A 96,112-nucleotide genomic window follows, 5' to 3' on the forward strand; every position below is an offset into this window, starting at 1 on the left:
GACTCGACGGCCGTCGTCGCCGCGTTGACGAAGCCCTGCAGCAGCTGCGCCGTGCGCCGCGGGGCGTCGTCGCCCAGCTCGGCCAGCGCGGTGACCAGGGGTTCGAGGATCTCCGCGTGCGCCTGGGCCGCGCCCTCGCGCAGCACCGCCGCGTCCCGGTCCCCGGCCAGCGCCTGGGCGATCCGGTGCTCGCCGTCGCGCACCAGGACCAGCTGCGCCCGCACATAGGCCGCCACCCGGTCCTCGGGCGTGTCCGCCGAGGCCATCTCGGCCCGGATCCGGGCCGTCCAGCGGGGCGTGGCCGCGCGCACCACCTCCGCCAGCAGCTCCCGGCGGTCGGCGAAGTACTTGTAGACGCTGTTGCGCGCCAGCCCCGTGCGCGCGGCCACCGCCGCGAAGGTGACGGCCGAGGCGTCGCCCTCCCGCAGCAGCTCGCCCGCCGCGGCGACCAGTGCCGCGCGCTGCTGGGCCCGGTGGTCGGCGACGGAGGCGGCACGGATCTTGGGCACGCACGCCAGTGTAGGAGCCCGGCCGGCGGCGGGGCACGGCGCACCCCCACTTGGGGACGCGGCGTCGCCATCTTCTATCTTGGCGACGCACTGTCCCCAACATTTCCGGCTGAAAGGCACCCCGTGTACTTGGCCCTGCTCGAACTGAAGGCGGCCCGCGGCCGTTTCCTCCTCATGGGCGGCGTCGTGGTCCTCGTCGCCGCCCTCGTCGGCATCGTCAGCGGTTTCACCACCGGACTCGGCGACGACACGATCTCCGCGCTGCGCCGGCTCCCCGCCACCCACCTCGCCTTCGCCCGCGGCGCCGACTCCGACCAGTTCGCCCGCAGCCTGGTCGACGGCGGCGAACTCGACGGCTGGCGCGCCCGGGAGGGCGTGGAGGCCACCCCCCTGGGCGTCTCCATCGCCCGGGGCACCACCGGCCGCGAGGTGGAGGTGGACTTCGCCGCGTTCGGCATCGAGCCCCGCTCCTTCCTCGACCCCGGCAGCACCTCCGGCCGGTCCCTGTCGGCCGCCGAGCCGAACGGCATCGTCATCTCCCAGCAGCTCGTCAAGGACGGCGTACGGGTGGGGGACACCCTCGCCGTCGACCGCCTGGGCATCACCCTCACGGTCCGGGGCACCACCGGCCGCTCCTCCTACGGCCACGTGGCCGTCGCCTACCTGCCCGTGACGACCTGGCAGCGGATCCGCTTCGCCACGCCCGGGGGCCACGTCACCGCCGGGAAACCGCCCCGGCAGTACAGCGCCGTCGCCCTGAGGGCCGGGGCGGGGGCCGACCTCACCGCCGCCGACCGGGCGCTGGGCACCCGCACCCGCACCGTCGAGGAGGCCTACGCCGCCGCGCCCGGCTACACCGGCGAACGCGTGACCATGACCTCCATCCAGGCGTTCCTGTACGCCATCGCACCCCTCGTCGTCGGCGCGTTCTTCGCGGTGTGGACCGTGCAGCGGCAGCCCGAACTGGCGTTGCTGCGGGCCATGGGCGCCTCCCGGCTCCGCCTGCTGGGCCACACCCTCGCCCAGGCCGCCGTGGTCGTCGCCGGCGGCGCGGCCCTCGGCGCGGCCCTCGCCGCCGGGCTGGGCCTGCTGGTGGGCTCCGAGGTCCCCTTCAGCCTGCCCGGCACCGCGCTCGCCGCCACCATGGCGACCGTCGTGCTCGTGGGACTGGCCGGCACCGCCGTCACCCTCCGCAAAGTGACCACCGTAGACCCGATGACCATGCTGGGAGCCGGCCGATGAGCCTCGAACTGCGCGACGTGACCGTGACCCTGGGCCGCGGCGAGTCCCGTACCACCGCCCTGCGCGGGCTGGACGCCGACTTCGCGCCCCGTGCCCTGACCGCCCTGGTCGGCCCCTCCGGATCCGGCAAGTCCACCCTCCTCGCCGTCGCCGGCGCCCTGCTGCGGCCCGACTCGGGACGGGTGCTGCTCAGCGGCCGCGACATCGCCCGGCTGACCGCCGCGGAGCAGGCACGGCTGCGCCGCGAGCGCGTCGGCTACGTCTTCCAGAGCGGCAACCTGCTCAGCGGACTCACCGCGTGCGAACAGCTCCTCGCCGCCGCGTCCGTCACCGGCCGCTCACCCCGGGCGGTGCGCTCCCGCGCCGAGGAACTGCTGACCGAGGTGGGCCTCGGGCACCGGCTGCGACACCGCGCCGACCAGCTCTCCGGCGGCGAGCGGCAGCGCATCGCCATCGCCCGGGCCCTGCTGCTCGAACCGGAGCTGCTGCTCGTCGACGAACCCACCGCGGCCGTCGACCGGGACCGCGCGGCCGGCATCGTCGACCTGCTCGCCGCGACGACGCGGCGGCACGGCTGCGTCACGGTGGTCGCCACGCACGATCCCGTCGTGGTGGAGGCCGCCGACCACGTCGTCGACATGGCCCGGACACAGCCCGCCGCGCACCCCCGGGACTGATCCGCCGCGCACCCCCGGGACGGAGCCGCCGTCCGCCCCCCGGGACTGAGCGGCCGTACGGCCGCGACCGGACCCCGCCGTCACCCGGCCGGGTCAACCCGACCGATACGAGTGGCGGCCGGGACGGGCCGTCCGCACCTGGGGGCCGGCGGGGACGACCGCCCGATGCGGCCGGACCTCCGGGGAGGCCCGGCGCCCTGGCTCCGCTCCGGGGCGCCCGGGCCCCCGCTGCCCGCGGGCGCCGCCGGCGGCGGGGGCGGCACACGTTCGCGGCGGACCGCGGCGGCCCCCGCGCACCCGCGGCGGCCGCCCCGCCGGACGGATCCGCGGGGCTCGTACGACGCGCGCGGCAAAAGGCACCCTTGCACACTGCAAGGGCGGGTACCCGGGCTGACGGCGGCGGCCGGGCCCGCCCCCTCCGTACGGTCCGCACGATCCGTACGGCCGACGCCCGGAACGGTCCTGGAAGGCGGTCGCCCCTGATGAGTCGCACCCATTCCGTCGACGCCCCCGCGGTGGACGTGACCGCCCTGGAGGCGGAGCTGCGCGAGAGCGTGGACGCCGAGGTCCGCTTCGACGCCGGGAGCAAGGGCGCGTACGTCACGGACGGCTCCAACTACCGGCAGGTGCCTCTCGGCGTGGTCGTCCCGCGCAGCGTGGAGGCGGGCGCGCAGGCGGTCCAGGTGTGCGCCCGGTTCGGTGCGCCGGTCCTCTCCCGGGGCGGCGGCACCAGCCTCGCCGGCCAGTCGACCAACGCCGCCGTGGTGATCGACTGGACCAAGTACTGCGACGCCCTGGTCGCCGTGGACCCCGACGCCCGCACCTGTGTGGTCGAGCCCGGCATCGTCCTGGACCAGCTCAACAAGCGACTGTCGGGCCACCGGCTCCAGTTCGGGCCCAAGCCCTCCACCCACAGCCACTGCGCGCTCGGCGGCATGATCGGCAACAACTCCTGCGGCGCCTCCGCGCAGGCCTACGGCAAGACCGTCGACAACGTACGCCGGCTGGAGATCCTCACCTACGACGGACTGCGCATGTGGGTGGGTCCCGCGTCCGAGGCCGAACGGGCCCGGATCGCCGCCGAGGGCGGCCGCAAGGCCGAGATCTACGCCGGCCTCGACCGCATCGCCACCGAGTACCTCGCCGACATCCGGCGCGGCTACCCCAAGATCCCGCGCCGCGTCTCCGGCTACAACCTCGACTCGCTGCTCCCCGAGAACGGCTTCGACGTCGCCCGCGCCCTGGTCGGCAGCGAAGGCACGCTGGTGACCGTGCTGCGCGCCGAACTGGACCTGGTGCCGGTGCCGGCGTACCAGTCGATCCTGGTGCTCGGCTATCCCGACATCTGCGCCGCCGGCGATGATGTGTCCCGGCTGCTGGAGCACTGCAACCCCAGCCAGCTGGAGGCGCTGGACGGGCGGATGGCGCAGCTGATGCGCGAGGAGGGCGCCTACCTCGACTCGCTCGACGTGCTGCCGGAGGGCGACAGCTGGCTGCTCGTGCAGTACAGCGGCGACAGCCAGGAGGACGTCGACGCGCAGGCGCACGCCCTGCTGCGCGCCATCGGCCGCGGCGAGAAGGACGCGAACGTGGCGTTCTCCGACAACCCCGAGCGCGAGCAGAAGATGCTCAAGGCCCGCGAGGCCGGACTCGGCGTCACCGCGCGCCCGCCGGACGACCGGGAGACCTGGGAGGGCTGGGAGGACTCCGCCGTCCCGCCCGAACACCTCGGCGACTACCTGCGCGACCTGAAGAAGCTCTTCGAGGAGTTCGACTACGACCACCCCTCGCTGTACGGGCACTTCGGGCAGGGTTGTGTCCACACTCGCATCCCGTTCGAGCTGAAGACCGCCGAGGGCGTGGCCCATTTCCGCCGCTTCCTCGAACGCGCCGCCGACCTCGTCGCCTCCTACGGCGGCTCCCTGTCCGGCGAGCACGGCGACGGCCAGTCCCGGGGCGAACTGCTGGTGCGCATGTTCGGGCCGCGGCTGGTGACCGCGTTCGGGGAACTGAAGACGCTGTTCGACCCGGACAACCGGATGAACCCCGGCAAGATCGTCGACCCCAACCCGGTCGACGGACAGCTCCGCCTGGGCGCCGACTGGCGCCCGACGCCGCTGGACACCCGATTCGGGTATCCGGAGGACGGCCATTCCTTCACCCGCGCGGTGATGCGCTGCGTGGGCATCGGCAACTGCCGCAGCCACGAGGGCGGGGTGATGTGCCCCTCCTACCGGGCCACCAAGGAGGAGGAGCACTCCACCCGCGGCCGGGCCCGGCTGCTGTTCGAGATGCTCGACGGGCACGCCGACTCCACCATCACCGACGGCTGGCGCTCCACCGAGGTCAAGGACGCCCTCGACCTCTGCCTGGCCTGCAAGGGCTGCAAGTCCGACTGCCCGGTCAACGTCGACATGGCCACCTACAAGGCGGAGTTCCTCTCCCACCACTACGAGGGACGGCTGCGCCCGGTCGCCCACTACTCGCTGGGCTGGCTGCCCCTGTGGGCCCGGCTGTCCCGCCTCGCCCCCGCGCTGGTCAACACCCTGCTGCGGGCGCCCGTGCTCGGCCGCGCCGGGAAGGTGCTCGCGGGCGTGGCCGGCGAGCGGCAGGCGCCGGTCTTCGCCGAGCAGTCCTTCCTCCAGTGGTGGCGCGCGCGGGACGCCGGGGAGCCGGGGCCGCCCGACCCGGCCGACCCGCGGACCGTGCTGCTGTGGCCCGACACCTTCAGCACCTACTTCCACCCCTCGATCGCCAAGTCCGCCGTACGGGTCCTGGAGGACGCCGGCTTCAGGGTCGCCGTACCCGACGAACCCGTCTGCTGCGGCCTGACCTGGATCTCCACCGGGCAGCTCGACACCGCGAAGAAGGTGCTGGCGCGCACCCTCGGCGTTTTGCGGCCCTACCTGGAGGCGGGCACCCCCGTGATCGGCCTGGAGCCCTCCTGCACCGCCGTGTTCCGGTCCGACGCGACCGAGCTGATGCCCGCCGACCAGGACGTGAAGCGGCTGGCGGGGCAGGTGCGCACCTTCGCCGAACAGCTGGTGCACCACGCGCCCGACGGCTGGCGGCCGCCGAAGGTCACCCGGCAGGCGACCGTGCAGACGCACTGCCACCAGCACGCGATCATGAAGTTCGACGCCGACCGCGAGCTCATGCGCCGCGCGCACCTCGACGCCGAGGTGCTGGACGAGGGCTGCTGCGGCCTGGCCGGCAACTTCGGCTTCGAACGCGGCCACCACGAGGTCTCCATGGCCGTCGGGGAACAGGGCGTCCTGCCCGCCGTCCGCGGGGCGGCACCCGACGCCCTCGTCCTCGCCGACGGCTTCAGCTGCCGCACCCAGATCGAACAGGGCGACACCGGCCGCCGGGCCCTGCACCTGGCCGAGGTGCTTGCTCTCGGCCTCGACGGGAACCTGCCCAGTGAGCAGCCCGAACGCCTGGCCGAGCGGCCCGCCCACCCCTCCCGCGCGGCACGGTGGACGGCCACCGCGACCGCCGCGGCCCTCGCCGCGACGGCCACGACCGCCGCCGGCCGCGCAGCCCTGAGGCGTCTGCGCCGCCCCTGAACGCGCCCGACGAGAAGCAACCTCCCGAAAGGTCGTCGAACATGTCGATGAAGGTCTCCGACCACGTCCTCGAGCGCCTGCGCGACTGGGAGGTGGAGTACGTCTTCGCCTACCCCGGCGACGGCATCAACGGGCTGCTCGCCGCCTGGGGCCGCGCCGACGACAACCCCCGGTTCATCCAGGCCCGGCACGAGGAGATGGCCGCCTTCGAGGCCGTCGGCTACGCCAAGTTCTCCGGCAAGGTCGGCGTGTGCGCCGCCACCTCCGGACCCGGCGCCGTCCACCTCCTCAACGGCCTGTACGACGCCAAGCTCGACCACGTCCCCGTCGTCGCGATCGTCGGACAGACCAACCGCAGCGCCATGGGCGGCTCCTACCAGCAGGAGATCGACCTGCTGAGCCTCTACAAGGACGTCGCCTCCGACTTCTGCGAGATGGTCACCGTCCCCGAGCAGCTGCCCAACGTGCTCGACCGGGCGATGCGCACCGCCATGGCCCGCCGCTCGGTGTGCGCCGTGATCATCCCCGCCGACGTGCAGGAACTGGACTACTCGCCGCCCGAGCACGCCTTCAAGATGGTCCCCTCCAGCCTGGGCATGCCGCACTACGCGCCCGTCCCGAGCGACGACGACCTCGCCCGCGCCGCCGAGGTCCTCAACGCGGGCGAGAAGGTCGCCATCCTCGTCGGGCAGGGCGCGCGCTCGGCCCGCACCGAGGTCATGAGCGTCGCCGACCGGCTCAACGCCGGCGTCGCCAAGGCACTGCTCGGCAAGGACGCCCTCGACGACGACCTGCCCTACGTCACCGGCTCCATCGGCCTGCTCGGCACCCGGCCGTCGTACGAGCTGATGATGGAGTGCGACACCCTGCTGGTCATCGGATCGTCCTTCCCCTACACACAGTTCCTGCCCGAGTTCGGGCAGGCGCGAGCCGTGCAGATCGACATCGATCCGCACATGGTCGGCCTGCGCTACCCCTTCGAGGTGAATCTCGTCGGCGACGCCCGCGAGACCCTGACCCGGCTGCTGCCCCTGCTCAAGGCGCACAAGAACAAGAGCTGGCGCAAGAAGGTGGAGAAGGACGTCTCCCGCTGGTGGGAGGTGATGCAGCGGCGCGCCGCCGTCGACGCCGAACCCATCAACCCCGAGTACGTCGCCCACGCCCTGAACGACCTGCTGCCCGAGAACGTCATCCTCGCCTCCGACTCCGGCTCCGCCGCGAACTGGTACGCCCGCCACCTCAAGCTGCGCGGCGCCATGCGGGGATCGCTCTCCGGCACCCTGGCCACCATGGGACCCGGCGTGCCGTACGTGATCGGCGCCAAGTTCGCGCACGGCGACCGTCCGGCGATCGCGCTGGTCGGCGACGGCGCCATGCAGATGAACGGCATGGCCGAGCTGATCACCATCCACAAGTACTGGCAGGAGTGGCAGGACCCGCGCCTGATCGTGGCCGTCCTCAACAACCAGGACCTCAACCAGGTCACCTGGGAGATGCGCGCCATGTCCGGCGCCCCCCAGTTCCTGCCCTCCCAGTCCATCCCCGACGTCGCCTACGCCGACTTCGCCCGGTCCCTGGGCCTCAACGGCATCCGCGTCGAGAAGCCGGACGAGGTGCAGAGCGCCTGGAAGGCCGCGCTCGACAGCGACCGGCCCTGCGTGCTCGACTTCGTCACCGACCCCGCCGTACCGCCGATCCCGCCGCACGCCACCCTCGACCAGATCGAGGCCGCCGCGACCTCGATCTTCAAGGGCGACAGCGACCGCACCGGCATGGTGCGCCAGGGCTTCAAGGCCAAGGTGCAGGAGTTCCTGCCCGGCGGGCGGCACCGCGAGGACCGGCCGGGCGCGGAGGACGGCAAGTGACCGACGGTCCGGCCGCGGCGGGGGCGGACACCGAGGCGCCCGCCCCCGCCGCCGGCGACCCCGAGAGGAACGGCAGGAACACACCGACATGAGCACCGCGTCCTTCCCGCCGCACGCGCTGCACGACTACGCGCTGCTGGCCGACGGGGAGCGCGGCGCCCTGATCGGGCCGGACGGCACCGTGGCCTGGCTGTGCGCGCCCACCTGGCACGACGACGCCGTCTTCGCCTCCCTCGTCGGCGGCCGGGGCGGCTACGCCGTCACCCCGCGCGGCCGGTACGTCCCCGGCGGCTACTACGAGGAGGGCACCCTGATCTGGCGCAGCCGCTGGATCACCACCGACGGCGTCGTCGAGTGCCGCGAGGCGCTCGCCTTCCCCGGCGAGCCCGGCCGCCTCGTCCTGCTCCGGCAGCTCACCGCCGTCGACGGCACCGCCCACGTGCGGGCCGTGCTCGACCCGTACGCCGACTACGGCCGCACCGCCCCGGCCGCCCCGCACCGCGACGACGACGGCCTGTGGCACATCAACGCCGGCCACCACCGTCTGCGCTGGCAGGGCGCGCCCTCGGCGACCGTGGGCGCGGAGGGCCTGACCGCCGACCTGGTGCTGCGGCCCGGCGAACGCCACGACCTGGTCCTGGAGTGCTCCCAGGCGCCGCTGCCGCACGCCCCGCCCCGCCCCGAACAGGCCTGGGCGGCCACCGAGCGGGCCTGGCGCGAGGGCGTTCCCTCACTGGAGGGGACCGTCGCCCCGGGCGACGCCCGGCGCGCCTACGCCCTGCTGCGCGGCCTGACCACCCACGGCGGCGGCATGGTCGCCGCGGCCACCACCAGCCTGCCCGAACGCGCCGAGGCCGGCCGCAACTACGACTACCGCTATGTGTGGATCCGCGACCAGAGCTACGCGGGACAGGCCGCCGCCGCCGCCGGCGCCCCCGAACTCCTGGACGCGGCCGTCCGGTTCGTCGGTGAACGGCTCCTGTCCGACGGCCCCCGCCTCGCCCCCGCCTACACCGTGCACGGCAGGCCCGTCCCCGAGCAGCGCGAGCTCGGCCTGCCCGGCTATCCCGGCGGCTCCAGCAGGATCGGCAACCACGTGGGCGAGCAGTTCCAACTGGACGCCTTCGGTGAGGCGTTGCTCCTGTTCGCCGCCGCCGAACGCGCCGGCCGGCTCGACGCCGAGAGCTGGAAGGCCGCCGGCCTCGCGGTACGGGCCGTCGCCGAACGGTGGCGTGAACCCGACGCCGGGATCTGGGAGCTGGAACCCAGGCAGTGGACGCACAGCCGGCTCATCTGCGTCGCCGGACTGCGCGCCCTGGCCGAGGCCGCGCCGCGCCACCCGCTCGCCGACACGTGTGAGCGCCTGGCCCACACCCTCTTCGCCGAGGCCTGCGCCACCGGCCTGCACCCCGACGGCCGCTGGCAGCGCGCCACCGACGACCCCGGCGTGGACGCCGCCCTGCTGATGCCGGCCATGCGCGGCGCGCTGCCCGCCCACGACCCGCGCTCCAGGGCCACCCTCGCCGCCTGCCGGGCACAGCTGACCCAGGACCACTTCGTCTACCGCTTCCGCCACGACGATCGGCCCCTCGAGGACGCCGAGGGCGCCTTCCTGCTGTGCGGGTTCGTCATGGCGCTGGCCGAGCACCAGCAGGGCGACCAGGTCGAGGCGTACCGCTGGTTCGAACGCAACCGCGGCGCCTGCGGCGCGTCGGGACTGTACGCGGAGGAGTTCGACATCGCCCAGCGCCAGTTGCGCGGCAACCTGCCCCAGGCGTTCGTCCACGCCCTGCTGCTGGAGAGCGCCGCCCGCCTGGCCCGGCCGTCCGCGCCCACCGCCGAGTAAGGAGCCCACCATGCCCCAGACCGTCGTCATCACCGGCGCCAGCGCCGGCATCGGCCGCGCCACCGCCCGCCTGTACGGCAGGCGCGGCGCCAACGTCGTCCTCGTCGCCCGCGGCCGGACCGGCCTCGACAACGCCGCCAAGGAGGTCGAGTCGCTCGGCGGCCGGCCCCTCGTCCAGGTGGCCGACGTCGCCGACCCGGATCAGGTGGAGGCCGCCGCCGAGGCCGCCGAGCGGGAGTTCGGGCCCGTCGACGTATGGATCAACTGCGCCTTCAGCACGGTCTTCGCGCCGTTCGAGGAGGTGACCCCCGAGGAGTACCGGCGGGCCACCGAGGTGACCTACCTCGGCTTCGTCAACGGCACCCGGGCCGCGCTGAAGCGGATGGTGCCGCGCGACCGCGGCACCGTCGTGCAGGTGGGCTCGGCACTCGGCGAGCGGTCGGTGCCCCTGCAGTCCGTTTACTGCGGCGCCAAGCACGCCATCAACGGCTTCACCTCCTCCCTGCGCACCGAACTGCTCCACCGCGGCAGCAACGTGCACGTCACCGTCGCCCAGATGCCCGCCGTCAACACCCCGCAGTTCTCCTGGGTCACCACCCGGCTGCCGAAACACCCGCAGCCCGTCCCGCCGATCTACCAGCCCGAGGTCGCCGCCCGGGGCGTCGTGCACGCCGCCGACCATCCGCGTCGCAAGCAGTACTACATCGGCGCCACCACCGTGGCGACGATCTGGGCCAACCGGCTCGCCCCGGCCCTGCTCGACCGCTACCTGGCCCGCACCGGCTTCGACTCCCAGCAGACCGACCGGCGGCCCCCGACCGGCGAGAGCAACCTGTTCGAACCCGTGGACGACGGGCCGCAGGGCGGCGACCACGGCGCGCACGGCATCTTCGACGACGCCTCGCACAGCCGCTCCCTCCAGGCGGCACTCGCCCGCCACCCCGCCGCCGTCGCCTCCGCGCTCGCCCTCGGCGGCGTCGCCGCCACCGCCGCGGCGCTCGGCAGGCGCGCCCGCGCGAGCGCCGCCTGACGCCGCCGGCCCGGCGCGGCGGTCGGCGGGCCACGCCGCCCCGACGGCCGCCGGGCCCGTCCGTGCGGCGGCCGTCGGCGACCCGCCGCGACGGTGGCCGGGCCGCCCGGCGGGGTGCGGGGGCGGCAGGCGCCGGACGTGCTTCCGGTTCCGCTCCCGACGCCGCCGTCCTCTGCGATGATTCTGCGCGCATGATCGCCACCGCCCCTCGGCGGAGAGGCGGAAGGGGGTCACCATGGCACAGCACCAGAGCGACCGGGGCGACGACGCCCGCACCGGCGCCCGGTCCCCGCAGCACGCCCTCGACCACGAGGCCGAGGAGCTGAGCATCGCCGTGATGACCGCCTCCCGGCTGTTCGTGGCGATCTCCGCCCGCGCGCTGGCCCGCACCGACGATTCGCTCACCCTGCCCCAACTGCGGGCCCTGGTGGTCCTCAACACCTGCGGACCGGTCAAGCTCGTCGTCCTGGCCGGCACCCTCGGCGTCAACCCGTCCACCGCGCTGCGGATGGTGAGCCGGCTCGAAGCGCTCGACCTGGTCGACCGCAGGACCAACCCCGCCAACCGGCGCGAGGTCGTCCTCAGTCTGACCCCCGCGGGCCACGAACTGGTCGGCCGGGTGCTGACGCACCGCCGCGCCGAGATCCGCACCCTGGTGCAGCGGCTGCCCGCCGAGGAACGCGCGGTGCTCGTCCCCGCCCTGCACGCCCTGACGGCCGCGGCGGGCGAGATGGCGGTGGACGCCCACGACAACGTCCGGGCGGACCGCGGCGTCGTCGACGACCCGCTCGACCCGGCCGCGCCTCCCGAGGCGTAGCGGCGGCCCCGAACGGGCCACCACAACGCGCCGGCCCGGCGGGAGCGCGGTGGAATGGGACCGTGACCGGGCCCCCGGACGACTGCCTCGCACGCAACGAGTGGATCTGCGGCGCGTACCTGAGCACACGCCGCCACATCCTCCTGGACGCGGTGCTCCAGCACCTCAGGCTGACCGGCCTGTCCGTCCTGATCGGCCTCCTGGTCGCCGTCCCGCTCGCCGTGCTCGCCCGCCGGTGGAAGGGGGCCGCCGGGCCCGTCCTCGCCGTCACGACCGTCCTCTACACGATCCCGTCCCTGGCGATGTTCTCCCTGCTCCTGCCCCTGTACGGGCTCTCGGCGACCCTTGTCGTCGCCGGGCTCGTGCTGTACTCGCTGACCCTGCTGGTGCGCAACATCCTCGCCGGGCTGCGCGCCGTCCCCGAGGAGACCCGGCAGGCGGCCCTCGGCATGGGCTACGGCCCCGCCCGGCTGCTCCTCACCGTCGAACTGCCGCTCGCCCTGCCCGCCGCGATGGCCGGGCTGCGCATCGCCACCGTCTCGGCGGTCTCCCTGGTGACGGTCGGCGCGATCGTCGGCTTCGGCGGCCTGGGAAACCTCATCTACTCGGGCATGAACACCTACTTCAAGGCACAGGTGCTCACCGCCTCGGTGCTGTGCGTGGTGATCGCCGTCGCCGCCGACCTCCTCCTGCTGGGCGTACAGCGCCTGCTCACACCCTGGACCCGGGCGGACCGCACATGACCACCCCCACGGACGCCGCAGGCACGGACACCCGCACGGACGTCGCACGCCCGAAGACGCACGGACGCCCCGTCATGACGCCCGCGCGGCCCGGCACGACGACCCGCGCGCACGGCCCGACGTGACGCCCCGCACGGACGGCCGCGCATGACGACCCTCGCCGACGCCTGGACCTGGCTCACCGACCCCGCGCACTGGGCCGGCGACGACGGCATCGCCCACCGGCTGCGCCAGCACCTCGTCCTGACCGTCGTCTGCCTCGCCGTCAGCTGTCTGATCGCCCTGCCGGTCGCCCTCCTGCTCGGCCACCTGGGCAAGGGCGGCGCCCTGGCCGTCAACATCTCCAACATCGGCCGGGCCGTGCCCACCTTCGCCGTCCTCGTCCTGCTGCTCCTCACCCCGGTCGGCCGGTGGGGCGAGGGACCCACGGTCGTGGCCCTGGTGCTGTTCGCCGTGCCGCCACTGCTCACCAACGCCTACGTCGGCATGCGCGAGGTCGACCGGGACGTCGTACGGGCGGCGCGCGGCATGGGCATGACCGGCGGCCAGCTGCTGTTCCGCGTGGAACTGCCCCTCGCCCTGCCGATGGTGCTCACCGGGGTGCGGATCGCCGCCGTCCAGCTGGTCGCCACGGCCACCATCGCCGCGCTGGCCGGCGGGGGAGGCCTCGGCCGGATCATCACGGCGGGGTTCAACCTGGCGAGCACGCCGCAGGTGGTGGCCGGCGCCGTCCTCGTCGCCGCCTTGGCCCTGGCCGTGGAGGCGGTCTTCGAGGCCGTCGAACGGCTGGCCCCGGCCCGGACGAAGGGCGGCGGCCGGCGAGGACCCGGCCGGACGGCACACCGCGGGCGCGGGCGGGACCGGCGAGAGAGCGTCCGGTGAAACCGCCTCGGGGCAGGGCGTGCCCGGCGGGGAGAGGACGGGCGAGGGGGGCCGCACTCCTGCTGCTGCCCCTGCTCGCCGCCTGCGCCAGCGGCCCGTCCCTGGAGCACCGCGACCAGGTCACCGCGCCGCCCGGAGACAGCCGGCACCTGACCGTCGGATCGGCCGGCTTCACCGAGAGCGACCTGCTCGCCCAGATGTACGCCCTCCTGCTGGACCGGGCCGGATACGAGACCGAGCTGATCACCGTCGCCAACCGCGAACTGTACGAACCCGCCCTGGAGTCCGGCCGCATCGACGTCGTCCCGGAGTACGCGGCCACCCTCGCCGACTGGCTGAACGCCAAGGCCCACGGCGCCGACGCACCTCCGGCGGGATCTCCCGACCTCGCCACCACCATGAGCGCCCTGCGCCGCCTCGCCGCGCCCCGCGGCCTCACCGTCCTCGACCCCGGCCGGGCCGTCGACCAGAACGCCTTCGCGGTCAGCGCCGCCTACGCCCGCCGGCACCGTCTGAAGACGCTCAGCGACCTCGGCGCCGCCGGGCTGGAGGTACGGCTCGCCGCCGGGGACGAGTGCGTGCGCCGGCCGTACTGCGAGCCCGGACTGAGGAAGACGTACGGCATCCGCATCACCGGCATCGATCCCAAGGGCGTCGGCACCACCCAGGCGAAACAGGCCGTGCGCGGCGGCCGTGACCAGATGGTGCTGACCACCACCACGGACGCCACCCTCGACGCCTTCGGGCTGGTCGTCCTCGCCGACGACAAGCACCTCCAGAACGCCGATCACGTCGTCCCCGTCGTCAACCGCGCCCGCGCCGGCGGGCCGGGGGTGACCCGCGTCCTCGACCGTCTCAACCAGGTCCTGACGACGGCGGACCTCGCGTCGATGAACCGACAGGTCGACAGCTGGCGGCGCCTTCCCGCCGACGTGGCCCGCGCCTACCTCGAGGACAAGGGCCTGCTGAAGTGACCCCGCCGGCCGCGGCCGCCCCCGCTCACGCGTCGGCCACCGAGTCGAAGCCGACCTCCCCGCGCGGCACCCCGAGCGCGTCCGCGTCCACCGAGCGGCGCAGCGCCTCGTGCAGCTTCGCCGGGGTCAGCACACCGCAGAACCGGGCGCCGTCCAGCACCGCCACCCAGCCCGCGTCGTGCTGGAGCATCACCCCGAACGCCTGCTTGAGCGGCGCCCCCACCGGCACCCAGGCGTTCATCCGGTGGGCCAGGTCACCGACCGCGCCGCCCGCGGCCAGCGCCTCCAGCCCCACCCAGCCGTGCAGATCGCCGGCCGCGTCCAGGACCACCGCCCAGCGGGCCCCCTCGGCGCGCAGCCGCCCGGCGGCCCGCTCGGCCGGCTCGTCCAGGCGGGCGACCGGCGGCTGCTCCAGGTCCCCCTGCTCGATCGCGGTCACCGACAGCCGCTTCAGCCCCCGGTCGGCGCCCACGAAGCCGGCGACATAGGGCGTCGCCGGGGCGCCCAGCACCGCCCCCGGCGTGTCCAGCTGCTCGATCCGCCCCTGCCCGTACACGGCGATCCGGTCACCGAGCCGCACCGCCTCCTCGATGTCGTGCGTGACCAGCAGCACCGTGCTGCGCACCGCGGCGCGCATGCGCAGGAACTCGTCCTGCAACTGCTCTCGCACCACCGGGTCCACCGCCCCGAACGGCTCGTCCATCAGCAGCACCTCCGGATCGGCGGCCAGCGCCCGCGCCACCCCGACCCGCTGCCGCTGCCCGCCCGACAACTGCCGCGGATAGCGCGCCCCGTACGTCCTGGGGTCCAGCCCCACCAGGTCCAGCAGCTCGGCGGCGCGCTCCCGCGCCTTCGCCTTCTTCCAGCCGAGCAGCGCCGGCACGGTCGCCGTGTTGTCGAGGACCGTGCGGTGCGGGAAGAGGCCGACCTGCTGGATGACGTACCCGATGCGGCGGCGCAGCCGTACCGGGTCGAGGGCCGCGACGTCCTCGCCGCCCACCAGGATCCGGCCCGAGGTCGGCTCGACCAGGCGGTTGACCATCATCATCGTGGTCGTCTTGCCGCAGCCGGACGGCCCCACGAGGGTGACGAGTTCGCCCTCGGCGACCTCGAAGCTGAGGCCGTCCACGGCCGTGGTCCCGTCCGGGTACCGCTTGGTGACCTGCTCGAACCGGATCATCCCCTCACGCTAGCGGCGCCGGTCCCACCCCGCTCACCAGCACCGCCTCCAGGGTGCGCGGCCCGTGCACCCCCTCCACCCGGTCCAGTTCGATGTCGCTGGTCGCGGAGGGTCCGGAGATCCAGGTCAGCGGGCGCGCCGGGTCGAGGCGTTCCAGCGCCTCGGGCACGGAGGACACCACCTGTTCCGGTACGCGGACGACGCAGATGTGGTGGTCGGGGATCAGGGTGACGCGCCGGCGGCCCTGGTCGGGGGAGCCGTCGAGGACGATGGTGCCGGTCTCGGCGATCGCGACGGCGCAGCCGGTGACCACGCTGTCGACGCGGTCCAGCTCGTGCGGGGTGCTCGCGGCGTCGTCCCGGACCCGGACGGGACCCGCGGCCGGCATCCACGCGGGCGGCAGCCCCGGCGGCACCAGCACCTGGGCGGAGCCGCGGGCGGCGAGCAGCCGTGCGATCAGGTCCGGCAGGTCCGCCGGGTCCGTCCGGTGCACGACGGCCCGGTAGTCCGCGAGGTTCTCGGCCAGCAGCTCCACCGTCCGTGCCGCGCTCCGCTCACCGTGCCGGCGCAGATAGTCGCGGACGACCGCCCGCTCGTACGGCGCCTCGTCGGCCGGCACGTCGGCCAGCGCGCGCCGCACCCGGCCCAGGATCCGGTCCCTGCTGCTCATGTGCTCTCCTCCTCGCCGCCGCGCGTGCGCTGCCACCAGTCACGGAACGGTTCCGCGGGCACCGCGGGCAGGTCCCGCGTCCCGGTCCACGCCCGGCCCGGTCCGGGCAGGGTGCGCGGGTGGAGCCGGCGGGTGCGCGAGGCCAGGCGCTGGCCGCCGCGCAGCGCCCGCGGGTGGCCGAACGCCCAGCGGGCCGCGCGCATCGCCGCCCGCTCGGCGCCGTGCCCCTTCGCCGGCCGGAGCACCACCTTGTCGCCCCCGCGTGTCGCCTCGCCGCCCTGTACGACGCGTTCGCGCAGGTGCACCAGGACCTCGGGGATGTCGATGGCGACCGGGCACACCTCGTAGCAGGCGCCGCACAGCGAGGACGCGTACGGCAAAGAGGCGTCGATGTCGCTCTGGACGCCGCGGAGCTGGGGGCTGAGGATGGCGCCGATCGGGCCGGGGTAGACGGAGCCGTAGGCGTGTCCGCCGGCCCGCTCGTAGACCGGGCAGACGTTCAGGCAGGCCGAGCAGCGGATGCAGCGCAGCGCCTGGCGGCCGACCTCGTCGGCGAGGGTGTCGGTGCGGCCGTTGTCGAGGAGCACGAGGTGGAACTCCCGGGGCCCGTCGCCGTCCGTGGTGCCGGTCCACATGGACGTGTAGGGGTTCATGCGTTCGGCGGTGGAGGAGCGGGGGAGGGTCTGGAGGAACACCTCCAGGTCCCGCCAGGTGGGCACGATCTTCTCGATGCCGACGACCGAGATCAGCGTCTCGGGCAGCGTCAGGCACATCCGTCCGTTGCCCTCGGACTCCACGACCACCAGGGTGCCGGTCTCGGCCACGAGGAAGTTGGCGCCACTGACGGCGACCTTGGCGCGCAGGAACTTCTCCCGCAGGTGCAGACGGGCCGCCTCGGCGAGGTCGGCGGGGGAGTCGCTCAGCCCGGCGGGGGCGGGGCGGCCCCATGCGCCCATCTCGGAGCGGAAGATGTCGCGGATCTCGCCGCGGTTGCGGTGGATGGCGGGAACCAGGATGTGGGACGGCCGGTCCTTGCCCAACTGAACGATCAGCTCGGCCAGATCGGTCTCGTAGGCGCGGATGCCCTCCGCCTCCAGCGCCTCGTTGAGGCCGATCTCCTGCGTGGCCATCGACTTGACCTTGACGACCTCGCTCTCCCCGGTGGCCTTCACCAGGCCGGCCACGATCCGGTTGGCCTCCTCGGCGTCGGCGGCCCAGTGCACGGTGCCGCCGGCCGCCGTCACCGCCTCCTCCGCCCGCACCAGGTAGTGGTCCAGGTGCCTGAGGGTGTGGTCCTTGATCCGCCGGCCCGCCTCGCGCAGCCGCTGCCAGTCGGCCAGTTCGGAGACCGCCCGGGCGCGCTTGGCGCGGATGGTGTGCGTGGCGTGGCGCAGGTTGCCGCGCAGCCGGGTGTCGCGCACGGCGTCGTGCGCCGCTTCGGGGAAGGCCGGGAACGCCGCACCGCCGGGCGGGGGAAGGCCGGGCATCCCCAGATAGGTCGTGCTCATGCCGCCGGGTCCTCCTCGGTGCTCGCCAGGATCTCCGCGATGTGGACCGGCCGCGTCCGCGTGCGCAGCCGGGTCATGGTGCCGCCGATGTGCATCAGACAGGAGTTGTCGGCCGCGCACAGCACCTCGGCACCGGTCGACTCGGCGGCGCGCACCTTGTCGGCGCCCATCACCGCCGAGACGTCCGGGTTCTTCACCGCGAAGGTGCCGCCGAAGCCGCAGCACTCCTCGGCGCCGGGCAGTTCGACCAGCTCCAGTCCCCGCACCGCCCGCAGCAGCCGCAGGGGCCGGTCCCCGAGACCGAGGACGCGCAGCCCGTGACAGGTCGGGTGGTACGTCACCGTGTGCGGGTAGTACGCCCCCACGTCCGTCACCCCGAGCACGTCGACCAGGAACTCCGTCAGCTCGTACGTCTTCGGGACCACCGGCGCCAGCAGCCGCGCGAGCGTGTCGCCGCGGCCCTCGGCCCGCGCCCGTTCGCCCAGGCGGGGATACAGCTCCCGCACCATCGCCCCGCACGACCCGGACGGCGTCACGATCGCCTCGTACTCCCCGAAGACCTCGCCGAAGCGGCGGGCCAGCGGCTCGGCCTCGTGCCGGTAGCCGGTGTTGTAGTGGGCCTGCCCGCAGCACGTCTGGGCCATCGGGAAGTCCACCTCGACGCCCAGCCGGGTCAGCAGTCGCACCACGGCGCGCCCGGTGTCCGGATAGAGCGTGTCGTTGACGCAGGTCAGGAACAGTGCGACACGCATCGCGGCTCCTCGTCGTCGATCATCGGACGAGTGCAGCGTAATCAGGCCGGACCGGCACCGGCAGACCCCGGGCCACGGCGCGGCGGGCGGACCCCTGACCCGGGCGCGGCGGACCTGGGCGCGGCGGACCCGGGCGAGCGGCGGGGCGCCCGGCCCGCGCCGGACGTGCGACCGCGCCGGACGTGCGACCGCGCCCTTTCCGGCGCCGTCCGCGGGCCGGCGGGAGCGGCGGCGGACCCGGGCTCGGACGGTGCCCGCACATGTGCTGGACTGGGACGCGGCCGTCCACCCTCCGTTCGGGAGATCCGTTGTCCGTCAGCTACCGCCAGCCCGGTGTCGTCCTCACCGACCGCGCCTTCACCGTGCCGCTCGACCACGACGACCCGGCCGGGGAGACGATCGAGCTGTACGCCCGTGAGGTCGTCGCGAGCGACAAGGCGGACCGGGACCTGCCGTGGCTGCTCTACCTCCAGGGCGGCCCCGGCTTCGGGGCCGACCGCTTCGTCGGCAAGCAGGCCTGGCTCGGCCGGGCCCTCGACGGGTACCGGGTGCTCCTCCTCGACCAGCGCGGCACCGGCCGCTCCACGCCCGCCACCCGCCAGACGCTCCCGCTGCGCGGCGGCCCGGCCGAACAGGCCGACTACCTCACCCGCTTCCGCGCGGACTCGATCGTCCGCGACTGCGAGGCGATCCGCCCCCGGGTCACCGGCGGCGCCCCCTGGACCGTCCTCGGGCAGAGCTTCGGCGGGTTCTGCACGGTCGCCTACCTCTCCACCCGTCCCGAAGGCCTGGCCACCGCACTGATCACCGGCGGCCTGCCCGCCCTGGACGCCCACGCCGACGACGTCTACCGGGCCGCCTACCCGCGCATCGAACGCAAGGTCACCGCCCACTACGCCCGCTACCCCGAGGACGTCGAGCGCGCCCGCCGCATCGCCGAGCACCTCCTCGCCCACGAGGTCACCCTGCCGAACGGCTACCGGCTGACCGTGGAGGCCTTCCAGTCCCTCGGGATCATGCTCGGCGCCGGCGACGGCAGCCACCGGCTCCACTACCTCCTGGAGGGAGCCTTCGTCCGCACCCCGGCGGGGCGGGAGCTGTCCGACGCCTTCCAGGAACAGGTCCAGGGCCTGCTGTCGTACGCCGGGCACCCCCTGTACGCCCTGGTCCACGAGGCGATCTACGGCCAGGACCGGCGTCCCACCGCCTGGTCGGCCGAGCGGGTGCGCGCCGGGTTCGAGCGGTTCGACGCGGCCGAGGCCCTCGCGGGCGACGCTCCGCTGCTGTTCACCGGGGAGTCCGTGCACCCCTGGATGTTCGAGTGCGACCCCGCGCTGCGCCCGCTGCGCGAGACCGCGGAGCTCCTCGCCGCCCGCACCGACTGGCGGCCTCTCTACGACCGGGCCCGGCTCGCCGCCAACGACGTCCCGGCCGCCGCGGCCGTGTACCACGACGACATGTACGTCGACACCGCCCACGCCCTCGACACCGCCCGCGCGATCCGCGGTCTGCGCACCTGGGTCACCGACGAGTTCGAGCACGACGGCGTCCGCGCCGGCGGCCCCCGCGTCCTGGACCGCCTCCTCGCCCTCGCCCGCGACGAGGTCTGAGGACCGCGGACCCGGCCCGCGCGGCCCCGATGCCCGCGTCCGCCCGCACGGCCCCGATGCCCGCGCTCGGCTGTCCGTCCGTCCGCCCGCACGGGCGGACGCCGGGGCGGCGCCCCGCTGCCGGCGGCCGGCGCTACGAAGCGTCCCCGACCACGTCACCGTCGGCCGCGCCGTCCTGGACGCGGTGGGAGACGCCGGCAGCCGCTGGATCTCCCCCGAGCTGACCGAGCGGGGCCTCGACCCCCGGGACGGCGTCCGCTGGGTCGCCGTCGCGGGATCCACCGCGCCCACCCACGCGGCGGAGGCGACGCCGGGCCTGGAGCGCGCGGTGCGCTCGCTGCTGGAACACCGCACCTGCATCGAGGCGTTGACCGACCAGGATCCCGAGGACCAAGGGCCGTAATTCCCGGAGGATCAGCGCGCGGCGTCAGATGCGGTGCGTCGCAAGGCGGAGGGTCGTCCTCATACTGGGCGTATTCGGGCGATCCGACAACGCGGCGTGGGGGTGCCCCCTGCTCGAAGAGCTTGGGGGAGTGCCGTAGCTGTCGTCGCGCGCCCGCCGGGGATCACGGGACAGCCCTTATGCACGCGGGTTGCTGACCGCGAGCGCCGAGGCGGCGGGGGAGCGGTTCGGCGGGAGACCGGCGGTGGCGTTCGAATGGTTCGGCCGCTGAGGGAGCCCGCCGCCTAGGATGATCGGCACACGGGGCGGCGGAGCGGGGGAGCGGATGACCGGCACGGACGACCAGGAAGCCCTGGCACGGCGATTCGAGGAGCACCGCGGCCGACTGCGGGCGGTGGCCTACCGCATGCTCGGCTCGCCGGCCGAGGCGGAGGACGCCGTCCAGGAGGCCTGGCTGAGGCTCACGCGCACGGACGCCGGCGCCGTCGAGAACCTGGGCGGCTGGCTGACCACCGTGACGGGCCGGATCTGCCTCGACCTGCTGCGCACCCGGGGCACGCGCGGCGAGCAGCCGATCGACGAGACCTTCGTGCCGGACCCCGTCGTCCGGCCGCTCACCCGCACCGACCCGGAGGAGGAGGTGCTCCGGGCCGACTCGGTGGGCTTCGCCCTGCTGATCGTCCTGGAGACGCTCCAGCCCGACGAGCGGCTGGCGTTCGTACTGCACGACCTGTTCGCCGTGCCGTTCGACGACATCGCGCCCGTCCTGGAGCGCACCGCCGCCGCGACCCGGCAGCTCGCCAGCCGTGCCAGGCGCCGCGTCCAGGGCGCCGCCCCGCCAGCCGAGACCGACCTCGGCCGGCAGCGGCGGGTGCTGGAGGCCTTCCTCGCCGCCTCGCGCGGCGGCGACTTCGAGGCGCTGGTCGCGGTCCTCCACCCGGACGTCGTGCTCCGTGTGGACGCCGGCGTCCTGGCGCGCGGCGCCGCCGCCTCCAAGGTGGTGCACGGCGCGAAGACGGTGGCCGCCCAGGCGCTCACCTTCTCCCGGTTCGCGGCCTCCGCGCGCCTGGCCCTGGTCAACGGCACGGTCGGCCTGGTCAACGCCCCGGAGGGAGGGCCGGCGTCGGTCATGGGCGTCACCGTCGCCGACGGCCGGATCACCCACATGTACATCCTGGCCGACCCGGACCGGCTGGACCGGCTGGGTCCGGCCGCCGGCACGGCGCACTGACCGGGCCGCACGGGCCGGCCGTTCCGGGCCGGCCGTTCGGGAACGGTCCGTGGGCCGGGCCGGAACCGCCGCACGCGGCGCCGGGTGTCCGTCCGGCCGTCCGCGGCCCGCCCGGCCGTCCGGGCGTGCCTCGCAGGTCAGTAAGGTGGACGCCATGTCAGATCAGACGGATGACCGGCTCGACGGGGCCCGGCTGCGCGGCGACTGCGCCGACTGCTTCGGGTTGTGCTGCGTCGCCCTGCCCTTCGCCGCCTCCGCGGACTTCGCCCTCGACAAGCCCGCCGGCAAGCCCTGCCCGAACCTCCGGGACGACCACCGGTGCGGGATCCACACCGGGCTGCGGCAGAAGGGCTTCACCGGCTGCACGGTCTACGACTGCTTCGGCGCCGGGCAGAAGGTCTCGCAGATCACCTTCGGCGGTCAGGACTGGCGTACCGGGCCCGCCGGGCAGGCGCGGCAGATGTTCGAGGTCTTCCCCGTCGTACGGCAGTTGCACGAACTGCTCTGGTATCTGACCGAGGCGCTCGCCCTGCCCGCGGCCCGCCCCCTGACCGCCGGGCTGCGCGAGGCCCTGCGGAAGACCGAACAGCTCACCCTGCTGCCGCCCGACGAGCTCGTCGCGCTCGACGTCGGCGCGCACCGGCGGGACGTCGACGTGCTGCTGCTGCGCACCAGCGAGCTGGCCCGGGCCGGGACGCGCGGGAAGAAGAAGGACCGGCGTGGGGCGGATCTGGTCGGCGCCCGGCTGAAGGGCGCCGACCTGCGCGGGGCCACCCTGCGCGGCGCCTGGCTGATCGCCGCCGACCTCACCGGCGCGGACCTGCGAGGCGCCGATCTCATCGGCGCCGACCTCAGGGACGCGAACCTGACCGACGCCGACCTGACCGGCGCGTTCTTCCTGACCCAGCCGCAGCTCGACGCGGCCCGGGGCAGCGCCGGCACCCGGCTGCCGGCGTCACTCGTCCGCCCCGCGCACTGGACAGCGCGGAGCTGAGCCGCCGCCGTCGTCCGGGACCGGTACGGCGTCCTTCCCGACGGCGGCCGTCCGCCGCTCCAGCCGCAGCCGCAGACCCTCGGGCATGAGGGTCAGCCGCTCGGTGATCCGCAGCCGGTAGCCGGGGTCCGCGTGCAGGTCGTAGCGGCGCAGCAGCAGGCCGAGGACGAGCGTCGCCTCGTGCAGCGCGAACTGGCGGCCGATGCACGCCCGGGCGCCGGTGCCGAACGGCTTGAAGACGTGCGGCGGACGGGCCCGTACCGCCTGCGCGTCGAAGCGGTCCGGGTCGAAGCGCTCCGCGTCCGCGCCCCACACCTCCGGGTCGCGGTGCAGCATCGGGGTGAGCACCAGGGTCCATGCGCCCCGGAGCATCGGGTGCTCGCCGGCCAGCACCGTGTCCTGCCGGGCCTCGCGGGCGAAGGCGGGCGCGGTGGGCCACAGCCGCAGCGACTCGTCCAGCACCCGGCGCACGTAGCGCAGCTTGGCCACCTGCTCGTAGCCCGGCGCGGCCGTGTCGCCCCAGACCCGGTCGACCTCGGAGCGGGCGCGGGCCGCGATCCGCGGGTGCTGGGCGAGGTAGTGCAGCGCGAAGGACAGCGCGCCGGAGGTGGTCTCGTGGCCGGCGACCAGGAAGGTGATGACCTGCCGCCGCACGTTCAGCGGCGACAGCCGCTCGCCGGTCCCGGGGTGGGCGGTCTCCAGCATCCGGTCGAGCAGGTCGCCCCCGCCGCCCCCGTCCGCGGCGCGCCGGGCGCGCACCAGCTCGTCGACCGTGCGGTTGAGGTGGTCGATGTCGGCGGCGTTGCGGCGGCTCGCGGCGCGCAGCAGGTACGGGGCCAGCGGGGCCGGCACGGTGTTCAGCCGCTGGGCGTAGGAGAGCGTGCCGACCATCGCCGTGACGAACGGGTGCGGGCGGGAGCGTTCGAACGAGCCGAAGTCGTGGCCGAATCCGGTCCGCGCGATCGTCTCCAGGGTCAGCTTGGTCATGTCGCCGGGCACGTCCACGGTGCGGCCCGCGGCCAGTTCGCGGTCCCAGTGGGCGGTGAGCCGGTCGGCCACGTCCAGCATCATCACGTGGTAGCCCGCCATCGCCTCGCGGCTGAAGCCGGGGGCCAGGACGTCGTGCGCCAGCTGCCAGTTGGGCTCGTGGTTGTAGGCGGTGAACAGGCCGTCCCCGGCGACCGGACGCAGGTTGGCGACGCCGAGGCCGACGTGCTTGGCGAAGCGCGACTCGTCCGCGAGGTCGGCGGCGTACCGGGCGCCCCAGACGAACACGAACTCCTTGCCGAAGATCCTGCGGCGGAAGACGGGGCCGAGATCGCGGGCGTAGCGCATCGAGTCCTGCAGCGGATTGCGCCGGTCGGCGCCGAGCACGTCGCCGAGGAGGGGGAGCCGGCGCGGCGGGTGCGGAATGCGGTGCAGCTCGGGCCAGCCCTGCTCCGCGCCGCGGAACCCCTTCGGCAGCCCGGTCCCGGCCCCGGTCGTCGTCTGTGCCATGCCGCGATCTCCCCGATCCTCGCTCCGGCGGACGTCCGCGCCCGGCCCGCCCGCCGCAACGTGTTGTACGTGGGTTCAATAGCGCGTTTCAGTCTGGTCCCGTTGTTGAACCGGCGTCAAGTACAGTGCGGACATGGCCGCGAACCAGGGGGAGCAGCGCACGCGCCGTCGGCTCAGCACCGAGGAGCGCAGGGAGCAGCTGCTCTCGGTCGGGGCACGGCTGTTCTCGGAGAGCCCGTACGACGACGTGTGGATCGAGCAGGTCGCCGAGATCGCCGGAGTCTCCCGGGGGCTCCTCTATCACTACTTCCCGACCAAGCGGGACTTCTTCGCCGCCGTCGTCGAACGCGAGAGCGAGCGGATGCTGCGGATGACCGCGGCGGTCCCCGGGGTGCCGGTGCGCGAACAGCTCTCGGCCGGCCTCGACGCGTATCTGGAGCACGTGCGGGCGCACGCGCACGGCTACCGCGCCTTCCATCGCGCCGACGCCGCGGGCGACCAGGCCGTGCGCCGCGTCTACCGGCGGGCGCTGGCGGCGCAGGAGCGGCAGATCCTGGCCGCGCTCGCCGCGGACCCCGAGTTCGGCCCGCTCGCCGCGGGGCGTACCGAGCTGAGGATGGCCGTCCGTGGCTGGCTGGCCTTCACCACCGCCGTCTGCCTGGAGTGGCTGCGCGGGTCGGACCTGGACCGTGAACAGGTCCGTGATCTGTGCGCGCGGGCACTGCTGGGCGTCCTGAACGCCTGAGCGAAGCGCACGGGCCGTCCGCGCCGGAGGCTCCCGAGGCGCTCCGGCGCCCGGTCCGCGCGCGCTCCGGCGTGCTTCCGCGCGCCGCCCTCGCCTGGTTGGCGTGCGTGCCGGACTCCTATAGGTTAGGGAAGGCTTACCTAATGAGGAGGTTCCGGATGGGTGACAGTCACACGTGGACGGCGGAGCCCGGCGCGGCGCAACGGGCCCGGTCGGTGCTCGCCGTCGCCTGGTCCTGCACCGTCAGCGCCGAAGGCCGCCCGGAGGAGTTCACCGGCGCGCACAGCGTGACGGGGGACGGCCGGGTGCTCCTGCGCGCCCCCGAGGACAGCGCCCTGGCCGCGACCGCGCTGCTCGCCCCCCGGGGCGAGATGCCCGCGCTGCTGGAGTTCGCCGACGTCGCGCCCGTCCCCCTGCGCAGCCGGATCCGGGCCCGGCTGCGGCTGGCCGGCCGCTTCACCCGCGCGGGCGACGACCTCCTGTTCCAGCCCCTGCGCGTGGTGCTGCGCCGGCCGCCCGGCGCGGTCGTGGTCGACCCGGCCGACTTCACCGCCGCCGCGCCCGACCCGCTGGCCACGGCCGAGGCCCGGCTGCTCACCCACCTCGCCGACGCCCATCCCGACGCGGTCGAGCGTCTCACCCGCCTGGTCGGGCCCGACAGCCTGCACGGCGCGGTGCGGGTACGGCCGCTCGCCGTGGACCGGCACGGCCTGACCCTGCGCGTCGAACGCGCCCGCACCGACGGCGACGTACGGCTGCCGTTCCACGCGCCCGCCGACGACGTCGCCGAACTGACCGAACGCGTGCACGTGCTGCTCGCGCAGGCGAGCAGGGCCTCCTGCCCGCGCGCCCTACAGCGGCAGCGCACAGACGGCGACGGGTGAGGCGAACGGCTCACCGGCCAGGCGCAGCGTGCCGTCGGCGCCGTCCACGCGGAAGACGGTGACCGTGCCCGACTTCTGGTTCGCCGCGAACAGCAGCGCCCCGTCGGGCGAGAAGGCGATCTGACGCGGGAAGTCACCGGCGACCGGCACCGTGCCGAGGAGCCTGAGCCGGGACCCGCCCGCCTCGACGGCGTAGCGCCCGAGGGTGTTGTGGCCCCGGTTGGCGAGGAAGGCGAACCGGCCGTCGGCCGTGACCAGGATCTGCGCCGGATAGTTCGTGCCCTCCCCGGCGCCCGTGGCCTGCGGCTCGCCGATGGCCAGCCGCCCGGTGGGCGGGTCGTAGGCGCACACCGTGACGGTGTCGTCGACCTCGTTGGCGAGGTAGGCGTACCGGCCGCCGGGATGGAAGGTCAGGTGGCGCGGCCCCGCGCCCGGCCTCGCGTGCGCCTGGGAGACCTCGGTGAGACGGCCCGTGCGGGTGTCCAGGCGGTAGGTGTAGACCGTGTCGGTGCCGAGGTCGACGGCCAGGACATGGCCGCCGTCCGGGCTGGTGACGATCTGGTGGGCGTGCGGGCCCTGCTGCCCCGGCCCGGGCGGCGGGCTGGAGTGCGTCACCAGGTCGGTGCGCTCGCCGAGCGCGCCCGAGCGCCCGATGGGATGCACCGCGACACTGCCGGACTGGTAGTTCGCGCTCAGCAGCCAGCGCCCGCCGGGATGCACGGACAGATGGCACGGCCCCGCCCCGCCGGTGGCGCGGGCGCCCAGCACCGCGCGGTCGGCGAGCCGTACGGCGGTCACCGCGCCGTCCTGGCTCTCGTCGACCGCGTACAGGGTGCGGCCGTCGGGGTGCACGGCGAGATAGGACGGGTCGGCCACACCGGTCAGGGTGCCCCGGCCGGTGACGGCGCCCGAGGCGGGGTCGTACAACGCCAGGCCGATGCCCCGCCCGCCGCCCGCCGCGGAGGTGTAGGTGCCCAGGTACAGGGGGCGTGGGCCGGACGGGCCGCGCGCCGGTCCCCGCTCGCGCGCCGCCGGTTCCGGCGCGGGCGGCGCGTCGGCCGCGGACGGCGGCGCCGCCGGAGCCGGGATCCCCGCCACCGCGGCGACCCCCGTCACCGCGCCGACGAACCGGCGCCTGCTCCAGCCGCGCGACACGCCTGCCCCACCGTCCATGTCCGCACCCCAAGGTCGTCGACTGTCCCGGTCCCGACCGATACCTTGGCCCGGACCGCCCCTCGACTGCAAGACCGGCAACAGGCGTTGCGTGGGACGCAATGGAGCCGCGGCCCGCCGCGCCGGCCGCCCGTGCCGAGCCGCGTCGTCGGGCGCGGGAGTCCGTGCCGTGCCATGCCGTGCCGTCGGGCGCGCGAGCGTCCGAACCGTGTCACCCGGCGTCCCGCGCGCCCGCGCACCCGGCGGAGTCACGCGGCACGCCGCCGCCTCACCGGGCGCGGCGTACGGCGTCCTCCGCGTCCCGGCGCCGCTTGACCGGCGCTCCGAGGCGGTCCGCGATCCGGGTCAGCCGCGACCTGCGCTCACGCTGCTCCCGCGTGTGCCGGTCCAGCTCCTCCAGCAGCCGCTTCGACCGGTGCTCGGTGTCCATCTCGTCGATGATGCGGTTCACCTCGGTGAGCACGGCGCCCTGCAGCTGCCACTGGCTCGCGTCCCGCTGCACCTCCTCCAGCAGCGACTGCGCCAGCTTGTCCCGGGTGGCCGCCGCCTGCCGCAGCTCGGCGGCGAGCCGGGACTCGGCCGACTCGGCGCTCACGCTCACATCGGTGGTCACCAGCACCGCGTAACTGACCACCGCGTCGGAGATCTCGCACAGCAACTGCTGCACCACCGGGCCCGTGTGCGGTGAGAACAACGGGTCGGGCTCGCGTTCCTTGGCCAGGTCGGTGAGGCTGCGCGCCAGGACCCGCAGGACGACCGTGCAGATCTCCAGCGTGTCCAGACCGGTGCGCAGCACCACCCGGTGCAGCAGACCCTCCCGCACCCGCGGGTTCAGCCGCAGGCTGTCCTCGGCCTGCCGCAGGGCCGCGTCCACGTCGGCGATGTCGTGGTCCAGGCGGCGCGCCTCGTGCAGCCGCTCGGCCGCCTCCTCCACCGGCGTGCCCCCGGTCACCTGATCGCCCATGTGCAGCATCAGCTGCCGCATCCGGCGCGCCAGCCCCTCGATCGACTCGCCCGCCTGCTCGGTCCACAACGGGGGCGCGAGCAGCAGGTTGCAGGCCATGCCGACCACCGCGCCGATCAGCGTCTCCACGATCCGCGCCCACGCCGTGCTGCCGACGGTGGTGACGCCCAGCACGAGCATCGCGCTGATCGCCACCTCCGCCACGAACTCGTCCACCCGCACCAGGTGCCCGACGGCCAGCCCCGCCAGGATCACCAGGGCGAGGCTCCACCACGTCAGTCCCACCAGGAGCGAGAAGGCGATGGCCACGATGACGCCGGCCACCACGGCGTTGACCCGGCGGATGCTGGTGGTCAGGGTCGCGAACAGCGTGACCTGGACGACCAGCAGGGCGGTCAGGGGGGCGGTCAGCGGGGCCGGCTCGGGGCTCAGCCACTTCGCGAACACATAGGCGATCGTCGCCGCGACCGTCGACCGGAACGCCTGGACGACCACCGGATCGCGGTGCCGCCGCACCAGTCCCACGAGAGACGAGAACCACTCACGTACACCTTGCATCCCTTGCGCTGTTCCCCGTTCGCATCCGTATCGAACATGATCGGCCTACGGTGCGACCGTCCGGGGCGGGTGCCGCGCTCAGGCGTACAGCTTGTCCAGGAAGGCGGCCAGGTTGTTCCTGGTCCGGTCGATCTGCTCCGCCAGGGTCAGGCTCTCCTCGAACCGGGTCCCGGAGTCGGGGACCTTCCTGCCGCGCACGTACAGGGAGCAGGCGAGGTCGGTGCACATGTACAGACCGACCGAGTTGCCCTCGCGGCCGGCCGCGCCGGCCTTGCGCGCGGTCATCAGGGAGACCCCGCCGCCCGGGTGCGTGGTCAGGCACAGCGAGCACATGCTGCGGTGCAGGAAGCCGCGCTGCGAGGACGGGAAGCGCAGGGCGATGCCCACGAGCCGGCCCTCGCGCTCGGTGACCAGATGGCTGCGGTCGGGCGCGCCCGGATCGCGCCACCCCAGGAAGTCCAGGTCGTCCCAGGGGCGTTCCTCCAGGTCCCGGGGCACGGACAGGCGCTTCGCCTCGCCCTTGGAGCAGTTGACGAACGAACCGCGGATGTCCTGCTCGGTGAGGGGTCTCATGGGATGGCTCCTGCCGGATCGGGGCGCTGTGCCTAAGGGCTTTAGTCACCGACCTAGGGTAGGCAGGGCGCGGGGCCGGGGGCCAGTGAATTACGGGGTGTACCGGTCACCTCGGACAGACCGGGGTTCCGTATCCTTGGCCCGCAACGCCCCGAGAATGGGACACGTCTTAATTTATTGCGTGGACTAAGGGGTCGAATAAGTCGCGTCCAAGCGGCCCGCGGCGGTATGTTGCAGGTCGGGCAGGGTTCGGACAAGGGAGCCACATGGCGGGGCGGAACGGGCGCACGGTGCGCGATCTCAGGCGGGCCAACCGCACGGCCGTGCTGCAGCGGCTGTACTTCGACGGACCCCTCAGCCGCTTCGAACTCGGCCCGGCGACCGGCCTGAGCTCGGGTTCGATCAGCAACGTCGTCGCCGACCTGGTCGCCGACGGACTGGTCGAGGAGGCCGGCAGCGTCGACTCCGACGGCGGTCGGCCGCGCACCCTGCTGCGGGTGGCCCCGGGCAGCGGTCACATGATCGGCGTGGACGTCGGCGAGACCCGGGTCCGCATCGAGCTGTTCGACCTCACCCTCACCGAACTCGCGCGTGCCGAACGGCCGCTGACGCCGCAGCGCTACGACGTGGACGTGATCACCGGGCACATCCGGGACGGGATCGCCGAGGTCCTGGGCACGGCGGGACTGGCGCCCGAACGGCTCCTCGGCGTCGGCATCGGCGTCCCCGGCATCGTCGAGCACACCCCGGACCGGGGCGCCGTCGTGCACGGCCAGACCATCGGCTGGGACGCGGTGCCCCTGGAGGCGCTGCTGCGCACCGACTCCCGGCTGCCCGACAGCGTCCCGTACTTCATCGACAACGGCGCCAAGACGCTGGGCCAGGCCGAGATGTGGTTCGGCGCCGGGCGCGGCGCGGGCAACGCGGTCGTGGTGCTGTTCGGCTCGGGCGTCGGCGCCTGCCTGGTCACCCCCGAGGTGGAGCGCGGCCGGGCCGTGGAGTGGGGGCACCTGACGGTCCGCGTGCGGGGACGGCGCTGCCGGTGCGGCGCGCTCGGCTGCCTGGAGGCGTACGCCGGGGCGGAGTCGCTGCTGGCCCGCTGGCGCGAGGAGGGCGGGCGTCCGCCGCGCGACACCGACGAGGAGACCGCGCTGACCGCCATGCTGGCCGCCGCCTATCCGCCGGAGGGCGCCGCCGCCGACCCCGTCGCGCTGGCCGTCCTGGAGGAGACCGCCGAGTACCTCGGCGCAGGCCTGTCCGACCTGATCAACCTCTTCCAGCCCGAGCGCATCCTCATCGGCGGCTGGGCCGGCCTGCAACTGGGCTCCCGTTTCCTGCCCGCCGTGCGCCGCCACGCCACCGCGTACTCACTGCGCCACCCGGCCGGGAACGTGACCGTGGACCTCGGCCGGCTCGGTCCGGACGCGGTCACCGTCGGCGCCGCGATCCTGCCGCTGGCCGACTTCTTCACCCGGGGCGGCCGGCGCGCCGAGCCCGCCCCGCAGGACCGGCTGCCCGCCTGGCGGACCGCGCTGGAGGAGCGCAGGGCCTGACCGCGGTCGCGGTGCCGGATCGGTGCCCGGACACGGCGCCGGGGTGCGGATCCGGCACCGCCGGGCGGTAGGTTTCGCAGGTCATCGCGGAGGTACCCGCGCGTCGCCCCGTGACCGCAGGGGCCCTCTGACGCGAAGGGAGCACCCCGTGACCGACGACCACCGTCGCGAAGCGCCCGGCGAGAACGGCGCGCCCGTTCCCCGTGACATGCCGGACCAGCAGGCCCAGGGCGGCGAGGATCCCTGGGAGGCCGCCGACCGGACCGCCGGGCCCGGGGGTTCCCGCTCCGAGCCCGGCGCGGACGAGGACGCGACCCCCGGCGGCGAGGACGTGCCCGGCACCGACGAGGCGGGCTCGGGTCCCCGGGGCGCACCGCGCTCGGGGTCGGCGTACCCGGAGGAACAGCCCGTGCCGGAGGAGCCGTCCGGCTGACCCGCCGTCCGCCCGACCGCACCGGCCCCCGACGCGGCCCACCCCCGCGTCGGGGGCCGGCCGCGTCGGGGGCCGGTGCGGCTCAGCCGACCTTGCGGCCCCGCATGGGCTCCGTGTCCGCGCCCTCGCCGCGCTGCAGCCCCTCCAGGAACTCCTGGACGACCTCGATCGCGGTGTGCCGCGGCTGCCAGCCCAGCTCGGTGTGGGCCCGGGTGCAGTCCAGCAGGGGAATCCGGAGCACCGCGTCGAACAGGTGCGGTGAGGCGGGCAGCAGGTGCAGGCCCCAGGCGGCGGCGATCGCCGACCGGGCGGCGGCGCGGGGCAGGCGCACCGGCCGGGCGCCGAGCAGCTCGCCGAGCACCTTGGCGTCCAGCGGCGGGTCGGCGGCCAGGTTGAACGCCCCGCGCACCTCGCGGTGCAGCGCGAGCTGGTAGGCCCGGGCGCCGTCGTCGGTGTGCAGGGCCTGGACGCGCAGGCCGGGGATGTCCGGCAGGAACGGCAGCAGCTCCGGCCGGGCCAGCGGCCCGGGCAGGAACCGGCCGCCGAAGATGCGCCGCTGCTCGCTCGCCGACTCCGCCTTGAACAGGAAACCCGGGCGCATCCGCACCACCCTGATGTCGGGGTGGTCCCGTTCGAAGGTGTCCAGGGTCCGCTCCAGGTACGCCTTCTCACGGGTGTACGCCGCGTCCGGCCAGCCGTGGGTCGGCCACGACTCGTCCACCGCTCGGTCCTTGGGGCCCGGAGAGTACGCGCCGACCGAGGAGGCGTGCACCAGGACCGGCACCCGGGCGGCGGCCACCGCCTCGAAGACCCGGATGCTGCCGAGGACGTTCGTGCGCCACGTCGTCGCCGGGTCGTGCGTCGGCTGGAACGCCCATGCGAGGTGGACGACCGCGTCCGCGCCCTCGAACTGCCCGGCCAGACCGGCCTGCTCGGACGAGACGTCGACCGCCGCCCACTCCGTCTTCGGCGGCGACCACCCGGGGATCCGGCGGGCCAGCCCCCGTACCGAGGCGACCTCCGGGTCCTCGGAGAGCAGACGGACGACGCTGGTACCGACGTTGCCGGTGGCGCCCGTGACGACGATCCTGCTGCCCGCAGCGCTGCTCACCTTGGGGCTCCTCTCGGCCGGGGCTGACGACGCGCACCCGAGTACCCGGTCCCCGCCGGCCAATCCGGCCGCCCGCCGCGCCCGGCCGCCGGCCGTTCGCCGTGCCCGCCGTGCCCGCCGTGCCCGCCGTGCCCGGCCGGCCGTCCGCGGTGCCCGGCCGCCCGCCGTACCCGGTCGTCCGCCGGCGACCGGCCGCCGGGGTCACGCCGCGAAGGCGTTCACGCCCGTCAGTTCCGCGGAGAGGTCCCACAGCCGGGCGGCCTCCGCCGGGTCGGTGGCCCAGGGCTTGACGCCTTCGGTCAGGCCGCCGTCCCGGCTCTCCAGCCCCTCGCGGGCCGGCTCGGCGATGTCGCAGTCCTCCAGGTAGACGCCGCCCAAACCGTCCAGCCGGTGGGAGGTCGCGGCCCAGACCTGGGTGGCGGCCCCCTGCTGCGGGGACTTGAACTGCTCGGGGTGGAGCACGGTGCCGTTCTCGTCGATCCAGCCGCGGTCGATCATCTCCTGCTGCGCCAGGTGACGCTGGAGCGGGGTGATGATGCCGCCGGGGTGGAGGGCGAAGGCACGGACGCCGCGGTCCCGGGCGAGCGCGTCGAGGTGGACGGCGAACAGGACGTTCGCGGTCTTGGCCTGACCGTAGGCCCGCCACTTGTCGTAGCCCTGCCGCCAGTGGACGTCGTCCCAGCGCACGCCTGAGAGCTGGTGCCCGCGCGAGGAGACGGACACCACCCGGGCGCCGCCCGGCTCGATGGCCGGCCACAGGCGGTTGACCAGGGCGAAGTGCCCGAGGTGGTTCGTCGCGAACTGGGCCTCCCAGCCGGGGCCGACCCGGGTCTCGGGGCACGCCATGATCCCGGCGTTGCCGATGACGATGTCCAGGGCGCGGCCGGAGGCGAGGAACCGCTCGGCGAAGGCGCGGACGCTCTCCAGGTCGCCGAGGTCCAGCTCGTCGACCTCGGCGCCGTCGACGCCGGCCAGCGCCTCGCGGGCGGCGTCCGGCCGCCGGGCCGGGACGACCACCCGGGCGCCCGCCGCGGTGAGGGCGCGCGTCGTCTCCAGACCGAGGCCCGAGTAGCCGCCGGTGACGAGCGCCAGCTTTCCGGTGAGGTCGACGCCCCGCAAAACGTCCTCGGCGGTGCTCGTCGCGCCGAGACCCGAACCGATCTTGTGCTGTGCCGAAGTGTTCATGACCGGCACGCTACGAATTGGAGCGCGCTCGAAGTCAAGCCCGGCGGGCGGCACGCCCGCGGACAGGGAAAAGCCCCGACCGCGACGGGGGAATCACGGCCGGGGCGGCTCAGGTGTGGGTACGCATGGCGGTCGCCTCTCGGCGAGACGCTCCACAGGGCTTCAGCCGAACGATCGTCCCTGTGGGCAATAGGTGAGGCCCGGGGACACTGTCCCATCCGCACCCACGGTTGGTTCAACGGAGAACGACCACCCGGTGTTCCGGCGCGGGCCGATCGGCAGGGTGATCCCGGTCACTCGGACTCCGACGCGGTGCGCGAGGCCGCCGCGTCCTTCGGCGCGGGTCCGCGCACGGCGGTCGGCACGGCCTCGGCCCACAGGCTCTCCGCCTGCAGGAGCAGCGACCCGAGGACGGTGGTCCGCGCCGCCTCCCGGCCGGCGTGCTCGCGCAGCACGTCCTGGAGCCGGTGGTGCAGCTCCCGCCGGGTGCTCTCGCCCCCCTCGTCGGGGCGGCCGTCGTCCGCCCCGTCCGCCCGGTCGCCGAGCAGCCGGTCGCCCTCCGCGTGGCAGGCCTGCCCGATCAGCTCCAGCAGCCGCGCGTACACGGCGAGCACCTCCGGGTCCGGCGGCATGGGCGCGCGGTCCTCGTCGGCCGCGATCGCCAGCGTCCGGGTGAGCGCCCGTACGTGCCCGGTGACCCGGCTCCAGCGTTCGTCCTCCGAGTCCGGCGGGACGTAGGAGGGGACCCGGCGCAGCGCTCGCAGCGGGCCGCGCGTCAGCCGCAGGCTCTCCCGGCTCCAGCGGCGGGCCGAGTGCAGCGTCTCCAGGCGGTGCTCCAGCTGCGCGGAGCGGCGGGACCAGTCGGCCGCCGTGTGCGCGTCCCAGTCCCCGCCACGCAGCTCGTCGGCGACCGCGCACAGCACGTCACCGGTCTCCCGCGCCACCGCGGCGAGGTTCTCCCGCACGTCCCGCAGGTGGATCGGCGGCAGCACCAGCGCGTTCACGGCCACTCCGATCGCCGCGCCCAGCGCCGTCTGGCCCAGCCGGTGCCCGACGGAGGCGGCCGAGACGGTGCCCGCCGCCAGGGTGAACACCGCGGTGGTGGCGCCGTAGATCCCCTGGTCGCCGAAGCGCGACCAGTTCGACAGCAGCATCAGCACCGGCAGGCACACGGCGAGCGCGCCCAGCGTGTCCCCGGTGAGCGCCTGCGCGCCCGAGGCGAGGAGCGTCCCGGCGCAGATCGCCGTGCACTGCTGCGCCGCCCGCAGCAGCGAGCTGTACACCGTGGCCTGCACCATCACCAGCGCCACCCACGGCGCCATCAGGGCCATCGGATCGCCCAGCAGGTTCTTCGCCACCAGCCAGGCCAGCAGCGCAGCGGCGGCGGCCTTCAGCGACTGCACCAGCAGGTCCCGCTCCCGGCCGGGGCCGTGCCCGACCGCCCGGACGGACCGTCCGACCCGCGCGGCCTCGCCGCGGAGGGCGAGGGCGGGCCGGGCGCCGAGCAGCCGTCCGAGCGTCCGCCACCGCTCCCACGGGACGCGGGATCCCTCCCGCGAGTCCTCGGGCGGAGTGGGTTCTGGGCTGTCCGGTACGCGCGTCATCGTGTGCGGGTAACCGGGAAGGGCGGCGGTCCAAGTAGGACGATCATCACATTCTCGGATCGGCGGCCCCTGCGCGCGCGGACCGACGGCCCCTCCGCGGGCGGTTCGGCGGCCCGTTCGCGCGGACCGGCAGCTCGCCGGCGGGCAGGTCCGCGGTCCGCCGACACGCGGGCCACCGGACCGCTGGCTCGGGCAGGCCCTCGGACGGGACTCAGGCCAGCGGCCCGTCCTCGAGCGAGGCCAGCAGATCCGCGGGGTCCTCGTAGACCGCCTCCGCGCCCGCCTCCTCGAGATCGGCGCGGGGAATGCCGCCGCACAGCACGCCCACACAGCGCACCCCGGCCCGGCTGCCGGCCCGCATGTCCCAGACGGTGTCGCCGACGAACACCGCGCGCCCGGGGTCCACCCCGGCCAGTTCCAGGGCGTGCTCGACGGGCTCCGGCGCGGGCTTGCCCTGCGCGACGTCGTCGGAGCTGGCCGTGGCGGTGATGGCGTCGTCGGCGTCGATCGCCTTGCGCAGCGCGCTCAGCTCCGGGCCGCTGGCCGAGGTGGCGAGCACCACCGCCCAGTCGTTCTCGCGCAGGCGCCGCAGGAGCCGCCCGGCGTCCTCGAACGCGGGCAGCCGGTCGAAGTACTGGGCGTACAGCGTGGTGTGGGCGGCGCTCAGTTCCGCGTCCTGGTCCTTGTCGCGGTCCTCGCCCAGCAGGTGGGCGATCAGGTCGGTGGAGCCGAGCCCCACGGAACGGTGGACGGCGTGCATGGGCACCCGGTGGCCCGCCTGCCGGAAGGCCTCCCACCAGGTGACGACGTGGAGGTGGTTGGTGTCGACGAGCGTTCCGTCGACGTCGAACACGGCGGCACGGTCCATACGGCGGGTCCTCCCACTGCTTGACGGTGCTTGCTCGGGTACCCGCGTCAGCCGCCCGCCACTCGGGGCGGCGTCCGCCGCTCACGCGCCCAGTCCAGCAGCTCGTCCCGGGACCACGTCGTCACCACCCGCTCGGCCGGCACCCCGCACTCCTCGGCCCGTGCGCAGCCGTAGGCCTGCCAGTCCAGCTGGCCCGGCGCGTGGGCGTCCGTGTCGACGGCGAACAGCACGCCCGCCTCCACGGCGCGGCGCAGCAGCGGCCGGGGCGGGTCCAGCCGCTCGGGCCTGCTGTTGATCTCCAGTGCCGTCCCGGTCTCGGCGCAGGCCGCGAACACCGCGTCCGCGTCGAACTGCGACTCCGGCCGTCCCCGCCCCGTCACCAGCCGCCCGGTGCAGTGCCCGAGAACGTCGGAACGGGGATCGCGGACGGCGGCCACCATGCGGCGGGTCATCGAGCGGGCGTCCATCCGCAGCTTGGAGTGGACCGACACCACCACGACGTCCAGCCGCTCGAGCAGCTCCGGCTCCTGGTCGAGGGAGCCGTCGTCGAGGATGTCGCACTCGATCCCGGTCAGCAGCCGAAACGGCGCCCACGTCCCGTTCAGTTCCGCCACCACGTCCAGCTGCTCGCGCAGCCGCTCGGGGGACAGCCCGCGGGCCACCGTCAGCCGGGGCGAGTGGTCGGTGAGCACCGCCCACTCGTGCCCGAGCGCGGCCGCGGCCCTGCCCATCTCCTTGATCGGGCTGCCGCCGTCGGACCAGTCGGAGTGCAGGTGGCAGTCCCCGCGCAGCAGCGCCCGCAGCGCCTCACCGCCCCGCACGAGCGGCCGCTCGGCCTCCTGCTCCAGCTTGCGCAGATAGCCGGGCACCTCCCCGGCCAGCGCCTCCCGCACCACCTGCGCGGTCTTCGGGCCGACGCCCTTGAGCGACTCCAGCGTCCCGGCCGAGGCGCGCTCGGCCGCCTCCTCGGCCGGCAGCGAGGTCAGCACCCCGGCCGCCGTACGGAAGGCGCGCACGCGGTACGTCGGCGCCTGGGACCGCTCCAGCAGGAAGGCGATCCGCTGCAGTGCCTCGACGGGGTCCATCGCCACCTCCACGACCAGGGTTCCCCGGCGCCCCCCGGCCCGCACCCACGGGGACGGGCGGCCGAGCGCCGGTTTGCGTCCGGGCGGGCCCGGGTACTGCGGTGCCTCGTCCCCGCCGTGGAACACCGCAGGAGGTCCCTGTCATGTCCGTCCCCACGCCGGCCGCCGCCAAGGTGGCCGTGATCACCGGCGCCGACTCCGGCATCGGCCGTGCCACCGCCGTCCGCCTGGCGGAGGCGGGACTGGACATCGGTATCACCTGGCACAGCGACGAGAGGGGCGCCGAGGAGACCGCCGAGGAGGTGCGGGCCAAGGGCCGCCGGGCGGCCGTCACCCGCATGGACCTCACCCGGCTGCCCGGCGCGGCCGACGCCCTGGACGAACTGGCCGCGGAACTCGGCGGCCGCGTCGACGTCCTCGTGAACAACGCCGGCACCGGCACCGCCACGCCCTACCTCGACCTGGGCCTGGACGACCTGCGGCGGGTGCTGGACGTGGATCTTGCGGGGCCGTTCCTGCTGGGGCAGAAGGCGGCCCGGCGGATGATCGCGCAGGGCGACGGCGGCCGGATCGTCAACGTCACCTCGGTGCACGAGCACCAGCCTCGGGTGGGCGCCGCCCCGTACTGCGCGGCCAAGGGCGGCCTGGGCCTGCTCACCCAGGTGATGGCGCTGGAACTGGCCGAGCACGGCATCACCGTGAACGCGGTGGCGCCCGGCGAGATCGCCACGCCCATGACCGGACAGGAGGACACGGACGTGCGCGCCGAGCGCCGCCCCGGCGTGCCGCTGGGCCGGCCCGGCGACGCCCGCGAGGTCGCCGCCGTCATCGCCTTCCTGGCCGGACCCGACTCCTCCTACGTCACCGGGGCGTCCTGGAGCGTGGACGGCGGGATGCTGCGGATGGGCCCGATGGCCGGCTCGCACCTGACCGGCGACGACTGGCGGCGGCCGTGACCGGCACCGGCGCGTTGCGCGGGCGCGGCCTAGGCTGGATGACATGACCGAGAGCGCGAGCCCTTACATTGCGCAGCCGCGGATCATGGTGCTCGGGGTGCAGCCGGGCACCCCGCCGTTCCGCATCGTGGAGATCGACGGCGAGGTCGTCGGGGAGGCCAGGACCGTCACCGACGTCCTCCAGGCCGCCGCGGCCTTCGGCATCAGCGTCCACGACCTGGACGACCCGGACGTGGTGCGCTGGGTCGGCGGCGACAAGTTCACCTGGAACCCGCGCTAGGGTCTTTCGTTCGGATCAGGCCGCCCCGGCGTTGCGAACGAGAGACCCTGGGTCACGTACGTGCCGTGCGTGTCGGGCCGCGCCGCCCGCTCCGGCCGGCCGTCCGCTCGCGGGCGTCGGCCGGCCGTCCGTTTCCGGGCGTCAGCCCACCGTCCATTTCTGGGCCGCGGTGCCGTTGCAGGTCCAGATCTGCAGCCGGGTGCCGTTGGCGGAGTTGGCGCTGGGGACGTCCAGGCACTTGTTCGCCTGCGGGTTGACGATGTCGTGCGCGGCGGAGACCGCCCACTTCTGGTTCGGTCCGCCGGTGCAGTCCCACAGCTGGACCTGGGAGCCGTCCGCGGTGCCGTTGTCCTTGACGTCGAGGCACTTGCCGAGCGCGCGCAGCGTGCCGTCGGAGCCGACCGTCCACTGCTGGGCGGCGGTGCCGTTGCAGTCGTAGAGCTGGACCGCCGTGCCGTTGGCGGGGTTCGCGCCCGCCACGTCCACGCACTTGCCGGCCAGGCCCTTGATCGCCCCGCCGCCGCCCGGCGTGCTGCTCGTGGTGACCGAGACGGAGTCCACCACCAGCTGCTGCGGGAAGGAGGTCGAGCCGTCCGGGTCGCCCGGCCAGTAGCCGCCCACCGCGAGGTTCAGGATGAGGAAGAACGGCTTGTTGAACACCCAGGTGTTCCCGCCCAGGTCGGCGGGCGTGCGGCGCTGGTAGACGTTGCCGTCCACCGACCAGGTGATCGAGTCGGGCGCCCAGTCCACCGCGTAGGTGTGGAAGGCGTCGGCGAAGGCCTGGCCGTTCGGCAGCGAGTACGGCGCCCCGATGCCGGCCGAGCCCGAGTAGCCCGGGCCGTGGATCGTGCCGTGGACCGTGGAGGGCTCGAAGCCGACGTTCTCCATCACGTCGATCTCACCGGAGTTCGGCCAGCCGACCTGCCCGATGTCGGTGCCGAGCATCCAGAACGCCGGCCACATGCCCTGCCCGCGCGGTATCTTCATCCGCGCCTCGACATGTCCGTACTGCGCCGAGAACTTGCCCGATGTGTTCAGCCGCGCCGAGGTGTACTGACACGTCCCGTACCAGCACTGGTAGTTGGAAGGGTTCTCGCGCCGGGCGGTGATGACCAGGTGGCCCTGGCCGTCCAGGGCGGCGTTCTTGTTGCCGGAGGTGTAGTACTGCCGCTCGTGGTTGTTGACGTTGTCGCCGGTCTCCGTCTGCCACTTGCCGGAGTCGACGGCCGCTCCCGCCGGCCCGTCGAAGGTGTCGGAGAACGTCGACACGGCAGCGGCGGTCGGGGCGGCGGCGGGCGTGTCCGCGCGCGCGGTGCCGACCGCGGCGGAGCCGACGAGCGCGGCGGACAGGGCGGCCAGGAGACATCTGCGGAGCACACGTGGTCGGGCCACGGCTCTCCCTTCCGTGCGGCGGCCCGGAGTGCGGGCGCGCCGACAGTCGTGGGGGTTGGGGGAAGAGTGTCGCCCTTGATTTAAGGAGTGAAGTAAGGCCTGGTCAATACCTTGGTCCGGACCAGTCCTGACGGCTCGTTCACACCTTCACACGTCGCTCGCGGGCGTGTACGGCCCGCCCCAGCCGACGGCCCACGAGCAGGTGACCCACCAGCGCCCCGGCCGTGTTCAGGATGACGTCGTCGACGTCGAAGGCGCGCCCGGTGATCAGCGCGCCCTGGGCGAACTCCACCAGCAGCATCACCGTCGCGGTCAGCAGCAGCACGCGCAGCAGCCCCCGCGCCCGCGGCGCCACCACCGGGACCAGCACGCCGAACGGCACCCCGAGCAGCAGGTTCCCGCCGATCTGCTTGACCGGGTCGCGCAGCCCCGGCGCGTCCAGATAGGCCCGCAGCGAGCGGCCCGGACGCAGGTTGGTGTGCACGAGCGACGCCGACGCGGGCGACGGTTCGAGCGTCAGCCGGGCGAGGACGACGGCGAACGCCACCATGAAGACGAACGCGCACACCATCGCCAGCAGCCGCAGCGGCCAGGGCGCCGGCCGGCGTTCGACGACCTCCGCCCGCGCCGCCCGCCGCGGCTCGGCCACGCCCGGTTCCGGCCGGTCCCGGCCCGCCCGGCCGCGCAGCAGGCCACCCCCGCGCAGAATGCCGCCGGAGCCGGAGCCGGAGCCGGAGCCGGAGCCGGAGCCGGAGCCGGAGCCGGAGCCGGAGCCGGAGCCGGAGCCGGAGCCGGAGCCGGAGCCGGAAGCGGTGCGTGGGCGCATGAGGCCACGCGAGCGGAGCGCCCAGCGGTCCATGAGGTCCTCCAGTCGTCAACTTGCCTCGCCGATAAGCCGGTTACCCGCGAACCGGGCCGCGATACCGTCGCCCGGCCGCGCCACCGCCGTCCCCGCCGCTGCGCTTCGCCGGTTGTCGCTCCCGCCGGTTTCCGTTGCTGCTGTCGGGGCAACCGGGCTCCAGACCGCGCGCCGCCGCCCGTCCCGCGGCCGGCCCGGTGTTTGGATGCCGACAGTGCCGACAGGCACCGAGAGGCGCCGGGACGCCGAGAGGCGCCGACAGACCCCGCGGGGCGCGGACGGCGCACAGCGACGAGGACGACGACCGAGGCCGCGGAGGTGGCGTGTGAAGGCGCGGACCGCGCTCCTCGCCGTGGGCGAGGTCCTGGCCTGGTGGGCCGCCCTCGTCGTGCTCTGGCTGATGCTGATCAGCACCGTGTACACCCTGGAATGGGTGGTCGGCGCGTGCGCCGCGGGCGTGGGCGCGCTGGCCGCACGGGCCGGACGGCGGGCGGTGGTCCGCCGGTGAACGGCTGGATCCTCGCGGCGACGGTGGTGCTGGCCGTCGGTCTCGGCACCGCGCTGTGGGGCGTCGGCACCGGTCCGCTGGGCCGCCGCGTCGTCGCCCAGAACCTGTCCACCGCCCTGGTCTGCCCCGGCCTGCTGCTGCTCGCCCAGGGCTACAGCCGCACCTCCTACGTCGACCTGGCGCTGCTCCTGGCCCTGCTCGGCCCGGTCGGCACCCTCGTCTTCGCCCGGCTGCTCGCCGCCGAACTCGCCGACGACCCGCCGCGGGCCTGGGCGCTGACGTGGGCCGCCGCGGCCGTCGGAGCCGCGGTCGTGGCGGTGCTGTGCGCGGTCACCGGGCCCGGCCGGGCCATGGTGAAACTCCTTGTCGTCGGGGCGCTGCTGGTCGGCGGGAACCTCCTCGCCTCCCGCGCGCTGTCCGGCGCCTTCACGGGGGTGGACCGTGGCTGACGCGGTGATCCTGATCGCCCTGCTCGCCGTGGCCGGCTGCGCGACCGCGGCCGTCGTCAACCGCGACCCCGCGCGCCAGGCCCTGGTCCTGGCCGTCCTCGGCACCGCGCTCGCCGTGCTCTTCACCGTCCTGCAGGCGCCCGACGTCGGACTGTCCCAGCTCGCCGTGGGCTCGGCCCTGACCCCGCTGCTCGTCATGCTGACGGTGCGCAAGGTGCGGCGGCGCTCCGCCGCGCCGAAGGACGGCCGGGAGTGACCCGGCGCGCACGGCTGTGGCTGGTGTTCCTCGGCGGCGCGGGGCTCGCCGCGCTGCTCGTCGCCGCCTGCCTGCGCCTGCCCGCCTTCGGCGGCCGCCGGCACCCCTACGGCGACCGCGCGGTGGCCGCGGCGCTCGCCCGGCGCACCGCCAACACCGTCGCCTCCGTCAACTTCGACCAGCGCGCCTTCGACACGATGGGCGAGATGTCGATCCTCTTCGCGGCCGTCCTCGGCTGCGTCGTCCTGCTGCGCCAGGCCCGCGACGAGCACCGCGACCCGCCCCGGCCCGCCGAGGTCGCCGCGCCCGTGCGGCGCTACGCGCTGATCACGCTGCCCGTCGCCCTGGTCACCGGCCTGTACGTGATCGCCCACGGGCAGCTCAGCCCCGGCGGCGGCTTCCAGGGCGGCGTGGTCGCCGCCACCGCGCTGCACCTGATGTACCTCGGCGCCGACTACGCCGCCCTGGAACGCGTCCGCCCCGTGGAGGCGTACGAGATCACGGACGCGCTGTCCGCCTCGGCCTACCTCGTGCTGGGTTTCGCCGGGGTCCTGGCCGGCACCGCGTTCCTCGCCAACACCCTGCTGCCGCTCGGCACGTTCAACACGCTGTCCTCCGGCGGCACCGTCCCGCTGCTGAACGCGGCCATCGGCATGGAGGTCGCCTGCGCCGTCGTCGTGCTGCTCGCCCGCTTCCTGGACCAGGCCGTCGAGATCGAGGAGGAGAGCGGAGAGTGAGAACGCCGTGAGCGCCGTCATGCACGTCCTTCCGTACCTGGTCGCCGCGTACGTGTTCCTGATCGGCTGTTACGGACTGGCGACCAGCCGCAACCTGATCCACGCCGTGGGCTGCCTGGCCGTGTGCCAGTCGGCGACCTATGTGCTGCTGCTGGCCGTCGGCTACCGCGAGGGCGCCACCGCGCCCGTCTTCTCCGACATCGAGCCCGCCTCGCGGCCCGTGGTGGACCCGGTCGTCCAGGCGCTCACCCTCACCGACGTCGTCGTCGGCGCGACGGTGACCGCGCTGCTGCTCGCGCTGACCGTGCAGATCTCCAAGCGGCACGGCACCGTCGACCCCGACGAACTGAGGGAGCTGCGCGGCTGATGCACCGTCTGCTGCCGCTGCTGCCCGCCGTTCCGCTGCTCGGGGCCGCCCTGCTCGTCGCCGGCGGCCGGTGGCTGCCCCGGCCGGTCGCGGAGGCGGTCGGCTGCCTGGCCGCCGCCACGACGGCCGCGCTGGCGGCGCTGCTGCTGCTCCACTCCTCGCCGCCGCTGGCCGAATGGGCCGGCGGCTGGTTCCCGAAGGACGGCGAGAGCGTCGGCATCGTCCTCGTCGGGGACGGCGCGAGCCTCGGCATGGCCGCGCTGGTCTCGCTGCTCACCCTGGCCGCGCTGGCGTACTCCTGGCACTACTTCGACGAGCCGCCGCGCGGCCACGCCGGTTCGTTCCCCGCGCTGATACTGCTCTTCCAGGGCGGCATGTGCGGCTTCGCGCTCGCCGGCGACCTGTTCAACGCCTTCGTGTTCTTCGAACTGATGAGCGTCGTCGCCTATGCCCTGACCGGGTACCGCATCGACGAGGCCAAGGCCGTGCAGGGCGCGCTGGGCTTCGCGCTCGTCAACTCGCTGGGCGCCTACTTCATGCTCATGGGCATCGCCCTGCTGTACGCCCGCACCGGCGAACTGGCCATGGCGAAGATCGGCCAGGGCCTGGACGCCGCCGCCGGGCACCACGGGCCCGACGCGCTCGTCCTGGCGGGCTTCGTACTGTTCCTGACCGGCCTGCTGGTGAAGGCGGCGGCCGTGCCCTTCCAGTTCTGGCTGCCCGACGCGCACGCGGTCGCGCCCACCCCGGTGTGCATGCTGCTGTCCGGGGTCATGGTGGAGCTCGGCGTCTACGGCGTCTGGCGGGTGTACGGGCTGGTCTTCTCCGGGCCCGGCGGCGTCCCCGCGCCGGAGGCGACCCGGGCGCTGGTGGTGCTCGGTGTGCTGACCGCCGCCGTCGGCTCGGTCATGTGCTGGTACCAGCGGCACATCAAACGCCTGCTCGCCTTCTCCACCATCGCCCACACCGGGCTGTTCCTGGTCGGCGTCGGGGTGCTGAAGGCGCAGGCCGACGAGGGGACCGCGCTGTACGTCCTCGGCCACGCCGGAGTGAAGGCCGCCCTGTTCGCCTGCGCCGGCATACTCCTCGACCGCTTCGGCAGCGTCGACGAGTTCTACCTGCACGGCCGCGCCCGGCGGCTGCGGGGCGTCGGCATCATGTTCGCCGTCGGCGCGCTCGCCCTGGCCGGACTGCCGCCGTTCGGCACCGGCCTGGGCAAGGCCGTCAGCGAGGAGGCCGTGGGCGGCCCGCTCACCGTCCTGTACGTCGCCGCCTCCGCCCTCACCGGCGCGGCGGTGCTGCGGGTCGCCGCCCGGGTCTTCCTCGGGCTCGGCCCCCGGCCCGAGGAGCGCGAGGGCGACGAACGCGACGAGGACGAGACCTCCGGCTCCGACGAGGAACCGGAGACCCGGCAGCGGCTGGACCGGATCCCGGCCACCATGCGGACGGTCCCCGCGGTGCTGCTCGTCGCGGCGCTCGCGGTCGGCGCGGTGCCCGGCTTCGCCCACGCGGTGGGACACCGCGTCGACGAGGCCGGCACCTGGGGGGTGTTCACCTCCGTGAGCTGGACCACGGCCGGCGTGCTGCTGGACCTGCTGTCCACCGCGCTGGCGGTCGGCCTCGCGGGCGTGGCCGTGGCCCGCCCGCGGCTGCTCGCCGCACCCGGCTGGGCCCTGCCGCTCAGGCGTCTGCAGTCGGGACACGTCGGCGACTACGTGGCCTGGCTGCTGGTGGGCGTGGCGCTGCTCGGGGCCCTGGCCCTGCCGGGCGTCCTCGGCTGACCGGGGGCCGGGGCGCCGGCCGGATGCCGGGGGACCGGTCAGGTGCCGTAGGTGACGTGCACCTCGGTGAAGCCGAGGGACTTAAGCAAACCCTGGAGCATGTCCGTGGTGTTGGTCTCGGCCCGCGCGGTCAGCCCGCTGTCCCGGGCCGCCTCGCCGATGTGCTTCACCGCGAGCTTCTGCACGGCCTGCTCGCCGTTGGGGTTGTCCGAGAACAGGTCGCCGAGCCGGTCGAGCAGCCCGCGCTGCTTGGAGACGGCGTAGGAGCGGTCCGCGTCCAGGGCCGGCGTGCCCAGCCGCGCGTGCGGCAGCCGGAGCGTGGCCGTGCTGCGGTCGCCGTCGACCGTCACGTCCTTGTCGCCGACCTGTCCGAGGTCGACGTAGGCGTCCACGGTGCCGGCCCCGACGTACAGGGTGCGGGTGCCGCGGACGGCGTCCGGCAGGTACTTGGCGTCCTTCTCCAGGTCCACGACGACCTGGAAGTTGCCGGAGGCCGCGTCGTAACGGCTCATGTCGCGCACGGACCTCAGCAGCGCGGGACCCGAACGGTCGTGCGACTCGGTCCCGAACAGGTCCTTGATGCCCGGCAGCACGGCCAGCCGGATCCCGGCGAACAGCACGGCGAGCACCAGCACGAGGGCGCACACCGCCTTCGCCCAGCCGGGCATGCGCCGGGGCGGTCTTCCGAGGGATGTCGTCATGCGAGGGCCCTCCTTCCTCCCTCTGCGGATGCCCCCCGAATCCCTTGCCAGACAACCGGGTTGACACTCGACGAGGTCCGGTGGGGGAGCGCCGGGCCGCGGGCGTCGGCACGGAACCGGGTGGCGCGTTCGGCGCCCCGGGCCGGGCCCGGTCAGTAGCATGGGCCGGGCAGTCCGAATGATCATGCGAGGAGCGGATCGTGCGAGACATCGCGGTGTTCAGCGGCAGCGCCCACCCCGACCTGGCGGCCGAGGTCTGCGCCCATCTGGGGGTGCCGCTCAGTCCGACGCGGGTCAGCCGGTTCGCCAACGACTGCCTGGAGGTGCAGCTGCGGGCCAACTGCCGGGAGCGGGACGTCTTCCTGATCCAGCCGCTGGTCAAGCCGGTCCAGGAGCACCTGGTGGAGCTGCTGCTGATGTGCGACGCGGCGCGCGGGGCCTCCGCCGGGCGGATCACCGTCGTCATGCCGCACTACTCCTACGCCCGGTCCGACAAGAAGGACGCCCCGCGCATCTCGCTCGGCGGCCGGCTGGTGGCCGACCTGCTGGTCGCGGCGGGCGCCGGCCGGGTCCTCGCGATGACGCTGCACGCCCCGCAGGTGCACGGCTTCTTCTCGGTGCCGGTGGACCATCTGCACGCGCTGCGGGAGCTGGCCGCGCACTTCGCCCGGTACGACCTGTCCCGGACCACCGTCGTCTCGCCGGACCTCGGCAACGCCAAGGAGGCCGCCGCGTTCGCCCGGTTGATCGGCGCCCAGGTGGCCGCCGGCGCCAAGCAGCGCTACGCCGACGACCGGGTGAGCATCAGCTCGGTCATCGGCGACGTGGCGGGGCGGGACGTGATCGTGCTGGACGACGAGATCGCCAAGGGCAGCACGGTCCTGGAACTGCTGGACCGGCTGCGCGAGTCGGGGCCGCGGTCGGTCCGTGTCGCCTGCACGCACGGCCTGTTCGCGGCGGGCGCGCTCAAACGGCTCGCCGACCAGCCGGACGTCCTGGAGATCGTGTGCACCAACACCGTCCCGGTGCCGACGGAGGAGCACGGGGTGGACGGACGGCGCGAGGACTACGGCGGCAAACTGCGGGTCCTGTCCATCGCGCCCGCGCTCGCCGAGGCCGTACGGCGCATCCACAACGGGGAGTCGGTCAGCGCGCTGTTCGACGCGCCGCGCGGCGAATAGCGCGCGCGGACCGGGTCACAGGGAGCCGGAGCAGGCCTGCGGCTGTTCCAGGGCCGTGTCCAGGGTCGGCCGCGGGGGCAGCAGCCGGGCCAGGCCGGTGACCCTGAGGACGCGCAGGGTCAGCGGGTGCGTGCAGACCAGGCGCAGTTCCCCGCCCCGGCCGAGGACCCGCGTCCGGGCGCGGTACAGCAGGCGCAGCCCGGAGCAGTCGAAGAAGTCCACACCGCTCAGGTCGATCACCAGGCGGATCTCCGGGCGGGCCGTCACCCGGTCCAGGAACGGCGTGATCCGCTCCGCCGCGGCGATGTCGATCTCACCGTGGAACTCCAGCACGATGTGCCCGCGTACCCGGCGGACCCGCAGATGCCGGGTGAGCGGCTCGGGTACGTTCGCCACGACGACTTCGCCTCCAACCGGCCTCACCCGACGGCGGGACGGGGTCCGCACGGCACAACTGCCGCCCCCGCCCAGCAAGTTACCCTCGATGGAGTGAATTCCAGCATGTTCGGTTGACATATGTCACCGAATTGCGGCCGAGTTGCGCCGGACATCCGGTGTCTTTGGCCGAGTTCAGACCCCCGGGCGCGGCGGCGGAGCAGGGTCGCCGACTGAATCGGCGGGGCGGGGACATCAGGAGGGAAGGGCGGCGGGACGACCGGGTACCGCCGCCGGATCTCCGGAGAAGACATGCCATTGATCACCGCGGGCGTGGTCGTCCTCGACTGCGCCGAGCCCGAGAAACTCGCCGCGTTCTACAAGGGGTTGCTCCAGGCCGAGGAGACGGACGCGAGCCCCGACATGGTGGAGGTCAGGGCCGCCGACGGGCTGCGGCTCGCCTTCCGGCGCGACGCCAACGCGACCCCGCCGAGCTGGCCCCGCCCCGAGAACTCCCTCCAGGCCCACCTGGACTTCCTGACGGAGGACCTGGACGCGGCGGAGCGCCGGGTCGTGGACCTCGGCGGACGCCCGCTGGAGGCGAAGGACGGCCCCGGCCCCTTCGAGGAGCGCAGCTGTTCCGACCCCGCCGGCCACACCTTCACCCTGCGCCGCGCCCGCCAGACCGGACCGAAGCAGGGCTGAGGACAAGGCCGGGAAGAAGGCCGGGAACGGGGTCCGGCCGGCCCGTGCCGGCGCCGGGAGCAGGGCGGGGAAGAGCCGGCGGCCGACGCGCCGTCGCCGGCCGGCCGCCGGGCCCGGCAGCCCCGGCGCGGGCCCCGCGACCGGCCGCGCGGCCCGCCCGCGCGTCGTCGCCCGCCGGCACGGGCCGTCGGGCGAGGACACGGGCGGGGGAGCGGGGCGCGAGGGCCCCGCGGCTCAGTCCCGGCCGCCGTCGTCCTTCGTGGGCCACACGCCGGTCGTGCGCTCGATGGCCGTGGCGCCCGCACGGTCCACGGCGCTGCGCACCACGGCGAAGATGGCGCCCTGGACCGCCGCCGCCAGCAGGATCTCGCCCCAGCGGCGGTCCGCGTCGAGCGCGTCGGGGGCGTCGTCCTCGTGCCGGACGGCCTTCCACGTGGCGCGGAACGCCTTCCCGGCCACGGCGCCGCCGACCCAACCCAGCACGAATCCGACGGGCTGGTAGGCGAGCGGGAACTTTTTCTTCTTCTTCTTGGCCACCTGTGTCTCCTTGTTCCGGGTACGGGGATCGGCGCTGGGAAGCGGGCTCAGGGCCTGCCCCGCGGCGGGATCCGCTCACCGTGCGGCACGGGGCCGGGCGGCGTCCCCTCGCCGAAGGGCCGGCCGCCCAGCTCCTCGCGGTGATGCGGCGTCAGCCACCCGGACAGGTCCGGCCCGAGGGGCACGACGCGGGTCGGGTTGATGCCCGTGTGCACCTGGTAGTAGTGCCGCTTGATGTGGTCGAAGTCGACCGTGTCACCGAATCCGGGCGTCTGGTAGAGATCGCGGACGTACGCCCACAGCACCGGATCCTCCGCCAACTTCCAGCGGTTGCACTTGAAGTGTCCGTGATAGACGGCGTCGAAACGGACCAGGGTCGTGAACAGCCGGATGTCCGCCTCGGTGATCGTGTCGCCGACGAGGTAGCGCTGCCGGGCGAGCCGGTCCGCCAGCGCCTCCAGCCGCCGGAACACACCCGCGCACGCCGCCTCGTACTCCTCCTGGCCGGCGGCGAAGCCCGCGCGGTACACGCCGTTGTTGACGTCCTCGTACACCTCGGCCATCACCGTGTCGATCTCCTCGCGCCGCGCGCGCGGATACAGGTCCGGCGCCCCGGGCCGGTGCAGGGCGCTCCACTCGGTGGCGAGGTCCAGGGTGATCTGCTGGTAGTCGTTGGTGACCAGCGCGCCGCTCGGCACGTCAACGATCGCGGGCACGCTCACCCCACCGGGGTAGCCGGTCTCCCGCCGGTCGTAGGCCTCGCTGAGGAAGCGGATGCCGAGGACCGGGTCGCGGTCGTCGGCGTCCAGCGTGAAGCGCCAGCTCCGGTCGTCCTGGATCGGGTCGACGACGGCCAGCGACAGGGCGTCCTCCAGCCCCAGCAGCCGCCGTGACACCAACGCCCGGCTCGCCCACGGGCAGGCGCGGCTGACCACCAGCCGGTATCGTCCGGCCTCCACCGGCCAGCCGTCGCGGCCGTCGGCGGTGATCCGGTCCGCGAAGTGGCTCCTGGACCGCTTGAAGGGCTTGTGGCCGTAGGCGCTGTTGCCTTCGCCCCCGTCACTCATGCCTCGTCCTCCCTGCCGTAGGGGTGTCCCGTGAACACGTTCCCCGAAATCCGCACACGGCACGGTGTGAGCCCCGCGGAGCGCGGGCAGTCGGCGAAACGTGAGCGGGACACCCAACGAGCATCTCCAGGACCATTCGACGCGGGGCAGTGACGAGCAGGACGCCGGGCACGGGACGGGGCGGAGCAAGGGTTCGGACACCGGTCCGTCCTCCGACCGCAAGACCCGGGTCACCGTACTGGTGGCGCTCATGGCGAATCTGGTCATCGCCGTGGCCAAGGCCGTCGGCGGCGTCGTCGCGCACTCGCCGGCCCTGCTGTCGGAGGCGGCGCACTCCGTCGCCGACAGCTTCAACGAGGTCTTCCTGCTGGCCGCGCTGCGCCGCAGCCGCCGCCCACCGGACCGCCGGCATCCCTTCGGCTACGGGAAGGAGCGGTTCTTCTGGTCGCTCCTGGCCGCCGTCGGCATCTTCGTCATGGGCGGCTGCTTCTCCTTCTTCCAGGGCGTCGAGGCCCTGCGCAACGGCGCGCACGAGGACTTCCTCGGCTACACGGTGGGCCTGATCGTGCTCGGCGTCGCCCTCCTGGCCGAGGGCGCCTCCCTGCTGCGGGCGGTGCACCAGGTGCGCAAGCAGGGGGGCGTCGGCAGCGGCCTGCGCGACCCGGCGCTGCGCACGGTCGTCGCCGAGGACGGCACGGCGGTGCTCGGCGTCACCCTCGCCATGATCGGCATGGCGCTGCACTGGATCACCGGGCAGGTCGTGTGGGAGGCCTCCGCCTCGCTCGCGATCGGCGCGCTGCTCGTCTACGTCGCCTACCGGCTGGGCCGCGACGCGCGCGACCAGCTGATCGGCGAGGCCGCGGACCCGGAACTGAGCGGCCGGATCGGGGCCCTGCTGCGGGCCCAGCCGGAGATCGACAGCGTGGAGGCGCTGCTCACCATGAAGATGGGCCTCGACTCCATGCTGGTGGCGGCGCGCATCGACCTGGCGCCGGGCCTGGACAGCGAACGGGTCGAGGAGGTCGCCGTGCGCATCAAGCGCTCGATCGCCCGCACCTTCCCCGAGACGGACCAGATCTTCCTCGACGTCACCGACCGCCCCGCCCAGGAGGCACGGGAGAGCCCCGCCGCGACGGGGGAACGCGGCGGGGCCTGAACAACGGGTGCCCGGACGGCACCGGCTCCATGCGCCCCGCCCCCGCTTTTTCCGGCCGGGCCGCGCCGCCCGGGACGACCGTGCCGCACCGACGGTCCGGGGCGCCCGGGCCGCACCGGCGGTCCGGCCCGGGCGCGGCGTCAGTGCCCGTCGGCCGGCTCCAGCACGAACACCGGGATCTCCCGTGAGGTCTTCTCCTGGTACTCGGCGTACGGCGGGAACGCGGCGACGGCCCGCTCCCACCACTCGGCCTTCTCCGCACCGGTGACCTCACGGGCTGTCATGTCCTGCCGCACCGGCCCGTCCCGCAGTTCGACCCGGGGGTCGGACTTCAGGTTGAAGTACCAGAACGGGTGCTTGGGCGCGCCGCCCTGCGAGGCGACCACGGCGTACCGCCCGTCGTGCTCCACGCGCATCAGCGGCGTCTTGCGGATCCTGCCGCTGCGCGCGCCGCGCGTGGTCAGCAGGATCACCGGCAGCCCGGTGTCCTGGAGGGTGGTTCCCTTCGTGCCGCCGGAGCTCTCGTACAACTCCACCTGCTCCCGCACCCACTGGGTGGGGCTGGGCTCGTACTCGCCCTCAAGAGGCATGGCGTCCGTCCTCTCTCGCATCCGGGTGCCTGGTCGCGCACCGCCGTCCGGCAGCGGTGCCGGCACCTCTCATCCCTACCTCTTCCCGCTCCGGTCACGCCCGCGACGCGCCCCGGCGGCCCGCGCGGCTCCCGGCGGACGCCCGGCACCCACCCCGCACCCACAGGATCCGGAAGGCCGCCGGGGCCGCCGGACGGCCGTATTCCGCCAGACCCGCCGCTGTCCGGGAACGCGTCGCGCACCGCAGAGCAGGGGCAAAGCCGTGTCGGGCCCGGGCAGCCTCGGACAAGCACCGTGTCGCGCCCGGGCAGCCTCGGACAGTCACCGTGTCGCGCCCGCGCCCGTACCGTCCCGGGCCGCCGCCCGCCCGGGTCGTGTCCCGCGAGGACGTCTCGTGCCGTCTCGCGCCGGGGCCACCGCGGGCCCTCACCTGGGCGGCAGCACCATGCGTACCGCCAGAGCGGTGATCACGGCGCTGGACACCAGCGCCGTCGCCAGTCGGCCCCGGCGGCCGGTCAGGGCGCGGCCGAGCAGGGCGCCGCCCCCGGCGAGCAGCACCTGCCAGCTCGCGGACGCGCCGAACGCCGCCAGCACGAACACACCCTGTTCCAGCGGCGGCGCGGTGGCGCCGGTGCGGGCGCCGCCCAGGACCAGGGCCGCGAAGTAGACGACCGTGGCCGGGTTGAGCAGCGTGAGGCCGAGCATCCCGAGCCAGGCCCGCGCGGGCCCGGGCGGCGGCGGTCCGGCGCGGTCGGCGGGCCGGTGCGCGCGGTGGCGCCGCAGTGCGGTGAGGGCCCTCGCACGGCCGGCGCGGTCAGCACCAGGGCCGACGCCCAGCGCAGCGGCCCCAGCACCGGCCGCAGCGCGCCGGCCAGGGCGGAGCCGCCGAGCGTGGCCAGCAGGGCGTACAGACCGTCGGCGGTCGCGACGCCGAGCGCGGCGCACACACCCGTGCGCAGCGACGTGCGCGCGGTGAGGGAGACGAGGTGGGCCCCGACGGCGCCCACCGGGACGGCGATGCCGTAGCCGGCGAGCAGCCCCGCGACGAGCGCGGCCGTCACGGGCGCGGCGGGCCGGACCTCCGCGGGGGGCGGGCCCGCTGTCGGCGTCCGGCCGGGAGGACGGCGGGCGCGGGCAGCGGGAGGATGTCCTTGGTGGGCATGGCCGGATCCTGCGCGTCCGGCCCCCGCCTCGGCAACCGGTTCACGAATCGGAGGAGACGCCCGTCGGCCAGATACCGCCGGTCGCCGATGCGGCCGAACTTCGCATCGCCCATTAGATGCCTGGGGCATCTAATGAAGATCGGCACGACGCACCCTTCCTCTGCGAGGTCTTCCATGCCGGACCCGACCACCACCACGCCGCGACCGACCGAGCCCGTCGCGTTCCCGCAGGACCGCACCTGCCCCTTCCACCCGCCCACGGGCTACGACCCCCTGCGCGCCGACCGGCCGCTGTCCCGCGTCGACCTCTACGACGGCCGCCCGGTCTGGCTCGTCACCGGACACGCCCTCGCCCGCGACCTGCTGGCCGATCCGCGCCTGTCCAGCGACCGCACCCGGGACGGCTTCCCGGCGACCACGCCCCGCTTCGCGGCGGTCCGCGACCGCCGGACCGCGCTCCTCGGCGTCGACGACCCCGAGCACCGCACCCAGCGGCGCATGATGGTCCCCAGCTTCACCCTCAAACGGGCCGCGGCCCTCAGGCCGCGGATCCAGGGCATCGTGGACGACCTGCTCGACAGGATGATCGCGCAGGGGCCGCCCGCCGAGCTGGTCGGCGCCTTCGCGCTGCCCGTGCCGTCCATGGTGATCTGCGAGCTGCTCGGCGTCCCGTACGCCGACCACGAGTTCTTCGAGGGGCAGTCCCGGCGGCTGCTGCGCGGACCGGCCGTGGCCGACACGCTGGACGCACGCGAGCGCCTGGAGGACTACCTGGGCGACCTGATCGACCGCAAGGTGAAGGAGCCACGGGAAGGGGTGCTGGACGACCTGGTCCGGCAGCGGCTGGCCGGGGGCGAAGTGGACCGCGCGGAGGTGGTAGCGCTGGCGATCATCCTGCTCGTCGCCGGCCACGAGACCACCGCCAACATGATCTCGCTGGGCACCTACACCCTCCTGCGGCACCCCGGGCGGCTGGCCGAGCTACGTGCGGACCCGGCTCTGCTGCCCGCCGCGGTGGAGGAGCTGATGCGGCTGTTGTCCATCGCCGACGGACTGCTCAGAGTGGCCACCGAGGACATCGAGGTGGCCGGCACGACGATCCGGGCCGGCGACGGAGTGGTCTTCTCCACCTCCGTCATCAACCGGGACCAGGACGTCTACGCGGAGCCCGACGAGCTGGACTTCCACCGCCCGGCCCGTCACCACGTCGCCTTCGGCTTCGGCATCCACCAGTGCCTCGGCCAGAACCTCGCCCGCGCCGAGCTGGAGATCGCCCTCGGCACGCTCCTGCGGCGGCTGCCCGGCCTCCGGCTGGCGGCCCCGGCGCAGGAGATCCCCTTCAAACCCGGCGACACGATCCAGGGGATGCTGGAACTCCCCGTGACCTGGTAAGAGGCTGCAGTCATGCCTATCGACATCGACAAGGACGTCTGCATCGGCGCCGGCCAGTGCGCACTGGCCGCCCCGCATGTGTTCACACAGGACGACGAGGGCTTCAGCAGCCTGCTGCCGCGCGACGGCGACGGCGCCGCCGACCCGATGGCCCGCGTCGCCGCCAAGGCCTGCCCCGTCGGCGCGATCACGGTGACCGACCCGGCGGACTGAGCCGGAACGGGCCGCACGGCTCGCCACCCGGGGCTCGGCGTCCCGGCTCCGAGCCCCGGGCTCCGGGTTCGGTGGAGGCCGGGACGGCGTCCCTCGGTACACGCCGTTCCGGCCTCGGTCGTCCCCGGCCTTCCCTGACCTCGGAACGGCCGTCCCCCAGGTCGGCGCCACCGGGACGAACGATCGCCCCCCAGTGGTACCGTCCCGGTCCCGTCCGTCAGCCGAGCGAGGAGCGCCTCATGGCCGACCGCCCGCCCCTGCCACCGTTCACCCGAGCGTCCGCCGCGCGGAAGGTCCAGGCCGCCGAGGACGCCTGGAACACCCGGGACCCGCACAAGGTCGCCCTCGCCTACTCCGAGGACTCCGTCTGGCGCAACCGGGACACCTTCGTCACCGGCCGGGCGGAGATCGTCGCGTTCCTCACCGCCAAGTGGGAACGCGAGCTGGAGTACGCGCTGCGCAAGGACCTGTGGGCGTTCGGGGACGATCGCATCGCGGTCCGCTTCCAGTACGAGTCGCGGGACACCGGCGGGCAGTGGTGGCGCTCGTACGGCAACGAACTCTGGGAGTTCGACGAGCACGGCCTCATGACCCGGCGCGAGGCGAGCATCGACGACGTGCCGATCGAGGAGGGCGAGCGCCGCATCCTCGGCCCGCGCCCGGCGGCCGAGCACGGACGCTCCTTCCCGCTGCGGTGACCGGCCGGCCCGGGCCGGCCCCGATCCGCGGTGGCTCCCGCCCGTGCCGGCCGTGACGCGTGCGGGCCGTGGTCCACGGCGGACGTACGCGCACCGACCGTGGCCAGGGCGCGGCGGCTCGCCGTCCAGGGCGGTTCAGTAGGGTTCCGGGATGACCGAACAGGCCCAGAACCAGGCCCAAAACCAGGCCCCGGACCAGGCCCCGGACCGGATCCCGGCCGGGAGGCCCTTCCTCTACGTCGTCGTCTGTGCCGCCGGCATCGCCGCGGGCGTCGACACGCTCGTAGCCGCCGCGCGGCAGCGGGGCTGGGAGACCGGCGTCATCGCGACCCCGGTCGCGATGGGCGGCTTCTTCGACGTCGCCGCCGTCGAGGCGCTCACCGGCCGCCCCGTCCGGTCCGCCTGGCGCAGCCCGGCCGATCCGCGCCCCTTCCCGCCGCCGGACGCCGTGGCCGTGGCCCCCGCCACCTTCAACACGATCAACAAGTGGGCCGCCGGCATCGCCGACACGCTCGCCCTGGCCACCCTGTGCGAGGCCTGCGGCCTCGGCGTCCCGGTCGCCGCCCTGCCCTGCGTGGCCGACGCGCTGGCCGCCCACCCCGCCTACCAGGACAGCCTCGAACGCCTGCGCGCGATGGGCGTCCGCTTCGGCGACCCCTCCACCGGGGAACCCCCGCAGGACGGCGGACGGCCCCCCTTCGCCTGGGAACGCGCCCTGGACCTGCTCGACACGTTCCCCGGCGGCACGCGTCCCGGCCCCCCGTCCGGCATCCGGCACGACAGGCCGGAATGATCCACGACGACCTAGGCTCTCCTGCGTAACCACCCGAAGACAGGAGCAGCAACGATGCAGTACGTGAAGCTCGGTTCGACGGGCCTGGACGTGTCGCGGATCTGTCTGGGCTGCATGACGTACGGCGTGCCCGACCGCGGCGCGCACGAGTGGACCCTCGACGAGGAGGCCTCACGGCCGCTGATCCGGCAGGCCCTGGAGGCCGGGATCACCTTCTTCGACACGGCCAACGTCTACTCCGACGGCACCAGCGAGGAGATCGTCGGCCGGGCGCTGCGCGACTTCGCCCGCCGCGAGGACGTCGTCCTCGCCACCAAGGTGCACGGCCGGATGCGGCCGGGCCCCAACGGCGCCGGTCTGTCCCGCAGGGCGATCATGTCCGAGATCGACGACAGCCTGCGCCGGCTCGGCACCGACTACGTCGACCTCTACCAGATCCACCGCTGGGACCCGCACACGCCCGTCGAGGAGACCATGGAGGCGCTGCACGACGTGGTGAAGGCGGGCAAGGCCCGCTACATCGGGGCGAGTTCGATGTACGCCTGGCAGTTCTCCAAGGCCCAGTACACCGCGCGGCTGAACGGCTGGACCCGCTTCGTCTCCATGCAGAACCACTACAACCTCCTCTACCGCGAGGAGGAGCGCGAGATGCTGTCGCTCTGCGCGGACCAGGGCGTCGGCGTCCTGCCGTGGAGCCCGCTCGCGCGGGGCCGCCTCACCCGTGACTGGGGCGTCTCCACCCACCGCAGCGACACCGACGCCTTCGGCGGCACCCTCTACCAGGAGGGCGACCGCGCCATCGTCGAGGCCGTCACCCGCATCGCCGCCGAACGCGGTGTCCCGCGCGCCCGGGTGGCCCTCGCCTGGCTGCTGCACCAGGACACGGTGACGGCGCCGATCATCGGCGCCGCCCGGTCGGGGCACCTGGAGGACGCCGTGGCCGCCGTCGAACTGGAGCTGAGCGACAAGGAGATCGAGGAGCTGGAGCGGCCCTACACCCCGCACCCGGTCAGTGGCCACTGACCCTCCTCGCCCCGTCGGCCCCGCGGCGCGCTCCCGCGCCGCGGGGCCGACGGCCGCAATGCCTGATCCCGAAGGAAATCCGGGCCGAAATCACTCGTCGGTCGCCGGCGAATTGACAATTCGTCAACAGGCGGATTTCCAGAGGGATTTGGAAAAACCGCGTGATCTCTTGTTGGTTCCTGTTCGCCTGTGGAAAGGTGTGGCCTGTCGGTGCTCGGACAAGGGCTCCTGCCCTGTTCCGGTGGACGTTCGCGGATGTCCGAAAAGCCGACGCCCCATCTTGGTACGGACTTGATCCGCGGTGTGTGTGGAGGAATGCAGCCGTGAAAGACCCGGGCCTGTCCGATTCCCCCGAACCGCCCGGCCCGTTCGGGACGACGGACCAGGAACTCAGCGCCGAACTGCGGAAGTGGACCGGCGCCACGCCCGCGCTCCACCCGGTCGGCGAACTCCTCGACCGGCACTGGGAAGCGGCGTTCGCCTACGCACGGCTGTGCACCGACGGCCCGCACCCCGCGGGCATGCTCACCACCCAGGCGTTCACCCGCCTGTTCGGACAGTCGCTGCGCCGCGCCGGACCGACGGCCGCGTGGCGCCCCCGGCTGCTGGTCACGGTGCGGCGCATCGCGGGGGAGTGGAGCACCGACCACCGGCGGGAGACGCTGCACCCGGACCTGCGCCCCGCGGCCGACGCCGGGGGCGAGCGGATCGCGGCGCGCCTGCTGCCGCCGGCCGGGCGGCGACTGCTCTCCCGCGCCTTCCAGCGGCTGCCCCAGACGGCCGCCGCCCTGCTCTGGCACGCCGAGGCCGAGGGCGAACCGCTCGCCGCTCCCGCCCGGCTGCTCGGACTCGGCGAGGGCGACGCGCACGTCGAACTCGGGCGGGCCCGCGAACGGCTGCGCGAGGAGTGCCTCCTCGTCCACCGGGAACTGGCGCCCGACCAGGAGTGCCTGCGGTACTTCCGGCTGCTGGACGTGACGTACCGGCGCGGTGGCGTCGACGTCGACCCCGACCTGCGGCGGCACCTGGCCGGCTGCCCGCACTGCCGGCACACCGCCGGCCAGCTCGCGCCGTTCGACACCGGCCTCGGCACCGCGCTCGCCGAGGGAGTGCTCGGCTGGCGCGCGCGGGAGTACCGGGAGTTGCGCCTCGCCGCCGCGGCGGCGAGCCAGGCCCCGGCGCAGGGGCCGACTTCGAAGGCCGGCGGCCGGGACGGGAGCGGCCCTCGGTACGGAAGCGGCTTCCGTACCGCCGCGGCACCCGTCGAGCCCGTCGGCGGCGAACCGTTCGACCCCGCCGCGCCCGGTTCACCGTCACCGACCCCCGACGGAACTCCCGGCTTCACGGCGGCCGGCCGCCCGGCCGGTCGCACCATCGGCGTTCCGCCCGCGTCCAGCGGTTTTCCCGGGCCGGCCGGGTCGGCGGACTCGATGGCAGGTGTTCCGCCCGCGCCCGGCGCGGTGTCCGGCGTGGCCGCGGACGCGGCCTCCGTCCCCGGGGCGGTGAGGGAGGCTCCGTACAGGCCGGCGGGGCACGGCCGTCCCGCTCCCGCCACCGCGTCCGCCGCCGACGGCCGGTCCCCGCTCGACCGGCTGATCGCCGCCGCGCGCGGTCGTTTCCCGTCCGCCGGCGGAAGGAGTCCTGGGGCCGCCGCGGGCGAACCCGGTGCGGGGCCCGGGGGCGAGCGAGCTGTCGCCCCTGCCCCGGAGGCCCCTCAGCAGGCCCGGCACCGGGCCTTCGGCGACGCTCCCGGGACCGACGCCGGGTCCGGGTCCGTGCACCGGGCCGTCTCCCGCCGGTCGGCGCGGCGGACGGCCCGGCGGGCGGCCCGAAACCGCAACCTCGCCATCGCCGCGGCGACGGTCAGCGGCCTCGTCGTGCTCCCGCTCGCCGTCTGGTCGGCCCTCGGCTCGGGTGACGGCGCCGCTCCCGGCACCGGCGGGCAGCCCGCCGGCCGGTCGTCCGCCCCCTCCGGCGCGTCGGCCCCCGCGCCCGCGCCCTCGTGGGCCGGCGCGGGCAGGACGGGCAGGTCCACCCTGCGGGGGCGGCTGCACAACGCGGCGTCCGGGCTGTGCGTCGGCATCGTCGGCGAGAAGGCCGTCCCCGGCGCGGAGACCGAGCTGGCGAAATGCGCCTCCGAGCCCGGCCAGCAGTGGGCGTACGAGACCGACGGACTGCTGCGCAGCGGCGCCGCGCCCGGCCTGTGCCTGGACTCGCACCTCGGCTACTCCGTGCAGCTCGCCCCCTGCACCGCGGCCGCCGCGCCGGGCGGCAGGGACATCCGCTACGACTTCACCCTCCAGGGCACCCTCGTCCCACGGTTCGACCAGGACCTGGCGCTGACCCCGGCGGCCACCGACGGCGCGGGCGCCCTCGTGCTGAAGACACGGGCCAGGAGCGACACCCAGCGCTGGACGATCGACGCCTCCGCGCCGCACCTCCAGATGGAAGTGGCCGGCTGGGCGCCGCAGCACGGCGGCCCCACGGCCCGCCCGGCGCCGACCCCTGGCGCCCCGCGGCCGTGACGCGCGCGGTCCATACGGCTGACGACCGTGTGACGGGCGGGGCCGGCGGCCGTGACACGAGTCCGGTCCCCGGCGGTCGGCGGCCGTCACCCGGGGGTGGTCCCGCTGGTCGGCGGCCGCGTCACGCGGGTGGAACCTGCCAGTCGATGACCGTGACAGGGCGCTCGCTCTCGGTGTCGAGGTACCGCCGGCCGGTCTCAGCCGGCGGGGTGCGGGGGCGGGCCCTCGGGGTGCGGCGGGGGAGGCGGCGGCAGCGTGGCGAGGTCGGGCGCCGCCTCCGGCCACACCAGCAGCACCGGGCAGGGCGCGTGGTCGACGGCGAACCGCACCGCCGGTCCCAGACTGTGCGGGCCGAGCCGGTCGCGGTCCCCGTCGCGAGCCAGCACCAGCAGATCCGCGTCGTCGGCCGCCCCGACCACCTCGCGTTCGACCCGTCCGGTCCGCTCCAGCCGTGTGCACGGCCGCCCGAGCCGGTCGGCCGCCGCGTCGAGCAGTTGGGCCGCCGAGGTGCCGCAGAGGTCGGTGAGCCGGTCGCCCGGATCCCTCGCCCAGCCTTCGGCCGGGGCGGCCCCGCGCCGATGACCGCGCCCGAGCAGCCCGGCGAAGGCCCCGTGCGCCACACCCGGGACCTCCTCCGCGCTGACGTGCAGCAGCACCACCTCGGCCGCGTCCGGCGCATGCGCGCGCACGGCGTCCACACAGGCGGGCCAGGTGCCCTCGACGAGCCAGGCGATCACGCGCATACGAGGCCTCCCACAGCCCTGCGGCCCCCCTGGGCCGCTGCTCCCGGCTTACCCGACTTCGCGCCCCCGACGACCCGGCGACGCGCCCGACGCCGGGACTTCCAGCCCCACCGCAGGCTTCCCGCCCGCGCGCCTCATTCTCCCCCCGAAGTCCCGCCCCGTACGTCTTCCCGCCCCGGACGACGTCTCGCACGGCCCGAGCCCTTCACCGTCCCGCGGCTCATCTCCTCCGCAGCACCGCCCCGCGCCCTCAGACCACCCGCAGCGCTCCCCACAGGGCCACCACCGCGGGCACGAGCGCGGCCGGTACGGCCAGCAGACCCAGCCGGGTGAACTCCTTGAGGTCCACCCCGTGTTCGTGCTGGTGCACGATCCGCCGCCACAGCAGCGTCGCCAGCGACCCGGCGTAGGTGAGGTTCGGGCCGATGTTGACGCCGAGCAGCACGGCCAGGACGGCGCCCGGCCCGGACGGCGCGGCCAGCGGCAGCAGGACCAGCACCGCCGGCAGGTTGTTGATCAGGTTGGCCAGTACGGCGGCCAGCGCGGCGACGCCGAGCAGCGCGGGCAGCCCCGTGCCGCCGGGCAGGACGTGCCCGAGCGCCTCGGCGAGCCCGTTGTCGACCACCGCGCGGACGACGACGCCGAGCGCCAGCACGAACGCCAGGAAGCCGGGCGCGGCGGCCCGCACCACGCTCGCCACGCCCGCCCTGCGCCGCAGCAGCGCCCGCCCGGCGAGCACCAGCGCACCCGCCAGCGCCGCCCACGCCGGTTCCACGCCGAACGTGGAGGTCACGACGAAACCGGCGAGCGTGCAGGCCACCGTGACCAGCGCGAACAGTGGCACCCCGGGCGGCTCGCCCATGCTCTTCGAGGGCGCCGAGGCCGCCAGGTCGCGGGCGAAGAAGCGGCGGAAGACCAGATACTCCGCGCCGATCGCCACCAGCCACGGCAGCGCCATCAGCGCGGCGAACCGGGTGAAGCTCAGCCCGCTGGCCGCGAACGCCAGCAGGTTCGTCAGGTTGGAGACCGGCAGCAGGAGCGACGCCGTGTTGGACAGGTGAGTACAGGCGTACACGTGCGGCTTGGGTCGTACGCCCGTGCGGGCGGCGGTGGCGAACACGACCGGGGTCAGCAGCACGACGGTCGCGTCCAGACTGAGCACGGCCGTGATCGCGGACGCCAGCGCGAACACCGCCGTCAGCAGCCGGACGGGACGGCCCCGCGCCCACCGGGCCATCCACGCCCCGCACGCCTGGAACAGCCCTTCCACGTCGCAGAAGTGGGCGAGGACGAGCACCGCCGCCAGGAACCCGACCACCGGCGCCAGCCGCTCCACCTCGGCGCGGGCGTGGTCCAGGCCGATCGCGCCCGTGGCGACGGCGATCGCCGCGGCGGGGACCGCCATGACCGCCTCCGGCCACCCGAAGGGCCGTACGACGGCCCAGGCCAGCACGGCGACGAGCAGGACGACGGACAGGGTCTCCGCCAGCGGGGTGTTCAGGGCTCGGTCCTCCGGACGCGATCAACGGTGCCCGCACATCAAAGCAAACAGGTGGCGGGTTTTCGCGCGGGTGTCAGGGGACCGGTGCGCGTCACGGCCCGGTGCCGGGGCTCAGGACGGTCAAGGACACCGACGAGGCGTTGCCGCCCACGGGCACCTGCCCGGCCGTCCACCGCACCGTGAGGTGGTCGCGCTCGTCGGGCGGGGTGACGATCAGCACGGCCGGCGTCGCGGATTTCGCCCCGCTGACCTGCGGGTTGGAGAACGTCAGGCCCGCCCAGGCGCTGGCGCCCGGCTTCAGGGTCACCGTGGCGGCCGAGCCCGCCGACCGCCTGGGGTCGGGGCCGAGCTGCCCGCCGGAGGCGTTCTCGAACGCGGCGCCCGGGTAGCCGCGCACCGTGCAGGTGCGCCCGGAGGTGTTGGTGAGGACGACGGGGAAGTTCTCCTGCCCCGCGCCGGGGTCGTTGCGCCCGACCGTGGCCCTCAGCTCGGAGGTGTGGCAGCGGGTGCTCCTGGCGGCGGTGTCCTTGCCGGAGCCGCCGGCGGTCGTGGCCGGCGCGGCGGAGGACGGGGGCGAGGCGGTGCGTCCCGCGGTGGTGGCGCCGCCGCCCGGCGAGCCGCTCGTGGCGGGCGCCGAGCCGGCCGTCGTGTCACCGGCCGTCGTGTCACCGGCCGTCGTGTCACCGGCCGCCTTGTCACCGGACGCGGGCGCGGCGGTGCCCGGCACCTTCTGCGGTGCGCCCGCCGTGCCGTGGTCGCTGCCGCAGCCGGTCAGCAGGCCCACCGCGGCGACCGCGCCGGCGAGCAGGGCCGTACGGCGGCGGGACGGGGAGGTGTACGCCATGATCCACGCTCCTGGAGTTCTCGCGCACGCGGTCGGCGCGTGCGTGCGGCGCCTCGTGCGCCGACATGGGTGTCCGATGCGCGGACCGGGCGGAAAGTTCGCGGTTCGCGCGGATTTCTTCCCCGGAGTTCTTCCCGCCCGAAGCCGCGCGGCGTTCACCCGTACCGGGATGGGGTGACCCGCAGCGAGCCGAGTATGCGGTCGGTGGGGTCGTCGCCGCCCCGTCGGCGGATCTGCGCGTACACCTGGGGCTGCCCCGCGTCACCGGCCGGGACCAGCGCCGCCTCGGTGAGCAGGCCGCCGCCCGGGCAGCCGCTCCAGGCCCGGATCCAGCCGTGCCACCGCCCGCTCGCGTAGGCGCGCCCGCCGTCGTAGTGGCAGCCGGAGTGGTCGACGGCGTCCACCCGGGCCGTGACGTCCCCGCGCTCGCTCAGCCCGACGAACACGCCGTCCGCGCCGGAGGCGAGGTCCTGCCAGCGCGCCAGGTCGTCGGCGACGGCGAGGCCCGGCTCGTGCCCCGCGGGCAGCCCCAGCGCGCGCGGGTCCCAGCCGGAGTCCCGCAGCTGCCGCCCCCAGCCGGCCGGCACCCGCACCGAGATCCGGCCGGTGGCGTCCGCGACCTGGACGCCGGAGGGCGCGCCGGACGCGGCCGGCCACAGCGTCACGGCGAGGGCCGCTCCCGCGGCGGCGACCGCGGCGACGCCGGCGGCCAGGGCGACGAGCCGGCCTGGCCGTCCGGCTCCCGGGACACGGAGACGGCGCGGCCCGGCGGCCGGCCCGGCGGACGCGGAGCCTTCCAGCTTCAGGGCGAGCGCCTCGGCGGTCGGCCAGCGCCGTTCGCGGTCCGGCTCCAGGGCGCGCATCAGGACGCGCGCCACGTCCGGGTCCACGGCCGGCCGCAGTCGCTCCGGCGGTACGACCTTCCCCGGCTCGGCCGGGACCGTCCCGGTGACCAGCTCGTAGCCGACCGCTCCCAGGCTGTAGACGTCCGCCCGCGCGTCGATGCCGGTCCCCGCCGCGGCCTGCTCGGGCGGCCGGTACCCCTGGGAGCCCGCGGCCAGCGTCAGCCCCGAGGCCTGCGCCAGGCTCTTGGCGAGCCCCAGGTCGGCGAGGAGCACCCGCCGGGCGCCGTCGGGCGCGGTGCGCAGCAGGACGTTGCTCGGCTTGATGTCCCGGTGGACGATGCCCGCCTCGTGCAGGGCGTGCGCGGCGCGGGCGGCGAGCGCGGTCAGCCGCAGCGCCTCCGGCACCGGCAGGGGCCCTTCGGCCAGAAGGTCGGCGAGGGTGCCGGCGTCGGCGTACTCCATGACGAAGTACGGCCTGCCGTCGGGCAGTTCACCGATGTCGTGGACCTGCACCACCCGGGGCGAGCCGGCCTTGCGCAACAGCCGCGCCTCGGACAGGAACCGCTCGCGCACGTCGAGGCGGTGCGCCCAGTTCTCGGCGAGGACCTTGACGGCCACCGGGGCATCGAGGTCGTCGTCCCGGGCGAGCCACACGGTGCCGAAGGCGCCGGTGCCCAGGCGCCGTTCGAGCCGGTAGCGGCCGATCCGCTCGACGGGGTGCATACGACTATCATGCCTGCCCTGAGATCGACTCCAAGGAGGCCTCTCGTGGCGGACCCGGCGCCGACCGAAGAACTCGCCCGGCGCGCCGCCGCCGGTGACGGCGCGGCGCTGGAGGAACTCCTCCAGGAGATCCGGCCCGAGGCGGTGCGGCGCTGCGGGCGTTTCCTGCCCTGTCGCGAGGACGCGGAGGAGGCGGCGCAGGACGTGCTGCTGCAGGTGGCCCGGAAGATCACCACTTTCGAGGGACGCAGCAGATTCAGCACCTGGCTCTACACGGTCGTCGCCAACTGCTGCCGGCAGAAGTACCGGGAGCTGCGGCGGCGCGCCGCCGAGCACCCGGCCGCCATCGAGCCGGAGCGGCACGTCGACCCGCGCACCACCAGCGTCATCGCCGGTTCCCGCATCGACCTGCTGGAGGCGCTGGAGCGGCTGGAGCGGGAGCATCCGCACCTGGTGGCGCCGCTGGTGTACCGGGACATCTGCCAGTTGGAGTACGCCGAGGCCGCCGAGCGGGCGGGGATCGCGCTGGGCACCCTGAAGTCGCGCCTGCACGAGGCGCGCCGCCAGGTCCGCCCCTGGCTCACCGACGCCTGCTGAACGCCCGTCACTCCATGTCGAGCAGGCTCAGCTCGGCCCAGATGGTCTTGCCCTCCGAGGTGTGCCTGCTGCCCCAGCGCTGGGTGAGCTGGGCGACCAGGAGCAGGCCCCGGCCGCCCTCGTCCCACGTCTTGGCGCGGCGCAGGTGCGGGGCGGTGTTGCTGGTGTCGGACACCTCGCAGATCAGATGGGTCTCGTCGTGGATCAGCCGGAGCCGGATCGGCGGCGTGCCGTACCGGATGGCGTTGGTGACCAGCTCGCTCACCACCAGTTCGGCGGTGAACGCCGCGATGCTCAGCCCCCAGTTGTCCAGCTGTTCGACGACCTGCTTGCGGATCGGGGCGACGAGCGCCGGATCGTCGGGGATGTCCCAGGTCGCCACCTGCGAGGCGGGCAGGCCCCTGGTGCGGGCGAGGAGCAGGGCGACGTCGTCGCAGGCGCTGCCGCCCGGCAGCAGCGCGTGCAGGATCCGGTCGCACGTCTCGTCGAGCGAGTCGCCCTCGCCGGCCAGCGCCGCGCACAGCAGCCGGTGCCCGGCCTCCACGTCCCGCTCCCCGCTCTCCAGCAGGCCGTCGGTGTAGAAGGACAGCACGCTGCCCTCGCGCAGCTCCAGCACGGCCGACTCGAACGGCAGCCCGCCCAGGCCCAGCGGCGGTCCCGCCGGCAGGTCGATCCGGTACGGCGGGCCGTCCGGCGGCAGCAGCACCGGCGAGGGGTGCCCGGCCCGGGCGAGGGTGCACCGGCGGGAGACCGGGTCGTAGACGGCGTACAGACAGGTCGCGCCGACCTCGCCGGGACCGTCGTCGCCGCCGTCCTCGGCCGACATCCGCACGACCACGTCGTCGAGGTGGGTCAGCAGCTCGTCCGGGGCGAGGTCGATGTCGGCGAGGGTGCGCACCGCGGTGCGCAGCCTCCCCATGGCGGCCGTGGCCCGCACCCCGTGCCCGATGACGTCCCCGACGACCAGCGCGACCCGCATCCCGGACAGCGGGATCACGTCGAACCAGTCGCCGCCCGCGTCGGCCTGTGCCGCCGGGAGGTAGCGGGAGGCCGCCTGCACGGCGGCCGTGCGCGGCAGGGAGCGCGGCAGCAGGCTGCGCTGCAGGGCGAGGGCGGTCTCCCGCTGGCGGGAGTAGCGGCGGGCGTTGTCGACGCAGACGGCGGCCCGGGCCGTGACCTCCTCGGCCAGCAGCACGTCGTCCGGCATGAACGGGGAGGTGTGCTGGAACCGGGTGAAGACGGCGACGCCCAGGGTGACGCCCCGGGCCAGGACCGGCACCGACATCGTGGAGTGGATGCCGAGCCGCTGGGCGAGCCGGGCGCGCTCCGGGTCCCAGGCGAGCCACTTGTCCAGGTCGCCCGACTTCTCCGACACCACGATCGGCTGGCCGGCCAGCAGGGCCGCGCCCTGCGGGGAGACGGCCGGGTAGATCTCGCTGCCGCCCGGGGGGATCAGGGCCTCCGGGGCGCCCGGATTGACCGAGCGGTGGGCGATGCGGCGCAGGGAGACCGGCACCTGAAGCGGCCCGCTGGGCAGTTCCCCGCCGTGCTCGGGCGGGTCCACCAGGTAGACGCTGACGAAGTCGGCGAGCGCGGGGACGCAGACGTCGGCGAGTTCCTGCGCCGTACGGGTGACGTCGAGGGTGGTGCCGATGCGCACGCTCGCCTCGTTGACCAGCTGGAGCCGCTCGCGGGCCCGGTACTCCTCGGTGAAGTCGTGGACGGCGACGCACACGCCGAGCACCCTGCCGTCGGCGTCCTTGACCGGGGACATCCGGGCCAGCCAGGCGCTCACCCGGTCGTCGCAGCCGACCGGCACATGCGTCCGCACGTCGTGCCCGCGGCCGGTGTCGAGCACCCGCAGCATGTGCTCCTCGATGTCCTGGCTCTGCGAGCGGCCGCCGATCTCGGAGTGGCGCAGGCCCCGCAGCCGCTCCCCGGGGACGCCGATGACCTCCGCCATCGCGTCGTTGACCACGTGCAGGCGCAGCCGGTCGTCGTAGACCGCGACGGCGCAGGGCGACTGCACCAGCTGGGCCCGGGCCAGGGGGTCGTCGGGACCGGGCGGCGAGCCGCCCTCCAGGGGGGTCACCAGGAGCCAGTCGCCGCCGTCCTCCGGACGCCGGTGATGGGCCAGCACCCACACGGAGACGGTGTGCCCGTCGCGGTGGCGCAGGTCGAGCGTGCCGGTCCGGCGGCGCTCCTCGGGCGGCAGGGCCGGCAGCCGCGCGCCGTCGGCCAGCAGCCGCGCCGCCGGCCTGGCCACGACCTCCTGCCGCGCCCAGCCGAGCAGCCGGTGCGCGCCCTCGTTCCACTCGACGACGAGGCCCTGCTCGTCGACGACGGCCCGGGCCGTGGCCGCGTCGTCGAACGGATACACCGGGCTCATCGTCGCCACTCCATCGCGCACACTCACAGTGATCAGACGTGTGTCACTCGCGAACCAGCCTAGTGCGTCCCGGCTCCGCGCGGTCGCCGACCCCCCTTTCCGCCGCGAGTGAACTCCGGGCGGCCGCCGCCCGCCCGCACGCCGGAGCGGGCGCGACGCCCGCCGATCCGGGCGGGGGCCGCCGCGCCGCACGTCGTGCGAGTGGCCGGCACCCTTCAGTGGTGCGCCCGCGGGAGCGGCGGACGGTACCGCGCACGCACCGCTGTGACCTGGGGCTATTTACGCTGGAGCACCCGCGCGGTACCGTTTGGCCCATGCCAGCGCTCAATGTGGAGTTCAGCGACCGCGAGCTAGAGGACCTGCGGCAGATCGCCAAGGAACGCGGTACGTCGATGAAGGCGCTCGTGCGGGAGGCCGCCGCCGCCGACATAGCCCGGCACCGGGCCCTGCAGGAGGGCGCCGAGGCCTTCCGGCGGTTCTTCGCTGCCCACGCCGAAGAATTCGCCGCAGCGTTCCCCGACGACGAATCGCCCACCAGGGGCGAGGGACGAGCCGCCTGACCGATGACCCCCGTCCTCCACATCGACGTGCCCTGGCTGCTCCAGCGCCATGAGGAAGTCCTGCCGGACCAGCCCACGGTCGACGACTTCTCGGCCCTGGTCGCCGCCGTCGCCCGCCATCGGGTGGACCCGCCGCGCCTGGGCGTCGACTCCGACCCGGCCTGGCGGGCGGCCGCCCTCCTGCACACCCTGGCCCTGCTCAAACCGCTGCCGTCGGCCAACGCCCGCTTCGCCTGCGCGACGGCCGTGGCCTACATGTACGTCAGCGGCGTCGGCATCGACCCGCCCTACGGCGCCCTCGTCGACCTCGCCCGCGACCTGATGTCCGGCAAGACCGACGTCTACGGCGCCGCCGACCGGCTGCGCTCCTGGGAGATCTGAGCCCCTGGGCCCTGTCGTCGCGATCCCGCCCGCTCCGCGACGCCCCGCACGCCCTCCCGCCGTGACGGGAGTCCGACGACAGGACCCGGCCCGTTCACGGGGTGCCGTCCGCCAGGTCGGCGGCGCCCACGGTGCCCGGCGCGGCGTGCCCGGACAGGGCGAGGGTGAGGTCGAACTCCGCCAGCAGGCACCGGATCACGTGCTCCACGCCGGCCTGGCCGTCCAGGCCGAGCCCGTAGGCGTAGGGCCTGCCCAGCAGCACCGCCCGCGCGCCGAGGGCGAGCGCCTTGAAGACGTCGTCGCCGGTGCGCACCCCGCTGTCGAACAGGACGTCCAGCCGGTCGCCGACCGCCTCCGCCACCGCCGGCAGCGCGTCGGCGGCGGCCACGGAACCGGCCACCTGCCGGCCGCCGTGGTTGGACACCACCACGCCGTCCATGCCGGCGTCGGCGGCGAGCCGGGCGTCGTCCGGGTGCAGGACGCCCTTCAGGACGATGGGGCCGTCCCAGTTGTCCCGGAGGAAGGCGAGGTCCGGCCAGGTCTTGCCGGGGTCGGCGAACATGCCGACGAAGTGCAGCACCGCCGCGTTCGGGTCCTCGTGCACCGGCCGGGCGAGCCCCGCCCGGAACGCCGGATCGGTGAAGTAGTTGGCGGTGCCCACCCCGTGCAGGAACGGCAGGTACGCCTGGTCGAGGTCGCGCGGCCGCCAGGCCAGCAGCGGGGTGTCCAGGGTGACCACCAGGACGCTGAACCCGCACGCCTTCGCCCGGGTGAGGAAGCTCCGCGTCACCTCGCGGTCCTTGGCCCAGTACAGCTGGAACCAGCGCTCCGCGTCCCCCATCGCCTCCGCGACCTGTTCCATGGGCGTGCTGGAGGCCGAGGACAGGACGAACGGCACGCCCTGCGCCGCCGCGGCCCGGGCGGCGGCCTGCTCGGCGTCCGGATGCATGATCGACAGCACGCCGATCGGCGCCAGCGCCAGCGGGGCGGACAGCGTCCGGCCCAGCACCTCGACCGACAGGTCCCGCTCGCGCACGTCCCGCAGCATGCGCGGGACGATCCGGCGCCGGTCCAGGGCCGCGCGGTTGGCGCGCGCGGTGCTGCCGCTGCCCGCGCTGCCCGCCACGTAGCCGACCGGGCCGGGGCCGAGCCGCCGCTCGGTCAGCTCCTCCAGCCGGGTCAGGTCGGTGGGCAGCCGGGGCACCGCGCCCGTCATCCCGTTCAGATAGATCTCGTACTGGAAGTCCGCCCAGTGCTCGGCCATCCGCCAGCCTGCCTCTCCTCGCCGGGACCCACGCCGGACCCGACGATACCGACCGGTAGGTGCGGGCCCGCCGACGGGGCGGGCCCCCTCGCGGGGGAGGTCCTGGGGGCGCAGAGCGCGCTTCCGCAGGGGCCGGGGGAGAGCGCGCCGCCGCGGACGCGCGCCGGGTACGCCGGAGCGCGCCTCGACCGGGCCGGAGGGGGTGCGCGGGCGCCGCCCGGCGCGCGTTTCGGGAATGTTTCCAGTCGATTGCGGAACGGGGGAGAACGAGCCATCCGGCCGGATCCTTCGTCCCACGGGCCCGTGGTTCAGGGGTTGGAACGTTCGATTTCCGTGACTTCACGCCACTGATTCAATACGCAAGGTTACTGAAACCCATGGGTTCGATGTGAGTTTCGGTGAGGGACTCGGCAGACTCCCGCACGCCGGGTCCGGCACAGACCGCGCCGGACCGGTGTCTCTCATCGAACCTGCGGAAGGAAGCACACAATGCGGAACACCGCGCGCTGGGCAGCGACCCTCGGCCTGACGGCCACCGCCGTCTGCGGGCCCCTCACCGGGGCCGCCCTCGCCGCCCCGTCCGCCGCCCCCGCCTCCCTGTACGCCCCCTCGGCCCTGGTGCTCACCGTCGGCCACGGAGCCGACGCGGCCGTCGCCGTCCCGGAGCGCGTCGTCACCCTCACCTGCGCCCCCACGGCCTCCGGAACCCATCCCGCCGCGTCCGACGCGTGCGCCGAACTGCGTGCCGCGGGCGGCGACTTCGACGCCCTGAGCGCCGGCGGCGACGTGCTGTGCACCAAGGAGTACAACCCCGTGGTGGTCACCGCCGTCGGCGTCTGGCAGGGCAAGCGCGTCTCCTATGAGCGCACCTTCGCCAACGAGTGCGTGAAGAACGCTTCCGTGTCGAGCGTCTTCGCGTTCTAGGACCGGGATCGCGGCGGTTTCCGCGCGGCATCATGGGCCCGTGACTGGGGAGTGCGCGGCCCGGCGAGGAAACCGGCGGTGATCCCGCCACAGGGACCGGCGGGCGGAGTGGGGCCTCCCGCCGGTCCCTGTCATCTGTCGTCCGACCGCGTCCGCCGATCGACCGCGTCCGTCGTACGCGGCATGCGGCTTCCGCTACACCCGCTTGCGGTGACTGGTGTCGCACCACGGATAGCGGCGGCTGCGGCGGCAGGTGCACAGCGCGACCCGGAACCGGTCGGAGGAGACCGTGGTCCCGTCCTCCAGCTCCACCTCGACGGGGCCGTCCACGAGGATGGGGCCCTGCCGCTGCATGGTGATCCGGCGGGCCGGAGTACCGCGCGCGGCCCCGGGATCCCGGGAGCGGCCGTCCGGGCCGGCGCTCAGGTCATCGCAGTCGCGGAGGCGGTCCGGCTCGGCGGGACCGTCCGGTTCACAGAGGTCGTTCGGCACGGATGACCACCAGCTCTTCCTTCTCCTCGCCCGAGCCCAGCAGCCCGCGCTCGCGCAGCCATGCCCGTCTGGCCCGCAGCACCGGGCCGAAGGCGATCCAGCGGCGGCGCACCACCGAGGCCTTCAGTCCGGCTCCGCGCAGCAGCTCCAGGGTGCGGCCCGGGCCGCTCAGCGCGGAGTGCACGACCAGCAGCACGCCGCCGGGGCGCAGCAGCCCGGGCGCCTCCCGGCAGATCCGGTCCAGCACCACCCGCCCGTCGCTCCCCGCGTCCCAGGCCCGCGACCTGCCGCGCGGCGCGTGGCGCGCGCCGGGAGCCGGCACATAGGGCGGGTTGGCCAGGATGACGTCGAAGGACCGTCCGCGCACCGGGCCGAAGAGGTTGCCGTGATGGGCGCGTACGGGGAGCCGGGCCAGCCGGGCGTTGAGGCGGGCGGTCCACACGGCCCGCCAGGACACGTCGACCGCGGTCACCTCGGCGCCGCGGCGGGCGGCCGCCAGCGCCAGGGCACCGCTGCCCGTGCCCACGTCCAGCACCTGCGAACCCGGCCGCAGCGGCTCGTCGGCCACGACCTCGGCCAGCAGCGCGGTGTCGTCCTGTGGGGCGTACACGCCCGGAAGCACCAGTTCACTCACGCATCGCGAGTACCCCGGAACGCGTCGGATATCAGGAGACGGAGACCGTCTCCGTCTCCAGCGGCACGCGCAGGGAGGAGCGGCCGGCCCGCCAGTCGGCGAGCAGCCGGCCGGCGAGACGGTCCTCCAGGTGTCCGGTCGCGTCGATGCCGAAGGCGACGTCGCCCGCCAGGTGCGGCTCCTCCTCCAGCAGGCCCGCGATCACCTCGTGGCGCACCACCTGCTCGTGCACCGCGTCCGCCTCGACGTGCTCGTCGTAGAAGAACTCGGCCGCCGGTCCGGCGCCCGTGCGGCGCATCGCCCCGGCCAGCCGCCGGGAGCCGGGCGAGGAGGTGATCTCCACCGCGGCGAAGTGGCCCACCAGGGCCCCGCGCAGCTCGCGGTGCAGCCCGAACAGCGACATCAGGTTCACCGTGGCGAGGGCCTCGGCCGAGGCCGCGTCCAGGTACCGGCCGTACGCCGTGTCCAGCCCAAGGTCCCTCATCAGGTCCGCGAACAGCCTGGCGTGCACCCGGGCCGCCCGGCCGCCGCCGTATTCGTCGAACTCCACCGCCGCCATCGCCGCCTTGGCCCTGCCCCACAGCCGCGGCAGCACCCAGGCGTGCGGGTCGGCCTCCTTGAGGTGGTACAGGGAGCGCTGCGCGGCGTACTCGCGCAGCTGCCACAGCTCGCCCTCGTCCGCCAGGTAGTGCGAGACGCCCGAACCGTCGACCGGCTCCACCAGCAGGTCGGCCAGCGCCTCGTCGAGGCCGTCGTGGCCGGGCGTGTCGGCGCGCAGGGCGGTCAGGAAGCGGTCCTCCAGCGCCGACCGCAGCCGCAGCAGGTCGGGGTCCCACTCGCGCCGCGCGGCCACACCGGCGAAGCCGCGGTAGTGCAGCTCGTAGCACAGGTACAGGGCGAGCTGGAGATCGTCGCCGTAGGGGTCGGCGTCGTCGGCGTCACCGGTGCGGGGCAGCGGGCCGGTGTCGCGCAGGTATGCCGTCACGGCAGCGGAGAGCGGCCCCCGGGCAGGCGGCAGCTGGGGTCCTCGGCGATCGTCGTCCATGGGTGCCGGGTACCCGGGGCGCGCCCAGCCATCCTCGGTGTGATCGCCGCGTGACCACGGGGCGGCCCCGCGCGGCCACGCGGGCCCCTCAGCGGCCCTCGGACTCCTCTCGGACCTCCTCCTCCGCCCCGGTGTTCGGGGTGATCGCCTCGGCGGCCTCGCCCCGGTGCCGCTTCTCGCGCGAGTCGTCGGCGTCGGTCTCGGCCCTCTCGAACTCGCGCAGGACCTCTCCGAGCGCGGTGTCGGGGCGGTCGTGGTGCTGCTCGCCGTCGTTCTTCGGCATGGTGCTCACTCCTTGCTCGCTTGCGTCGGTCTTCCTGTGTGCGTCTTCCCGCGGTGCGGCGCGCCGTGGTGGCCGCGCCGGCTCGGGGCGGGCCCCTGCTGAAAGCGCGCTCCGTGGCGGCCTCGTCAGCGGGTCGCCGCGGCGATGCGCAGCGGAACCGGGTCCGGGGGCGCCGCGTCCTCGCTCAGCCGGGAGACCTGCGCCCACCAGGACGGCCCGTCCTCCAGGTGCCGCAGCAGCACGCCCTCGCGGATCGCCCAGGGGCAGACGTCGGCGCTCTTCAGGCCGGACAGCTTCATCGCCGTGTGTCCCACCACCGCGCCGGCCAGGCTCTGGGCGGCGCGCGGCGCGGAGATGCCGGGCAGCAGGGCGCGCTCGGCGGCGGGCAGGGCGGCCAGCCGGTCGACCGCCCGGCGCAGCGCCGGACGGTCGAGCCGCCGCTCCGCGAACGGCCCGTGCCGCCCGGGCGCGGCCCCGCACAGCCGCCCCAGCTGCTGGAACGTGCGCGAGGTGACCACCGCGGTGCGCGGCCCCTCCCAGCGGATCCGGGCGGCGACGTCCCGCAGCTGGTGCCGGACCCTGCGCCGCAGTGCCTTGAGCCGCTCGGGCGAGGGCGGGTCCTCGTCCGCGAAGAACTCATGGGTGAGCCGGCCCGCGCCCAGTGGCAGCGACGCCACGAAGTCCGGCAGCCGGCCCCGGCCGAAGGCGACCTCGAGGGAGCCGCCGCCGATGTCGAGCAGCGCGAGCGGCCCGGACCGCCAGCCCGCCCAGCGCCGCGCCGCCAGGAAGGTGAGCTCGGCCTCGACCTCGCCGGGCAGCGTGCACAGGTCCACGCCGGTGCCCGCGCGGACGGCACGCAGCACCTGCAGCCGGTTCGGGGCGCCGCGCACCACGGCGGTCGCGAAGGCGAGCGGCCCGGCCGCGCCCCACCGGGCCGCCGTCCCGCTCGCCTCCCCGACCGCATCGACCAGCCGTTCCACCGCCTCCTGCGGTATGTCCTGCCCCGGAGCGACCCGCTCCGAGAGTCTCAGCCGCCACTTGGCGGTGTGGACCGGCAACGGGACCCCGCCCGCCGCGTCCGCCACCACCAGTCGAACCGTGTTCGACCCCACGTCCACCACGCTGATCCGCATGGCCCGGTGGGTACCCAGCCTGCGATCTCGTACGCCTGGCGCCCCCGTCACCGGCGCCTGAAAGGCGGGTGAACGGTGCGGGAACGTCTCATTCCCGTCGGGTGCGGCCCGGCGGTGGCCCGCCTCCAGGGCGGCGGGCCGGGGCTCACGCCAGCTGCCGCCGGACCAGCTCGTGCAGCGGCCCGTCCGGGTCCGCGAGCAGTTCGGCCGGCGGCCCCTGCTGCACGACCCTGCCGTCCCGCATCACGACGACCCGGTCGGCGTCCAGCACCGTCGACAGACGGTGCGCGATCACCACCCGTGTCGCGTTCAGCCGGCGGGTGCTGTCGATCACGGTGCGCTGCGTGTCGTTGTCCAGCGCGCTGGTCGCCTCGTCGAGGAAGAGGATCCGCGGACGCCGGACCAGGGCCTGGGCGATCATCAGCCGCTGCCGCTGCCCGCCCGAGACCGCCCCGCCGCCCGAGACGAGGGTGTGCAGTCCCATCGGCATCCGCTTGATGTCCTCGCCCAGCCCCGCCAGCTCGGCCGCCGCCATCGCCTCCTCGGGCGAGCAGGGCTCGGTGCCCCGGATGATGTCCAGGATCGAACCCGTGAACGGCTGGGCGTGCTGCAGCACCACACCGCACTGGCGGCGCACCGCCGGCCGGTCCAGCGCCGCGAGGTCCTGGCCGTCGTAGAGCACACTGCCGGACAGCGGGCGGTCGAAACCGATCAGCAGCCTCAGCAGCGTCGACTTGCCGCAGCCGCTCGGCCCCACGATCGCCACGAACTCGCCCGGCCGCACCTGGAACGACACGTCGTCCAGGACCAGCGGACCGTCGTCGGCGTACCGGAACGACAGCCGCCGCGCCTCGATCGCCCCCGACAGCGGCCCCGGCCGGGTGCTCGCCGAGGCCACCTCGGGTACGGCGTCCAGCACCGGACGGATCTCCTCCAGCAGCGGCAGCGCGGCCACCGCGGACACGAAGGCGCCGGTCAGCTGCGTGACCGAGGTCAGCAGCATCGTCACCGACGTGCTGAAGGTCAAGAACGCCGCCGCCGACATCGAGCCGCGCGCCGGACCCGCCAGCAGCATGAACATCACCAGGGTGCACACCGGCAGGTACACCGCGCCCAGCACCGTCGTCAGGTTCTTGATCCGGCCCACCCGGCGCTGCAGCTCGCGGCTGCGCGCGAACCGTTCGGCCCAGGCCGCGTACGCGTAGTTCTCCGCGGCGGCCACCCGCAGTTTCGGCAGCCCGCGCAGCGTCTGGAACGCCTGGTTGTTCAGCTTGTTGGTGAGCACCACCAGCCGCCGCTGCCACCGCACCTGCCACAGCCCGAGCCCGGCGAACACGGCCGCGATCACGACGAGCATGCCGACCGCGGCCCACGCCATCGACGCGCTGTACCAGAACAGCAGCGCCAGGTTCATCGCCCCCACCGTCACCGACTGCGCCACGACCGGGCCGACCCCGGCCAGCAGTCGGCGGATCGCGCTGACGCCCATGGCCGCGCTCGCCAGTTCGCCGGTGGAACGCTCGGTGAAGAACCGCGTCGGCAGCCGCAGCAACCGGTCCCAGACCGCCGGCTGCAAGGTGGCCTCGATCCGCCCCTCCAGCCGCAGCACGGTCAGGTTCTCCAGCAGGGTGAAGGCCGCCGCGACGACGCTGCTGACCAGCACCGCCAGACACACCTGCGTGATCGGCTCCCGCTGGGCCCGCGGCACGTACTGGCCGAGCACCCTGCCGGTCGCCACCGGCACCAGAGCCCCCACGGCGACCGTCACCAGCCCGCTGAGCAGCAGGTTCAGCAGATCGCCCCGGGTGCCGCGCAGACTGAACCGCAGCAGCCCGAGCGGGGTGGGGCGGCGCTCGGGCAGCGGCCGGTAGAACATCACCGCGCGCGGCTCGAACTCCTCGGCGTTGCCCGGCCCGACCGGCGTCGCCCGCCCGGTCGCCGGATGCACGGCGACATAGCCGCCGCGCCGCCACAGCAGCGCGACCGGCGCGCCCGACAGCGCCCGCCGGCCGACCAGCGGACCGGCGTTCTCCCGCCACCAGCGCCCCTGGAGCCGTACGGCCCGGGTGCGCACCCGCGACGCCAGCGCCACCTGCTCCACCGGGTCGAGCCGGTCACTGACGGTGCCGGACCGCGGCGGGGCGGCGAGCGTGATCCCGGCGGCCCGGGCGACCCGCTCGCAGGCCGCGTGCACGGCGTCCGCGTCGGCGGCCGTGATCCGGCCCGACGGGGACCGGCCGATGGCCGCCAGCAGCGTCCGGTCGGCCCGTGCCCGGACCGCCTCGCCGGCCTCGATGCCGGCCGCAGCACGCGTCTCGTGGGCCTGCTCCAGCTCCTCGATCCAGCGGTCCAGCGCCGTCAGCAGCCGGTACTGCTGGTCGACCACCGACTGCCACACGGCGGGGTCCATCAGCAGATCGGCGGCGGCCTCCGCGCCGTACAGCGCCCCGTACTGGACGCTCCCCGGCGGCACCTGCATCCAGAACACCTCGTCGTCCCCGGGGGCGGCCGCCCGCTCCCCGGCCGTCGGCGCCTGGAACAGCACCGACAGGCTGCGTCCGACGCCGAGCGCCAGCGCGTACTCCAGGGGACTGGTCGCCGGCGGCACGTACTGCGGGTCGCCGTACTCGTCGTAGGACCAGGTGTCGGTGGGCGCCGGCTGGTACAGCTCGCGCAGCCCGATCCGGCGCACCGCGCAGTCGCGCAGCGGACGGGCCACCAGCGTGTGCCGCGGGCCCGCGACCGGTCCCAGCAGCAGCGAGCCCGCCTCCAGCCGGCCCAGATGGTGCCAGTGGCCCTGCCGCTCCGCGTCCACGGCGAACAGGTCCAGCGCGCCGGCCGTGACCAGCCACAGCACCTGCGGACCCGCCAGGTCGAGCCGGCTCGAACCGGCGCAGTCGACGGGCAGGCCCAGGGAGCCCAGCGCGCCGAGGACCGGATCGGCCTCGTGAACCACCGTCATCTCACCGCTCCCGCACCAGCGCGGCATACGCTCCGCCGCGCGCCACCAGCTCCGCGTGCCGCCCGCGCTCGACGACCGCGCCGTGCTGGAGCACCACGATCTCGTCGCTGTCGCGCACCGTGGACAGCCGGTGCGCGATCACCACACAGGCGCAGCCGCGCCGCCGAAGGTTGTCCATCACCACCTGCTCGGTCTCCGCGTCCAGAGCGCTGGTCACCTCGTCCAGCACGAGGATGCTGGGCCGGCGCACCAGCGCCCGCGCGATCTCCAGGCGCTGGCGCTGCCCGCCGGAGAAGTTGCGCCCGTCCTGCTCGACCCTGCTGTGGACGCCGCCCGGACGGCGCGCGACGACGTCGTACAGGGCGGCGTCGCGCAGCGCCTCCTCCACGGCCTCGTCCGGGATCGACGGGTCCCACAGGGCCACGTTGTCGCGGACCGTGCCCTCGAAGAGGAAGACGTCCTGGTCGACGAAGGACACGGACGCCGCCAGCGTCCCGCGCGGGATGTCCGCCAGCCGCTGCCCGTCGATGCGGATCACTCCCTCCCACGGCGTGTACAGACCCGAGATGAGCCGGGAGACGGTCGACTTGCCGCTGCCGGAACCGCCGACCAGTGCCACCTGCCGCCCCGGCCCCACGGTCAGGTCGAACCCGCTCAGCAGCGGCGCGTCCAGCGGGCTGTAGCCGAAGGTGACGTTCTCCAGTTCGACGTGGCCGCGCAGCCGGCGGGTGGAGTCGCCGGCGCCGGGCCGCACCCGCGCCGTCTCGGTCCGGAAGTTCTCCACGTCCTTGAGACGGGCCACATCGGCCGCGAAGTCCTGGATCCGGCCCGCCACGCCGTTCAGCCGGGTCAGCGGCGCGGTGAAGCGGGCCACCAGGGCCTGGAAGGCGACCAGCAGGCCCACCGAGATGTGCCCCTCCACGGCCCGCATCCCGCCGATCCACAGGATCAGGGCGCTGTTCACCGTGGCGAGCGTCGGCGCGACCACGCCCAGCCAGGCGCCCGGCACGCCGAGCCGCTGCTGCTCCTCCAGCGTGGTGGCGTGCTGCCCGGCCCAGGTGCGGAAGTAGCCGTCCTCGCCGCCGGTCGCCTTCATCGTCTCGATCAGCTGCAGCCCGTTGTAAGCGGTGTTGGTGAGCCGCGCGGTGTCGGCCCGCAGCTTCGCGGTCCGCGTCGCGCGCAGCCGTACGACCACCCGCATCGCCACGATGTTGAGCAGCGCGACGCCGATGCCGACGAACGTCAGCTGCGGGTCGTAGGTGTAGAGCAGCACCGCGTACAGCACCACGACCACCGCGTCCACACCGGCCGCGGCCAGGTCGCGGGCCAGCGTCTCGGCCACCGCGTCGTTGGACTGCAGCCGCTGCACCAGGTCGGCCGGGCTGCGCTGGGCGAAGAACGTCACCGGCAGACGCAGCAGATGGCGCAGGAAACGGGCGCCGGTCAGCGTCGAGGAGACGATCCGCCCGTGCAGCAGGTTGGCCTGCTGCAGCCAGGTCAGCGCGACCGTGAACAGCACACACGTGCCCATCGACGCGAACAGCACACCCAGCAGGGAGGTCTGACCGCCGATGAGATACGTGTCGATGTAGGTGCGGCTGAGCGCGGGCACCGCCGCGCCGACCGCCACCAGCAGCAGACTCGCCAGCACCGCCACCGGCAGCGCTCCCGCGGTGCCGCGCAGCCGGGCCGGCAGCGCACCCCAGATCCCCGGCCTGCGCCCGCCCCTGGTGAAGCCCTCGCCCGGTTCCAGCACCAGCACCACACCGGTGAACGAGGCGTCGAACTCCTCCATGGGGACGAACCGGCGGCCCTTGCCGGGGTCGTTGACGTACACGCCGCGCCGGCCGAGGCGGCGGCCCGTGCCGTCGTAGACGACGTAGTGGTTGAACTCCCAGAACAGGATGGCCGGGGCCTGGACCTCGGCGAGGGCGGCGGTGTCCATCTGCATGCCCTTGGCGCTCAGGCCGTAACCCCGGGCCGCCTTCAGCAGGTTGCTCGCCCGCGAGCCGTCCCGGGAGACACCGCAGGCGATGCGCAGCTCCTCCAGCGGGACATGGCGGCCGTAGTGGCCGAGCACCATGGCCAGGGAGGCGGCGCCGCACTCCACGGCCTCCATCTGGAGCACCGTCGGCGTGCGGACGGTCCGCCGGCGCCGCCGCGGTGCCGTGCGGCCGGGCGGCGCGGCGCGACGGCGGCCCCGGGTCCGCCGGTCGTCGCTCACGGCAGCAGCCAGTCGACGGGACGCCGGCCGGCCAGCCGGATCGAGGCGTCGGCCGGGGTCATGGAATCGAGGCGGAACGGCGGCCCGTCCGCGGACGACCACCGGTAGCCGCTCCTCGTGGCGGCCGAGGCCGTCAGCCGCACCAGCACGGCGACGGGCCGCCCCTTCGCGGCGAACTGCTCGCCCAGCCGGCCGTCCCCGAGGAACGCGCCGATCCGCTGGGCCGACTGGGCCGTGCGGTCCACCGACTTCACCCGGCCGCGCAGTACGCCGTAGCGCTCGGCCGGTGCGGAGGAGACGGTCAGGTCCACGGCGGCGCCGACCGGGATCGAGGCGCCGTTGCGCGCGGGGACGTACACGGTGGCGTACAACGGGTCCGTGGCGTGGGCCACCTTCTCGACGGCCGCCACGTCCGAACCGGTGGTGACGATCTGTCCGAGGGCGGCGGCGAGCGTGGTGACCCGGCCCGCGGCCACCGTGCGGACCACCGCGTCCCCTTGTCCGGTACGCACCTTCACCACCGGCGCGTTCGCCGGCAGCCGCTCGCCCTCCTTCGCGTAGACCGCCGTGACCTGACCGGCGACCGGGCTCTGCAGGACGTAACTGCCCTGCCCGTGGGTCAGGACGGCCGGAGCGGTGACCGTGGTGGCCACGGAGCCGGCCACGGCCCAACCGCAGGCGGCGGCCATGGCGACCAGCGTGACGGCCAGCACGAGACCGCCCCGGGGGCGGGCGAGACGGACCGGAAGGTCCAGGTCCTCGGGCGACTGAAGCCTGGCGAGGGCCTGTTGGCGGAACTGCACGGAACTTCCCTCACCTGTGGGAGAGGCTGTTTCAGGACATCCGAGAGCCCCGGAACCGGCGTACGGCTCCGGGGGCTCGGCGGCACCGCGGTGCGATCAGAGACCGGCGACCAGGTTGGTGACCGGGGCGGTGTTCAGGCCGGTCACACCCTCGACGGTGCCGACGGCCGTGTCGACCAGGCCGGACACCGGGGCGACGCCGTCCACCAGGCCGGTGACGGTGCCGAGGGCGTTCAGGGACAGACCGCCGGAGATGTTGTCGAGCTCGGCGTCGGAGATCTCGGCGGTCGTGACCTGGGGGGTGGAGTTCATGCTGGAACTTCCCTTCGTATGGGGGTTTGACATGGGGGGAGCGGCACCGGCGAAGACAGCCGGACGGCCGCGGCCACGGGCGAGTCGGACGCCTGATTCCCAAGCGCCCGGCCGTCCCTGCGGTGCGATGGATCAAAGCACGACGCGACCCGCCGCTTCCACTCGTCCAGGGCTCTCACCAGCCAACTTGTCGGTCCGGACGGCTCTCGCGTGGATGCGCGGGCACGAGTCGCCGACCACTTCTTCACATGCCTCACGGCATCGGCCCGCCCGCGCCCTTGCCGACGCGCCGGCGAAGGGGACACACCGCGCCAAAGGCGCGTCGCACGTCGCGGGTTTGTGCAGATCCGCCGCGCGCGGTGACCCCGCTGGGCACGCGCTGTGCAGATTCGCTGAAGCAGGCATTCCGCATCCGGTCCGTGACGCGACGTAGACACCGTGTCGCCGGCCGATCGCAGCGCGTGGCCGCGACGCCTGACCGGGCGTCCGGCGGCGCGGGCCGGCGAGCGAGTCGGCGAGCCCGGGGCAGGGCGGACGGGACAGGGCAGGGGCGAACGCCGGTCCGGTGGAGGGGAGTCGGCGGGCGAGGCCGAGGGTGGGGCGATGCGGCGGACGAGGCCGAGGGTGGGGCGATGCGGCGGCGGGCCCGGCTGGAACAAGTCGGCAAACCCGGGGCCCGGCGGCGCGAGTCGGCCAATCTCTGCGGCCAACCCGGGGCCCGGCGGCGTGAGTCGGTCAACCTCTGCGGCCAACCCGGGGCCCGGCGGCGTGAGTCGGTCACCCCGAGGCTCGGCGGGCGGAGTCGGCGGACCCGGTTGAACGCCCCGCTCCGCTCCTGCGTACCAACAGCCAGCCAGGCGCGCCCCAACCACTGCCGGACGGCGGTACGGACCCCGCCCCCAGGAGGTCGAGAAGTTTGAGTCACAAGCGAATTCCGAAGCGCAAGGCCGCGATAGCGGCGGGCGGCGTGGTGGCGCTCGGAGCGGCGGCCGTGCTGCTTCCGCACGCCAACGCCTCCCAGGACGGCGCGGCGGGCGACGCCGCCCCCAGGACCTTCAAGGCGAAGGACGCCTCCGACCTCGCCTCGCGGCTCGCCGGGTCGCTCGGCGACGCCTTCGCAGGCTCCTACTACGACGCCGCCGGACAGCGGCTCGTCGTCAACGTGGTGAACGGCGACGACGGCATCGCCGCCCGGGCCGAGAAGGCGGGCGCCTCCGTCCGCCGGGTCGCCAACAGCACCGCCGCCCTCCAGTCGGCGGCCCGCACCCTGAAGGCCAAGGCGACCATCCCGGGGACGTCCTGGGCCGTCGACCCGCGCACCGACAAGGTCGTGGTCACCGCCGACCGCACGGTCACCGGCGCCGAGTGGGACAGACTGCGGTCCACCGTCCAGGGCCTCGGGACCGGCATGGCCACCCTGAAGAAGTCCGCGGGCGCCTTCAGAACGTTCGCCGCCGGCGGCGACGCGATCTTCGCCCAGGCACAGGGCGGCACCGTCCGCTGCTCCCTCGGGTTCAACGTCACCGCCTCGGACGGCAGCCCCGCCTTCCTGACGGCCGGTCACTGCGGTGTGGCGGCCGAGCGGTGGGCCGACGCGCAGAACGGGCAGCCGGTCGCCACGGTGGACCAGGCGACCTTCCCGGGCAACGACTTCTCCCTCGTCAAGTACGACGATCCGGGCACCGAGGCGCCCAGCACCGTCGACGTGGGCAACGGGCAGACCGTACGGATCGACCGCGCGGCGGAGGCCACCGTCGGGGAGACCGTGTTCCGCATGGGCAGCACCACCGGCCTGCACGACGGCACGGTCACCGGCCTCGACGCCACCGTCAACTTCCAGAGCGAGACCGACCCGAACGGCGTCGACACGGTGACCGGCCTCATCCAGACGGACGTCTGCGCGGAGCCCGGCGACAGCGGCGGCTCGCTGTTCACCCAGGACGGCGGGGCGGTCGGCCTCACCTCGGGCGGCAGCGGCGACTGCACCCAGGGCGGCGAGACCTTCTTCCAGCCGGTCACCGCCGCCCTCCAGGCGACGGGGGCGACGCTGGGCACGGGCGACGGCAGCGGCGCCGGCGGCGCGGCGGACGGCACCGGGAACCAGGGGAACGGTCAGCAGGGGACAGGCGGGCAGGGGAGCGGCGACCAGGCGGGCGACGACCCGTCAGGCGCCGGTCCCGCCGCCGTGACCGGCGGCGACGGATCCGGCGCCGCGGACGCCCCGGGCGCGGCCGGGACCCCCGGCGCGGCGGGCGACGCGCAGGCGGGCGACGGCCACGGTCACGGCCGGGGCCGGAGCCACTGACCCAAGGCCTTCCCGCCTCGAACGGCACTCCGGTCCGGCCTTCCCCCGGGGGGCCGGACCGGGCCGTGATCCCGGAACCGCCTCCCGGACCCGTCCCGCCCGGTCGCACGTCCCCGAAGCCCCAGTCGTCCCCCGGGCGAGTCGCACGTCCCCCGAAGCCCAGCCGACGCCGGGCGCCCTCCGGACCCAGTCGCACCCCGTCGAAGCCCCAGCCGCCCCCCGGGCGGGTTCGTACGCCCCGAAGCCTCAGCCGTCCCCCTCGGCCCGCAGCAACAGCAGCGCCACGTCGTCGGCGCGTTCCCGGGCCGCCGCGCTGTGCCGCAGCAGGTGGTCGGCCAGCTCGCCCAGTGGCACGTCGCCGGCCTCGCCGAGCCGCCGCCCCAGCTCGGCGAGCGCGTCCTCGATGTCCACGCCCGGCTCCTCCACGAGCCCGTCGGTGTAGAGGACGAGCACCGAACCGGGGGCGAGGCCGACCCGTGTGGCCGGATACGCCGCCGCCGCATCGATGCCCAGCAGGGGACCGCCGGCCAGGTCCAGCACACGGACCCGGCCGTCGGGCCGTCTCAGCAGCGGCGGCGGATGCCCGGCCCGGGACATCACCGCGGAGCCGTCGGCCGGATCGAGTCGCAGGTAGAGGCAGCTGGCGAACAGCTCCACCCCGAGGTCCATCAGCAGCCGGTTGGTGCTCCGCATGACCTCCTGCGGCTCCTGGCCGACCGTCGTGTACGCGCGGACGGCGGTGCGCAGTTGCCCCATCAGCCCCGCCGCGGTCACGTTGTGCCCCTGCACGTCCCCGATCACGGCGGCGGCCGGCCGGGCGGGAAGCAGGTCGTAGAAGTCGCCGCCGATCTCCATGCCCTGGGTGGCCGGCAGATAGCGGGCGGCGACGTCGAGCCCCGGCAGCCGCGGCAGCGAGTGCGGCAGCAGCGCCTGCTGGAGCCCGTGCGCCAGGCGGTGCTTGGCGTCGTAGAGCCGGGCCCGTTCCAGTGCCTGCGCGATCAGGCCGCCCAGGCTGGTCAGGACGGCGCGCTCGTCCGCGGGGAAGTGACGCGGCTCGGCGTAGGCGAGCACACAGGTGCCCACCGGTCGCCCGGAGGCGATGAGCGGCAGGTACGCCCAGGCCGCGAAGCCGTCGCGCACCGCGTACCGCATCGGATACAGCCTCTCCAGTTCCTGCCGTGAGCCGAAGAAGGCGGGCGCGCCGGTGGACAGCACCCGGGTGCTCGGCGTCGGCGCGGACAGCGGGGTCCCGTGGAACCGCTCGACGGCCTCGCGGTTGTGGTAACCGCGCTGCCCCAGCACCTGCAGCCGCCCCGCCTGGGAGCCCAGGACCATCAGGGCCTGGCTGCCGACCGCGGGGACGATCTCGTCGGCGACCAGCCGCACCACGTCCCGCACGCCCACCGCCTCGGTCAGCGCCCCGGCCAGGCCCAGCACCCGGGAGATGGTCACCAGGCCGGCCGCCGGGGAGCCGTCGCCGGGCCGGGGCGCGCCGCGCCCGAGTTCCGCCACCGCCCGGGCCCGGCTGATCCGCACGCTCAGCCCGGTGGTGCTCGGGTACAGCCGGAACGACAGCCAGTCGTTCGGCGGGCGCAGTGCCACGAACGACGTGACGCGCTGGCTGAGCAGCGCGCCCCGGTAGCGGTCCTCGTACATCGGGTCGCTCAGCCATGGCACGGACGCCCACAGCCGGGTGCCGAGCAGTTCGGCCACGGGCAGGCCCAGCAGGTCGGCCGCGGCGGTGTTGGCGAAGGAGACCCGGCCGTGCAGATCGAGGGCGGCCAGCCCGTACGGCAGCCGCCCCACCATCCGGGCCGCCTCGGCGGAGCCGAGCGTGCCCGCCGCCCCGCCGGACGGCGGGGAGGCGAGGAGATCCGGCTCCGCCCGCGCCGGCCGGCGCTCGGCCGCCGCCCGCTCCAGCCGCAGCGCGAGCCGGTCGCAGGCGGCGGTCAGCCGCTCACGCTCCCCTTCGGACAGCACCGGCGGGTGCGCGGCGGGCCAGGTCACGAAGACCGCGCCGTACGCGGCGGCCGGGGTCGCCAGGGGCAGCGCCGCCAGCGCGAAGGGGTAGGGCAGGACGACGGCGATGCGCGGATAGCGGCGCACCATCTCCTCCTCGCCGCTCACCCAGATCAGCCGCCGCTCGCGCAGCGCCTGGGCGACCGGGATGGGCGCGCTCAGCCCGACCCGCTCCCAGGGCGCCGCGAACTCCCGCGGCATGCCCGCCATCACCGCCATCTCCAGCACCGGCCGGCCGGGCGCGAGCAGGTAGACGGCGCCGGAGTGGGCGTGCACCTCGTCCATCATGGCGGCCAGCGCGAGGGAGAGCCGCGGCCGGCCGGCCGCACCGCCGGCGGCCGCCGGCGACCGCCCGGACGTCCGCCCGTCGGACACGCCGACCACCTCCTCGTACCGCCCGGCCGCGTGACGGGTCCCCGGGACCAAGGCTCCCCCCTCATCGCCCGGCGCGCACGGCGAGCGGCGCGCGCGGGGCGGGCGGTGACGGACGGGCGCGGCGGGGCGCGCGGGGCGGGCCGTACCCCGTCGGCCGCGGTCCATGCCCCCGCAGTCGGAGCGCACGCGGGCGGACGGGCGCCACGAGTGCGCCCCCGCGCCCCCCGATGGCCGATTCTCCGCGCCCCGTGGGGGCCCACGACCCCAAGAATTGGGCACGCGCTGACCATCCACGGAAACCGGTGCAAGGCGAGCTGAAGGGGCGGCAGTGATCCGGGTACTTCTGGTGAACGACGCGTGTCTGGTGCGGTCTGTCATGGCGGAGTGGCTGCGGCGGGAGCCCGATCTCGCGGTGCACGACACGCCGTGGCGCGGCGCGGCGGCACAGGTGCGCTCCGTCCGGCCGGACGTCTGCGCCGCCGACCTCGACCACGCCGACGCCCACGGGCGCGTGCCGCTCGGCGAACTGTGCCCGCGCGGCGCCGGCGCCCTGCCGCGCCTACTGGTGCTGACCGGCGCGGACCGCCCCGGGCTGTTACGCCGGGCCATCGAGGCGGGGGCGCTCGGCTACGTCGACAAGAAGGGCTCGCCCGACCGGCTGGTGCACGGCATCCGGCTGGTCGCCGCGGGGGAACGTTTCGTCGACGACTCGCTGGGCTTCGGCTTCCTCAAGGCCGCCGAGATGCCGCTCACCCGGCGTGAGCTGAGCGTGCTGTCACTGGCCGCCGAGGGCGCCTCCGTCGCCGAGATCGCCGGCAGCCTGCACCTGTCCCACGGGACGGTGCGCAACTACATGGCGGCCATCACCCGCAAGACCGGGGCGCGCAACCGCATCGACGCGATCAGAATCTCGCAGGGGGAGGGGTGGTTGTGACGTGGGCGGCGACCAGCCGCCCACGAGTTCGTTGTAGAGCGGTGAGCGCGACAGCAGCTCCTCGTGCGTGCCGTACGCGGTCTCCCGCCCGTCCATGACCAGGATCCGGTCCGCGCGCCGCGCCGAACTGACGCGGTGCGCCACGACCACCAGGGTGCCGCCGGGCCGGCCGGCGAAGGCGCGCTCCGCGCGGGCCTCCGCGTCCGGGTCCAGATGACAGGTGGCCTCGTCGAGCAGGGCGAGCGGAGCGTCGGAAAGATAGGCGCGGGTCAGCGCGATCAACTGGCGTTCGCCGGCCGACAGGGCCGCGGGGTCCACGGGGGCGGAGGGGCCGCCGAGCCGGTGCAGCAGTCCGGTCAGTCCGACCGCGTCGGCGGCGGCGAGCAGCTCCGCCTCGGGCACCGGGCCGGGGCGCGCGTGGGCCAGGTTCTCGGCGAGGGTGCCGGTGTGGACGTACGCCTCCTGCGGGATGAGCACCCGCCGCGCGGCGGCCTCCGCGCCCGGCACGGGCGCCCCGCACACCCGGATCTCGCCGCGCGCCGGTTCCAGCAGCCCGGCCACCAGGGCGGTGAGGGTCGACTTCCCGATCCCGCTCGGCCCGACGACCACCAGGTGCCCGCCCTGCGGCACGACCAGATCGAGATCCCGCAGCACGGGCTCGCTGTGCGGGCCGTAGGCGAAGGTGACGCGGGAGAGGGCGAGGGCGGGGGCGGCGGGAGAGGGCGAGGCGGGGGCGGCGGGGACGGAGCGGGCCGCCGGGTCCGAGGACGGTCCCGGCCGGCCTTCCGCGGCCCGGTCCGTCACCCGGGCTGTCGTCTGATCCGCCGCCCGGTCCCGTCCCGCGCCCGCTTCCGGCGTGTCCGGACGGTCCGGCGGGGCCAGGCGGCGCAGGACGACCGTGAGGCGGGCGCCGCTGGTGCCCAGGCCGTGGATCAGGTCGTGCAGGGCGGGCAGCAGGGACTGGGTGACGTAGGCGAGCGCGCCGACCAGGGCGCCCGGGGTGACGTCGTGGTCGAGGAGCCACGGCGCGGCGGCGAGCAGCAGCACGACCGGCAGATGACCGCCCAGCGCCAGGGACGCCACCCGTACGACACCCCAGCGGGCCAGCGCGCCCGCCGCGCGGCGCTCCGCCTCGACGCACTCCCCGACACCGGCCGCGACCTGGGCCTCCGCGCCGAACGCCGTGACGTCCCGCAGGCCCGCGCAGACCGTCCCGAGCCGCTGGGCCAGCGCCTCGTCGGCGACGAGGCAGGCCTCCTGACGCCGGGCCAGCGGCCGCAGCGTCGCCGCGAACACGGCGACCCCGGCGAACAGCGGCGGCACCACGACCAGCAGCAGCGGCGGCGCCAGCGAGAACAGCCCGGCGAGCGCGCCGACCGTGGCGACCAGGAAGGACCGGGACACCAGCACCAGCCCGGCGAAGGTGTCCCGGGCGATCTCCACCTGCTGGGTCAGTCGGGACAGCGCGGCGCTGTCCCCTTCCCGCACCCCGCGGGCCACCACCCGCCGGACCAGCCGGTCCCGGAACGGCTCCACCAGTGCGGCGACGGCCCGGTAGACGCGGCCCGTCCCGTAGGCGCCCAGGACGGTCCCGAATCCGGCCACCGCCAGCCAGGCCAGGCCGGTCGCCGCCCGCCCTGCCAGGAAACCCTCGTCCACGGCGCGCGCCGTCGCGTAGCCGAGGAGGAACGTCTGCCCCGTCTCCAGCACCGACCACCCGCCCAGCCGCCCCAGCTCCCGCCGCCGGCCCCACAGGAAACCGAGGACGCCGGGCTCCCCGCTCACGGCCGTGCCTCCTTCGCCCGGCCGGGACCGTCCGCCCCGTCCGCGTCCTCCCCGAACACCCGCCGGTACTCCGCCTGCCGCCACAGCCGGGCGTGGGGGCCCACCGCCCGCACCCGTCCACCGTCCAGCCAGGCCACCGCGTCGGCGCGGGCCGCCGTCGCGGCGCGGTGCGCCACGACCAGCCGGGTGGCGGGACGGCCGCCCCCGGTCAGGGCGCGGGCGATGCGGTGCTCGGTGATCGTGTCCAGACTGGAGAGGGCGTCGTCCAGCACGAGCAGCCGGCCGCCGTGGGCGAAGGCGCGGGCGAGACCGAGCCGCTGGGACTCGCCGCCGGAGCGCGGCGTGTCGGCCAGGGCGGTCGCGTAGCCCCCGGGCAGACGGCGCACGAAGGCGTCCGCGCACGCCGTACGCGCCGCCTCCCGGACCCGGTCCGGACCGGGCGCGTTCACCCCGAGGCCGATCGCGTCCTGGACGCTCGCGCCGAGCAGGACGGGCTTCTCGAAGGCGTAGCCGACCGCGCGCCGCAGCTCGTCGTGGGTCAGTTCGCGCAGCGGCACGCCGTCGAGCAGCACCTCCCCGGCGTCCGGGTCGGCGAGGCGCCCGGCGAGGGCGGCCAGCAGCGACTTGCCCGAGCCGGACCTGCCGACCACCGCGAGCGTCGTGCCGCCGGGCACGGTGAGGTCCACACCGGCCAGCACCGTACGACCGCCGGGCCGCGCGCTCACCCCGCGCAGCTCCAGGCGGCCGGGGCCCGCGGGCAGTGTCCGGCCGCCGTGGTGCGGGGCGGGCTCGGCGAGCAGCTCGCCGAGGCGTCCGGCCGCCGCCCGGGCCCGCACCAGCGCCGCGAGCTGTCCGACCAGCACGCCCGCGCCGGTCGCGAGGACCGCGTACCGGGAGGCGGCCAGCACCTCGCCCACGGTCAGCCGGTGCCGGGCCAGCAGCAGCCCGGCGACGGCGACGACGGCCAGTTGCAGCAGCGGGGCCACGGCGACCGCCCGTGCGGCGGCCCGCCCCTGCGCCCGCCACATCAGCCGCCCCGCCCGGGACAGTTCGGGCAGCGGCCCGAGGATCCGGGCCGCCTCCCGGTCGGCCGTGCCGGCCGCCCGGATCGTCCGCGCGCCGCCGACGGCCTCCGCGAGCGCCGCCGCGATCCGCCCCTGCACCCGCTGGTAATCGGCCACGCACGCCGAGGAGTCCCGGGCGAGGGCGCGCAGCAGCAGCGCGATCAACGGCGCGCCGGCCAGGAACACGGCGGCCAGCCACGGGTCGATGAGCCCGAGCGCCACCACACCGCCGACCGGGCCGGCCAGGGCGGCCGCCGAGGTGGCGAGCGCGGTGGGCGCCGTCCCGGCCTGGGCGGCGTTGCCCACGAGCCGGGCGACGAGCTCCCCGGGGCCGAAGCGGGCGGCGGCGCGCGGGCCGAGCGCGAGCACGTGCCCGGTCAGCCGCCGGCGCAGCCACGCGGTGGCCCGGGCGTCGGTGGTGCCGTGGAGCACCGTCTCGGCCATGTCGAGGAGCGCGAGCAGCAGCACCAGCGCGGTGGAGCACAGGAGCCAGCGGCCGGCCGGGTCACGGGCGAGCAGCAGGTCGAGGGTGCGCCCGAGCACGGCGGGCAGCAGCAGCCCGGCCCCGGCCGCCGCCATGCCCACCAGGCACAGGGCCGCGCACCGGGCCGCGCTGTGCCGGACGGCCGGGCCGAGCGGGCCGCCGGACGCGTCGGGCGGCCCGGACCGGCCGTGGGAATCCGTCGGCCCGAGCGGGCCGGGCGAGGCCGCGGGGCCGGCCTGGGCGGTGGTCGTCTCGGGGCTTGGCGTCGTCGTCATACGGCTGGGCCTCGCATCCTGGCGCGGAACGGGGCTCCGGGCGGCCCTCCCCCTCGGGGAGGACCGCCCGGAGCCGTCGAGTCACGACATCCGTCAGAGACAGATGAGGATGCTCGCGGCGCTGACGCACGACAGCAGGCTGACCGTGCTGGCGCCGCCGCCGCCGTTGAGCTCGTCGGACTCCATCGTCTGCAGGTCGAGCAGGGCCATTTCGATTCCCTTCGGTAGACGTCCCTGGAAAACCCTTGCTGGGGACGGGGGTTGTGTCACGACTCCGTCAGATCGCGGAGCCGCGTCTGTGAGGGCCGCCCGAGGGGCGGCAGGAACGGCAGCCGGGCGTCGGCCTCGCCGTCGAGCGCCGCCGCCAGAGCGAGCAGGCACCCGGCCGTTCCGGTGGCGAGGTCCATGGACAGCCGCATCATCTGGTGGCCGGGGAAGGCCAGTTGGCCCTGGTACGACATCGCGTACCAGCCCAGTGCGGCGACCTGTTCGGCGCGCCGCCGCGGCGTGGCACCCGGCGTGGTGGTGCGGCTGAGATGCAGGATCATTCCGGCGCGGCCCTGGAAGAGGCCGGGCTGGGCGTAGAAGCGGGACGTGGCGGCGGTGAGGATGCCGGCGCGGGCCCGTTCGAACTCCTCGTCGGGCGCGTGCTGGAGGTAGTCGTCCAGGACCATGCCGATCCCCGCGCTGCCGTCGCCGAGGTACGGCAGGGTCCGCCAGCCCTCGTCGACCTCCAGTCCCTGGCCGTTCTTCTGCCGTACGCACTGCCCGAGGTCCCGGCGCAGCGCGACGGCCGCCGCTTCCAGCCACTCGCGCTCCCCGGTCCGCTCGTGATGACGCAGCAGGAACAGCGCGGGTCCGCTCGCGCCCCGCAGCAGCCCGGCCCGCCGCCGGGGGCCGTCCGGCAGCGGCTCGGCGAGCCGGCCGGCGAGGATGTGCGCGGTCTCGGCGGCCCGTTCGCGCAGTTCCGGCTCACCCGTCGCCCGGGCCAGGTCGTCGAGGACCAGTCCCAGGCCGGCGAGCCCGCCGCGCAGGTCGGAGGAGAGGTTCTGCCACCGTTCCCGCAGGAGGCCGTCGACCAGGTCCAGGGCGCGCTGCCGGTGGCCGAGGCGGTCCAGGACGTGGGCGACGCCGGCGAGACCGTCGTAGAGGCCGAAGGGGGTGCCCGCGGGAAGCGCCGAGGTGCGGGCCAGCAGCCAGCGCTCGCCCTCCTCGTAGCGCTCGGCGCCGCACTCGGCCAGCGCGTGCAGCACACCGGCCGCGCCGTGCGCGAGGCCGAGGCCGCCGCCGTCGGAGAACTGCGCGATGTCCCCGGGGAAGAGCCGGTCGTCGCGCTCCGGGGTGGCCGAGGCGAGGATCGCCTTGACCATGGAGTCACGGCTGTAGGGCCAGTCGGCCGGGTCGACGAACGGGGCGGCGCCGGCCGCACGCGGTGTGGGCGCGCCCCGCCCGCCCGACGAGCTCGTGGGGACCGCCCCGCCACGGGCGCCGCCGCTGTCACGGGTGATCTCCGCGACCGCCTCGTCGAGGAACTCCCGCGGCACGTCCGGGAACTGCTCGGCGATCACCTCCGCCAGATGGGCGGCCTTGCCGCGGTCGACCACGAACAGCGTGGTGACCGGCAGGAACAGCGCGAGCCGCAGACACGCCAGCGCGTAGCGGTCGACGTCGCATCCGGTGCGGTCCGGCGGCGCGAAGAAGCCCGGGTGGGCGACCACCTGCCGCCCGTTCTCCGAGGCCGGCGCCGCCGCCTCGAAGTCCAGCAGGGACACCGACTCGTCGTCCGGACCGATCATGATGTTGAACACGTGCAGGTCGTTGAAGACGATCCCGCGCGCGTGCACCGCCTCCACGGCCCGCTCCACCGCCCGGTGGACGCGCAGCGCCCACGCCGTGTACGCGGCGACCGCTTCGGGGTCGGGGTCCGGGGTCAGCAGCGGATGCCGCTCGCCGAAGTACGAGTTGAGGGGGCGCCCGGCGAGGAAGTCCATGACCAGGAAGCGGTGGTCGCCGAGGCTGAACCAGTCCCGCACCTCCGGCACGACCCCGGTCCCGGCGACCCGCTCCAGGGCGGCCTTCTCCCGCTCCAGCCGGGTGACCGCGTCCGCGCCGTCGGCCGCCAGACCGGCGTGCGGCCGGCCCTCCTTGAGGACCACCCGCCGCCCGTCGCGGTTGTCGGTGCCCGCGTACACCCCGCCGCCGTTGGAGAAGTGCAGCGCCTTCTCGATGCGGTACGGCAGTTCGCCCACCGTCGTCGTGTTGCGCGCCGCCAGGTGCGGCTCGAGGAAGGACGGCAGCGTCACCCACTCGGGCACCTGGAAGGACGGCGCCCGCCGGTCCGGGACCAGCTGCCCCTCGCCGTCGCGCACCGCCGGAACCAGCGAGCCGCGCTCGTCGACGACGAAGACCCGCGCGAAGGCGCCGTAGCGGACGTACAGCGGTCCGTCGCCCCAGCGCAGATCGGTCAGGATGTACGGCCCCTCGAAGCCCTCCAGCAGCGCGCCCAGCTCCCGCAGCACCTCGTGCAGCTGCTCCTCGCCGGACGGGTACACCGTGACGAACTTGCCGCTGGTGTCGCGGCCCGCGTACTTGGTGTTGCGCAGGTGCAGCAGGTGCGGCCCGGGGACGAACTTGAACGGGATCCGGCGCGGCACGCAGTAGTCCCAGACGATCGAGGCGATCCGCTCGGCGTTCGCCCGGGTGGCGGAGGCATGGATCTTCCAGCCCTGCGCGGGGCCGGGCGCCGGCCGTCCGTCGGGGCCCAGCGGCGTCAGGGTCAGCCAGTCGCCGGTCCGGCCCGCGTCCCATCCCTCGGGCACCGCACGCCGGGCCGTCTCGTACAGCGGCGTGGCGGGCCGGCCGCCTTCGGACAGCCGGTCGGGCGTGTCGTAGAAGTGCGGATCGGCGAGCGCGTACACCTCGTAGCGCTGGTCCATGTCCGTTCCCCTCCCTGGTCGGCATCGAGCCTTCCAGCCGGGCGGGGCCGCCGACAGTCACGCCTGTCACTAGACCACCGTGCGGAACGCATGCGTCAACAAATGTTCGAAACGGCGGCGAGGAACTCGTTCGAAAACCGCCGCCGCGCGGGTCTCCGGAGCCGCCCGGCGGATCCTCGACGCCGCCCGGCGCGGGTCCGGTTCCCGACCGGGTCCGGCCCCGACCGGCCCCCGACCGGGTCCGGCCCCCGACCCGGGTCCGGCCCCCGACCGGGTCCGGCCCCCGACCCGGGTGCGGGTCCGCCCGGGACTGGGCGCGGGTCCGGCCCAGGTCCGGGGGCAGGACTGGGCGCGGGTCCCGGGCGAACGATCCGTCGCAGGGGCTGCGCACGGGGGCGATACGCGCTGTAATGGCCAACGTGGTCAGTGAGGGCGCTACGGCACGCAGAGCGAGGACTTCGCGCCTGTCGCGTGTCGAACTCGTCCTCGCGAGGCTCAGCGCCGCCCCGCCCGACCCGGACCGCACCCACCGCGTCCTCGAACAGGCCCTCGTCTTCACCGGCGCCACGTTCGCCGCCCTCTACACCCCCGACGGCACGGGCACCACCCTGTGCCTGTCGGACGCCGTCGGAGTGCCCCGGACGCTGTACGCGCTGCGCGACACCTACCCGGTGACCGGGCCGTCCCCGCCGGCCGGCGCCCGCCGCACCGGACGGCCCGTGTGGCTGGGTCCCGAGGAGATCGCCGCCGGCCCCGACTCCCGGCGGATGGCCGCCGGTGACGTCTTCCTCGCCGCGCTGCCCCTGAGCGGGGAGGCGGGCGGCTGCCTGCTCGCCGTCACCGAGCGCCCCGGCGGCTTCGACGACGAGGACCGCGCCTGCCTCGAACTGGTCGCCCGCGCCGTCGCCTGTCCCGCGCCCGCCCGCGTCCCGCAGGGCGGGGAACCGCCCCCGGGCGGGTTCAGCCTCGCCATGGACACCGGACGGGTCGACGTCGGCGACGACATCCTCGACCTGTTCGGCATCGGCCGCGCCGACTTCGACGGCAAGGTGGAGACGCTGCTCGCGCTCACCGTGCCCGACGACCTCCCGTCGCTGATGTCCGTCGTCGAGGCCGACCACATGTCCATCGGCGAACGCGAACTGGAGTTCCGCGTCCTGCGGCCCGCCGGCCCGCCCCGGTGGCTGCGGCTGCGCGGCCGGCTGCTGCCGGGCGGCGAGGGCCGCCCGGCCCGCCTGGTCGGCACCGTCGCCGACGCCTCCGCGCTGCGTCCCGGCGTCACCGACGTCGCCCGCGTCCAGCGGCTCGCCGCCGCCCTGGCCACCGCCGGCACCGTACGGGACGTCAGCCAGGCCGTCGTGGCCGCACTGCGCCGGCCGCTGCGCGCCGACCGGATCGCCCTCGCCGAACTCGAGAACGACCGCCTCGTCGTCACCGTCCTCGACCCGCCCGAACCCGAGTCCTGGCCCGAACTCTGGCGTCTGGAATGGCGCACCGAGTGGCCCGACGCGCCCGTGCGGGCCATGCCCACCCTGGCCGCCGCCCTGCGCGAGGGCCGCGCCAGCATCTGGCCGGCCGGCACCGCCCTCGAACCCGCCCTCGCCGAGGTCGGCCCGGGCGGCCTGGCGGTGCTCCCGCTGCCCGCCGGCGGCCGGATGGCCGGGGTCTGCCTGATCGGCTGGGACGCCCCGCACGACTTCGGCCCCGACGAGCGCGCCCTGCTCACCGCCTCGGCCGGCCTGGCCGGCCAGGCGCTGATGCGCGCCCACGCCTTCGACGCGGAACACGAACTCGTCGGCACGCTCCAGCGCACCCTGCTGCCGCGCCGGCTGCCCAAACTGCCCGGCGCCGAGGCCGTCGCGCGCTACCTGCCGGCGACGGCGGGCCTGGAGGTCGGCGGCGACTGGTACGACGTCATCCCGCTGCCCGACCACCACGTCGCCCTCGTCATCGGCGACGTCCAGGGCCACAGCGCCGGCGCCGCCACCCTGATGGGCCAGATGCGCACCGCGCTGCGCGCCTACGCCGCCGAGGGCCACCCGCCCGACGTCGTCGTCTCGCACGCCAACCGGCTCCTGCTGGACATGGAGACCGACCTCTTCGCCACCTGCGCCTACGTCGACGTCGACATGGAGGCCGGCACCGCCTGGTGCGTCCGTGCGGGCCACCTGCCGCCGGTGCTGCGCCATCCGGACGGCGGTACCGAGATCGTGTCGGCCGAGGGCGGACCGCCCCTGGGCGTGCAGGGCGAGGCCGACTACCCGATGACACCGCTCAGACTCCAGTCCGGCACCGTCCTCGCGCTGGCCACCGACGGCCTCGTGGAGTCACCGGACGCCGACATCGACGTCGGCATCGACCGGCTCGCCCGCGGTCTGGCCGGCGCCGACCCCGGCCACCTGGGCCTGGTCGCCGACGCCCTGCTGACCGGCGCCCGCCGCGACGACGACATCGCCCTGCTCCTCATGCGCTACGACGGCCTGGCCGTGCGCCCGCTCCGGGAGAGCTGGACGGTGTGGCGGGTTCCCGAGGCGGTCCGGCACGCCCGCCGCTTCACCCGGCGCACGTTGAACTCCTGGAACGTGACGGAGGAGGCCGACGCCGCGCTGCTGGTCGTCTCGGAACTCGTCACCAACGCCCTCGTGCACACCGAGGGCCAGATCCGTCTGGACCTCACCCTCGTCAACCACCGGCTGCGCATCGCCGTGGCCGACGCCTCGCCGCGCACGCCGGTCAAGCCGACCAGCATCGGCTGGGAGGCCACCGGAGGCCGCGGCATCCTCCTGGTCGAGGCCCTGTCCGCGGCCTGGGGCACCCTCCCGGTCGGCGGCGGCAAACAGGTGTGGTGCGAACTGCCGCTGCACGGCTGAGACCGCCGGGCCTGTCGTCGGGACCGGCCCGTCCAGCTGCCCACCGCCGCGGCCGCCCGGCGGCCGTGGGGCGGTCCGGCCGCCGCGGGCAGCCAGGCACGCCCGGTCGACCGGGCGTGCCTGGCTGTCCAGTGCCGCTCCGGGCTGCCCTGGACTTCCTTCTCGCTCCGACCGCCCGGCCGCCGTGGACCGCGTGACTGCCCGCCGACCAGGCTTTCCGGCCGCCCGACGGACCCGGACTCGCTGGTCGCACGAGCTGCCCGGCCGCCGTGGGCCGGCCCCGTGACCGCCTGGGCTGCCCGGTCGCTGCGGCCGGCTCGGGCTCCTCGGCTGTCCGGTTTCCCCGGGCGGATCCGCCGGCCACCGGGCGGAGGCGTCGGCGACGGGGCGCGCCGGGTGTTCCCTCGTGCCGGGCACCGCCTCGGTCCCTGTTCCGGGGCCTCGGGTCACTCCCCGTCCGGGCGGTCGCCGGCCTCCGGGCGCGCTGCCCTCTCCACGTCCGCCTCGACCTCGGTGCGGGCCTTGCCCGCGTCGTTCGCGTAGTCGCTCAGGGCGGCCTGGAGATCGCGGGCGAGGTCGCGCCAGGCCCGCCAGGCCGTCTCGTACGTCTCGCTCTGCGGCCCGGTCCACCGCTCCTGCGCGGGCGGCCCGTAGTTCGCGCGCAGCTGTTCGACCCGGGTGTGCGCCTCGTCGGCGGCCCGCTGCTTCGCCACAAGCTCTTCGAAGGTGTGTGACACAGCCCAGGACCTTAAGCGCGGCGGGGGCGTGCGGCCGTTCAGACCTGCCGTGACCGGGGCGCGGCGCACCCGTGTGGCGGGGTCGGCCGCCGTCCGGGCGCACCCGCGAGGACCGATGCGCGGTGGCCGTGTCACACCCCGCCCCGGCACTTCGGAGCGGCGGCCCCGCCCGTCGGCGTGTCGGCGAGGCCGGTCGCGTCCCCACCGGCGCGTCGGCCGGGGGAGCCGGCGGGGGCGGCCTGCCGGGGTCGTGGTGGCGCGGGGCTGCTCCGTCCAGGCATCCGTCGGTCGCGGGCGGGTACCCGGCGGACATGGACACCACCGGATACACAGCGGCGGCCGGCGCGCCGTCGGTCGTCGGGATCATCCTCGTGGTCGTCGGCGGTCTGATCGTCGTCGGCCTGCTGGTCTGGGCCGTCCGGCTCGGCATCAAGGTGATGCACCGCGAGTCCCGGACCCCCCGCGGCGGCGAGCATCCGACGCTGCCGGAGTCCGGGCCGGTCCACGAGACCCAGCAGCGGCGCGAACCCGACGAGGTCCCCCGCGCCGAGGACACCGGCCGGCGTCTGAGCCCGCACGAACTGGGTTCCCCCGGCAGCAGGCGCAGCGAGGACCAGGACCGGCCACGCTGGGACGAGGGTTCCAGCGGCTCCTTCGGCAGCGGCGGACCCGGCGGCAGGTGACGCGGGCGCGCCGCGCGGAGGTTCGCCGGCGCCGCCCCCGGGGACCCGAGCGGCCTGGACGACGGGGTCCCGCACCGGAACGGTCCCGCAGCGGGCCGGCCCCGACGGGGCCTCCGCACCGCGACGGAAGCAGAAGGAAGATGAGGAGCCGTGACCGCGCACACCGTTGAGCCCCCGGTGGCCGACAGCCCCGAGACGGGCTGGGCCCAGGCCCGCAGGCAGAGGGAACGGGGCGTACGCACCTGTCTGCCGGCACGCGGGGAGGAGCGCGGCGGCCCGGGGCAGGGCGAACGCACCGGCCCCGAGTGGAACATCGTGCGGGGCGAGGACTGACGCGGACGGAAGCGACGAGCGCGGAACCCCTGAAGAGGGGGACGGACCGGCGGGCCGGTGAGCCCTCCCGGCCACGGATCCGTCCCGCGCACGACCCCCGCGGGGGGGGGGGGGGGGGGCGGGCCGCCCCCCCCCCCCCCCCCGGGGCGGGGGGGGGGGGGGGGGGCCGCCCCCCCCCCCCCCCCGGGGGGGGGGGGGGGGCCCCCCCCCCGGC

84 protein-coding genes and 3 pseudogenes (1 of these 87 only partly in view) are annotated in these 96,112 nt (G+C 75.1%); 44 read left to right on the forward strand and 43 right to left on the reverse strand.

What is annotated here, in order from left to right:
* Positions 1–509: the 5' portion of a TetR/AcrR family transcriptional regulator gene (locus ACH5A8_RS23750; protein WP_399005024.1), read on the reverse strand. Its footprint begins 97 nt before the window's first position; the window shows 509 of its 606 coding nt (coding positions 1–509); it begins with the start codon at positions 507–509; the stop codon falls past the left edge of the window.
* A 123-nt stretch (positions 510–632) separates the two neighbouring features.
* Between ACH5A8_RS23750 and ACH5A8_RS23755 the strand changes: the two genes are divergently transcribed.
* From ACH5A8_RS23755 to ACH5A8_RS23800, 10 genes are all read left to right on the forward strand, one after another.
* Positions 633–1,751: an FtsX-like permease family protein gene (locus tag ACH5A8_RS23755; protein WP_399005026.1), complete on the forward strand. Its 1,119-nt coding sequence runs from the start codon at positions 633–635 to the stop codon at positions 1,749–1,751.
* Entirely contained in the window at positions 1,748–2,428 is a 681-nt protein-coding gene (locus ACH5A8_RS23760) for an ABC transporter ATP-binding protein (RefSeq protein WP_399005028.1), read from the forward strand. Before ACH5A8_RS23755 ends, ACH5A8_RS23760 begins: the two co-directional genes overlap by 4 nt.
* A 482-nt stretch (positions 2,429–2,910) precedes the next feature.
* The gene (locus ACH5A8_RS23765) at positions 2,911–5,997 is read left to right on the forward strand and encodes an FAD-binding and (Fe-S)-binding domain-containing protein (protein ID WP_399005030.1); all 3,087 of its coding nucleotides are present in this window, start codon (positions 2,911–2,913) and stop codon (positions 5,995–5,997) included.
* A 41-nt stretch (positions 5,998–6,038) separates the two neighbouring features.
* Positions 6,039–7,862 (forward strand): thiamine pyrophosphate-requiring protein, encoded by a 1,824-nt coding sequence (locus ACH5A8_RS23770; protein WP_399005031.1) that lies wholly within the window; start codon positions 6,039–6,041, stop codon positions 7,860–7,862.
* Positions 7,863–7,950: 88 nt separating this feature from the next.
* Positions 7,951–9,708, forward strand: a complete 1,758-nt coding sequence (locus ACH5A8_RS23775; protein ID WP_399005033.1) for a glycoside hydrolase family 15 protein — start codon at positions 7,951–7,953, stop codon at positions 9,706–9,708.
* Positions 9,709–9,718: 10 nt separating this feature from the next.
* Entirely contained in the window at positions 9,719–10,738 is a 1,020-nt protein-coding gene (locus ACH5A8_RS23780) for an SDR family oxidoreductase (RefSeq protein ID WP_399005035.1), read from the forward strand.
* A 235-nt stretch (positions 10,739–10,973) separates the two neighbouring features.
* The gene (locus tag ACH5A8_RS23785) at positions 10,974–11,555 is read left to right on the forward strand and encodes a MarR family winged helix-turn-helix transcriptional regulator (RefSeq protein ID WP_399005037.1); all 582 of its coding nucleotides are present in this window, start codon (positions 10,974–10,976) and stop codon (positions 11,553–11,555) included.
* A 62-nt stretch (positions 11,556–11,617) separates the two neighbouring features.
* On the forward strand, positions 11,618–12,298 hold the full coding sequence (locus tag ACH5A8_RS23790; protein WP_399005039.1) for an ABC transporter permease: 681 nt from the start codon (positions 11,618–11,620) through the stop codon (positions 12,296–12,298).
* A gap of 147 nt (positions 12,299–12,445) precedes the next feature.
* Positions 12,446–13,180, forward strand: coding sequence for an ABC transporter permease (locus ACH5A8_RS23795; protein WP_399005041.1), 735 nt, complete (start codon positions 12,446–12,448; stop codon positions 13,178–13,180).
* Positions 13,181–13,239: 59 nt separating this feature from the next.
* The gene (locus tag ACH5A8_RS23800; protein WP_399005317.1) at positions 13,240–14,154 is read left to right on the forward strand and encodes an ABC transporter substrate-binding protein; all 915 of its coding nucleotides are present in this window, start codon (positions 13,240–13,242) and stop codon (positions 14,152–14,154) included.
* 25 nt (positions 14,155–14,179) lie between these two features.
* Here the strand turns inward: ACH5A8_RS23800 and ACH5A8_RS23805 are convergent, their stop codons facing one another.
* From ACH5A8_RS23805 to ACH5A8_RS23820, 4 genes are read right to left on the reverse strand one after another with little or no spacing between them, the layout of a single operon-like run.
* Positions 14,180–15,334, reverse strand: coding sequence for an ATP-binding cassette domain-containing protein (locus ACH5A8_RS23805; RefSeq protein ID WP_399005043.1), 1,155 nt, complete (start codon positions 15,332–15,334; stop codon positions 14,180–14,182).
* A gap of 4 nt (positions 15,335–15,338) precedes the next feature.
* Positions 15,339–16,004, reverse strand: a complete 666-nt coding sequence (locus tag ACH5A8_RS23810; RefSeq protein ID WP_399005045.1) for a lactate utilization protein C — start codon at positions 16,002–16,004, stop codon at positions 15,339–15,341.
* The gene (locus ACH5A8_RS23815) at positions 16,001–17,512 is read right to left on the reverse strand and encodes a lactate utilization protein B (protein WP_399005047.1); all 1,512 of its coding nucleotides are present in this window, start codon (positions 17,510–17,512) and stop codon (positions 16,001–16,003) included. Before ACH5A8_RS23815 ends, ACH5A8_RS23810 begins: the two co-directional genes overlap by 4 nt.
* Entirely contained in the window at positions 17,509–18,264 is a 756-nt protein-coding gene (locus ACH5A8_RS23820) for a (Fe-S)-binding protein (RefSeq protein ID WP_399005049.1), read from the reverse strand. Before ACH5A8_RS23820 ends, ACH5A8_RS23815 begins: the two co-directional genes overlap by 4 nt.
* A gap of 308 nt (positions 18,265–18,572) precedes the next feature.
* Between ACH5A8_RS23820 and ACH5A8_RS23825 the strand changes: the two genes are divergently transcribed.
* From ACH5A8_RS23825 to ACH5A8_RS23840, 4 genes and pseudogenes are all read left to right on the forward strand, one after another.
* Positions 18,573–19,874 (forward strand): alpha/beta fold hydrolase, encoded by a 1,302-nt coding sequence (locus tag ACH5A8_RS23825; RefSeq protein WP_399005051.1) that lies wholly within the window; start codon positions 18,573–18,575, stop codon positions 19,872–19,874.
* Between the two features lie 91 nt (positions 19,875–19,965).
* A pseudogene (locus ACH5A8_RS23830) lies at positions 19,966–20,262 on the forward strand (PIG-L family deacetylase); the annotation flags it as partial.
* A 304-nt stretch (positions 20,263–20,566) separates the two neighbouring features.
* The gene (locus ACH5A8_RS23835; protein WP_399005053.1) at positions 20,567–21,508 is read left to right on the forward strand and encodes a sigma-70 family RNA polymerase sigma factor; all 942 of its coding nucleotides are present in this window, start codon (positions 20,567–20,569) and stop codon (positions 21,506–21,508) included.
* Between the two features lie 154 nt (positions 21,509–21,662).
* Positions 21,663–22,502 (forward strand): pentapeptide repeat-containing protein, encoded by an 840-nt coding sequence (locus ACH5A8_RS23840; protein ID WP_399005055.1) that lies wholly within the window; start codon positions 21,663–21,665, stop codon positions 22,500–22,502.
* Here the strand turns inward: ACH5A8_RS23840 and ACH5A8_RS23845 are convergent.
* Positions 22,464–23,999, reverse strand: a complete 1,536-nt coding sequence (locus tag ACH5A8_RS23845) for a cytochrome P450 (RefSeq protein WP_399005057.1) — start codon at positions 23,997–23,999, stop codon at positions 22,464–22,466. The genes ACH5A8_RS23840 and ACH5A8_RS23845 overlap by 39 nt on opposite strands.
* Before the next feature lie 133 nt (positions 24,000–24,132).
* Here ACH5A8_RS23845 and ACH5A8_RS23850 point away from each other — a divergent pair, with 133 nt between their 5' ends.
* Positions 24,133–24,744 (forward strand): TetR/AcrR family transcriptional regulator, encoded by a 612-nt coding sequence (locus tag ACH5A8_RS23850; protein ID WP_399005059.1) that lies wholly within the window; start codon positions 24,133–24,135, stop codon positions 24,742–24,744.
* A 158-nt stretch (positions 24,745–24,902) separates the two neighbouring features.
* A complete protein-coding gene (locus tag ACH5A8_RS23855; protein ID WP_399005061.1) occupies positions 24,903–25,628 on the forward strand; it encodes a DUF2470 domain-containing protein in 726 nt (241 codons plus the stop codon).
* Here the strand turns inward: ACH5A8_RS23855 and ACH5A8_RS23860 are convergent.
* The 3 genes from ACH5A8_RS23860 to ACH5A8_RS23870 form a co-directional block, all read right to left on the reverse strand.
* Positions 25,596–26,801: a lactonase family protein gene (locus ACH5A8_RS23860; RefSeq protein WP_399005062.1), complete on the reverse strand. Its 1,206-nt coding sequence runs from the start codon at positions 26,799–26,801 to the stop codon at positions 25,596–25,598. The genes ACH5A8_RS23855 and ACH5A8_RS23860 overlap by 33 nt on opposite strands.
* 268 nt (positions 26,802–27,069) lie before the next feature.
* Positions 27,070–28,323: an aromatic acid exporter family protein gene (locus ACH5A8_RS23865; RefSeq protein WP_399005063.1), complete on the reverse strand. Its 1,254-nt coding sequence runs from the start codon at positions 28,321–28,323 to the stop codon at positions 27,070–27,072.
* 78 nt (positions 28,324–28,401) lie between these two features.
* A complete protein-coding gene (locus ACH5A8_RS23870; RefSeq protein WP_399005065.1) occupies positions 28,402–28,896 on the reverse strand; it encodes an FBP domain-containing protein in 495 nt (164 codons plus the stop codon).
* 266 nt (positions 28,897–29,162) lie between these two features.
* On the opposite strand from ACH5A8_RS23870, the gene ACH5A8_RS23875 reads away from it, so the two are divergent.
* Both ACH5A8_RS23875 and ACH5A8_RS23880 read left to right on the forward strand, forming a co-directional pair.
* Positions 29,163–30,449 carry an ROK family protein gene (locus ACH5A8_RS23875; protein WP_399005067.1) on the forward strand — a complete coding sequence of 429 codons (1,287 nt, stop codon included), beginning with the start codon at positions 29,163–29,165 and terminating at the stop codon, positions 30,447–30,449.
* 208 nt (positions 30,450–30,657) lie between these two features.
* Entirely contained in the window at positions 30,658–30,882 is a 225-nt protein-coding gene (locus ACH5A8_RS23880) for a hypothetical protein (RefSeq protein ID WP_399005318.1), read from the forward strand.
* An 82-nt stretch (positions 30,883–30,964) separates the two neighbouring features.
* Here the strand turns inward: ACH5A8_RS23880 and ACH5A8_RS23885 are convergent, their stop codons facing one another.
* From ACH5A8_RS23885 to ACH5A8_RS23905, 5 genes are all read right to left on the reverse strand, one after another.
* A complete protein-coding gene (locus ACH5A8_RS23885) occupies positions 30,965–31,993 on the reverse strand; it encodes an SDR family oxidoreductase (RefSeq protein ID WP_399005069.1) in 1,029 nt (342 codons plus the stop codon).
* Between the two features lie 201 nt (positions 31,994–32,194).
* Positions 32,195–33,178 (reverse strand): SDR family NAD(P)-dependent oxidoreductase, encoded by a 984-nt coding sequence (locus ACH5A8_RS23890; protein WP_399005071.1) that lies wholly within the window; start codon positions 33,176–33,178, stop codon positions 32,195–32,197.
* Positions 33,179–33,471: 293 nt separating this feature from the next.
* Positions 33,472–34,782 carry an aromatic acid exporter family protein gene (locus tag ACH5A8_RS23895; RefSeq protein ID WP_399005073.1) on the reverse strand — a complete coding sequence of 437 codons (1,311 nt, stop codon included), beginning with the start codon at positions 34,780–34,782 and terminating at the stop codon, positions 33,472–33,474.
* A gap of 211 nt (positions 34,783–34,993) precedes the next feature.
* Positions 34,994–35,650: an HAD family hydrolase gene (locus tag ACH5A8_RS23900; protein ID WP_399005075.1), complete on the reverse strand. Its 657-nt coding sequence runs from the start codon at positions 35,648–35,650 to the stop codon at positions 34,994–34,996.
* Positions 35,651–35,697: 47 nt separating this feature from the next.
* Entirely contained in the window at positions 35,698–36,735 is a 1,038-nt protein-coding gene (locus ACH5A8_RS23905) for a PHP domain-containing protein (protein ID WP_399005077.1), read from the reverse strand.
* 143 nt (positions 36,736–36,878) lie between these two features.
* On the opposite strand from ACH5A8_RS23905, the gene ACH5A8_RS23910 reads away from it, so the two are divergent.
* Both ACH5A8_RS23910 and ACH5A8_RS23915 read left to right on the forward strand, forming a co-directional pair.
* Complete coding sequence (locus tag ACH5A8_RS23910) at positions 36,879–37,691, forward strand: SDR family oxidoreductase (protein ID WP_399005079.1); 813 nt, start codon at positions 36,879–36,881, stop codon at positions 37,689–37,691.
* A gap of 43 nt (positions 37,692–37,734) precedes the next feature.
* Positions 37,735–37,971, forward strand: coding sequence for a hypothetical protein (locus ACH5A8_RS23915; protein WP_399005081.1), 237 nt, complete (start codon positions 37,735–37,737; stop codon positions 37,969–37,971).
* 141 nt (positions 37,972–38,112) lie between these two features.
* Here the strand turns inward: ACH5A8_RS23915 and ACH5A8_RS23920 are convergent, their stop codons facing one another.
* Together ACH5A8_RS23920 and ACH5A8_RS23925 are read right to left on the reverse strand one after the other, a co-directional pair.
* The gene (locus ACH5A8_RS23920; protein WP_399005083.1) at positions 38,113–39,363 is read right to left on the reverse strand and encodes a lectin; all 1,251 of its coding nucleotides are present in this window, start codon (positions 39,361–39,363) and stop codon (positions 38,113–38,115) included.
* Positions 39,364–39,502: 139 nt separating this feature from the next.
* On the reverse strand, positions 39,503–40,012 hold the full coding sequence (locus tag ACH5A8_RS23925) for a VanZ family protein (protein ID WP_399005320.1): 510 nt from the start codon (positions 40,010–40,012) through the stop codon (positions 39,503–39,505).
* A gap of 535 nt (positions 40,013–40,547) precedes the next feature.
* On the opposite strand from ACH5A8_RS23925, the gene ACH5A8_RS23930 reads away from it, so the two are divergent.
* The 6 genes from ACH5A8_RS23930 to ACH5A8_RS23955 are packed head-to-tail and all read left to right on the forward strand — an operon-like array spanning position 40,548 to position 44,320.
* Positions 40,548–40,730 (forward strand): hypothetical protein, encoded by a 183-nt coding sequence (locus tag ACH5A8_RS23930; RefSeq protein ID WP_399005085.1) that lies wholly within the window; start codon positions 40,548–40,550, stop codon positions 40,728–40,730.
* Positions 40,727–41,179, forward strand: a complete 453-nt coding sequence (locus ACH5A8_RS23935; RefSeq protein WP_399005087.1) for a monovalent cation/H+ antiporter complex subunit F — start codon at positions 40,727–40,729, stop codon at positions 41,177–41,179. Before ACH5A8_RS23930 ends, ACH5A8_RS23935 begins: the two co-directional genes overlap by 4 nt.
* The gene (locus ACH5A8_RS23940) at positions 41,172–41,435 is read left to right on the forward strand and encodes a Na(+)/H(+) antiporter subunit B (RefSeq protein WP_399005089.1); all 264 of its coding nucleotides are present in this window, start codon (positions 41,172–41,174) and stop codon (positions 41,433–41,435) included. The genes ACH5A8_RS23935 and ACH5A8_RS23940 overlap by 8 nt, the downstream gene beginning before the upstream one ends.
* Positions 41,432–42,172: an MnhB domain-containing protein gene (locus tag ACH5A8_RS23945; protein ID WP_399005091.1), complete on the forward strand. Its 741-nt coding sequence runs from the start codon at positions 41,432–41,434 to the stop codon at positions 42,170–42,172. The genes ACH5A8_RS23940 and ACH5A8_RS23945 overlap by 4 nt, the downstream gene beginning before the upstream one ends.
* Before the next feature lie 19 nt (positions 42,173–42,191).
* A complete protein-coding gene (locus ACH5A8_RS23950) occupies positions 42,192–42,539 on the forward strand; it encodes a sodium:proton antiporter (RefSeq protein WP_399005322.1) in 348 nt (115 codons plus the stop codon).
* A complete protein-coding gene (locus ACH5A8_RS23955; protein WP_399005093.1) occupies positions 42,539–44,320 on the forward strand; it encodes a complex I subunit 5 family protein in 1,782 nt (593 codons plus the stop codon). Before ACH5A8_RS23950 ends, ACH5A8_RS23955 begins: the two co-directional genes overlap by 1 nt.
* 38 nt (positions 44,321–44,358) lie before the next feature.
* Here the strand turns inward: ACH5A8_RS23955 and ACH5A8_RS23960 are convergent, their stop codons facing one another.
* Positions 44,359–45,021 (reverse strand): DUF4230 domain-containing protein, encoded by a 663-nt coding sequence (locus ACH5A8_RS23960; RefSeq protein WP_399005095.1) that lies wholly within the window; start codon positions 45,019–45,021, stop codon positions 44,359–44,361.
* Between the two features lie 200 nt (positions 45,022–45,221).
* Here ACH5A8_RS23960 and ACH5A8_RS23965 point away from each other — a divergent pair, with 200 nt between their 5' ends.
* Positions 45,222–46,202 (forward strand): ribose-phosphate diphosphokinase, encoded by a 981-nt coding sequence (locus ACH5A8_RS23965; protein ID WP_399005097.1) that lies wholly within the window; start codon positions 45,222–45,224, stop codon positions 46,200–46,202.
* A gap of 15 nt (positions 46,203–46,217) precedes the next feature.
* Here the strand turns inward: ACH5A8_RS23965 and ACH5A8_RS23970 are convergent, their stop codons facing one another.
* Positions 46,218–46,598 carry an anti-sigma factor antagonist gene (locus ACH5A8_RS23970; protein ID WP_399005099.1) on the reverse strand — a complete coding sequence of 127 codons (381 nt, stop codon included), beginning with the start codon at positions 46,596–46,598 and terminating at the stop codon, positions 46,218–46,220.
* 291 nt (positions 46,599–46,889) lie between these two features.
* On the opposite strand from ACH5A8_RS23970, the gene ACH5A8_RS23975 reads away from it, so the two are divergent.
* Positions 46,890–47,282 carry a VOC family protein gene (locus tag ACH5A8_RS23975; protein ID WP_399005101.1) on the forward strand — a complete coding sequence of 131 codons (393 nt, stop codon included), beginning with the start codon at positions 46,890–46,892 and terminating at the stop codon, positions 47,280–47,282.
* Between the two features lie 234 nt (positions 47,283–47,516).
* Here ACH5A8_RS23975 and ACH5A8_RS23980 read toward each other — a convergent pair whose 3' ends face one another.
* Both ACH5A8_RS23980 and ACH5A8_RS23985 read right to left on the reverse strand, forming a co-directional pair.
* Positions 47,517–47,819 carry a DUF4235 domain-containing protein gene (locus tag ACH5A8_RS23980; protein ID WP_399005103.1) on the reverse strand — a complete coding sequence of 101 codons (303 nt, stop codon included), beginning with the start codon at positions 47,817–47,819 and terminating at the stop codon, positions 47,517–47,519.
* A 47-nt stretch (positions 47,820–47,866) separates the two neighbouring features.
* Positions 47,867–48,886: a glutathione S-transferase family protein gene (locus tag ACH5A8_RS23985; protein ID WP_399005105.1), complete on the reverse strand. Its 1,020-nt coding sequence runs from the start codon at positions 48,884–48,886 to the stop codon at positions 47,867–47,869.
* 238 nt (positions 48,887–49,124) lie between these two features.
* On the opposite strand from ACH5A8_RS23985, the gene ACH5A8_RS23990 reads away from it, so the two are divergent.
* Positions 49,125–50,042 carry a cation diffusion facilitator family transporter gene (locus tag ACH5A8_RS23990; RefSeq protein WP_399005324.1) on the forward strand — a complete coding sequence of 306 codons (918 nt, stop codon included), beginning with the start codon at positions 49,125–49,127 and terminating at the stop codon, positions 50,040–50,042.
* A 140-nt stretch (positions 50,043–50,182) separates the two neighbouring features.
* On the opposite strand, the gene ACH5A8_RS23995 is transcribed toward ACH5A8_RS23990, so the two are convergent.
* Together ACH5A8_RS23995 and ACH5A8_RS24000 are read right to left on the reverse strand one after the other, a co-directional pair.
* Positions 50,183–50,632 (reverse strand): nitroreductase family deazaflavin-dependent oxidoreductase, encoded by a 450-nt coding sequence (locus ACH5A8_RS23995; RefSeq protein WP_399005107.1) that lies wholly within the window; start codon positions 50,630–50,632, stop codon positions 50,183–50,185.
* A 426-nt stretch (positions 50,633–51,058) separates the two neighbouring features.
* Positions 51,059–51,693 (reverse strand): annotated as a pseudogene (locus tag ACH5A8_RS24000) (LysE family transporter).
* Positions 51,694–51,969: 276 nt separating this feature from the next.
* Here ACH5A8_RS24000 and ACH5A8_RS24005 point away from each other — a divergent pair.
* The 6 genes from ACH5A8_RS24005 (at position 51,970) to ACH5A8_RS24030 (ending at position 58,439) form a co-directional block, all read left to right on the forward strand.
* A complete protein-coding gene (locus tag ACH5A8_RS24005; RefSeq protein WP_399005109.1) occupies positions 51,970–53,187 on the forward strand; it encodes a cytochrome P450 in 1,218 nt (405 codons plus the stop codon).
* Positions 53,188–53,199: 12 nt separating this feature from the next.
* The gene (locus ACH5A8_RS24010; protein ID WP_399005111.1) at positions 53,200–53,400 is read left to right on the forward strand and encodes a ferredoxin; all 201 of its coding nucleotides are present in this window, start codon (positions 53,200–53,202) and stop codon (positions 53,398–53,400) included.
* A 239-nt stretch (positions 53,401–53,639) separates the two neighbouring features.
* Entirely contained in the window at positions 53,640–54,098 is a 459-nt protein-coding gene (locus ACH5A8_RS24015; RefSeq protein WP_399005113.1) for a nuclear transport factor 2 family protein, read from the forward strand.
* 151 nt (positions 54,099–54,249) lie between these two features.
* Positions 54,250–54,891, forward strand: coding sequence for a flavoprotein (locus ACH5A8_RS24020; protein WP_399005115.1), 642 nt, complete (start codon positions 54,250–54,252; stop codon positions 54,889–54,891).
* A 54-nt stretch (positions 54,892–54,945) separates the two neighbouring features.
* Positions 54,946–55,914 (forward strand): aldo/keto reductase, encoded by a 969-nt coding sequence (locus ACH5A8_RS24025; RefSeq protein ID WP_399005118.1) that lies wholly within the window; start codon positions 54,946–54,948, stop codon positions 55,912–55,914.
* A gap of 323 nt (positions 55,915–56,237) precedes the next feature.
* Complete coding sequence (locus ACH5A8_RS24030) at positions 56,238–58,439, forward strand: ricin-type beta-trefoil lectin domain protein (RefSeq protein ID WP_399005121.1); 2,202 nt, start codon at positions 56,238–56,240, stop codon at positions 58,437–58,439.
* 197 nt (positions 58,440–58,636) lie between these two features.
* Here ACH5A8_RS24030 and ACH5A8_RS24035 read toward each other — a convergent pair whose 3' ends face one another.
* The 4 genes from ACH5A8_RS24035 to ACH5A8_RS24050 form a co-directional block, all read right to left on the reverse strand.
* The gene (locus ACH5A8_RS24035) at positions 58,637–59,182 is read right to left on the reverse strand and encodes a universal stress protein (RefSeq protein WP_399005123.1); all 546 of its coding nucleotides are present in this window, start codon (positions 59,180–59,182) and stop codon (positions 58,637–58,639) included.
* Between the two features lie 250 nt (positions 59,183–59,432).
* Complete coding sequence (locus ACH5A8_RS24040) at positions 59,433–60,683, reverse strand: SLC13 family permease (protein WP_399005326.1); 1,251 nt, start codon at positions 60,681–60,683, stop codon at positions 59,433–59,435.
* A gap of 91 nt (positions 60,684–60,774) precedes the next feature.
* The gene (locus ACH5A8_RS24045) at positions 60,775–61,527 is read right to left on the reverse strand and encodes a DUF4232 domain-containing protein (protein WP_399005125.1); all 753 of its coding nucleotides are present in this window, start codon (positions 61,525–61,527) and stop codon (positions 60,775–60,777) included.
* 155 nt (positions 61,528–61,682) lie between these two features.
* Complete coding sequence (locus ACH5A8_RS24050; RefSeq protein WP_399005127.1) at positions 61,683–63,095, reverse strand: serine/threonine-protein kinase; 1,413 nt, start codon at positions 63,093–63,095, stop codon at positions 61,683–61,685.
* Positions 63,096–63,140: 45 nt separating this feature from the next.
* Between ACH5A8_RS24050 and ACH5A8_RS24055 the strand changes: the two genes are divergently transcribed.
* Complete coding sequence (locus tag ACH5A8_RS24055; protein WP_399005129.1) at positions 63,141–63,692, forward strand: RNA polymerase sigma factor; 552 nt, start codon at positions 63,141–63,143, stop codon at positions 63,690–63,692.
* A gap of 7 nt (positions 63,693–63,699) precedes the next feature.
* Here the strand turns inward: ACH5A8_RS24055 and ACH5A8_RS24060 are convergent, their stop codons facing one another.
* Complete coding sequence (locus tag ACH5A8_RS24060) at positions 63,700–66,081, reverse strand: SpoIIE family protein phosphatase (protein WP_399005131.1); 2,382 nt, start codon at positions 66,079–66,081, stop codon at positions 63,700–63,702.
* Positions 66,082–66,395: 314 nt separating this feature from the next.
* Between ACH5A8_RS24060 and ACH5A8_RS24065 the strand changes: the two genes are divergently transcribed.
* Complete coding sequence (locus ACH5A8_RS24065; RefSeq protein WP_399005133.1) at positions 66,396–66,641, forward strand: hypothetical protein; 246 nt, start codon at positions 66,396–66,398, stop codon at positions 66,639–66,641.
* Between the two features lie 3 nt (positions 66,642–66,644).
* Positions 66,645–67,022, forward strand: coding sequence for a toxin Doc (locus ACH5A8_RS24070; RefSeq protein WP_399005135.1), 378 nt, complete (start codon positions 66,645–66,647; stop codon positions 67,020–67,022).
* Positions 67,023–67,116: 94 nt separating this feature from the next.
* On the opposite strand, the gene ACH5A8_RS24075 is transcribed toward ACH5A8_RS24070, so the two are convergent.
* A complete protein-coding gene (locus ACH5A8_RS24075; RefSeq protein ID WP_399005137.1) occupies positions 67,117–68,286 on the reverse strand; it encodes a lactate 2-monooxygenase in 1,170 nt (389 codons plus the stop codon).
* Between the two features lie 489 nt (positions 68,287–68,775).
* Here ACH5A8_RS24075 and ACH5A8_RS24080 point away from each other — a divergent pair, with 489 nt between their 5' ends.
* Positions 68,776–69,210 carry a protease inhibitor gene (locus tag ACH5A8_RS24080; RefSeq protein WP_399005138.1) on the forward strand — a complete coding sequence of 145 codons (435 nt, stop codon included), beginning with the start codon at positions 68,776–68,778 and terminating at the stop codon, positions 69,208–69,210.
* Between the two features lie 195 nt (positions 69,211–69,405).
* Here ACH5A8_RS24080 and ACH5A8_RS24085 read toward each other — a convergent pair whose 3' ends face one another.
* The 9 genes from ACH5A8_RS24085 to ACH5A8_RS24125 form a co-directional block, all read right to left on the reverse strand.
* Complete coding sequence (locus tag ACH5A8_RS24085) at positions 69,406–69,564, reverse strand: CDGSH iron-sulfur domain-containing protein (RefSeq protein WP_164585707.1); 159 nt, start codon at positions 69,562–69,564, stop codon at positions 69,406–69,408.
* A 118-nt stretch (positions 69,565–69,682) separates the two neighbouring features.
* Positions 69,683–70,336 (reverse strand): HemK2/MTQ2 family protein methyltransferase, encoded by a 654-nt coding sequence (locus ACH5A8_RS24090; protein WP_399005140.1) that lies wholly within the window; start codon positions 70,334–70,336, stop codon positions 69,683–69,685.
* Positions 70,337–70,367: 31 nt separating this feature from the next.
* On the reverse strand, positions 70,368–71,381 hold the full coding sequence (locus ACH5A8_RS24095) for an iron-containing redox enzyme family protein (RefSeq protein WP_399005142.1): 1,014 nt from the start codon (positions 71,379–71,381) through the stop codon (positions 70,368–70,370).
* Between the two features lie 88 nt (positions 71,382–71,469).
* Positions 71,470–71,664, reverse strand: a complete 195-nt coding sequence (locus tag ACH5A8_RS24100; RefSeq protein ID WP_399005144.1) for a hypothetical protein — start codon at positions 71,662–71,664, stop codon at positions 71,470–71,472.
* A 125-nt stretch (positions 71,665–71,789) separates the two neighbouring features.
* Positions 71,790–72,797 carry a Ppx/GppA family phosphatase gene (locus tag ACH5A8_RS24105; protein WP_399005146.1) on the reverse strand — a complete coding sequence of 336 codons (1,008 nt, stop codon included), beginning with the start codon at positions 72,795–72,797 and terminating at the stop codon, positions 71,790–71,792.
* A 145-nt stretch (positions 72,798–72,942) separates the two neighbouring features.
* Positions 72,943–75,759: an NHLP bacteriocin export ABC transporter permease/ATPase subunit gene (locus ACH5A8_RS24110; protein WP_399005148.1), complete on the reverse strand. Its 2,817-nt coding sequence runs from the start codon at positions 75,757–75,759 to the stop codon at positions 72,943–72,945.
* A 1-nt stretch (position 75,760) separates the two neighbouring features.
* On the reverse strand, positions 75,761–77,983 hold the full coding sequence (locus ACH5A8_RS24115; RefSeq protein WP_399005150.1) for an NHLP family bacteriocin export ABC transporter peptidase/permease/ATPase subunit: 2,223 nt from the start codon (positions 77,981–77,983) through the stop codon (positions 75,761–75,763).
* Complete coding sequence (locus ACH5A8_RS24120; RefSeq protein WP_399005152.1) at positions 77,980–78,786, reverse strand: HlyD family efflux transporter periplasmic adaptor subunit; 807 nt, start codon at positions 78,784–78,786, stop codon at positions 77,980–77,982. Before ACH5A8_RS24120 ends, ACH5A8_RS24115 begins: the two co-directional genes overlap by 4 nt.
* Before the next feature lie 96 nt (positions 78,787–78,882).
* Entirely contained in the window at positions 78,883–79,098 is a 216-nt protein-coding gene (locus ACH5A8_RS24125; RefSeq protein WP_399005154.1) for a type A2 lantipeptide, read from the reverse strand.
* A 916-nt stretch (positions 79,099–80,014) separates the two neighbouring features.
* Here ACH5A8_RS24125 and ACH5A8_RS24130 point away from each other — a divergent pair.
* Positions 80,015–81,403, forward strand: coding sequence for a S1 family peptidase (locus tag ACH5A8_RS24130; protein WP_399005156.1), 1,389 nt, complete (start codon positions 80,015–80,017; stop codon positions 81,401–81,403).
* 246 nt (positions 81,404–81,649) lie between these two features.
* Here ACH5A8_RS24130 and ACH5A8_RS24135 read toward each other — a convergent pair whose 3' ends face one another.
* Entirely contained in the window at positions 81,650–83,806 is a 2,157-nt protein-coding gene (locus tag ACH5A8_RS24135) for a SpoIIE family protein phosphatase (protein WP_399005328.1), read from the reverse strand.
* Between the two features lie 367 nt (positions 83,807–84,173).
* On the opposite strand from ACH5A8_RS24135, the pseudogene ACH5A8_RS24140 reads away from it, so the two are divergent.
* Positions 84,174–84,647, forward strand: a pseudogene (locus ACH5A8_RS24140) (LuxR C-terminal-related transcriptional regulator); the annotation flags it as partial.
* Here ACH5A8_RS24140 and ACH5A8_RS24145 read toward each other — a convergent pair.
* From ACH5A8_RS24145 to lanKC, 4 genes are all read right to left on the reverse strand, one after another.
* Positions 84,573–86,516 (reverse strand): ATP-binding cassette domain-containing protein, encoded by a 1,944-nt coding sequence (locus tag ACH5A8_RS24145; protein ID WP_399005158.1) that lies wholly within the window; start codon positions 86,514–86,516, stop codon positions 84,573–84,575. The pseudogene ACH5A8_RS24140 and the gene ACH5A8_RS24145 sit on opposite strands and share 75 nt — an antisense overlap.
* Positions 86,513–88,339: an ABC transporter transmembrane domain-containing protein gene (locus tag ACH5A8_RS24150; protein WP_399005160.1), complete on the reverse strand. Its 1,827-nt coding sequence runs from the start codon at positions 88,337–88,339 to the stop codon at positions 86,513–86,515. Before ACH5A8_RS24150 ends, ACH5A8_RS24145 begins: the two co-directional genes overlap by 4 nt.
* 93 nt (positions 88,340–88,432) lie before the next feature.
* Positions 88,433–88,549 (reverse strand): SapB/AmfS family lanthipeptide, encoded by a 117-nt coding sequence (locus tag ACH5A8_RS24155; protein WP_399005162.1) that lies wholly within the window; start codon positions 88,547–88,549, stop codon positions 88,433–88,435.
* 56 nt (positions 88,550–88,605) lie between these two features.
* Complete coding sequence (gene lanKC, locus ACH5A8_RS24160; protein WP_399005164.1) at positions 88,606–91,275, reverse strand: class III lanthionine synthetase LanKC; 2,670 nt, start codon at positions 91,273–91,275, stop codon at positions 88,606–88,608.
* Between the two features lie 410 nt (positions 91,276–91,685).
* On the opposite strand from lanKC, the gene ACH5A8_RS24165 reads away from it, so the two are divergent.
* Positions 91,686–94,145, forward strand: a complete 2,460-nt coding sequence (locus ACH5A8_RS24165; RefSeq protein ID WP_399005166.1) for a SpoIIE family protein phosphatase — start codon at positions 91,686–91,688, stop codon at positions 94,143–94,145.
* A 446-nt stretch (positions 94,146–94,591) separates the two neighbouring features.
* On the opposite strand, the gene ACH5A8_RS24170 is transcribed toward ACH5A8_RS24165, so the two are convergent.
* The gene (locus ACH5A8_RS24170) at positions 94,592–94,882 is read right to left on the reverse strand and encodes a hypothetical protein (protein WP_399005168.1); all 291 of its coding nucleotides are present in this window, start codon (positions 94,880–94,882) and stop codon (positions 94,592–94,594) included.
* 311 nt (positions 94,883–95,193) lie between these two features.
* Between ACH5A8_RS24170 and ACH5A8_RS24175 the strand changes: the two genes are divergently transcribed.
* Both ACH5A8_RS24175 and ACH5A8_RS24180 read left to right on the forward strand, forming a co-directional pair.
* On the forward strand, positions 95,194–95,565 hold the full coding sequence (locus ACH5A8_RS24175; protein ID WP_399005169.1) for a DUF6479 family protein: 372 nt from the start codon (positions 95,194–95,196) through the stop codon (positions 95,563–95,565).
* Between the two features lie 150 nt (positions 95,566–95,715).
* The gene (locus ACH5A8_RS24180; protein ID WP_399005171.1) at positions 95,716–95,898 is read left to right on the forward strand and encodes a hypothetical protein; all 183 of its coding nucleotides are present in this window, start codon (positions 95,716–95,718) and stop codon (positions 95,896–95,898) included.
* The last annotated feature ends 214 nt before the right edge of the window (positions 95,899–96,112 follow it).

This window comes from Streptomyces sp. NPDC018610 (assembly GCF_044391765.1).
GTDB lineage: Bacteria > Actinomycetota > Actinomycetes > Streptomycetales > Streptomycetaceae > Streptomyces.

Excerpts from the sequence above, each read along its gene's own strand:
- ACH5A8_RS23760 (WP_399005028.1), top strand. The coding sequence starts at position 1,748 with ATGAGCCTCGAACTGCGCGACGTGACCGTGACCCTGGGCCGCGGCGAG.
- ACH5A8_RS23765 (WP_399005030.1), top strand. The coding sequence starts at position 2,911 with ATGAGTCGCACCCATTCCGTCGACGCCCCCGCGGTGGACGTGACCGCC.
- ACH5A8_RS23770 (WP_399005031.1), top strand. The coding sequence starts at position 6,039 with ATGTCGATGAAGGTCTCCGACCACGTCCTCGAGCGCCTGCGCGACTGG.
- ACH5A8_RS23775 (WP_399005033.1), top strand. The coding sequence starts at position 7,951 with ATGAGCACCGCGTCCTTCCCGCCGCACGCGCTGCACGACTACGCGCTG.
- ACH5A8_RS23780 (WP_399005035.1), top strand. The coding sequence starts at position 9,719 with ATGCCCCAGACCGTCGTCATCACCGGCGCCAGCGCCGGCATCGGCCGC.
- ACH5A8_RS23785 (WP_399005037.1), top strand. The coding sequence starts at position 10,974 with ATGGCACAGCACCAGAGCGACCGGGGCGACGACGCCCGCACCGGCGCC.
- ACH5A8_RS23795 (WP_399005041.1), top strand. The coding sequence starts at position 12,446 with ATGACGACCCTCGCCGACGCCTGGACCTGGCTCACCGACCCCGCGCAC.
- ACH5A8_RS23805 (WP_399005043.1), bottom strand. The coding sequence starts at position 15,334 with ATGATCCGGTTCGAGCAGGTCACCAAGCGGTACCCGGACGGGACCACG.
- ACH5A8_RS23810 (WP_399005045.1), bottom strand. The coding sequence starts at position 16,004 with ATGAGCAGCAGGGACCGGATCCTGGGCCGGGTGCGGCGCGCGCTGGCC.
- ACH5A8_RS23815 (WP_399005047.1), bottom strand. The coding sequence starts at position 17,512 with ATGAGCACGACCTATCTGGGGATGCCCGGCCTTCCCCCGCCCGGCGGT.
- ACH5A8_RS23820 (WP_399005049.1), bottom strand. The coding sequence starts at position 18,264 with ATGCGTGTCGCACTGTTCCTGACCTGCGTCAACGACACGCTCTATCCG.
- ACH5A8_RS23835 (WP_399005053.1), top strand. The coding sequence starts at position 20,567 with ATGATCGGCACACGGGGCGGCGGAGCGGGGGAGCGGATGACCGGCACG.
- ACH5A8_RS23840 (WP_399005055.1), top strand. The coding sequence starts at position 21,663 with ATGTCAGATCAGACGGATGACCGGCTCGACGGGGCCCGGCTGCGCGGC.
- ACH5A8_RS23845 (WP_399005057.1), bottom strand. The coding sequence starts at position 23,999 with ATGGCACAGACGACGACCGGGGCCGGGACCGGGCTGCCGAAGGGGTTC.
- ACH5A8_RS23850 (WP_399005059.1), top strand. The coding sequence starts at position 24,133 with ATGGCCGCGAACCAGGGGGAGCAGCGCACGCGCCGTCGGCTCAGCACC.
- ACH5A8_RS23855 (WP_399005061.1), top strand. The coding sequence starts at position 24,903 with ATGGGTGACAGTCACACGTGGACGGCGGAGCCCGGCGCGGCGCAACGG.
- ACH5A8_RS23860 (WP_399005062.1), bottom strand. The coding sequence starts at position 26,801 with ATGGACGGTGGGGCAGGCGTGTCGCGCGGCTGGAGCAGGCGCCGGTTC.
- ACH5A8_RS23865 (WP_399005063.1), bottom strand. The coding sequence starts at position 28,323 with ATGCAAGGTGTACGTGAGTGGTTCTCGTCTCTCGTGGGACTGGTGCGG.
- ACH5A8_RS23870 (WP_399005065.1), bottom strand. The coding sequence starts at position 28,896 with ATGAGACCCCTCACCGAGCAGGACATCCGCGGTTCGTTCGTCAACTGC.
- ACH5A8_RS23875 (WP_399005067.1), top strand. The coding sequence starts at position 29,163 with ATGGCGGGGCGGAACGGGCGCACGGTGCGCGATCTCAGGCGGGCCAAC.
- ACH5A8_RS23880 (WP_399005318.1), top strand. The coding sequence starts at position 30,658 with ATGCCGGACCAGCAGGCCCAGGGCGGCGAGGATCCCTGGGAGGCCGCC.
- ACH5A8_RS23890 (WP_399005071.1), bottom strand. The coding sequence starts at position 33,178 with ATGAACACTTCGGCACAGCACAAGATCGGTTCGGGTCTCGGCGCGACG.
- ACH5A8_RS23895 (WP_399005073.1), bottom strand. The coding sequence starts at position 34,782 with ATGACGCGCGTACCGGACAGCCCAGAACCCACTCCGCCCGAGGACTCG.
- ACH5A8_RS23900 (WP_399005075.1), bottom strand. The coding sequence starts at position 35,650 with ATGGACCGTGCCGCCGTGTTCGACGTCGACGGAACGCTCGTCGACACC.
- ACH5A8_RS23905 (WP_399005077.1), bottom strand. The coding sequence starts at position 36,735 with ATGGACCCCGTCGAGGCACTGCAGCGGATCGCCTTCCTGCTGGAGCGG.
- ACH5A8_RS23910 (WP_399005079.1), top strand. The coding sequence starts at position 36,879 with ATGTCCGTCCCCACGCCGGCCGCCGCCAAGGTGGCCGTGATCACCGGC.
- ACH5A8_RS23915 (WP_399005081.1), top strand. The coding sequence starts at position 37,735 with ATGACCGAGAGCGCGAGCCCTTACATTGCGCAGCCGCGGATCATGGTG.
- ACH5A8_RS23950 (WP_399005322.1), top strand. The coding sequence starts at position 42,192 with ATGCACGTCCTTCCGTACCTGGTCGCCGCGTACGTGTTCCTGATCGGC.
- ACH5A8_RS23955 (WP_399005093.1), top strand. The coding sequence starts at position 42,539 with ATGCACCGTCTGCTGCCGCTGCTGCCCGCCGTTCCGCTGCTCGGGGCC.
- ACH5A8_RS23960 (WP_399005095.1), bottom strand. The coding sequence starts at position 45,021 with ATGACGACATCCCTCGGAAGACCGCCCCGGCGCATGCCCGGCTGGGCG.
- ACH5A8_RS23975 (WP_399005101.1), top strand. The coding sequence starts at position 46,890 with ATGCCATTGATCACCGCGGGCGTGGTCGTCCTCGACTGCGCCGAGCCC.
- ACH5A8_RS23985 (WP_399005105.1), bottom strand. The coding sequence starts at position 48,886 with ATGAGTGACGGGGGCGAAGGCAACAGCGCCTACGGCCACAAGCCCTTC.
- ACH5A8_RS23995 (WP_399005107.1), bottom strand. The coding sequence starts at position 50,632 with ATGCCTCTTGAGGGCGAGTACGAGCCCAGCCCCACCCAGTGGGTGCGG.
- ACH5A8_RS24005 (WP_399005109.1), top strand. The coding sequence starts at position 51,970 with ATGCCGGACCCGACCACCACCACGCCGCGACCGACCGAGCCCGTCGCG.
- ACH5A8_RS24010 (WP_399005111.1), top strand. The coding sequence starts at position 53,200 with ATGCCTATCGACATCGACAAGGACGTCTGCATCGGCGCCGGCCAGTGC.
- ACH5A8_RS24015 (WP_399005113.1), top strand. The coding sequence starts at position 53,640 with ATGGCCGACCGCCCGCCCCTGCCACCGTTCACCCGAGCGTCCGCCGCG.
- ACH5A8_RS24020 (WP_399005115.1), top strand. The coding sequence starts at position 54,250 with ATGACCGAACAGGCCCAGAACCAGGCCCAAAACCAGGCCCCGGACCAG.
- ACH5A8_RS24025 (WP_399005118.1), top strand. The coding sequence starts at position 54,946 with ATGCAGTACGTGAAGCTCGGTTCGACGGGCCTGGACGTGTCGCGGATC.
- ACH5A8_RS24035 (WP_399005123.1), bottom strand. The coding sequence starts at position 59,182 with ATGCGCGTGATCGCCTGGCTCGTCGAGGGCACCTGGCCCGCCTGTGTG.
- ACH5A8_RS24045 (WP_399005125.1), bottom strand. The coding sequence starts at position 61,527 with ATGGCGTACACCTCCCCGTCCCGCCGCCGTACGGCCCTGCTCGCCGGC.
- ACH5A8_RS24050 (WP_399005127.1), bottom strand. The coding sequence starts at position 63,095 with ATGCACCCCGTCGAGCGGATCGGCCGCTACCGGCTCGAACGGCGCCTG.
- ACH5A8_RS24060 (WP_399005131.1), bottom strand. The coding sequence starts at position 66,081 with ATGAGCCCGGTGTATCCGTTCGACGACGCGGCCACGGCCCGGGCCGTC.
- ACH5A8_RS24065 (WP_399005133.1), top strand. The coding sequence starts at position 66,396 with ATGCCAGCGCTCAATGTGGAGTTCAGCGACCGCGAGCTAGAGGACCTG.
- ACH5A8_RS24070 (WP_399005135.1), top strand. The coding sequence starts at position 66,645 with ATGACCCCCGTCCTCCACATCGACGTGCCCTGGCTGCTCCAGCGCCAT.
- ACH5A8_RS24075 (WP_399005137.1), bottom strand. The coding sequence starts at position 68,286 with ATGGCCGAGCACTGGGCGGACTTCCAGTACGAGATCTATCTGAACGGG.
- ACH5A8_RS24080 (WP_399005138.1), top strand. The coding sequence starts at position 68,776 with ATGCGGAACACCGCGCGCTGGGCAGCGACCCTCGGCCTGACGGCCACC.
- ACH5A8_RS24085 (WP_164585707.1), bottom strand. The coding sequence starts at position 69,564 with ATGCAGCGGCAGGGCCCCATCCTCGTGGACGGCCCCGTCGAGGTGGAG.
- ACH5A8_RS24095 (WP_399005142.1), bottom strand. The coding sequence starts at position 71,381 with ATGGACGACGATCGCCGAGGACCCCAGCTGCCGCCTGCCCGGGGGCCG.
- ACH5A8_RS24100 (WP_399005144.1), bottom strand. The coding sequence starts at position 71,664 with ATGCCGAAGAACGACGGCGAGCAGCACCACGACCGCCCCGACACCGCG.
- ACH5A8_RS24105 (WP_399005146.1), bottom strand. The coding sequence starts at position 72,797 with ATGCGGATCAGCGTGGTGGACGTGGGGTCGAACACGGTTCGACTGGTG.
- ACH5A8_RS24110 (WP_399005148.1), bottom strand. The coding sequence starts at position 75,759 with ATGACGGTGGTTCACGAGGCCGATCCGGTCCTCGGCGCGCTGGGCTCC.
- ACH5A8_RS24125 (WP_399005154.1), bottom strand. The coding sequence starts at position 79,098 with ATGAACTCCACCCCCCAGGTCACGACCGCCGAGATCTCCGACGCCGAG.
- ACH5A8_RS24150 (WP_399005160.1), bottom strand. The coding sequence starts at position 88,339 with ATGACGACGACGCCAAGCCCCGAGACGACCACCGCCCAGGCCGGCCCC.
- ACH5A8_RS24155 (WP_399005162.1), bottom strand. The coding sequence starts at position 88,549 with ATGGCCCTGCTCGACCTGCAGACGATGGAGTCCGACGAGCTCAACGGC.
- lanKC (WP_399005164.1), bottom strand. The coding sequence starts at position 91,275 with ATGGACCAGCGCTACGAGGTGTACGCGCTCGCCGATCCGCACTTCTAC.
- ACH5A8_RS24165 (WP_399005166.1), top strand. The coding sequence starts at position 91,686 with ATGGCCAACGTGGTCAGTGAGGGCGCTACGGCACGCAGAGCGAGGACT.
- ACH5A8_RS24175 (WP_399005169.1), top strand. The coding sequence starts at position 95,194 with ATGGACACCACCGGATACACAGCGGCGGCCGGCGCGCCGTCGGTCGTC.